General features: G+C 56.2%; 99 protein-coding genes, 3 tRNA genes and 1 pseudogene (2 of these 103 running past the window's edge). 42 read left to right on the forward strand and 61 right to left on the reverse strand.

Annotated features, from left to right (window positions below; genetic code table 11):
• The 3 genes in view from zorA2 to zorE are tightly spaced (at most 6 nt apart) and all read left to right on the forward strand, a layout consistent with a single transcriptional unit that may run on beyond the window.
• A protein-coding gene (gene zorA2 / locus OK409_RS11865; RefSeq protein WP_264367100.1) for a type II Zorya anti-phage system protein ZorA2 crosses the window boundary here: on the forward strand, window positions 1-1,025 show its 3' portion. Its footprint begins 628 nt before the window's first position; only the last 1,025 of its 1,653 coding nucleotides appear in the window; its start codon lies beyond the left edge, outside the window; it ends in the stop codon at window positions 1,023-1,025.
• A gap of 6 nt (window positions 1,026-1,031) precedes the next feature.
• Window positions 1,032-1,739: a type II Zorya anti-phage system protein ZorB2 gene (gene zorB2, locus OK409_RS11870; protein ID WP_264367101.1), complete on the forward strand. Its 708-nt coding sequence runs from the start codon at window positions 1,032-1,034 to the stop codon at window positions 1,737-1,739.
• Between the two features lie 5 nt (window positions 1,740-1,744).
• The gene (zorE, locus tag OK409_RS11875) at window positions 1,745-2,836 is read left to right on the forward strand and encodes a type II Zorya anti-phage system protein ZorE (protein ID WP_264367102.1); all 1,092 of its coding nucleotides are present in this window, start codon (window positions 1,745-1,747) and stop codon (window positions 2,834-2,836) included.
• 92 nt (window positions 2,837-2,928) lie between these two features.
• Here zorE and OK409_RS11880 read toward each other — a convergent pair.
• The 5 genes and pseudogenes from OK409_RS11880 to OK409_RS11900 all read right to left on the reverse strand — a co-directional run bounded on the left by OK409_RS11880 (window position 2,929) and on the right by OK409_RS11900 (window position 6,814).
• Window positions 2,929-4,191, reverse strand: a pseudogene (locus tag OK409_RS11880) (tyrosine-type recombinase/integrase).
• Window positions 4,192-4,377: 186 nt separating this feature from the next.
• A tRNA-Leu gene (locus OK409_RS11885) sits at window positions 4,378-4,462 on the reverse strand.
• Between the two features lie 293 nt (window positions 4,463-4,755).
• A complete protein-coding gene (locus tag OK409_RS11890; protein WP_264367138.1) occupies window positions 4,756-5,787 on the reverse strand; it encodes a DUF1176 domain-containing protein in 1,032 nt (343 codons plus the stop codon).
• Window positions 5,788-5,936: 149 nt separating this feature from the next.
• Entirely contained in the window at window positions 5,937-6,323 is a 387-nt protein-coding gene (locus OK409_RS11895) for a hypothetical protein (protein WP_264367103.1), read from the reverse strand.
• A gap of 29 nt (window positions 6,324-6,352) precedes the next feature.
• Window positions 6,353-6,814 carry a hypothetical protein gene (locus tag OK409_RS11900; protein WP_256849770.1) on the reverse strand — a complete coding sequence of 154 codons (462 nt, stop codon included), beginning with the start codon at window positions 6,812-6,814 and terminating at the stop codon, window positions 6,353-6,355.
• A 378-nt stretch (window positions 6,815-7,192) separates the two neighbouring features.
• On the opposite strand from OK409_RS11900, the gene OK409_RS11905 reads away from it, so the two are divergent.
• Window positions 7,193-8,206, forward strand: a complete 1,014-nt coding sequence (locus OK409_RS11905) for an HNH endonuclease domain-containing protein (RefSeq protein WP_264367104.1) — start codon at window positions 7,193-7,195, stop codon at window positions 8,204-8,206.
• Window positions 8,203-8,871, forward strand: a complete 669-nt coding sequence (locus OK409_RS11910) for a class I SAM-dependent methyltransferase (protein WP_179256856.1) — start codon at window positions 8,203-8,205, stop codon at window positions 8,869-8,871. Before OK409_RS11905 ends, OK409_RS11910 begins: the two co-directional genes overlap by 4 nt.
• Window positions 8,872-8,975: 104 nt before the next feature.
• Here the strand turns inward: OK409_RS11910 and OK409_RS11915 are convergent, their stop codons facing one another.
• On the reverse strand, window positions 8,976-9,971 hold the full coding sequence (locus tag OK409_RS11915) for a YsnF/AvaK domain-containing protein (protein WP_033770902.1): 996 nt from the start codon (window positions 9,969-9,971) through the stop codon (window positions 8,976-8,978).
• Window positions 9,972-9,987: 16 nt separating this feature from the next.
• Complete coding sequence (locus tag OK409_RS11920) at window positions 9,988-10,389, reverse strand: DUF2382 domain-containing protein (RefSeq protein ID WP_010251609.1); 402 nt, start codon at window positions 10,387-10,389, stop codon at window positions 9,988-9,990.
• Window positions 10,390-10,933: 544 nt separating this feature from the next.
• Between OK409_RS11920 and OK409_RS11925 the strand changes: the two genes are divergently transcribed.
• The 3 genes from OK409_RS11925 to OK409_RS11935 all read left to right on the forward strand — a co-directional run bounded on the left by OK409_RS11925 (window position 10,934) and on the right by OK409_RS11935 (window position 12,901).
• A complete protein-coding gene (locus OK409_RS11925) occupies window positions 10,934-11,443 on the forward strand; it encodes a DUF2501 domain-containing protein (RefSeq protein ID WP_264367105.1) in 510 nt (169 codons plus the stop codon).
• A 129-nt stretch (window positions 11,444-11,572) separates the two neighbouring features.
• Window positions 11,573-12,208 (forward strand): hypothetical protein, encoded by a 636-nt coding sequence (locus OK409_RS11930; protein WP_010251615.1) that lies wholly within the window; start codon window positions 11,573-11,575, stop codon window positions 12,206-12,208.
• 24 nt (window positions 12,209-12,232) lie between these two features.
• A complete protein-coding gene (locus OK409_RS11935) occupies window positions 12,233-12,901 on the forward strand; it encodes a MarC family NAAT transporter (protein ID WP_010671772.1) in 669 nt (222 codons plus the stop codon).
• 49 nt (window positions 12,902-12,950) lie between these two features.
• Here OK409_RS11935 and OK409_RS11940 read toward each other — a convergent pair whose 3' ends face one another.
• Genes OK409_RS11940 through OK409_RS11950 form a run of 3 tightly spaced genes read right to left on the reverse strand, consistent with a single transcriptional unit; the run spans window position 12,951 to window position 16,752 of the window.
• Window positions 12,951-14,213: a c-type cytochrome gene (locus tag OK409_RS11940; protein WP_010251621.1), complete on the reverse strand. Its 1,263-nt coding sequence runs from the start codon at window positions 14,211-14,213 to the stop codon at window positions 12,951-12,953.
• A gap of 4 nt (window positions 14,214-14,217) precedes the next feature.
• The gene (locus tag OK409_RS11945) at window positions 14,218-15,987 is read right to left on the reverse strand and encodes a GMC family oxidoreductase (protein WP_010251625.1); all 1,770 of its coding nucleotides are present in this window, start codon (window positions 15,985-15,987) and stop codon (window positions 14,218-14,220) included.
• A 36-nt stretch (window positions 15,988-16,023) separates the two neighbouring features.
• Window positions 16,024-16,752: a gluconate 2-dehydrogenase subunit 3 family protein gene (locus OK409_RS11950; protein WP_010251628.1), complete on the reverse strand. Its 729-nt coding sequence runs from the start codon at window positions 16,750-16,752 to the stop codon at window positions 16,024-16,026.
• Between the two features lie 689 nt (window positions 16,753-17,441).
• Between OK409_RS11950 and OK409_RS11955 the strand changes: the two genes are divergently transcribed.
• From OK409_RS11955 to OK409_RS11965, 3 genes are all read left to right on the forward strand, one after another.
• Window positions 17,442-19,013 carry an ABC transporter substrate-binding protein gene (locus OK409_RS11955; protein ID WP_264367106.1) on the forward strand — a complete coding sequence of 524 codons (1,572 nt, stop codon included), beginning with the start codon at window positions 17,442-17,444 and terminating at the stop codon, window positions 19,011-19,013.
• A 119-nt stretch (window positions 19,014-19,132) separates the two neighbouring features.
• The gene (locus OK409_RS11960) at window positions 19,133-20,635 is read left to right on the forward strand and encodes a helicase HerA-like C-terminal domain-containing protein (protein WP_264367107.1); all 1,503 of its coding nucleotides are present in this window, start codon (window positions 19,133-19,135) and stop codon (window positions 20,633-20,635) included.
• Window positions 20,636-20,661: 26 nt separating this feature from the next.
• The gene (locus tag OK409_RS11965) at window positions 20,662-21,942 is read left to right on the forward strand and encodes a DUF445 domain-containing protein (RefSeq protein WP_033759683.1); all 1,281 of its coding nucleotides are present in this window, start codon (window positions 20,662-20,664) and stop codon (window positions 21,940-21,942) included.
• A gap of 9 nt (window positions 21,943-21,951) precedes the next feature.
• On the opposite strand, the gene OK409_RS11970 is transcribed toward OK409_RS11965, so the two are convergent.
• Window positions 21,952-22,860, reverse strand: coding sequence for a LysR family transcriptional regulator (locus OK409_RS11970; RefSeq protein ID WP_083070279.1), 909 nt, complete (start codon window positions 22,858-22,860; stop codon window positions 21,952-21,954).
• A gap of 101 nt (window positions 22,861-22,961) precedes the next feature.
• Here OK409_RS11970 and OK409_RS11975 point away from each other — a divergent pair, with 101 nt between their 5' ends.
• Window positions 22,962-23,597: an NADPH-dependent F420 reductase gene (locus tag OK409_RS11975; protein WP_264367108.1), complete on the forward strand. Its 636-nt coding sequence runs from the start codon at window positions 22,962-22,964 to the stop codon at window positions 23,595-23,597.
• Window positions 23,598-23,745: 148 nt separating this feature from the next.
• On the opposite strand, the gene lptG is transcribed toward OK409_RS11975, so the two are convergent.
• Together lptG and lptF are read right to left on the reverse strand one after the other, a co-directional pair.
• The gene (lptG, locus tag OK409_RS11980) at window positions 23,746-24,822 is read right to left on the reverse strand and encodes an LPS export ABC transporter permease LptG (RefSeq protein WP_010251648.1); all 1,077 of its coding nucleotides are present in this window, start codon (window positions 24,820-24,822) and stop codon (window positions 23,746-23,748) included.
• Window positions 24,822-25,922 (reverse strand): LPS export ABC transporter permease LptF, encoded by a 1,101-nt coding sequence (gene lptF, locus OK409_RS11985; RefSeq protein ID WP_010671780.1) that lies wholly within the window; start codon window positions 25,920-25,922, stop codon window positions 24,822-24,824. Before lptF ends, lptG begins: the two co-directional genes overlap by 1 nt.
• Window positions 25,923-26,190: 268 nt before the next feature.
• On the opposite strand from lptF, the gene pepA reads away from it, so the two are divergent.
• The 3 genes from pepA to OK409_RS12000 all read left to right on the forward strand — a co-directional run bounded on the left by pepA (window position 26,191) and on the right by OK409_RS12000 (window position 31,087).
• Window positions 26,191-27,702 carry a leucyl aminopeptidase gene (pepA, locus tag OK409_RS11990; protein WP_010251654.1) on the forward strand — a complete coding sequence of 504 codons (1,512 nt, stop codon included), beginning with the start codon at window positions 26,191-26,193 and terminating at the stop codon, window positions 27,700-27,702.
• Window positions 27,703-27,767: 65 nt separating this feature from the next.
• A complete protein-coding gene (locus tag OK409_RS11995) occupies window positions 27,768-28,226 on the forward strand; it encodes a DNA polymerase III subunit chi (protein WP_010251657.1) in 459 nt (152 codons plus the stop codon).
• A gap of 5 nt (window positions 28,227-28,231) precedes the next feature.
• Window positions 28,232-31,087, forward strand: coding sequence for a valine--tRNA ligase (locus OK409_RS12000; protein ID WP_010671782.1), 2,856 nt, complete (start codon window positions 28,232-28,234; stop codon window positions 31,085-31,087).
• A gap of 52 nt (window positions 31,088-31,139) precedes the next feature.
• Here the strand turns inward: OK409_RS12000 and OK409_RS12005 are convergent, their stop codons facing one another.
• From OK409_RS12005 to OK409_RS12015, 3 genes are read right to left on the reverse strand one after another with little or no spacing between them, the layout of a single operon-like run.
• Window positions 31,140-31,661: a hypothetical protein gene (locus OK409_RS12005; RefSeq protein ID WP_052061771.1), complete on the reverse strand. Its 522-nt coding sequence runs from the start codon at window positions 31,659-31,661 to the stop codon at window positions 31,140-31,142.
• On the reverse strand, window positions 31,658-32,020 hold the full coding sequence (locus tag OK409_RS12010) for a tlde1 domain-containing protein (protein ID WP_010671784.1): 363 nt from the start codon (window positions 32,018-32,020) through the stop codon (window positions 31,658-31,660). The genes OK409_RS12005 and OK409_RS12010 overlap by 4 nt, the downstream gene beginning before the upstream one ends.
• 50 nt (window positions 32,021-32,070) lie before the next feature.
• Window positions 32,071-32,550 (reverse strand): Hcp family type VI secretion system effector, encoded by a 480-nt coding sequence (locus tag OK409_RS12015; RefSeq protein ID WP_010671785.1) that lies wholly within the window; start codon window positions 32,548-32,550, stop codon window positions 32,071-32,073.
• 305 nt (window positions 32,551-32,855) lie between these two features.
• Between OK409_RS12015 and OK409_RS12020 the strand changes: the two genes are divergently transcribed.
• Window positions 32,856-33,356, forward strand: a complete 501-nt coding sequence (locus tag OK409_RS12020; RefSeq protein ID WP_010671786.1) for a GNAT family N-acetyltransferase — start codon at window positions 32,856-32,858, stop codon at window positions 33,354-33,356.
• Here the strand turns inward: OK409_RS12020 and OK409_RS12025 are convergent.
• From OK409_RS12025 to rraB, 4 genes are all read right to left on the reverse strand, one after another.
• Window positions 33,351-34,136: a histidine phosphatase family protein gene (locus OK409_RS12025; protein ID WP_179256850.1), complete on the reverse strand. Its 786-nt coding sequence runs from the start codon at window positions 34,134-34,136 to the stop codon at window positions 33,351-33,353. The two genes, OK409_RS12020 and OK409_RS12025, sit on opposite strands and share 6 nt — an antisense overlap.
• 10 nt (window positions 34,137-34,146) lie before the next feature.
• Window positions 34,147-35,475 (reverse strand): hypothetical protein, encoded by a 1,329-nt coding sequence (locus OK409_RS12030; protein WP_192033827.1) that lies wholly within the window; start codon window positions 35,473-35,475, stop codon window positions 34,147-34,149.
• A 370-nt stretch (window positions 35,476-35,845) separates the two neighbouring features.
• Window positions 35,846-36,607: a tRNA isopentenyl-2-thiomethyl-A-37 hydroxylase MiaE gene (miaE, locus tag OK409_RS12035; protein WP_010671789.1), complete on the reverse strand. Its 762-nt coding sequence runs from the start codon at window positions 36,605-36,607 to the stop codon at window positions 35,846-35,848.
• Window positions 36,608-36,661: 54 nt separating this feature from the next.
• On the reverse strand, window positions 36,662-37,078 hold the full coding sequence (rraB, locus tag OK409_RS12040; protein ID WP_010251675.1) for a ribonuclease E inhibitor RraB: 417 nt from the start codon (window positions 37,076-37,078) through the stop codon (window positions 36,662-36,664).
• A 160-nt stretch (window positions 37,079-37,238) separates the two neighbouring features.
• Between rraB and argF the strand changes: the two genes are divergently transcribed.
• The 4 genes from argF (at window position 37,239) to ridA (ending at window position 40,434) form a co-directional block, all read left to right on the forward strand.
• Window positions 37,239-38,246, forward strand: a complete 1,008-nt coding sequence (gene argF / locus OK409_RS12045) for an ornithine carbamoyltransferase (protein WP_033780487.1) — start codon at window positions 37,239-37,241, stop codon at window positions 38,244-38,246.
• A 316-nt stretch (window positions 38,247-38,562) separates the two neighbouring features.
• Complete coding sequence (gene pyrB, locus OK409_RS12050) at window positions 38,563-39,498, forward strand: aspartate carbamoyltransferase (protein ID WP_264367109.1); 936 nt, start codon at window positions 38,563-38,565, stop codon at window positions 39,496-39,498.
• Window positions 39,499-39,510: 12 nt separating this feature from the next.
• Window positions 39,511-39,975, forward strand: a complete 465-nt coding sequence (gene pyrI / locus OK409_RS12055; protein WP_010251684.1) for an aspartate carbamoyltransferase regulatory subunit — start codon at window positions 39,511-39,513, stop codon at window positions 39,973-39,975.
• A 72-nt stretch (window positions 39,976-40,047) separates the two neighbouring features.
• Complete coding sequence (ridA, locus tag OK409_RS12060; RefSeq protein ID WP_010251687.1) at window positions 40,048-40,434, forward strand: 2-iminobutanoate/2-iminopropanoate deaminase; 387 nt, start codon at window positions 40,048-40,050, stop codon at window positions 40,432-40,434.
• A 76-nt stretch (window positions 40,435-40,510) separates the two neighbouring features.
• On the opposite strand, the gene lplT is transcribed toward ridA, so the two are convergent.
• From lplT to OK409_RS12100, 8 genes are all read right to left on the reverse strand, one after another.
• Entirely contained in the window at window positions 40,511-41,701 is a 1,191-nt protein-coding gene (lplT, locus tag OK409_RS12065) for a lysophospholipid transporter LplT (protein ID WP_010251689.1), read from the reverse strand.
• Entirely contained in the window at window positions 41,698-43,848 is a 2,151-nt protein-coding gene (gene aas, locus OK409_RS12070) for a bifunctional acyl-ACP--phospholipid O-acyltransferase/long-chain-fatty-acid--ACP ligase (protein WP_010671792.1), read from the reverse strand. Before aas ends, lplT begins: the two co-directional genes overlap by 4 nt.
• Before the next feature lie 90 nt (window positions 43,849-43,938).
• On the reverse strand, window positions 43,939-45,324 hold the full coding sequence (locus OK409_RS12075; RefSeq protein WP_250488932.1) for an efflux transporter outer membrane subunit: 1,386 nt from the start codon (window positions 45,322-45,324) through the stop codon (window positions 43,939-43,941).
• Between the two features lie 3 nt (window positions 45,325-45,327).
• Window positions 45,328-48,429 carry a multidrug efflux RND transporter permease subunit gene (locus OK409_RS12080; RefSeq protein WP_264367110.1) on the reverse strand — a complete coding sequence of 1,034 codons (3,102 nt, stop codon included), beginning with the start codon at window positions 48,427-48,429 and terminating at the stop codon, window positions 45,328-45,330.
• Window positions 48,426-51,635, reverse strand: coding sequence for an efflux RND transporter permease subunit (locus tag OK409_RS12085; protein WP_264367111.1), 3,210 nt, complete (start codon window positions 51,633-51,635; stop codon window positions 48,426-48,428). The genes OK409_RS12080 and OK409_RS12085 overlap by 4 nt, the downstream gene beginning before the upstream one ends.
• Entirely contained in the window at window positions 51,632-52,843 is a 1,212-nt protein-coding gene (locus OK409_RS12090) for an efflux RND transporter periplasmic adaptor subunit (RefSeq protein WP_264367112.1), read from the reverse strand. Before OK409_RS12090 ends, OK409_RS12085 begins: the two co-directional genes overlap by 4 nt.
• A gap of 420 nt (window positions 52,844-53,263) precedes the next feature.
• Window positions 53,264-55,003: a penicillin-binding transpeptidase domain-containing protein gene (locus OK409_RS12095; protein ID WP_010251720.1), complete on the reverse strand. Its 1,740-nt coding sequence runs from the start codon at window positions 55,001-55,003 to the stop codon at window positions 53,264-53,266.
• A 279-nt stretch (window positions 55,004-55,282) separates the two neighbouring features.
• Window positions 55,283-57,556 carry a molybdopterin guanine dinucleotide-containing S/N-oxide reductase gene (locus tag OK409_RS12100; protein ID WP_033769514.1) on the reverse strand — a complete coding sequence of 758 codons (2,274 nt, stop codon included), beginning with the start codon at window positions 57,554-57,556 and terminating at the stop codon, window positions 55,283-55,285.
• A gap of 190 nt (window positions 57,557-57,746) precedes the next feature.
• Between OK409_RS12100 and galR the strand changes: the two genes are divergently transcribed.
• Window positions 57,747-58,748: an HTH-type transcriptional regulator GalR gene (galR, locus tag OK409_RS12105; protein WP_010251726.1), complete on the forward strand. Its 1,002-nt coding sequence runs from the start codon at window positions 57,747-57,749 to the stop codon at window positions 58,746-58,748.
• Between the two features lie 33 nt (window positions 58,749-58,781).
• On the opposite strand, the gene OK409_RS12110 is transcribed toward galR, so the two are convergent.
• Window positions 58,782-61,172, reverse strand: coding sequence for a beta-N-acetylhexosaminidase (locus tag OK409_RS12110; protein ID WP_264367113.1), 2,391 nt, complete (start codon window positions 61,170-61,172; stop codon window positions 58,782-58,784).
• Window positions 61,173-61,420: 248 nt separating this feature from the next.
• Here OK409_RS12110 and nrdD point away from each other — a divergent pair, with 248 nt between their 5' ends.
• Complete coding sequence (gene nrdD, locus OK409_RS12115) at window positions 61,421-63,559, forward strand: anaerobic ribonucleoside-triphosphate reductase (RefSeq protein ID WP_111534525.1); 2,139 nt, start codon at window positions 61,421-61,423, stop codon at window positions 63,557-63,559.
• Window positions 63,556-64,023, forward strand: coding sequence for an anaerobic ribonucleoside-triphosphate reductase-activating protein (nrdG, locus tag OK409_RS12120; RefSeq protein ID WP_022625291.1), 468 nt, complete (start codon window positions 63,556-63,558; stop codon window positions 64,021-64,023). Before nrdD ends, nrdG begins: the two co-directional genes overlap by 4 nt.
• Here nrdG and OK409_RS12125 read toward each other — a convergent pair.
• Window positions 64,015-64,650 (reverse strand): NAD(P)H-binding protein, encoded by a 636-nt coding sequence (locus OK409_RS12125; RefSeq protein ID WP_033759652.1) that lies wholly within the window; start codon window positions 64,648-64,650, stop codon window positions 64,015-64,017. The two genes, nrdG and OK409_RS12125, sit on opposite strands and share 9 nt — an antisense overlap.
• A 145-nt stretch (window positions 64,651-64,795) precedes the next feature.
• Here OK409_RS12125 and OK409_RS12130 point away from each other — a divergent pair, with 145 nt between their 5' ends.
• A complete protein-coding gene (locus OK409_RS12130; protein WP_010251739.1) occupies window positions 64,796-65,317 on the forward strand; it encodes a type 1 glutamine amidotransferase domain-containing protein in 522 nt (173 codons plus the stop codon).
• 34 nt (window positions 65,318-65,351) lie between these two features.
• On the opposite strand, the gene OK409_RS12135 is transcribed toward OK409_RS12130, so the two are convergent.
• Window positions 65,352-65,780, reverse strand: a complete 429-nt coding sequence (locus tag OK409_RS12135) for a YhbP family protein (protein WP_033759735.1) — start codon at window positions 65,778-65,780, stop codon at window positions 65,352-65,354.
• A gap of 75 nt (window positions 65,781-65,855) precedes the next feature.
• Between OK409_RS12135 and OK409_RS12140 the strand changes: the two genes are divergently transcribed.
• Window positions 65,856-66,149 (forward strand): GIY-YIG nuclease family protein, encoded by a 294-nt coding sequence (locus tag OK409_RS12140; RefSeq protein ID WP_167433170.1) that lies wholly within the window; start codon window positions 65,856-65,858, stop codon window positions 66,147-66,149.
• Here OK409_RS12140 and OK409_RS12145 read toward each other — a convergent pair.
• Together OK409_RS12145 and ubiT are read right to left on the reverse strand one after the other, a co-directional pair.
• The gene (locus OK409_RS12145) at window positions 66,133-66,639 is read right to left on the reverse strand and encodes a GNAT family N-acetyltransferase (RefSeq protein WP_010251747.1); all 507 of its coding nucleotides are present in this window, start codon (window positions 66,637-66,639) and stop codon (window positions 66,133-66,135) included. The genes OK409_RS12140 and OK409_RS12145 overlap by 17 nt on opposite strands.
• On the reverse strand, window positions 66,633-67,157 hold the full coding sequence (ubiT, locus tag OK409_RS12150) for a ubiquinone anaerobic biosynthesis accessory factor UbiT (RefSeq protein ID WP_010251750.1): 525 nt from the start codon (window positions 67,155-67,157) through the stop codon (window positions 66,633-66,635). Before ubiT ends, OK409_RS12145 begins: the two co-directional genes overlap by 7 nt.
• A 204-nt stretch (window positions 67,158-67,361) precedes the next feature.
• Here ubiT and ubiU point away from each other — a divergent pair, with 204 nt between their 5' ends.
• From ubiU to OK409_RS12165, 3 genes are all read left to right on the forward strand, one after another.
• Window positions 67,362-68,357, forward strand: a complete 996-nt coding sequence (gene ubiU / locus OK409_RS12155) for a ubiquinone anaerobic biosynthesis protein UbiU (protein ID WP_022625286.1) — start codon at window positions 67,362-67,364, stop codon at window positions 68,355-68,357.
• Window positions 68,358-68,366: 9 nt separating this feature from the next.
• Window positions 68,367-69,245, forward strand: a complete 879-nt coding sequence (locus tag OK409_RS12160) for a U32 family peptidase (RefSeq protein ID WP_033759648.1) — start codon at window positions 68,367-68,369, stop codon at window positions 69,243-69,245.
• A gap of 120 nt (window positions 69,246-69,365) precedes the next feature.
• Window positions 69,366-70,376, forward strand: a complete 1,011-nt coding sequence (locus OK409_RS12165) for a luciferase-like monooxygenase (RefSeq protein WP_010251755.1) — start codon at window positions 69,366-69,368, stop codon at window positions 70,374-70,376.
• Here OK409_RS12165 and OK409_RS12170 read toward each other — a convergent pair whose 3' ends face one another.
• Window positions 70,377-71,297, reverse strand: a complete 921-nt coding sequence (locus OK409_RS12170; RefSeq protein WP_264367114.1) for an AraC family transcriptional regulator — start codon at window positions 71,295-71,297, stop codon at window positions 70,377-70,379. It lies immediately after the preceding gene.
• A 174-nt stretch (window positions 71,298-71,471) separates the two neighbouring features.
• On the opposite strand from OK409_RS12170, the gene OK409_RS12175 reads away from it, so the two are divergent.
• Window positions 71,472-72,218, forward strand: coding sequence for an SDR family NAD(P)-dependent oxidoreductase (locus tag OK409_RS12175; RefSeq protein WP_033770875.1), 747 nt, complete (start codon window positions 71,472-71,474; stop codon window positions 72,216-72,218).
• 55 nt (window positions 72,219-72,273) lie between these two features.
• On the opposite strand, the gene OK409_RS12180 is transcribed toward OK409_RS12175, so the two are convergent.
• From OK409_RS12180 to rlmE, 17 genes are all read right to left on the reverse strand, one after another.
• On the reverse strand, window positions 72,274-74,214 hold the full coding sequence (locus OK409_RS12180; protein ID WP_031592043.1) for a DEAD/DEAH family ATP-dependent RNA helicase: 1,941 nt from the start codon (window positions 74,212-74,214) through the stop codon (window positions 72,274-72,276).
• 16 nt (window positions 74,215-74,230) lie between these two features.
• A complete protein-coding gene (yrbN, locus tag OK409_RS22545; RefSeq protein ID WP_098053093.1) occupies window positions 74,231-74,287 on the reverse strand; it encodes a protein YrbN in 57 nt (18 codons plus the stop codon).
• 105 nt (window positions 74,288-74,392) lie between these two features.
• Window positions 74,393-75,277 (reverse strand): lipoprotein NlpI, encoded by an 885-nt coding sequence (gene nlpI / locus OK409_RS12185; protein WP_010251765.1) that lies wholly within the window; start codon window positions 75,275-75,277, stop codon window positions 74,393-74,395.
• Between the two features lie 129 nt (window positions 75,278-75,406).
• Window positions 75,407-77,545, reverse strand: a complete 2,139-nt coding sequence (gene pnp, locus OK409_RS12190; RefSeq protein WP_010251767.1) for a polyribonucleotide nucleotidyltransferase — start codon at window positions 77,543-77,545, stop codon at window positions 75,407-75,409.
• Between the two features lie 310 nt (window positions 77,546-77,855).
• The gene (gene rpsO / locus OK409_RS12195) at window positions 77,856-78,125 is read right to left on the reverse strand and encodes a 30S ribosomal protein S15 (RefSeq protein WP_003851063.1); all 270 of its coding nucleotides are present in this window, start codon (window positions 78,123-78,125) and stop codon (window positions 77,856-77,858) included.
• Window positions 78,126-78,256: 131 nt separating this feature from the next.
• Window positions 78,257-79,201: a tRNA pseudouridine(55) synthase TruB gene (gene truB / locus OK409_RS12200; protein ID WP_010671805.1), complete on the reverse strand. Its 945-nt coding sequence runs from the start codon at window positions 79,199-79,201 to the stop codon at window positions 78,257-78,259.
• The gene (gene rbfA / locus OK409_RS12205) at window positions 79,201-79,608 is read right to left on the reverse strand and encodes a 30S ribosome-binding factor RbfA (protein WP_010251785.1); all 408 of its coding nucleotides are present in this window, start codon (window positions 79,606-79,608) and stop codon (window positions 79,201-79,203) included. Before rbfA ends, truB begins: the two co-directional genes overlap by 1 nt.
• A gap of 65 nt (window positions 79,609-79,673) precedes the next feature.
• Window positions 79,674-82,367: a translation initiation factor IF-2 gene (infB, locus tag OK409_RS12210; RefSeq protein WP_010251789.1), complete on the reverse strand. Its 2,694-nt coding sequence runs from the start codon at window positions 82,365-82,367 to the stop codon at window positions 79,674-79,676.
• Between the two features lie 17 nt (window positions 82,368-82,384).
• Window positions 82,385-83,872 carry a transcription termination factor NusA gene (gene nusA / locus OK409_RS12215; protein ID WP_010251792.1) on the reverse strand — a complete coding sequence of 496 codons (1,488 nt, stop codon included), beginning with the start codon at window positions 83,870-83,872 and terminating at the stop codon, window positions 82,385-82,387.
• Window positions 83,873-83,896: 24 nt separating this feature from the next.
• Window positions 83,897-84,349: a ribosome maturation factor RimP gene (rimP, locus tag OK409_RS12220; protein ID WP_010251795.1), complete on the reverse strand. Its 453-nt coding sequence runs from the start codon at window positions 84,347-84,349 to the stop codon at window positions 83,897-83,899.
• A gap of 212 nt (window positions 84,350-84,561) precedes the next feature.
• Window positions 84,562-84,638: transfer RNA gene (locus tag OK409_RS12225), tRNA-Met, on the reverse strand.
• A gap of 59 nt (window positions 84,639-84,697) precedes the next feature.
• A tRNA-Leu gene (locus OK409_RS12230) sits at window positions 84,698-84,784 on the reverse strand.
• A 37-nt stretch (window positions 84,785-84,821) separates the two neighbouring features.
• The gene (secG, locus tag OK409_RS12235; RefSeq protein WP_010251798.1) at window positions 84,822-85,160 is read right to left on the reverse strand and encodes a preprotein translocase subunit SecG; all 339 of its coding nucleotides are present in this window, start codon (window positions 85,158-85,160) and stop codon (window positions 84,822-84,824) included.
• 216 nt (window positions 85,161-85,376) lie between these two features.
• Window positions 85,377-86,711, reverse strand: a complete 1,335-nt coding sequence (gene glmM, locus OK409_RS12240; protein ID WP_010251799.1) for a phosphoglucosamine mutase — start codon at window positions 86,709-86,711, stop codon at window positions 85,377-85,379.
• On the reverse strand, window positions 86,708-87,547 hold the full coding sequence (folP, locus tag OK409_RS12245; protein WP_010671999.1) for a dihydropteroate synthase: 840 nt from the start codon (window positions 87,545-87,547) through the stop codon (window positions 86,708-86,710). Before folP ends, glmM begins: the two co-directional genes overlap by 4 nt.
• 79 nt (window positions 87,548-87,626) lie before the next feature.
• Window positions 87,627-89,552, reverse strand: a complete 1,926-nt coding sequence (gene ftsH / locus OK409_RS12250; RefSeq protein ID WP_010251805.1) for an ATP-dependent zinc metalloprotease FtsH — start codon at window positions 89,550-89,552, stop codon at window positions 87,627-87,629.
• A 113-nt stretch (window positions 89,553-89,665) separates the two neighbouring features.
• Window positions 89,666-90,295, reverse strand: a complete 630-nt coding sequence (gene rlmE, locus OK409_RS12255; RefSeq protein WP_010251807.1) for a 23S rRNA (uridine(2552)-2'-O)-methyltransferase RlmE — start codon at window positions 90,293-90,295, stop codon at window positions 89,666-89,668.
• Window positions 90,296-90,422: 127 nt separating this feature from the next.
• On the opposite strand from rlmE, the gene yhbY reads away from it, so the two are divergent.
• Window positions 90,423-90,716 (forward strand): ribosome assembly RNA-binding protein YhbY, encoded by a 294-nt coding sequence (gene yhbY / locus OK409_RS12260; RefSeq protein ID WP_010251809.1) that lies wholly within the window; start codon window positions 90,423-90,425, stop codon window positions 90,714-90,716.
• Between the two features lie 106 nt (window positions 90,717-90,822).
• On the opposite strand, the gene greA is transcribed toward yhbY, so the two are convergent.
• Window positions 90,823-91,299, reverse strand: a complete 477-nt coding sequence (greA, locus tag OK409_RS12265; RefSeq protein ID WP_010251811.1) for a transcription elongation factor GreA — start codon at window positions 91,297-91,299, stop codon at window positions 90,823-90,825.
• Between the two features lie 249 nt (window positions 91,300-91,548).
• Between greA and dacB the strand changes: the two genes are divergently transcribed.
• The gene (dacB, locus tag OK409_RS12270) at window positions 91,549-92,982 is read left to right on the forward strand and encodes a serine-type D-Ala-D-Ala carboxypeptidase (protein ID WP_010251813.1); all 1,434 of its coding nucleotides are present in this window, start codon (window positions 91,549-91,551) and stop codon (window positions 92,980-92,982) included.
• A 63-nt stretch (window positions 92,983-93,045) separates the two neighbouring features.
• Here dacB and OK409_RS12275 read toward each other — a convergent pair whose 3' ends face one another.
• Window positions 93,046-95,313, reverse strand: a complete 2,268-nt coding sequence (locus tag OK409_RS12275) for a TonB-dependent siderophore receptor (RefSeq protein ID WP_223565803.1) — start codon at window positions 95,311-95,313, stop codon at window positions 93,046-93,048.
• Between the two features lie 250 nt (window positions 95,314-95,563).
• Between OK409_RS12275 and fes the strand changes: the two genes are divergently transcribed.
• From fes to OK409_RS12290, 3 genes are all read left to right on the forward strand, one after another.
• Window positions 95,564-96,769 carry an enterochelin esterase gene (gene fes / locus OK409_RS12280; protein ID WP_264367115.1) on the forward strand — a complete coding sequence of 402 codons (1,206 nt, stop codon included), beginning with the start codon at window positions 95,564-95,566 and terminating at the stop codon, window positions 96,767-96,769.
• A 102-nt stretch (window positions 96,770-96,871) separates the two neighbouring features.
• Window positions 96,872-97,090, forward strand: a complete 219-nt coding sequence (locus tag OK409_RS12285) for an MbtH family protein (protein ID WP_060681688.1) — start codon at window positions 96,872-96,874, stop codon at window positions 97,088-97,090.
• Entirely contained in the window at window positions 97,083-101,012 is a 3,930-nt protein-coding gene (locus tag OK409_RS12290) for an enterobactin synthase subunit F (protein WP_264367116.1), read from the forward strand. Before OK409_RS12285 ends, OK409_RS12290 begins: the two co-directional genes overlap by 8 nt.
• A gap of 43 nt (window positions 101,013-101,055) precedes the next feature.
• Here OK409_RS12290 and OK409_RS12295 read toward each other — a convergent pair whose 3' ends face one another.
• The 3 genes from OK409_RS12295 to fepD are packed head-to-tail and all read right to left on the reverse strand — an operon-like array spanning window position 101,056 to window position 103,810.
• Window positions 101,056-101,847 (reverse strand): ATP-binding cassette domain-containing protein, encoded by a 792-nt coding sequence (locus tag OK409_RS12295; protein WP_264367117.1) that lies wholly within the window; start codon window positions 101,845-101,847, stop codon window positions 101,056-101,058.
• On the reverse strand, window positions 101,844-102,824 hold the full coding sequence (fepG, locus tag OK409_RS12300; protein ID WP_124889628.1) for an iron-enterobactin ABC transporter permease: 981 nt from the start codon (window positions 102,822-102,824) through the stop codon (window positions 101,844-101,846). The genes OK409_RS12295 and fepG overlap by 4 nt, the downstream gene beginning before the upstream one ends.
• A complete protein-coding gene (gene fepD / locus OK409_RS12305; RefSeq protein WP_250488948.1) occupies window positions 102,821-103,810 on the reverse strand; it encodes a Fe(3+)-siderophore ABC transporter permease in 990 nt (329 codons plus the stop codon). Before fepD ends, fepG begins: the two co-directional genes overlap by 4 nt.
• Window positions 103,811-103,955: 145 nt before the next feature.
• Here fepD and entS point away from each other — a divergent pair, with 145 nt between their 5' ends.
• Window positions 103,956-105,200, forward strand: a complete 1,245-nt coding sequence (gene entS, locus OK409_RS12310) for an enterobactin transporter EntS (RefSeq protein ID WP_192033837.1) — start codon at window positions 103,956-103,958, stop codon at window positions 105,198-105,200.
• On the opposite strand, the gene fepB is transcribed toward entS, so the two are convergent.
• Window positions 105,195-106,163 (reverse strand): Fe2+-enterobactin ABC transporter substrate-binding protein, encoded by a 969-nt coding sequence (fepB, locus tag OK409_RS12315; RefSeq protein WP_031592025.1) that lies wholly within the window; start codon window positions 106,161-106,163, stop codon window positions 105,195-105,197. The genes entS and fepB overlap by 6 nt on opposite strands.
• 177 nt (window positions 106,164-106,340) lie before the next feature.
• Here fepB and OK409_RS12320 point away from each other — a divergent pair, with 177 nt between their 5' ends.
• From OK409_RS12320 to OK409_RS12340, 5 genes are read left to right on the forward strand one after another with little or no spacing between them, the layout of a single operon-like run.
• Window positions 106,341-107,519, forward strand: a complete 1,179-nt coding sequence (locus OK409_RS12320) for an isochorismate synthase (protein ID WP_033769492.1) — start codon at window positions 106,341-106,343, stop codon at window positions 107,517-107,519.
• A 10-nt stretch (window positions 107,520-107,529) separates the two neighbouring features.
• On the forward strand, window positions 107,530-109,146 hold the full coding sequence (locus tag OK409_RS12325) for a (2,3-dihydroxybenzoyl)adenylate synthase (RefSeq protein ID WP_052271177.1): 1,617 nt from the start codon (window positions 107,530-107,532) through the stop codon (window positions 109,144-109,146).
• An 18-nt stretch (window positions 109,147-109,164) separates the two neighbouring features.
• Window positions 109,165-110,019: an isochorismatase family protein gene (locus tag OK409_RS12330; protein ID WP_052271178.1), complete on the forward strand. Its 855-nt coding sequence runs from the start codon at window positions 109,165-109,167 to the stop codon at window positions 110,017-110,019.
• Window positions 110,016-110,774, forward strand: a complete 759-nt coding sequence (gene dhbA / locus OK409_RS12335; protein ID WP_033759623.1) for a 2,3-dihydro-2,3-dihydroxybenzoate dehydrogenase — start codon at window positions 110,016-110,018, stop codon at window positions 110,772-110,774. Before OK409_RS12330 ends, dhbA begins: the two co-directional genes overlap by 4 nt.
• A 2-nt stretch (window positions 110,775-110,776) precedes the next feature.
• A complete protein-coding gene (locus OK409_RS12340; RefSeq protein WP_029519501.1) occupies window positions 110,777-111,196 on the forward strand; it encodes a hotdog fold thioesterase in 420 nt (139 codons plus the stop codon).
• Window positions 111,197-111,268: 72 nt separating this feature from the next.
• On the opposite strand, the gene cgtA is transcribed toward OK409_RS12340, so the two are convergent.
• The 3 genes from cgtA to rplU all read right to left on the reverse strand — a co-directional run bounded on the left by cgtA (window position 111,269) and on the right by rplU (window position 113,268).
• Window positions 111,269-112,441, reverse strand: coding sequence for an Obg family GTPase CgtA (gene cgtA, locus OK409_RS12345; protein WP_003851092.1), 1,173 nt, complete (start codon window positions 112,439-112,441; stop codon window positions 111,269-111,271).
• Between the two features lie 242 nt (window positions 112,442-112,683).
• On the reverse strand, window positions 112,684-112,941 hold the full coding sequence (gene rpmA / locus OK409_RS12350) for a 50S ribosomal protein L27 (protein WP_003851093.1): 258 nt from the start codon (window positions 112,939-112,941) through the stop codon (window positions 112,684-112,686).
• Window positions 112,942-112,956: 15 nt separating this feature from the next.
• Window positions 112,957-113,268: a 50S ribosomal protein L21 gene (gene rplU / locus OK409_RS12355; RefSeq protein ID WP_008925416.1), complete on the reverse strand. Its 312-nt coding sequence runs from the start codon at window positions 113,266-113,268 to the stop codon at window positions 112,957-112,959.
• Between the two features lie 257 nt (window positions 113,269-113,525).
• On the opposite strand from rplU, the gene ispB reads away from it, so the two are divergent.
• Both ispB and OK409_RS12365 read left to right on the forward strand, forming a co-directional pair.
• Window positions 113,526-114,497, forward strand: a complete 972-nt coding sequence (gene ispB / locus OK409_RS12360) for an octaprenyl diphosphate synthase (RefSeq protein ID WP_031592018.1) — start codon at window positions 113,526-113,528, stop codon at window positions 114,495-114,497.
• Window positions 114,498-114,735: 238 nt separating this feature from the next.
• Window positions 114,736-115,020 (forward strand): helix-turn-helix domain-containing protein, encoded by a 285-nt coding sequence (locus tag OK409_RS12365; RefSeq protein WP_022625265.1) that lies wholly within the window; start codon window positions 114,736-114,738, stop codon window positions 115,018-115,020.
• Between the two features lie 73 nt (window positions 115,021-115,093).
• On the opposite strand, the gene murA is transcribed toward OK409_RS12365, so the two are convergent.
• A protein-coding gene (gene murA / locus OK409_RS12370) for a UDP-N-acetylglucosamine 1-carboxyvinyltransferase (RefSeq protein WP_264367118.1) crosses the window boundary here: on the reverse strand, window positions 115,094-115,343 show its 3' end. 1,010 nt of this gene lie beyond the right edge of the window; only the last 250 of its 1,260 coding nucleotides appear in the window; its start codon lies off the right edge, out of view; it ends in the stop codon at window positions 115,094-115,096.

Consider the following 115,343-nt stretch of genomic DNA (forward strand, 5'->3'; position numbering starts at 1 on the left):
CACTGAGACAAGTTATTATTGATTTTAATAATAACTTAACAGAACAATTCGGTGAGAACTTTAAAGCTCTAGATGCTTCGGTAAAAAAACTTGTCGATTGGCAAGAAAACTATAAAATCCAAGTCGAACAAATGGGCGCACAATACCAACAAAGTGTCGAATCATTAGTTGAAACACGTGGTGCAGTCGCTGGTATCTGGGAGGAGTGCAAAGATATACCACTTGCAATGGCTGAGTTACGCGATGTTTTACAGGTTAACCAACATCAAATAGGCGAGCTATCTCAGCACCTTGATGCTTTTGTTTTGTTACGTGATAAAGCAACCGATGCAGTTCCGGCTATCCATGAAAAACTGAATGAAGTAGGTGAATTGCTTAAAGCAGGTGCCTTGAGTGTCAGTACCTCCTTGGGGCAAACAGGAGAGGAACTACTTACCAATGCAAATGCCATGCGCATTGCCCTGGATGAAGGCTCAGAAGGTTTCAGACAGTCGGTTACTCAGACTCAGCAAGCATTTGCATCAATGGCACATGATGTAAGTAATTCTTCTGAGACTTTGACATCAACTTTGGGTGAAACCATTACTGAAATGAAGCAAAGTGGTGATGAGTTCTTGAAGTCTCTTGAATCACATTCTAAAGATCTTCACCGTAATATGGAACAAAACACAGCCAGTGTTATTGACCTCTTCACTAAAACTGGTGATAAGTTTAATCAACAGTTATCTAATAATGCAGATAATATGTTTGGAACCATCCAGTCAACATTTGAAAAAGCAAGTGCAGGTTTGAATTCACAGGTAAAAGAATCAGTTGAGCGCTTTGGTAGTTCCATCAACGAACAACTGCACGCTTTTGAACAAGCTACTGAACGTGAAATGAATAGGGAAATGCAAGCACTAGGAAATTCATTACTGGCAATTAGCCAGGGATTTGTTAAAAACTACGATCATCTAATAAAAGAATATCAAAGTGTTCTTGGCCAATTACAACCATTAATTAACTCAAGACAAAACCGTGGGTAACAATTAATGGATAAAATTATAGGCAAACCAACACCGAAGAAAACCCAAGATAATGAACACTGGGTTTCTATGTCAGACCTAATGGCCGGACTGATGATGGTATTTATGTTTATTTCTATTGCTTATATGCATTATGTGCGCATTGAAAAAGAAAAAATAAAAGAAGTGGCTGTTGCCTATGAGCAAGCCCAACAGCAGCTTTATAATGCTTTAGAGGTTGAATTTTCGAAAGATCTACCATCCTGGGATGCCGAAATCGATAAGCAAACCCTTGAAGTAAGATTTAAATCCCCTGATGTTCTTTTTGGATTAGGCAGCTCAGACTTAAAACCAAAATTCAAAGAAATTCTTAACGACTTTTTCCCACGCTATTTGAAAGTATTAGATGAGTATAAGCAGCATATTACTGAGGTACGTATAGAGGGACATACCAGTACAGATTGGACGGGTGCAGCCAATCAAGACATTGCCTATTTTAATAATATGGAGTTATCTCAAGGAAGAACTCGTGCAGTATTACAATATGTATATTCTTTAAAAGAATCAGTTGCTCACCAAAAATGGGTGAAAAGTAAATTTTCTGCGGTAGGATATTCATCATCACATCCAATTCTTACCCCTGAAGGAAAAGAAGACCCAAGCCGTTCACGACGAGTCACGTTTAAAGTTATTACAAATGCCGAATTACAAATTCGTCGTATTATTCAGGAATAGTCAAAATGAAGTTAACTCTTGATTTTTCTGAATTGATTGCGCTAGGAAAAAAAATGCTTCCTTCTGGTGCTGAATTTTCTCTTGATGAAGCGTTTGTTGCATTCGATCCTATTGATATTGAATTGTCTGCAGGAAGGGAAGTCAGTATTGCTGACCTTGATCCTGGTAGTGGTTTAATTTCCTACCAAGGTCGTCAAGTTCTTCTGTATATTCGGGATCACTCCGGACGGTATGATGCAGCTATCGAGGATGGTGAGAAAGGAAAAAGGTTTCATATCGCATGGTGTCGAACTCTTGACGAAATGCGCCAGAAAAATCGTTTTGAACGCTACCATGCAACAAACCGTGTTGATGGTTTATTTGAAATTGACGATGGTTTAGGTCGCAGTCAAGATGCTGACTTGAGAGTTTGCATGAATTGTCTTGAACGACTAAATTATAAAGGTAGCATTGATAAGATACAAAAGAGAATAATATTTAAATCATTCTCCTTAAATAATTTCTTCTCTCACTACAGTACTTGTTTCCGTCATATGCCCAAAGGTATTCATGATAAAACAAATAGTGGCTATGTAGATAATTGGAAAGATATTTCACGATCTGTACGTGAACAAGCAAGCTATAAATGTAATGATTGCGGTGTTGATTTAAGCTCCACACGCCATCTCTGCGATGTTCATCATAAAAATGGTGTTAAATACGATAATTCAGCAGAAAACTTGCATGTTCTTTGCAAGGATTGCCATCGCAAACAACCTCTCCATGAAGGGATATTTGTCACTCAAGCTGAAATGGCAATTATTCAACGTTTGCGATCTCAGCAGGGGTTATTAAAGGCTGATTCTTGGAAAGATATTTATGAGCTAACTGACCCATCTGTTCACGGTGATATTAACATTATGCAGCACAAAGGATATCAACCTCCGGTTCCAGGTTTAGACTTACAGAACTCTGCACATGAGATTATTGCAACTGTAGAGGCTGCATGGCCCACATTAAAAATCGCAGTAAATTTAACCGAAATTCAAGTAGAAGGTTGGGAAATATTTACAGTTGGTGAACTCGTTAAACAGATACAATCTGGGGTTATATTTTAATTCGGTAAAAATTTGAAAGAGATCTGATATTCACTCAGGTCTCCATAGTGTTTTCTTTTGTGCAAAGTAATTTTTATCGATGCACTCTTTCTTTATGACAGGGAGTTTTTAATCTTCGCATAGTCAAAAGGCGTGATAACGCTTTTCCGATTTGCATCCAGAAAATCAGCCCACCACTGCAGCATCAATTTGCGCTCATCAAGATGCCCGGCTTTGTGAATGTAAGCCGCTCGCACAGAGTTAAGCTCCATATGGCTCATCTGCCGTTCCACCGCATCCCTCGACCACAATCCCGATTCAATCAGCGAACTACACGCCATAGTCCTGAAACCGTGGCCGCAGACTTCAACCTGCGTGTCATATCCCATCACCCGTAAAGATTTGTTAACCGTGTTTTCACTCATCGGTTTACGAGGGTTATGATCGCCAATAAAGATCAGTTCATGATCATCACTGAACGTCTTTATCTGCTCCAGGATATGTAATGCCTGTCGGGAAAGCGGCACCAGATGGATCGTGCGCATTTTTGAGCCACGCTGAGAGTGCTTTACTCCTTCGATAGCTTCGCGCTGGGCTGGAATCGTCCACATAGATGTTTCAAAATCGATCTCTGTCCAACGGGCAAAACGCAGTTCACTGGAACGAATAAAGACGAGGAGGGTTAGCTCAACGGCAAGGCGAGTCAATGGCCTACCGGTATAGCTGTCAATGCGTTGAAGAAGCTCGGGAATACGTTTCAGTTCAAGAGCTGCTCGATGCTGTCTGTTACTTGAAGCAACGGCACCCACCATCTCCTGTGCGGGATTATAGTCAAGCAAACCGCTCTGAACGGCATAACGCATAATTGCAGTAGTTCGCTGCTGTAGCCGGGAAGCCACTTTTAGCCTCCCCGAAAGTTCTACGGCTTTAAATAGGGGCTAACAGGTCTCGCGTTTTTAGTTCGGCAATATTACGTTTGCCAATGGCTGGAAAAAGATCGTTCTCCAGACTTTTCAGTACTCGTCGACTATGTTCTTCCGACCACTTTTTATTTGTGGCATGCCACTAAATAGCAAGTTGTTTGAAAGTGCGCACTTCTTCCTGCTCAAACTTATCATTTTCTTTTTATCTCCCGGATCGATGCCATTCGCCAACAATTTACGAGCTTCATCACGACGAGCTCTGGCATCAGCAAGAGACACATCAGGATATACGCCTAAAGCCAGCATCTTTTACTTCCCGCCAAAGCGGTACTGCAGATGCCAGTATCTTAAACTATTAGGATGGGCAAGCAGGTGCATACCATTGCCATCGGTCAGCTTGTATTGCTTATCCGTTGGCCTGGCTGTTCTGACTTTGATATCTGTGAGTGCCATGCTTATCCCCTCACTATTGGTACAAGCATTATCGAACCGGAAATACCATCATCTGCACCAAGATGTGTTGGTAGATGTAAGTTGAAGTCAGCTGACCTTAAGAGAGTTAATATAGCGAGAAAAGCAGGTAAATGCTGGATTTTAGGCATAAAAAAAGACCTCAGTTGAGGCCTATTTACATACGAATGGTGCCGAAGGCCGGAATCGAACCGGCACGCCTCGCGGCGGTTGATTTTGAATCAACTGCGTCTACCGATTTCGCCACTTCGGCACTGAAGGGTATGCGGAAAACGTTGAGGATTATACCGTTACCCCCTGTTTCCGCAACCCTTATCCGCAGGCGCGTGTGCAACTGCTGAAAAAAACGTCTTTTGGGTTCTGAGTGACACTGCGTGACATCCTTGTCAGAAATTATTCACTCACCCTCGCCCGCTGCAAAGCAGCCGCCCTCCCTCGTATGTTTCACTGGCACACATTGACGATATCCAACCTATGCGCAGTGAAGCTGATGTCCTCAAAGGTGATATCAGCAAACGCTCGATCCGGAGTGACTACACAAAAGTTCTAACCCGATACAGGCTTCACGTCCGTTACCAGCGTCGGCAGATCCCAGGTGCCGCCTGCATGGATGTAACGGCACATACCGGTCCCGCCGTCATAGCTTTTGCGAAAAGCCTTGCCGTCCCACACCCAGCTTTCCTGGCTCATGCAGTCGCCGATGCCCCGGCCTTTCTGCACGCTGGTAATCTCGCCCTTGTCGTAATCGGACCCGGAAATGGTCACCAGCTCAGGCTTGCCTTTGAGTTGGTTATCAATGACCCAGTAACCATATCCTTCGTTATAAGCGGCTCGCCAGCAGAGCGCTGAAAGCAAAGCGTGTTTATCATCCAGTGGCGTAAGTGTGAGTCCATCGGTTTCCGGATCGCTGTTTTCTGCAGGTGAATACAGGCTGTCGCACGTGTCATCGTCATTATGATTGACCGTTGAAAGCAGTCGGGTTTTCAGCGCGTCCATTTCCGGAGCGGTCAGCAAACGGGGTTCGCCGCTGAGGTTTTTTGCCGCCTGAATAACCGGTGCGGGCACAGCCTTAGCCACGCTGCTCTCCGGCTTATTGCCCTTTTTGGTGAGCGCGCCGGGCGTGCCGATACGGCCCTGAACATCATCAGCTTTCAGCAGCACGGCATAAGCGCCTTCGCCGGAAAGCAGGAAAGGCTTTGTGCCGCCTTTAAATTCGACTTTACCGCTGCCTTTGACGGCACTGATTACCGCAGAGGTCTGACTGGCCGAAAGCCGCCAGTTATCGTCAGCCGCCACCAGATCGCCGGCTGATTTCCCGTCGATCCATAGCGTCAGTTTTTCCGCCGGCGTGCTGTCATCTTCGGTATCACCCAGCGTAACTTCTCCCACTGTCTCCGTTCCAGCTCCAGCGCTACGGGTGAGCAGGATCGAGCCAGACGGATCCTCTTCTTTGGCATAACCTGCAATGCGGCAGGTCAGGGTGTTATCACAGACAACTTCCCAGTCTTTGTGCTCAAGCGTTTTTCCGCTCTGGGCGGCCTGAGCCGACAGGGATAATGCCGCCAGTACGAAAAGCATCGGTTTACAGTTCACTTTAGTCCCTCAGGTTGCATTTCTGATATCAGCACAGGTATCACTCTTTCACCATCGGTGTGAGGGAACCCAAAGCCATTGTTAATCGCCGCCGGGCTTTGAAAAAAGGCTACGCCCCGTCCTGGGCGATGCGCCTATCGGGTAACTCTCTCTTTTTTGTTAAGCGCTTCAACCAGCACGCTATGCAGCTGGCCGACAGAGAGAACGCGGATGACAGACACAGGAATACCGCGCAGTCGTCTGCAGAGATAAACAATGCCAAAAAAATCGATGCCTTCACTATGGAAAAGATATTCATTTTCTTTCAGAGAGAACGCCTTCCTGAAACCACCTTCTTCTGCAGAAAAGCTCACGCCGAAAACTTTTTCGGCCTCCTCCAGCAATTCAACACCATCATCGCCGGTAATCCCCAAATCCTTTTCCAGCCAGGTATTTTCATCGATTATTTCACGTCTGCATCCTGCAAAATCGCGGACAAAAGCGATAACGTCCGCCATTGAGGGTTCCATATCATTGCTCATGCTAAAGCGCTCCGCGCTATCCTGTCATTTTACAGTCGTCCTAAGGTCATTTCCTGCACCTCAGCCGCTGGATTAGCCTCTTTCACGGCGGCAAGAAAACCGGCAAAATCCCGATTAAAAAGGGTGTAGTTGTTCAGGACCCGGAACTCCCTTTCGGTGCTATAAGACCCGGTGACATAACGAACCAGCCATACCCGGCGACTGCTGACTTCAGTTCCGGAAACTTTTATCCTGATAATATTTTCCAGCGGAACTTTGCAAAGCGTTTCGCCGTCACGCTGCTGATACAGGAAGTCGCTGTCATAGTAATAATCTTCCGTGTTCATTCCCAATTTTTTCAATATCGGAGTGTTAGCCGATATCTTTTTCATCTCGCCTGGAGAAGGAGGAGGCCATTTTTTAAGGGGCAAAGGCCTGAAGAAAGACCAGATGAGCAAAATGATGAACACTAACGACAGCAGTGAAATAATAAACGAAAAAATCTGATGCATTTAAATGACCCGACCTGTTCGGATAGCTCCTGATTATATCGAAGAAGGTATGACGCCGTTATCCGTTTTTACTGCCCTGCCCGCTCATCTTTCAGTGCACTACGATCTGTCTGACGCGTACCAGCGACAGACATTGCTGCGCACCTGCCGCACAACTGAGTTGCCTGAATAAATCCGGCTATGGCCCAACGTTTTAGCCTGAGCATCCTCCCTCTACTAACCTCTCACGCTGATGTTGTCTTGATTGCCTTACAGCGCCTGTTCGCCCTTAGAAACGCTCCAAACGCCTCCCCACCTTTACGGTTTACATTTACCTGCATTTGTTATGTGATCCTGTTACATGAATTCCTCGAGCTGTCTCGCAAAACAGGATCCTGCATGCGCTTTTACCAGGCCGATCCCCGCCTTGAAAACTACTGGCGCGGCGTTATCCTTTTTGGCAAAAATGTCGCCTCCTATAAATTTGCCCTTGCCCATGCGCTCTACGACCTGAAACAGCCAGACAACGACCTGATTACGCTGGAAGCGCTGGCCGTGCCTTTTGTGCGGCATTTGTGTGCCCACCTGCGCCATGCACCAAAGCAGATCACCAGCAAAAGCAGCGAGTTTCTGGAGGCATGCAGACAATTCAACGCAGGCGAAATCAGCGAAGAACAGTTAATTGCCATTACCGTTAAGCGCGGGTTCGCTAACGTCATCGATGCTTTTCACAATGTGAATCACGCCGAGATCGACAAACGCTTTTTCCTGGATGAACGGCGAAGCCATAAAGGCATTAGGCTTACGGATAACTTTTATCAGCTGACGGAAAATGAACAGTTCGCCAGTCTGAAAGCGGAAACGGATGCCAGATGGCGGCTGGTAGAAGAAGCCTGGGCGATGAACGTTTCACGCAACCTGATTGCGGTTGATTATGACGATAATGACAAGATGCTTTTCAGTCGCCAGAGCGGTCGCCGCGTCACCATTACCAGCTGCCGCAGCAGCCTGAACGGCTACCAGAAAGGCCGGTGCTTTTATTGCTTCCGTGCCATTGGCGTGACGGGTGGCGAAGAGAACCTGGCGGATGTCGATCACTTTCTGCCGCTGATGCTCAGCAAGCAAATCGGCAACCTCAACGGCGTCTGGAATCTGGTGCTGGCCTGCCAGACCTGTAATCGCGGCGCCCAGGGTAAGTTTGCGCGTATCCCTTCGATAACACTTTTGCAGCGACTGCATGATCGAAACGAATACTTTATTAACAGTCATCTGCCACTGCGGGAGACGTTAATCCGCCAGACCGGCGCAACGCCGATACTGCGGCACAGTTTCCTGCAAAACAGCTGGGATACGGCAAAATTTTCCCTGCTCCACGAGTGGCAGCCAGTGGCACAGGGAGACAGCCTGTTTTGAACAACGAAGATTATTACCGGCAGAATGCTCAGCGGTTTTTTACCGATACGGCAAGCGTGGATATGTCTGCGCTTTACCCGCCTTTTATTGACTGCCTGCCGCCGGGCGCTCGCATTCTTGATGCAGGCTGTGGTTCAGGTCGTGACGTTAAAGCCTTCAGCGAAATGGGTTTTATTGTCGAAGCCTTTGATGCCTCGGCGGAGCTGGTTGCGCTGGCCCGCCAGTTATCCGGAAAGCCTGTAGCGCAGATGCGCTTTCAGGATGTGGATGCGGTTGAAAGATATGATGGTATCTGGTGCTGCGCCTCGCTGCTGCATGTTTCCAAAGCTGAACTACCCGGCGTCATGACAAAACTGGCCATGGCGCTGAAGCCTTGCGGCGTAGGGTATCTCTCTTTTAAATATGGCCGCGGCGAACGGGAAAAGGACGGACGCAGATTCACAGATATGGATGTGGCTGGATTACAGAAACTCATAGATGGGGTAAACACACTCGGCGGTGACATTCTGACTACAAATAAGATAGGGGTAAAAAGAGAGGCAGGCTCTGAGGACACAGCGGTAAAGAGATTCGCTCTTGAAACAGAAAAAACCTGGCAGACCGGTGATGTACGTGCGGGACGTGGCGACGAAGTCTGGCTGAATGCGATTATCAGGAAAAATTAACGCAAAAGAGCCAACCTCTCGGTTGGCCCCTTCTTGCATCTTGCATGCTCAGCATCGGGCATCAGCGGTGCCCATTAGCGCCTGTTGTTGTCAGGATAAGCGCCTCAATGCGAGTGGTCGTGCAATTTATTCCCGACCTTATCCTTCACTTCGCTGGCTTTCTCACTCACCTTCTCAGTCAGGCTCTCTTTGTGGTCACGGTTATGCACCCCTGGTGACTGCGTGCCTGCTGCGGCGGTCGCTGGTTTTACCCCTGCGGTCGTACCCGGCAGCTCGCGCTCCAGACCACCTCGTGCATGGTCGATATCCACTTCCTGACGACGCACCGTGTCGTTAATGGTCTCGGTACGATCGCTGCCGTCGGTACGTACCACTACTTCTTCTTTCACGTGGGTCGTTTTGTTGATTACCGGCTGCTCATGGGTCTCAGCGACCTCGACGGTTTTCTCGGACCAGTCCACTTCACCAGCCAGCGCGGGTTCATTCACCGAACGGCGGAAGATGTCAGCGTGCTGCTCATGCAGCGAGATGTCTTCAGATACGGTATCGGTCACGGTATAGCGGCGTACGCGGGTGGAGCCTTCGCTCACCAGACGTTTACCTACTTCCACCTGCTCTTCGGCCAGACGCAGAATGTCAGCTTCGCTCTCATCACCGGTCAGTGAGGTGCGTCGCGGTTCAACCTGGCGGTCGTTGGTCTCACCGGCAAACTGCTTGCCTGCCGTCGTCGGGTTGATGCCCGGCGCGGTGGTGCCATTCTCAACTGAGCTTTGCATACGTGACGGAACGTCCACCGAGTCATGAGAATGAAGAATGGTCATGGCGCGAGCCAGCTTCTCCTCTTCGGTGCGGATGGTCAGCACGACGCCGCCCTTGTCCATCGCTCTGGTGTAAACATCGGCCTGCTCTTTATCAACGGAGTGACCAAACAGACGCTGCCAGATGCTTGGATGGCGGATAGAGTGTCCTTCCTCCTGTAAACGTTCTCCACTGATAAGACTGATGTCCCGATCAGAAAAGCCTGCTTTCACGAGATTTCTTTTCGCGGCCTCTGCCTGAATTGCAGAATCGAACAGTGTTACGATTTTTTCATGTGCCATGATAGGTTCCTCTCTGTTAGCTAATTTGATCGTCATCTCTTTCAACGTTCACCTGCTGCTCACGTCGGGTCACCACTTCCTGAAAAGGAACATTCTCCTGCACTTTTCGGATGTGGATCTCCTCTTTAAGCACCAGCTTTCTGACGATTTGGATTTCTTCCTCTACTACCGGGACAATCAGTACACCGTTCTCTTCCCTGATTTCGGGCATCGTTTCAACGGGTTGCGCTTTCGCTACATGCTCAACCTCAACCTTCTCCCGGTTAAGCAGTGTACTGATGACCTCGTCATGCTCAGTTGTGGAACGGGTAACACGGACATGTCCATCCACAATCTTTTGCTTCGTCAGGGCTATTTGCTCTTCAGCGAGTTTAAGCGTGACCTCTGCATTATTATTGTGCTCTGGCTGTCCAGCCATAATATCGCTCCCGTTAAATTTAATATCTGCCACAACTGCCTGATACAGTGATTAAGCATGAACACTCTGGCTGATTTCGCAAGCCGGAATAATAAAAAACTCCGCTAACTAAATTTAATTACGGCACAGAAAATCGCATCAAAAACCAGCAACCTGGCTTAAATCACCGCTACGCTAAAAATAAAAAACAATTGAAATACATGAAGTTATATTAAGATGATTTCGCAGGTAAATATTACCAAGCCAGACGCAAGCGCTTAGAAAACACGCTATAAGCAAAGCGGTAACTTTAATTTAAACCAGGACAATTCCTGATAAATACCGTGAGGATATTAAATAATGTTTCCGCGGGATGCACTTATTACTGCCTTCAGCAAATCACTTCACAGAATAATAACACCCAGAAGCATCTGAATATTTTATCGCTCTTATTACAGAAGATTCCCAAAGTGCTATTTAAGACGCTTTTTATAAAAGGAAGTCAGGAACTTTCTGCTCTTCAGCCTTTCTTAGGAAAACTGAATAAGCACATACCGAGGTTGAAATGAAGCAAGCACAACGCAGTGCGTGGGGATGGGGACTGGCGGCACTTCTGGTCGCAGGCAGTGCATCAGCGGCAAGCTGGCAGGATCAGCTGAGCAGTGCAGCGTCGCAACTCAGCCAGCAGAACAACAGCAGCACCACCGGCACCACGCAGCAGAATGGCGGCATGTCGCTTTCTACCATTACCAGCATGCTGGGTGGCGGCGATAAAGCGGTCAGCGCCAACAGCATGACCAACGCCGCCGGTGTGATGCAGTACTGTGTCGAACATAACGTGGTGAAAAACAATGTGCAGTCGGTAAAAGATCAGGTGCTGAGCAAGCTCGGTCTGAACACCACCACCGCGCAGGAACAGAAAACCGACTACACCCAGGGCGTGGCCGGTCTGCTGAATACCGGTAACGGCCAGCAGTTGAATCTGCAAAGCCTGAGCAACTCGCCGATGGGTGAGAAGCTGAAAACCAAAGCCTGTGACGTGGTGCTGAAGCAGGGCAAAAACTTTATCTCGTAATCTCCTTCCCTTCTCTCCCCTCTCTGCTCTGAGGGGAGCGTTAAACGCCCCACTGCTGTGATGCCTGACATTCCCTTAACCTGGGGTTGAGCGCTATAGTGTTGTTTTGATTTCTACAGGACAGCACGCATGAAAGGCATCAACATCGCACTTTACTTCGACCCCGATCAGATTCAGGCCTGCGTTCACGAACAGGACGACAGCTATGTCACCAAAAAATTCGAGTATGACGATGGCGTGATTGAAGAGATCTACCAGTGGCTGGAGCAGTACGAACCCAAACGTACCCACATCTGCGTGATTGAAAACGAAACCGCCGAGCTGCTGGCCGATGAGCTGGTCGACAGCGGCTTTCGCGTCCATCAGGTCACCATGCATCAGCTGCTGAGCTGGTTCGCCACTGAGCCGCCTTCCACGCCAGACGGCACGCCAATGCGCGCCATGCTGCGTTTCCTGGAAGATGAACATCCGCGTGAATATGAGTCGCGCACGCCGCAGACCGAAGCGCTGATGGAGATGTTCGATGAGCTGGACGCGCTGGAGATGGTGGATGACGCCGACGACGAAGACGCGCTGCCAGGCGATCTGCTGCGCGCCATGAAGAAGCACAAAATCACCGCCAGCGCCGCGGCCCAGCGTCTGCTGCCGGACATCAACGAGCGTATCCGCGAACATCTGATGCAGTATCCCGAACTGATGACGCCTGAAATCCTGCAGGACTTCTTCCCTGAACTGCTTGAGGCGCTGGAGCGTCCGAAGCACTAATCACCACGGAAAAGGCGATTTGTCATGCTGGAGTTAATTAAAGCAGTCAGCCTGGGGCTGGTGGTGATCCTGCCGCTCGCCAATCCACTCACCACCGTGGCGCTGTTCCTGGGGCTGGCGGGTGAGATGAACTTCCAGGAGCGCAACCGACAGGCGCGCCAGGCTTCAATCTATGTCTTCGCCATCATGATGGTGGCATGGTATGCGGGCAGCGCGGTGCTGAATACCTTCGGCATCTCCATTCCTGGCCTGCGCATGGCGGGCGGCCTGATCGTCGCTTTTATCGGTTTTCGGATGCTGTTTCCGGCTAAACCTGCCGGCCATTCTGTCGAAGCAAAGCAGAAACTGGATGAGCTGGATGAAGCCAAAGAGCCGGTGAATATCGCCTTTGTGCCGCTGGCGATGCCGAGTACGGCGGGGCCGGGTACCATTGCGATGATCATCTCCTCTGCCTCGACGGTAAGAAGCGGCGTCGACTTTCCGGCCTGGGTCATCACCGTCGCGCCAGTGCTGATCTTCCTGCTGGTGAGTCTGATCCTGTGGATTTCACTGCGCAGTTCGGGTGCCATCATGAAGCTGGTGGGTAAAAGCGGCATTGAGGCGATATCGCGCCTGATGGGATTTTTACTGGTCTGTATGGGCGTGCAGTTTATCATTAACGGCGTGCTGGAAGTGGTGCGCACCTTTCACTAATCCGGGATTTCCCCTCTCCGAACGGGCAGAGGGGAAAACTCAGGACCGATTACTTCAGCGTTTTACGCACTTCAGCAACCTGATCTTTGCTCACCGCTGGCGCGGTGTTGCTCCAGCCCTGACGAATAAAGGTCGCCAGCTGCGCGACTTCATCATCACTCAGACGCTGACCAAAGCCTGGCATCGCCAGTTTCGACGGGGCCTTCGCGGTGGAAGGCTGCTGTGCGCCGGCCAGGATGGTGTGGATCAGACCGGTTGGATCTTTAGCATTGACGATCGTCGCCTGATCCAGCTCCGGGAAGATCCCTGGCGCGCCTTTGCCGGTCACGAAGTGACAGGCACCGCAGTTATCCAGATAGAGGCGCTCGCCTTCGCTCAGGTTCTTCGCGGCAGTGAGTTTCGCTTCCGTTGCCTGCTGCGCCTGCACGTTGTACGCCTGCAATGGCGGGTTGCCGCCCAGGAACTTCAGGTAGGCCGCGATGGCTTTCAGATCGGCGTCGGTCATGTGTGAGCTGCTGTGCTCAATCACCGAGGTCATCTCGCCGCCCACCGCCGCTTTATCGTTACGGCCGGTCTGCAGGTAGTCCACCACTTCCTGCTCGCTCCAGCGCGGCAGGCCACGCAGTGACGGCACATCCCAGTTGTTCAGGCTGCCGCCTGCCAGGAATTTATCGTCACCGCTATCCAGCGCTTTCTCGTTCATGCCCAGACCGCGCGGCGTATGACAGCTGCCGCAGTGGCCCAGACTCTCCACGATATAGGCACCGCGGTTGACCTCTGCTGACGCACCACCAATCGGCTGGAACGGCTTATCCGAGGCGAACGCCCAGTTCCAGAAACGCATGCCCCAGCGCTGGCTGAACGGGAAGCTCAGATCGGTTTCCGGCGGCTGTTCTGCGCTTGGCTGCACGCCTTTCATGAAGTAGACGTAAAGCGCGTGGATGTCGGCATCACTGATTTTGGCGTAATCAGGATAAGGCATCGCCGGATAGAGATGCGAACCGTCCGGTAATACCCCTTTGCGCACTGCGTCAGAGAACTGCTGCTCGCTGTAGTTGCCGATGCCGTGCTGCTTATCGGGCGTGATGTTGGTGGAGAAGATGGTGCCAAGGTTCGACTCAATCGCCAGCCCGCCCGAATAGTCAGGCTTACCAGGCAGGGAGTGGCACGCCATGCAGTCGCCCAGCCGCGAGAGATATTCGCCCTGCTTAATCAGTTGCGCTTCATCTTCGGCGTGAACCGGCAGCGCAAATCCGCTGGCTAACAGCACCGCGTTGGCAAAGATAAAAGATTTCAGTTTCAGCTTATTCATGCGCTTATGCCTGTACCAGTGGGCCGGGATTTTTCAGATACTGATCTTTGATCGCCTGTGCCGCCATCAGGGTGATCGCACCGATGGTATCGGTCGGGTTCGCCTGGAAGTTCTGCGGGAAAGCGTTGCCGCCCGGCACAAAGACGTTATGCACGTCCCAGCTCTGCAGATACTTGTTCAGCGCCGAGGTTTTCGGGTTATCGCCCATTACGGCACCGCCCACGTTGTGGGTAGAGACATATTTGGTCAGGTCAAAATCCGCGCCCATTGGCAGGAAGCTCATGCTCATGCTGTCAGGATTCAGCTCTTTCGCGATATTGCCGACGATGCCTTTCAGGTGCTGCTGCAGCTTCAGCTCATTCTCTTTCCAGTTGAAGGTCATGCGCAGCAGTGGCAGGCCACGGTGATCGTTGTAGTTCGGATCGAGATCCAGATAGATATCGCGGTAAGACTGACAGGTGGTGGTGATGCTGATCTTCATCGAATGACCGTACCACTCCTCCAGACCTTCCTTGTATCCCATGCCCCAGGTCGGCGTGCCTTTTGGCAACGCGGTGCTGATCGGCGTACCGGTCGCCTGTGAGCTGTGGATCTTCGCGCCGCCGAGGAAGCCGAGTGATGGGCCGTCGAAGTTGCCTGGCGAGATATCGTTAAACATCTGGCCGGTCGCGCCCGCCGTGGCATACGGATTGAAGTTTTTATCTTTAAAGAACAGCGTTGCGCCGCCGTTGGACAGGAACGCGTAGTTACGCCCTACCACACCCTCTTCGGTAATCGGGTTGTAAGGCTTGCCGATGCCGGAGAGCAGCATCAGACGCACGTTGTAGAGCTGGAAGCTGCTCAGCACCACGATTTTCGCTGGCTGGAAGCACTCGTTGCCCTGTGCATCGATGTAGATCACGCCTTTCGCGGTTTTCTTATCATCGTTCAGCACGACCTTGATCACTTCCGCATTCACTTCATAGGAGAAGTTCGGCATACGCTTTAGTGAATCCATTACGGCGGTCTGCGGCGACGCTTTGGAGTAGTTCAGGCAGGGATATTTACTGCAATAGCCGCAGTAGTTGCACGGCGCGATCTGGTTGCCGTACGGGTTTTTCCACGCACGCGACACACAGGCCGACGGGTTCGGGAACGGATGGTAACCGAGTTTGGTCGCCACCTCTTTGAACATCACGTTGTTCAGCGTGTCATCCAGCGCAGGCAGCGGATAAGGCTCAGAACGCGGGCCTTCAAACGGATCGCCGCCTTCCAGAATTTTGCCGCGCAGGTTGCCGGTGTTACCCGACTGGCCGCAAATCAGTTCGAATTTGTAGTAGTAGGGTTCGATCTCTTCCCAGCTGAACGGGAAGTCCATCACCCGCATATCATCCTGCAGAATGCCCGGCTTGTAAGCCTCGTCGACATAGGTCTTCAGTTTGATATCGGTCGGTGTCGGACGGATCAGTACTGCGGTCCAGTGCAGGCCGGAACCGCCTACGCCGGTGCCCGGTGCAAACGCACCCCATTTACGGGTTGGCAATGCCGTCTGGCTGCTGTTGTAGCGGACGGTGACCGCCACTTCGGCGGGGGTGGCAAACACTTTGTTGCGCACCGCATAGGCGTATTCATCCGCCGGTTTCGGGTAGGCGAACTCGTCATAATCGCGATCGCCGCCGCGCTCAAGGGCGCGCACATCCAGACCTGCCAGTGCCAGCTCGATGCTCATCAGCGAGCCTGCCCAGCCGAGGCCGCAGACCACGACGTCGACTTCTTTTTTAGTAACCTGTGCCATGATAATCCTGTTTCAAATACCTGATGTGGACGCGCCCTACGCGCGTTCGCCCTTCACACTGACCGGACCCAGCGGATAAGGAACGTTGTGCTGTTTCACCCATTCGGTGAAGCTGGCACGCGCGCCGGGGAAGCCAATGGCGATCCAGGCTTTCATGCCTTTATTACCGCCGTACATCGGGTCAGCAAGGTAGCCATGCTTGGTATCGGAAAGCAGCTGGCTGAAGAAATGCGCAGGCTTAAGATCGGCTTCGCCCAGTGCAGCAAAGTCGATCTCGTTTTTGTTTACCTGGGTCAGCACCGCATCTTTCTCTTCCAGCGTCAGCGCATGAAACGCTTTCTGATGGGTGTTCTGCGACCACTGATTAATCAGCCGGATACCGGTCTGATACATCTGCTGTGGGCGGAACGGGATCTGGTAACCCATGGTTGCGGGCGCCTGCGTATTGAACGGCCCCTGCATGTAGATTTCGCTGCCAAACGCTTCGCTGTGCAGCTGCTGATCGATAAAGATCGGCACGTTAGTTTCCAGCGCGCCCGGCGCTTTGCCTTTGCCGCCTGCCGGAATCAAACGGTCAGTGGCGGCCAGGATAAACTGCCACTCATCGGCACTAAAAAAGATCGGTTTGTAATCGGCTAACTCCGGTGCGGCCATCTCTGCCGCCTGTGCCGCAGTAATGCCTTTGAAGACCAGTTCACTTAATGGCAACGCCAGCAGTGAACCGAGCAAAAATTTACGCCTGGTGGTGGGTTTTTCTAAAAGCATATCCGCACGACTCTCATCTGCTAAATACCCGCTTTATTTGTTATGAAGCTGAAAGGCTGAGTGCAGGCGGAAAACTCCCCGCAGAGATCAACGCACGCGGCACAGACGACGGCAGAACAGACAAGGGCAGGTAGAATTATGGTTCGGTGACTAACGGAACTTATCGGTTAATAACCTGGCAATCTTAGGGATATAGATATGTCTGAATGTAAAAATTGAATTTAAGATGTGTCTTAGTGAAAGTTTATCATGGTGTTGCGAAAGGGTTGCGGAGAGGTAAAAGATTTACAGCGCGGAAATCGGGGGTAAAACCGCATAAACATCGGGTATTTAACTCTTTTAACGCAGGAATGAGGGTTATTATTTTCGCCCTGACATCATCACGCCAAATAACCGATAAAAAAATATCATACTTCCATACAAGAGAATGATTCTCATCGTTAACACTATAGTGACTTTGATAGTCATACAATCAGACTGTGCGCAATTTGTGATCGCCGGAGTAAAACCGGCTTTATTCCGCCCGCTGTAAAATGACAACGAAATAATTACTGACCGTCATTATCTTATTTTGTCTCTTTGCCTGAACGACTACGCTAATAATTGTGCAAAGCTCATAAGAAACCCGCATTTGGAGATTATCCGGCGCCCGATAGAGTAGAGCTATCAACGACTCAGGATAACCCTCCATGCGAAAAACACTCTTGTCCCTGTTTACGGCTCTGGCACTGGTTCACCCGGCACACGCCGCCACGCCTGACGACACCCTGGTGATTGCCGTTCCGCTTGATGGCATCATCAGTTTCGACCCGGCGGAAAGTTTTGAGACCGTCAGCAACAGTAGCCTGCGCAATATCTACCAGACGCTGCTGGAGCCGGATCATCAGAATCCGCAGCAGCTCTCACCGCTGGCTGCCACGCGCTGGCAGGCAGGCAAAACGCCTCATAGCCTGGTGTTTGATCTTAATCCGCAGGCCCGCTTCGCCAGTGGTCATCCCGTGACCGCACAGGATGTGGTCTTCTCATTAACCCGCGCGGTAAAACTCAATAAAGCGCCCTCTTTTATTCTGGGTGAATTTGGCTGGACGCCAGAAAACATCGATCAGCAGTTCACGGTGATCAACGACCACCAGCTTGAGCTGCGCTGGCCAGCGGAAATCGGCAGCGATCTGGCGTTGCGCCTGCTGACCGCACCGGTCTCCTCCATCGTCGACAGCAAACTGGCGCAGCAGCACGCCAGCAACAACGATTACGGCAATAGCTGGCTGAAGGTGCACTCCGCCGGTAGCGCCGCCTATGCCATCAAACAGTTTGTGCCGCTGCAGGCGCTGGTGCTGGAAGCCAATCCCAATAGCATCCGGAAGCCGCATCTGAAGCGGGTATTGCTGAAAGGTGTGGCCGATCCGGGCAGCCGCCGTCTGCTGATCCAGCAGGGTGATGTGGATGTCGCCTATCAGCTCGGCCCGGATCAAATTACCGCGCTGAAGAACACCGCCAATGTGCGTATTGATGCCTTCCCTTCCAGCCTGGTTTATTACATCGGCTTTAATACCCAAAGCCCGCAGCAACCAGCGCTGGGGAATCCGGCGCTCTGGCAGGCGGCACGCTGGCTGGTTGACTATGACAGCCTGGCGAACCAGCTGCTGAAAGGTCAGTACCGCATTCATCAGAGCTTCCTGCCGGACGGCTTCGATGGTGCACTGAACACGACACCGTTCCATTACGATCTGAAAAAGGCACAGGCGATACTGCAAAAAGGCGGCATCAAACCTGGCACCCATATCGCGCTGACGGTGGTAAACCAGCCGCCTTATATTGATGTGGCGCAGGCACTGCAGGCCAGTTTTGCCAAAGCGGATGTGCAGCTTGATATCCAGCCGGTGGCGGAATCGGAGCTGTGGAGCAAAATGCGCAGCCGTGACTTCCAGGCCATCTTTACTTACTGGGGCGCGGACTACATCGATCCCAATACCAATGCCAGCACCTTTGCCTATAACGTGCCGGGCGGCGGCAAAACCCTGGCGTGGCGCGTCGGCTGGACGATTCCGGAGCTGAGTGCACAGACCCGCGCCGCCGCCGGAGAGAGCGATGCGGTGAAACGTCGTAATCTCTACACCGGGCTGCAAACCCGCATCCAGCAGGATTCGCCGTTTGTCATGCTGTTACAGGGCGCAACCCAAGTGGCGGTGCGCAGCAACCTCAGTCACCTGCAGCAGGGCATCGGCGTCAGCCTGCTCAATTTTGAAGAGGTGCAGAAGTAAACCACTGTTGCAGGCCGCTGCTCCCCGGGCAGCGGCCTTTTTTTGGTGAATAGTTCTCCTCCTGTGCCGCTCCGGCTTGCTATCCTTCAGGCATAACCCAATGCCTGAGAGTGGAAATCATGACTTCCCCGCTACTGATTGCCCGTACGCCAGACGTCGAACTTCATCTGTTACCGCAAATGGCTAACCGCCACGGCCTGATCACCGGCGCGACCGGCACCGGTAAAACCGTTACGCTGCAGAAACTGGCTGAATCGTTCTCCGCCAGCGGCGTGCCGGTCTTTATGGCTGACGTTAAAGGCGATTTGACCGGCGTGGCGATGGCTGGCCAGTCCAGCGAAAAGCTGCAGGAGAGGCTGGCGAAAATCGGCGTCACCAACTGGCAGCCGCTGAGCAATCCGGTGGTGCTGTGGGATATCTTCGGCGAGAAAGGCCATCCGGTTCGCGCTACCGTCTCCGATCTCGGGCCGTTGCTGCTGGCGCGACTTCTGAACCTGAATGAGGTGCAGAGCGGCGTATTGCAGATTATTTTCCGCATCGCCGATGACCAGGGTTTGCTGCTGCTGGACTTCAAAGATCTGCGCGCCATGACCCAGTACATCGGTGACAACGCCAAAAGCTTCCAGACCCACTACGGCAACATTAACAGCGCCTCGGTCGGCGCCATCCAGCGCGGGTTACTGACGCTGGAGCAACAGGGCGCGGAGCATTTCTTTGGTGAACCGATGCTGGATATCGCCGACTGGATGCGCGTCGACAGCAACGGCAAAGGCGTCATCAACATCCTCTCCGCTGAGAAGCTCTACCAGATGCCGAAACTCTACGCCACCAGCCTGCTGTGGCTGCTGTCGGAGCTTTACGAGCACCTGCCGGAAGCGGGCGATCTCGATCAGCCAAAGCTGGTGTTCTTCTTTGATGAGGCGCACCTGCTGTTTACCGACGCGCCGCCGGTGCTGCTGGAGAAAATAGAACAGGTCATGCGGCTGATCCGCTCCAAAGGGGTCGGCGTCTGGTTCGTCACCCAGAACCCGGCGGATATTCCCGATCGGGTGCTGGGCCAGCTCGGCAACCGCGTTCAGCACGCCCTGCGCGCCTTCACCCCTAAAGATCAGAAAGCGGTAAAAACCGCCGCCGATACCCTGCGCGCCAATCCGGCGTTTGACAGTTTCGAGGCGATTCAGGCGCTGGGCACCGGCGAAGCCCTGATCTCCTTCCTGGATGCCAAAGGCAGCCCGTCGGTGGTAGAACGCGCCATGGTGATCGCCCCCGGCTCACGTATGGGTCCGGTCACAGGCGATGAACGCAACGGCCTGATCAACCATTCACCGCTCTATGGCAAATATGACAGCGAAGTTGATCGCGAATCGGCATTTGAGAAGCTGCAAAAAGGGTTTCAGGCCGCCAGCGATCAGGCCAGCGCGCCTCCGGCGAAAGGCGACGATGTCGCGGTAGATAACGGCATTCTCGGCGGGCTGAAAGAGATCCTGTTTGGCCGTACCGGCCCGCGCGGCGGCAAGCACGATGGCGTGGTGCAGACCATGGCGAAAAGCGCCACGCGCCAGATTACCAATCAGATCATCCGTGGCGTACTCGGCAGCCTGCTGGGTGGTCGTCGCCGATGAAACCGGCTCTCTGCTAAGATCAGGATATGGATAAACAACACGAACTGAAACGGACGAAACGTCTGGCGCTGCTGCTGTTACTGCTGGCTGCAATTACCTTTATCGTTACGCTTTTTCTGCCGCCCGGCTTCTGGGTCAGCGGCGTAAAAGCGATTGCGGAAGCTGCGATGGTCGGCGCGCTGGCGGACTGGTTCGCGGTGGTCGCACTGTTCCGGCGCGTGCCGGTGCCCTTTATCTCGCGTCATACCGCCATCATTCCGCGCAACAAAGATCGTATCGGTGAAAACCTCGGTCGCTTTGTGCAGGAGAAGTTTCTTGATACCGACTCGCTGCTGAATCTGATTCGCCGTCACGATCCTTCCAACCTGCTGGCGCAATGGCTGAATGCGCCGGGCAATGCTGACCGCATTGGCCGCCATCTGCTGCAGGTGATGCGCGGCTTCCTGGACCTGACCGATGACACCCGGATCCAGAATTTTATGCGCCGCGCAGTACATCGCGCCATCGACAAGGTCGATCTCAGCCAGACCAGCGCCCTGCTGCTGGAGAGCCTGACGAAAAACAACCGTCATCAGGCGCTGCTGGACGCGGCAATCGAACAGCTGCTGAAGCTGCTGCATAAGCCCAGTACCCGCGAGTTTATTGCCATGCAGCTGGTGCGCTGGCTGAAACGCGAGCATCCGATTAAAGCCAAAATGTTGCCGACCGAATGGCTGGGCGAGCACAGCGCCGAGCTGGTGGCAAACGCAGTCGATTCACTGCTGGATGATGTGGCGCTGGATCAGGGGCATGAGCTACGCCTCGGCTTCAATCGGGCGGTCGACAAACTGATCGTTAAACTGCAGAACGACCCGGAAATGGCAGAGCGTGCCGAGGAGATCAAAGGCTGGCTGAAAGAGGATGCTTCCTTTAACCGCTATATCGGCGAACTGTGGAATGATATGCGCAACTGGCTCAAGGCGGATCTCAGCAGCGATGATTCACGGGTGCAGGAGAAAGTACGCGGTGCAGCATTGTGGCTGGGTGAAACCCTGGCGGCCGACCCGGCGCTGCGTGACTCGATGAATCAGCATCTGGAACAGGCCGCACGCAGCGTTGCGCCAGAGTTTGCTGGCTTCCTGACGCGCCACATCAGCGACACCGTGAAGAGCTGGGATGCACGCGACATGTCGCAGCAGATCGAACTTAATATCGGCAAAGATCTGCAGTTTATCCGCATCAACGGCACGCTGGTTGGCGGCACCATCGGGCTGATCCTCTACCTGTTGTCGCAGCTGCCCCAGTTACTGCCGCTGCTGAGCAGATAACCGCCTGGTTTAGCCAGATGTGGGTGGATAGAGGCCAAACTCGGTGATAATGGCGCTAACAAAGCTGCGGATTTTCACCGTCTGGCGGCGGCCCGCCGGGATCAGCACATGCATGGGTCGTGCTGGCCCGGCATAATCGGGCAGCACCTGGACCAGCCGGCCCTGTCTGATCTCTTCAGAGAGAATGGTGGCCGGCCCCAGGGTAATGCCATAACCCTCCAGCGCCGCATGCAGCAGCGCTTTCCAGTCATTTGATCGCATGCGCCCCTGCGGATGCACCTCTTCAACCTTACCGGCCTGACTGAATACCCAGCGGCAGGGTTTTGAGGGCGACCAGATGCCATAAACGAGACAGGCGTGGTTCACCAGCTCCGCTGGCGTGGCGGGAACACCGTGCCGCGCCAGATAGGCTGGCGACGCGCAGGCTATCAGCCGGTAGGGCTGCAGTGGGTGGGCGATGATCGAACTGTCCGCCAGCGCACCAATCCGGATCACCACCTCATAACCCTCTTCAAACGGATCGACCAGCCGATCGCTGAGTTCAAGATCGACCTGCGTTTCCGGAAATCGGTCAAGATAGCGGGTCACAAACGGCGCCAGGCTAAAAGAACCAAACGTGACCGGGGCGCTGACCTTCAGCGTACCGGACGGCCGCTGCTGCATATCCAGCGCGATCGCATCCGCTTCCTGCACCTCTGCCAGCACGATTTTGCAGCGTTCGAAATAGTTGCGGCCCACATCCGTCAGACTTTGTCGTCGGGTGGTGCGATGCAGAAGCAGCGTACCGAGATGCTTCTCCAGCATGGCGATATGCTTCGCCACCATCTGCGGTGAGATTTGCAAATGCCCGGCGGCTGCGGCAAACGAGCCCGATTCCGCGACGGTAACGAACACGTTCATGCTGGTAAGCCGATCCATGATTCCCTCCTGTTGGTTGTTTATATTGCGTCTGTTTGTCGATTTATTCACCTCCTGTTTTTAATTAAGGTCAGTGCGTGAAACTCATCAAGGAGAAACGTATGAAAATAGGCATTATTGGCGCAGGCTTTGTTGGCCGGGCGATTGCAAAACTGGCGATTCAGGCAGGACATCAGGTGATGCTCAGCAACTCGCGCGATCCACGAACGCTGTTCAGCCTGAAACCGATGATTGGCTGTGAAACCGGCACCGCCACCGAGGCCGCAGAGTTCGGCGACGTGGTGGTGATTGCCGTGCCGCTCACGGCAACGGAACAACTTCCGGCCACAGAATTGCGGGGAAAAATCGTGCTTGATGCGGTCAATTACTATCCCGACCGCGATGGCGAAATTGAAGAGCTGCTCAATGGCCGCATCAGCACCAGTGAACGGCTTGCCCGCCTGCTTCCTGACAGCCGCGTCACCAAGGCATTCAATGCCATCCGCATGACCGATCTTGAAACGCAGGGCCTGCCGCCGGGCGATGCCAACCGGCAGGCGTTACCGCTGGCGGGGGATGATAGCGAAGGGAAAGCGACCGCCACGGCATTATATGAAGCCTTTGGATTTGATGCCGTGGATGCGGGAGCATTAGCGGAAGGCTGGCGTTTCGAGCGTGGGACGCCCGCCTATTGTGTAGCCCTGAACAGAGAGCAACTTATCAGGACACTGAAAGAGACGACCCGGCACTCCGCATAAACAGGGCATCAGCGCAGAATAAAGCCGCTGAAACAGTTACTCCCACACGGCTGCAAAACGTAAAGCGATGGGAGCCTGCTCTGAGCCTGAACACCGGTCACAAAAAAGGCCGCTTGCGCGGCCTTTTCTTTTACTGCATTCATTGCGCTTAGCGCCGCTTAATCAACATAAACATACTGATAGCGAAGAACGCAAAACTCGGCAGAATCGCTCCCAGAATCGGCGGCAGACCGTAAACCAGGCTCAGCGGACCGAAAATCTGGTCCAGCACGTAGAACAGGAAGCCAAAACTGATACCGGTTACGACACGCACACCCATCGACACGCTACGCAGCGGTCCGAAGATAAACGACAGCGCCATCAGCATCATCACCGCCACCGACAGCGGCTGGAAGATTTTGCTCCACATATTCAGCTGATAACGTCCCGACTCCTGGCCGCTCTGCTTCAGATATTTACTGTAGCTATGCAGACCGCGAATCGATAACGCGTCCGGATCCAGCGCAACCACACCCAGCTTGTCCGGCGTCAGATTGGTTTTCCACTCGCCACTCAGGCTCTGTGAACCGGTAATCTGTTTAGGATCGGTCAGGTTAGACTCATCAACCTGCGACAGTATCCAGCGCTTCTTAGCCGCATCCCAGGTCGCCGTCGCCGCGTAACGCACGCTCTGCAGACGACGCTGATCGTTAAAGCTGTAGATGCTCACGCCATCAATTTCGTTGTCGCCTTTAATGCGCTCGATAAAGATAAAGCTATTGCCATCTTTCGCCCACAGACCGTTCTGCGTCGAGACCAGTGCGCCACCGTAAAGCTGCTGCGCCCGGTAATTACGCGCCATCTGCTCGCCCGACGGCGCAACAAACTCACCTATCGCCATGGTCAGCAACACCAGCGGAATCGCCGTTTTCATCACTGACAGCGCAACCTGCATGCGGGTAAAGCCCGCCGCCTGCATCACCACCAGTTCACTGCGCTGCGCCAGCGCGCCCAGTCCCAGCAGTGCACCCAACAGAGCCGCCATCGGGAAAAAGATCTCAATATCTTTGGGTACGCTCAGCAGGGTGTAGTAACCGGCACTCAGCGCGTTGTAGCTGCCCTGGCCGGTCTTGCGCAGCTGATCGACGAACTTGATGATGCCGGAAAGCGACACCAGCATGAACAGCGTCAGCATAATGGTATTGAAAATGGTTTTACCGATATAGCGGTCAAGTACGCGAAACATCAGACCGACCCTCCGCGGGTAAAGCGGGCGCGAATCCGACGCATCGGCACCGTATCCCACAGGTTAAGGAGCACCGCCAGCACCAGATAGCTGATATTCACCACCCACATCCAGAGCGCCGGATCGAGCCGCCCTTTCGCGCCGCTCGACTTCAGCGAGCTCTGCAACAGGAAGAAAATCAGATAGAGCATCATGGCGGGCAGCATCGACAGCACGCGCCCCTGACGTGGGTTCACCACGCTGAGCGGCACCACCATCAGCGCCATCACCAGCACCGCAAACACCAGCGTCAGACGCCAGTGCAGCTCGGCCTGAAACTCAGGTGTCTTATTCGCGAACAGGTCAGTCAGACTCGCCTGTTCTGCATCGTTAGGATCGAGCGTTGCCGCTTTATAACCCACAATGGCCTGATAATTGGTGAAGTCGGTGATACGGAAATCACGCAGCAGAGCGGTGCCCTCAAAACGGGTGCCTTTATCCAGCGTCACCACCTGCGAGCCATCTTTATGCTGCTCCATGTGACCGCTGTCAGCCAGCACCACCGACGGTCGCGCGTTACCCTTTGGCCGTAACTGCGCCAGGAACACGTTACCAAAGTTGTTGCCCTTCACATCCTCGACAAACAGCACGGCGCTGCCGTCGCTGGAGGTCTGGAACTGCCCGGCAGCCATTGCCGCCGCGCCCGGGTTCGCTTTGGCGTTCTGCGTCACCTCATCCTGATAGCGGGATGACCACGGCCCCAGCCAGATGACGTTCACGGCCGCCACTATCGAGGTAAACAGCATCAGTACCATCGCCGCTTTCACCAGGACGGCCTTACTCAGGCCGCAGGCGTGCATCACGGTAATTTCACTTTCCGTGTAGAGCCGCCCCAGCGTCATCAGGATCGCCAGAAACAGACTTAAGGGCAGTATAAGTTGTGCCATTTGAGGCACACCGAGTCCTAACAAGGTCAGAACGAGGTTTGTCGGCACTTCGCCATCCACCGCGGCACCCAGGATCCTGACTAACTTCTGACAAAAGAAGATGAGTAGCAGGATAAACAGGATAGCCAGCTGGCTTTTGAGCGTTTCCCGAACCAGATATCTAATGATGATCACGCTTAGTACGCCTGTGAAAACTTGTCTTTTTGCAGGAAAATCGCTAGTTTCAACGCTTATCAGCCATTTTTCTTCATCAATGGCCGTCGCCGTAGCTAAATTTGTATGAAAAACGCGTCCGGGTGGTGAAAAAACAACATCTTGTCACCCTGATTCATTATGACCTCCAGCAGCAGAATGTCATGCTGCGACGATGAATAAATGGGTCATGAGCGCGCTACATTCTAGCGGCAGCAGCGGCCGTTGTCTTTAAGATTCAGGAGAGTGCATGGAGTTCAGTGTAAAAAGCGGAAGCCCGGAAAAACAGCGCAGTGCCTGCATTGTCGTTGGCGTTTTCGAACCGCGTCGTCTGTCACCGATTGCCGAGCAGCTGGATAAAATCAGCGACGGCTACATCAGCGCCCTGCTGCGCCGCGGCGAGCTGGAAGGAAAAGTGGGCCAGACACTGCTGCTGCATCATGTGCCAAATATCCTGTCCGAGCGTATTCTGCTGATTGGCTGCGGTAAAGAGCGTGAGCTGGATGAACGCCAGTACAAGCAGGTCATTCAGAAAACCATTAACACGCTCAACGACACCGGCTCAATGGAAGCGGTCTGCTTCCTGACCGAACTGCATGTCAAAGGCCGCAACACCTACTGGAAAGTGCGTCAGGCAGTAGAGACCTCAAAAGAGGCGCTCTACAACTTTGACCAGCTGAAAAGTAACAAAGCGGAGCCACGTCGTCCGCTGCGCAAGCTGGTCTTTAACGTGCCGACCCGCCGTGAACTGACCAGCGGCGAACGGGCGATCCAGCATGGATTAGCAGTCGCGGCCGGTATGAAAGCGGCTAAAGATCTCGGCAACATGCCACCTAATATCTGTAACGCCGCCTATCTGGCGTCACAGGCGCGTCAGCTGGCGGATGCCTTCAGCAAAAATGTCACCACCCGCGTCATTGGCGAACAGCAGATGAAAGAGTTGGGCATGAACGCCTATCTCGCTGTCGGGGCCGGTTCGCAAAACGAATCGCTGATGTCGGTAATTGAGTACAAAGGCAATCCGGATGCGGAAGCGCGTCCGATTGTGCTGGTGGGTAAAGGGCTGACCTTTGACTCCGGCGGCATCTCCATCAAGCCTGCCGACAGCATGGACGAAATGAAGTATGACATGTGCGGCGCGGCCGCCGTCTATGGCGTGATGCGTATGGTGGCAGAGCTGAATCTGCCGCTGAACGTGGTTGGCGTGCTGGCGGGCTGTGAAAACATGCCGGATGGCCGATCGATGCGTCCGGGCGACGTGCTGACCACCATGTCTGGCCAGACGGTTGAGGTGCTGAACACCGATGCCGAAGGCCGCCTGGTCCTGTGCGATGCGCTGACCTATGTTGAACGTTTCGATCCGGAAGTGGTGATTGACGTTGCGACGCTGACCGGTGCCTGCGTGATTGCGCTGGGTCATCACATCAGCGGCCTGCTGTCGAACCACAATCCGCTGGCGCATGAGCTGATCAGCGCCTCGGAGCAGTCAGGCGATCGCGCCTGGCGTCTGCCGATGGCGGATGAGTTCCAGGAGCAGCTGGAGTCCAACTTTGCCGATATGGCGAACATTGGTGGCCGTCCCGGCGGCGCGATTACCGCCGCCTGCTTCCTGGCACGCTTTGCCCGCAAATATAACTGGGCACACCTGGATATCGCCGGTACCGCCTGGCGCTCCGGCAAGGCCAAAGGCGCCACCGGACGTCCGGTGCCGATGCTGTCGCAATTTCTGTTGAATCGGGCAGGATTGAACGGCGACGATTAAGCGCCCTCTTTTCTGACAGCAAGGGCGGATATCATTCCGCCCTTGATCTTCTGATGAGCAAACCGATGAAAAACGCAACCTTCTACGTGCTGGAAACCGATGCAACGAGCGATGGCCTTAGCGCCGTTGAAGCGCTGGTGTGCAATCTGGCGGAAACACGCTGGCGGGCCGGAAAGCGGGTGTTGATCGCCTGCGAAGATGAACAGCAAGCCATTCGACTTGACGAAGCGCTGTGGCAACGACCGGCAAACGCCTTCGTGCCGCATAACCTGGCGGGTGAAGGCCCGCGCTACGGTGCGCCGGTTGAGCTGGCCTGGCCACAGCGTCGCGGCAGTTCACCGCGTGACCTGCTGATTAGCCTGCTGCCCCACTTCGCAGATTTTGCTACTGCTTTCCATGAAGTGATAGACTTCGTTCCTTACGAAGACACGCTCAAACAACTGGCGCGCGACCGCTATAAAGCGTATCGCAGCGTTGGATTCCAATTGAATACGGCAGCGCCACCACAGCCGCAAACGACATAGCAGAAATGGAAAAGACATATAACCCGCAAGATATCGAGCAGCCGCTTTACGAGCATTGGGAAAAGCAGGGCTACTTCAAACCGAATGGCGATACCAGCCAGGAAAGCTTTTGCATCATGATCCCGCCGCCGAACGTCACCGGTAGCTTGCACATGGGTCACGCCTTCCAGCAAACCATCATGGACACCATGATCCGTTACCAGCGCATGCAGGGGAAAAATACCCTGTGGCAGGCCGGTACTGACCACGCGGGCATCGCCACGCAGATGGTAGTTGAGCGCAAAATTGCGGCTGAAGAGGGCAAGACGCGCCAGGACTATGGCCGTGATGCGTTCATCGACAAAATCTGGCAGTGGAAAGCAGAGTCCGGCGGCACCATCACCCGCCAGATGCGCCGTCTGGGCAACTCCGTCGACTGGGAGCGCGAGCGCTTCACCATGGACGATGGCCTTTCCAACGCCGTGAAAGAGGTGTTTGTTCGCCTCTATAAAGAGAACCTGATCTACCGTGGCAAACGCCTGGTGAACTGGGATCCAAAACTGCGTACCGCAATCTCCGATTTGGAAGTGGAAAACCGCGAGAGCAAAGGCTCGATGTGGCATATCCGCTATCCACTGGCTGACGGCGCAAAAACCGCCGACGGCAAAGATTACCTGGTGGTCGCCACCACCCGTCCGGAAACCCTGCTGGGTGATACCGGCGTCGCCGTTAACCCGGAAGATCCACGTTACAAAGATCTGATCGGCAAATTTGTGATGCTGCCGCTGGTTGGCCGCCTGATCCCTATCGTTGGCGACGAACATGCCGACATGGAAAAAGGCACCGGCTGCGTCAAGATCACCCCGGCGCATGACTTCAACGACTATGAAGTCGGCCGTCGTCACAAACTGCCGATGATCAACATCCTGACCTTCGACGGCGATATCCGCGACCGTGCTCAGGTGTATGACACCAATGGCGAAGCCAGCGATGCCTGTTCCGATGAGATCCCGGCGGCTTTCCAGAACATGGAACGCTTCGCGGCGCGCAAAGCGATTGTTGCCGCTGTCGATGAACTCGGCCTGCTTGAAGAGATCAAACCCCACGATCTGACCGTGCCTTACGGCGACCGTGGCGGCGTGGTTATCGAGCCGATGCTGACTGACCAGTGGTATGTGCGTACCGCACCGCTGGCGAAAGTCGCGGTTGAAGCCGTTGAAAACGGCGACATCCAGTTTGTACCGAAGCAGTACGAAAACATGTACTTCTCCTGGATGCGCGATATTCAGGACTGGTGTATCTCCCGTCAGCTCTGGTGGGGTCACCGCATCCCGGCGTGGTATGACGACAACGGTAACGTCTACGTCGGCCGCACCGAAGACGAAGTGCGCGCTGAGAACAACCTGGCCGCCGATGTGGCGCTGCGTCAGGATGATGACGTGCTGGATACCTGGTTCTCCTCAGGTCTGTGGACCTTCTCCACCCTGGGCTGGCCGGAAAACACCGAAGCGCTGCGTACTTTCCATCCGACCAGTGTGCTGGTCAGCGGCTTCGACATCATCTTCTTCTGGATTGCCCGCATGATCATGCTGACCATGCACTTCATCAAAGATGAAAACGGCAAACCACAGGTACCGTTTAAAACCGTCTACATGACCGGTCTGATCCGTGATGAAGAAGGTCAGAAGATGTCGAAATCCAAGGGCAACGTGATTGACCCGCTGGATATGGTCGACGGCATTTCACTGGAAGCACTGCTGGAAAAACGCACCGGCAACATGATGCAGCCACAGCTGGCGGAGAAAATCCGCAAACGTACCGAGAAGCAGTTCCCGGACGGCATCGAGCCATCAGGCACCGATGCGCTGCGTTTCACCCTGGCGGCGCTGGCCTCTACCGGTCGCGACATCAACTGGGACATGAAGCGCCTGGAAGGCTATCGCAACTTCTGTAACAAGCTGTGGAACGCCAGCCGCTTTGTGCTGATGAACACCGAAGAGCAGGATTGCGGACAGAATGGCGGCGAAATGACGCTGTCGCTGGCAGATCGCTGGATCCTGACCGAGTTCAACAACACGGTGAAAGCGTACCGTGAAGCGCTGGATAGCTACCGTTTCGATATCGCGGCTAACCTGCTGTATGACTTCACCTGGAACCAGTTCTGCGACTGGTATCTGGAGCTGACCAAGCCGGTCATGAACAGCGGCAGTGAATCTGAACTGCGTGGCACCCGTCATACGCTGGTTCACGTGCTGGAAGCGCTGCTGCGTCTGGCGCATCCGATCATTCCGTTTATCACTGAAACCATCTGGCAGCGCGTGAAGGGGCTGAAAAATATCAGCGACGACACCATCATGCTGCAGCCTTTCCCGCAGTACGATGCGGCGAAAGAAGATGCCGAAGCGAAAGCGGACATCGAGTGGATGAAGCAGGCGATCGTGGCGGTGCGTAATATCCGTGCCGAGATGAACATCGCACTGAGCAAGCCGCTGGATGTGCTGCTGCGTGACTGCTCGCCTGCGGCACTGCGTCGCGTTGAAGCCAACCGCAACTTCCTGTCGCGCCTGGCGCGTCTGGAAAGCCTGACCATTCTGCCTGCGGGCGAGAAAGGTCCGGTGTCGGTGACCAAACTGGTCGAAGGCGCAGAGCTGTTGATCCCGATGGCGGATCTGGTGGATAAAACCGCCGAGCTGGAGCGTCTGGCGAAAGAGCTGGTTAAGCTGGATGTAGAAATCGAGAAGATCGAGACCAAGCTGGCGAACGAAGGCTTTGTTTCGCGTGCCCCGGAAGCGGTGGTGGCGAAAGAGCGCGAACGCGTAGCGGACCTGCAACAATCAAAAGCAAAACTGATTGAACAGCAGGCGGTCATTGCGGCGCTCTGATTGATTCCTCGCTCTGAAAAAAACCCCGCGCTCTGGCGCGGGGTTTTTTATATCATTTTTTCGATGACACCCTTCTCGTCCTTGTTTCAGCAGCAAGATGATCATGACTCTTTTCTAATACAGACAGGCATCTTTTTTCCCGGTCACTTTCTGACGTTAACTGAGTAAGCGCCGTGCGGGCTTTTAAAAAGTACGCATCTGTTTCATCCGGAGTCAGCTCAATAAATGGCATGCCGCATAGCTTATTAACATTGCCTTGATTAACGTATTTCATTACCGCGCCAGGATTTTCAGGTAAGGCATAGGCCATCGCGATGTCCAGACCTTCCTGAAAAGAGGTTGCGCCTAAGAATGGCGATCGATTAAGAATGGGGTAAAGTTCAATCCAGCGTGTCCGGCCCTGAGAAAGATATTCTGTTATCTTGTCATAATCAGCATCTGAAAGTGAACTGCTGTCATTATTGCGGGATGCCGTAATCACTTTATCTGACAAAACATGTTCTGCAGAATTGAACCTTCCTGATGAACAGGAGACGGAAAACAATGCTAATAGCAAAATAATGAGCCATTTCATTTCACTATTAACTCCCTGTCGCCGCTATCCGCAATACTTTTTCTTACATTGAAAGACGCGACAATACAGCCATTCGAAGCGGTACCAAAGCCGTTATCTCCATGAATAAGAAATCCGGCGCGACCACACATATTGTTACCCGCATAAGGTATCAGACGGAGAACAAATCGTCCGGCTGTAGGATGCTTTGCCATAGGACTGGCAATCTTATACTTTCCTGCTGGCAAAGGACCTTTGTTCACCTCACATGCTAATGCAGGATCGTCTTTATATCCTTCAGCCCCGGCATATAACGCATCGAATTTATAGACACCATCTCGTGTAAAAGATCGCTTTCTGACGTCATAGACCCATGTCATACACGCTCCTTAAAATGACTCACAGAATTGCTGCGCCATTGATAGTTGAATTATGTGCGTTCCTTCCATGAATCGGAGTGCTGAATATTGCCATCACAGTACTTCCAGGTGATTTTTTCATAGCGCAGCGTTACTGACTCAAGATGGTTCATATTTTCAATGGATTTGATGTTATGCATGAGTGGATTAACCGACACCACTTTCACTCCTTCAATGAACATATTGAAGTACTCCTCTTCCTGGCCAGCGTGATTAATACGGTACCATTTTATTTCAGCTGACCTGAGTGTTTGCCCGGAGGAGACTGCTTTATAGAGATAAGGGCTGGATGAGTCGAATTCTTTTTCGAATTCTAATGCACTATGAACACGCGTCCCTGTGAGTTTACCGGTGTGAGGATCGACCGGTATGCTCAAACCATGCATGAAACTAAGTACTTCAATACTTCCTTCTCGATGTTGGACGTCAACTGATCCTTTGATATCTGCGCCACCATCATCTTTCAGCCATAGGTAAGCTGGAATTGCCATGAAATTAATCCTTTAATTAGCGTTAAAGATATTAACTTACAGGAGTAGCAGTCAGCATTTTTGATTTACATCAATTAAGACAAACAAATTGATTGTGAAGTAATCAGCACTATTAAGACCAGAAGATAGAAACAATTCCTTATTACTGAACATAGTAAGGTGTAAATGATAAAACAGATTTTCAAGTGACATTAAAAAACATGACGCTTTTAAAGCCTCCCTGCATTGTCAGGAATATTGCTTTTACATGACGATAATGTTACTTCTGGTAAATGTCTAACCGATTTACATAGCTCAACTCCCACATGATTTCTGACTCTCAGCACCTTCAGGTGCGGCCGATTACTGCCGCCGATAATCCGCATATCGCCCAGGTGATCCGCGATGTTTCCGCGGAGTTCGGCCTGACGGCTGACAAGGGCTACACCGTTTCCGATCCGCAGCTCGACCAGCTGTTTGAGCTCTACAGTGCCGAACAGAGCGCCTACTGGATTGTTGAGTATCAGGGCAAGGTGGTCGGCGGCGGCGGTGTTGCGCCGCTCGCCTGCAGCGCGCCCGATATCTGCGAACTGCAAAAGATGTACTTTCTGCCAGAGGTGCGCGGTCAGGGTCTGGCACGCGAACTGGCGCTGCGGGCGATAGAACATGCACGCAGCCACGGTTTCCGTCGCTGCTATCTGGAAACCACCGCCAGCCTGACGCGGGCCATTAAACTTTATGAGTCACTCGGCTTTGAGCATATCGACAGCGCGATGGGCTGCACCGGCCATGTCGACTGCGAAGTGCGTATGTTGCGGAAGTTATAAGCCGCGCTCTACGTAACTCATATCGTTGATGGATTCAATCACGAACTCTCCGCTGTCGGTATAGCGCAGCCGGGTTACGCTCGCATTGTCCAGCGTCTGGTTTAACGACGTATCGCCAAGCGCCTGCAGTAGCGCTGTAATCGCCAGGCCATGCGTGACCACCAGAACGTTACCGCCGCCCTGCTGCCGGGCCTGCTGCGCTATCTCAGTCAGGCTATCGACCATTCGCTTCGCAACCTGCTGATAGCTTTCGGCCATGCCTGCTGATTTAATGCCTTTCAGTGCCGGCGTGCCTGACGCTTCCGCCTGCCGGATAGCGTCTATGATCCTGTCGACATGAACCTTGCCTTTGCCATAGGCCTCCATTAGCGCCGTGTCGGATGCAAATCCCAACTGATGGGCGGCATCGTTCAACATATTATTATTCAGATCGCCCTCATACAGGCCAAAGCCCACTTCCCGCAATTCCCGGCGTTCGTTCAGCGGCAGCGGCGTTTTCCATGCCTGCATCACAAGCTGCGCGGTTTCTCTCGCTCTGCCAGCATCGCTGGACCAGACGGCGATAAACGGGATCGTCTGCAGACCGCGTCCCAGCTTTTGCGCCACCTCCACGCCCGCTGGCGTTAACGGAGTATCTGCCCATCCCTGCGCGCGATGCACCGTGTTGAACATCGTTTTACCGTGCCGCGTAACGTAGAGAGTGACATCGGCGGCAAGGGCTTCGCCTGCGACAGCCCCAACCACAATAAGAATCAGCAACGCTTTAAAAATTCTTTTCATCGTATTTTCCTTATCTGAACAGATTTAATTTATATTCAACCGCGATCTCTGCAGAAAGGCTGGGAGAACGCATATATTTCCCTTGCGCATTAAAAACCGGGGTTTCTTTATTATTCTTATATGACCAGCCATAACCGAATAGCGTAAAGACCGATAAATCCTTCAGGACCGGATGGGGTTCGATGAAGCGGTTTATGAGCGCGACTTCCCCCGAACGTATACGCGTATTACGGTAATTAAACTGTCCATAGTTAATCTGAAATCCGCTAAAAATGCCTTTTGAAATTTCAAATTCCGTCTGCGACACCAGCGCCAGTTCTTTATCACGGGTATAATCTTTTCCGGCAGAGGTCAGGGCGTTGAAACGCCCACGGGTATTTTTTGTCAGCGGACGCACATAATATCCCACCGCATTATGTTTGGGTGCCGAAGTCCAGGCGGCAGCGAATTTCTGTGTCCATCTGTCGTTAATCCAGTCTGCTTCACCGACATAGTGCCACGCGTGGTTATCGTACGATCTTTTGCTGGCCGCCATGCTTTTATAATTTTCCAGCCCCTGACTGCCATAAATTTGAGAGGACAAGCGCCAGTCCGGCGAGAGCGAGTAATTCGCTTCGATAACATGACGCCGCTGGTAGGCTTCCGCTTCGCCAAATGCGTAGGCGAGACGTCCGCGATCACCGGTATAGCTCAGTGCGCCGGTATAGATCGCATTAATTTTTCGTCGGTCCTGGGTTTGCAGGGCAAGACTCTCCGGCGAGTCGTGGCGAAGCGTTTTGGTCACGTAAGCCAAATCCAGCCGTATCTTCTGCACGTTCAGCGCGCCGCTATAGCCTGAGTAACTGTTGCGTGACAAGCGGTCCGTGGTGGTCAGCACGCCGATGTTTTTTAACTCCTGCCAGCCCGCTTTTCCTTTAAATCCCGCATTCGCGTCCCCCAGCTTCACTTTCAGATAGCGTTCACCAAACTTGCTGAAGCCGTGCGCGTCAGCTTTTTGCTGATGACCGCCGCTGTCGTAAAGCAGGCCGCGCGTGGCAAAGTAGTCGCTGGCTCCCAGCCTGATCGTTCGGGTATAAGTTGCATCGAAACCCAGCCAGTCCCACTGATAGCCGGAACGAAAATTCAGGCTTGCCGCCTGTCCCCAGGCATTATGAACAGCGGTAGGCTGCGCTTCATTTTCCTTGAGATACTTCCAGTGATTACGCAGTCTGAGATCGAGTTGCGAATCACGCAGGAAAGCATTGTCAGAGAACGATAATGCGTCGGAAAAGTCAGCCCATGCGCCAGATGGCTGCAAAAACAGTAAAATAAATAACGGAATACCGCGCTTTCCCCTCATGTTAATGACTCCTTCCATTAAATGCTTATTAGCAAAACTGGCCGGGCGAAAAAAGTCGCTGATTCTTTTCCCCGGCTATAGCCGGTGCAAAAAAAAACCTGATTCACAACCCTCTCTGGCAAAGAGGCGTTATGAATCAGGTTTTGCTTGAAAAATAACAATCCTAATCCGGCAAGAGCACTATAGTTATTCCGCAAAGAAAAAACAGAAGAGATAAAATATTTTGTGAGGGGTCACTCAAATTATATTTTTCGGAGGTAACGCGTTCATATTAGATTAACAGTTAATACTTATCTTTTTATTATTAATAAAATCAACCCGGTTCAATATAAAAAATAAACGGCCATCGTAAGAGCGCCGTTTACTCTAATCAGAACGCCGGTACGCCGCTGTGAAAGCGTAATTCGTTGTCGGGTTCGCTAATTAACCGCCCTTCTGTTGCCCCAATCACCTGCACCCGCGGCGTGATATCTCTGGTGGCAATCTGCGCCGCCAGGGTTAAATAGTCCTGATAATGCCGCGCCTCTGAGCGCAACAGCGACAGATAGAACTTCGCCAGTTCGTCATCAAGATAAGGTGCCAGACTGGCGAAACGCTCGCAGGAGCGCGCCTCGATGTAAGCGCCGCATATCAGCTTATCCACCAGCGTTTCCGGTTCATGGGTGGTGACTTCGCGCAGCAGCGATTTGGCATAGCGGCTGGAGGTGATCTTCTGATAGACCAGCCCGCGCGACTGCATAATTTCCCACACCTGATAGAAGTGATGCAGCTCCTCTTTAATCAGCAGCACCATCTTCTCCACCAGCTCATCCGCCCACGGCAGCGCATTGCGCACGATGATACGTTTTGTCAGGTTCTTATGGGCGTTGATAAAGTCGCTGTCGCCATCTTCGCGGAAGATAAAATCTTCATAAGGTTTCAGCCACGCCAGAATGGCGTCGCCACTGGGTTTGTCGGCAACATATTTGCGGATCAACCACACCGCGGTCTGCGCGGCTTTCAGTTCGCACACCAGATGGTCGGTTAACAGCAGGGTCAGATTTTCCGGCTTGCGCGCCTCATCAATCCAGGCCTGTGGCGTGCGGCAGTGCAGAAACTGATAGATAGGTTCAAGTAAGGGTGCGTAGTTCATGATGTTAAAACAGGTGGCAGGGGTGACAGGCGGAGAACTCTCCGCCCCGGCTACTTAGTGGCGAATACCATCATCATCTTCATCTTCGATGGCGTCGTCATCTTCATCTTCGGCATCGGGATCTTCAAAATAGGTGCCCCAGCCGTCGTAATCGACGTTGTACTTACCAATCAGGTTCACCAGCTGCTCAACCTGCACATCGATCAGTTCAGGCTTCAGGGCGGATTCGCTGATGATGTCGACGCACATCACGGTGGTGCCATCTTCCAGCTCCAGCTCTTCCGGCTCGGTCACTTCATAACCCAGCTTGAACGCATCAACGGCCGCTTTTTCCAGCGAATCAAAATTATTGCATGAGAGATGGTGCTCGATGGTATAGAGCGCATCAGGATCGCTGCCATCCTCCAGCAGCTCTTCGATAATCTGCCGCGTCTCTTCCTGCTGCTCTTCCAGTAATGCTTCATATGCCATGACGATATCCTCTCTGAGTTCGGCAATAATCAATTATTTTCCCATACTGCCCGTCGCGCCACTACACAAAACGAAAAGTTTATTAGCCCTGCACTTGAAAATGCATATTCATACGGTTAGATTGAATTTTAATTCACTTTAATGATTACCGGAGTGTTGTATGAGTCAGCTGTATCAGCGCCATTTCCTCAGGCTTCTGGATTTTACGCCCGCCGAGATTGATCACCTGCTTACCCTTTCCGCTGAATTGAAACGGGCGAAAAAAAGTGCCCAGGAAGTGCAGCATCTGAAAGGTAAAAACATCGCGCTCATCTTCGAAAAAGACTCGACCCGTACCCGATGCTCTTTCGAAGTTGCCGCTTACGATCAGGGTGCGAACGTCACCTATCTTGGCCCGAGTGGCAGCCAGATCGGCCATAAAGAGTCGATGCGCGACACCGCGCGGGTGCTGGGCCGGATGTATGATGGCATTCAGTATCGCGGTTACGGACAGGAACTGGTGGAAACGCTGGCGGAACATGCCGGTGTGCCGGTGTGGAACGGCCTGACCACCGAGTTTCATCCGACCCAGCTGCTGGCCGACCTGCTGACCATGCAGGAGCATCTGCCGGGCAAAAAACTCAGCGAGATGACGCTGGTTTATGTAGGTGATGCGCGCAACAACATGGGCAACACCATGCTGGAAGCCGCCGCACAGGTGGGGCTGGATCTGCGTCTGGTGGCACCAAAGAGCTGCTGGCCAGAGGAGCAACTGGTGGCGCAGTGCCGCGCAGCCGCGCAGCAGACCGGCGGGAAAATTACCCTCACCGAACATATTGCCGACGGCGTGAAAGGCGCTGACTTTATCTACACCGATGTCTGGGTGTCGATGGGCGAAGCCAAAGCGGTGTGGGCCGAGCGTATCGCGCTGCTGCGTGACTATCAGGTGAACCGGGCGATGCTCGATCTGACCGGCAACCCGCAGGTTAAATTTCTGCACTGTCTGCCCGCCTTCCACGACGATCAGACCACGCTGGGCCAGCAGATGGCGGAACAGTACGATCTGCCCAACGGCATGGAAGTGAGCAACGAGGTGTTCGAATCACCACACAGCATTGTGTTCGACCAGGCTGAGAACCGGATGCACACGATTAAAGCGGTAATGGTGGCCACGCTGGGCCAGCGCTGACCGACCAGCATCGTGCGGCTGAGGACGCTGAGTTGCGTCTGCTCATACCGGCCTATTCATCCGCCTGATCTGGCCTGGCCTCCGATCGGCCAGGCAGGCGCAAACGTTTTCCTCTTGCTGCCCCACCGCGAACGGGTATAATGCGGCCCAATTTGCCGGAGGAAATATGCTACAGCACAGCGGACAATTTGACGCTCAATCACGCCTGACCGCAGGCGGTGCTACTGTTTCTTTCGGTCATCGACCCGATCTTAAAAAAGCCCCTTAAGCAGGGGCTTTTTTTTGTCCGCAATCCGGCCGCGCAGAGGAGAAAGCTATGGCTAACCCGCTATATCGCAAACACATTATTTCAATTAACGACCTCAGTCGTGAAGAGCTGGAAATGGCGTTGCACACCGCCGCAAAGCTGAAAGCCCACCCGCAGCCGGAACTGCTGAAGCACAAGGTTATCGCCAGCTGCTTCTTTGAGGCGTCGACCCGTACCCGCCTGTCGTTTGAAACCGCCATTCATCGCCTCGGCGCGTCAGCGGTGGGCTTTGCTGACGGCAGTAATACGTCGCTGGGCAAAAAAGGCGAAACCCTGGCCGACACCATTTCAGTGATTAGCACCTACGTCGATGCGATCGTGATGCGTCACCCGCAGGAAGGCGCGGCGCGGCTGGCGACCGAATTCTCCGGCGGCATCCCGATTCTCAACGCCGGTGACGGCGCGAACCAGCATCCGACCCAGACGCTGCTTGATCTCTTCACCATTCAGGAGACGCAGAGCCGTCTTAATCAGCTGAATGTGGCGATGGTCGGCGACCTGAAGTATGGCCGCACCGTCCACTCCCTGACCCAGGCGCTGGCGAAGTTTGACGGCAACCGCTTCTTCTTTATCGCGCCCGATGCGCTGGCGATGCCAGCCTATATCACCGACATGCTGGATGAGAAGAATATCAGCTGGTCACGTCACGACAGCTTTGAAGAGGTGATGCCGCAGCTCGATATCCTCTATATGACGCGCGTGCAGAAAGAGCGGCTCGATCCGTCAGAATATGCCAACGTCAAAGCGCAGTTCATTCTGCGCGCTGCCGATCTCGCTACGGCGCGAGACAATATGAAGGTACTGCACCCGCTGCCGCGCATCGACGAAATCACCACCGATGTCGATAAAACCCCGTATGCCTGGTATTTCCAGCAGGCGGGTAACGGCATCTATGCGCGCCAGGCTCTGCTGGCACTGGTTTTAAACAGCGAACTCGCCCTGTAAGGAGATACCCCCATGACGCAGGACAACAAACTGCAGGTCGAAGCGATCAAACGCGGCACGGTCATCGACCATATTCCGGCGCAGATCGGCTTTAAATTGCTCTCTCTGTTCCGGCTGACCGAAACCGATCAGCGCATTACCATTGGCCTGAATCTGCCCTCAGGCGAGATGGGCCGCAAAGATCTGATCAAGATTGAGAATACCTTTCTCACCGACGATCAGGTCAATCAGCTGGCGGTCTATGCGCCCCATGCTACGGTCAACCGCATCGACGACTATGAAGTGGTCGCGAAGATCGCCCCGACGCTGCCGGACCACGTTGAACGGGTGCTGACCTGCCCCAACAGCAACTGCATCAGCCGCAGCGAGCCGGTCTTCTCCAGCTTTGCCGTGAAGCAGCGCGCCGACGATGTGCATCTGAAGTGCAAATATTGCGAAAAAGAGTTCGCCCGCCATGTGGTGCTGGGTCACTGGTAATCGCCCTGCCCGACCTTATAATGGGCAACACCGGCGGCATCGCCGCCTGACGACGTAATCAAAGGAGCAATGATGTCTCGTGAAATCAGTACTGAAAAAGCCCCTGCCGCTATCGGCCCCTATGTTCAGGGTGTCGATCTGGGCAGCATGATCATCACCTCTGGTCAGATCCCGGTGGATCCGGCGACCGGCCAGGTGGCGGATGACGTTGCCGCACAGGCGCGTCAGTCACTGGAAAATGTGAAGGCGATTGTTGAAGCAGCGGGTCTGAAGGTCGGCGACATCGTGAAGACCACGGTGTTCGTAAAGGATTTAAATGACTTCGCCACGGTCAATGCGGCTTATGAGGCGTTTTTCACCGAGCATGAAGCGCACTTCCCGGCGCGTTCCTGTGTCGAAGTGGCGCGTCTGCCAAAGGATGTGAAGATCGAAATCGAAGCGATTGCCCTTCGTCGCTAATCTCCGTTGTTAACATCTATTGTTAACGAAGGCGCCCGCCTCTCTCCGGCTATCCCGGAGAGAGGCGGTGAATCGCTTAACGCTTAGCCGGACGCCACAGCCACAGCAGCGCTATCGCCAGCGCAAACAGCACGCCAAAACCGACGCCCGTCGCCACCGCAGGTGCACCCGCCTTGATCGCCAGCGTATAGAGCCCCAGCATGATCAGCATGGCGCTGTTCTCACCCAGATTCTGCACCGCAATCGCATTACCTGAACCGACGCTCTCTTTGCCCCGCGCCTGCAGCAGTGCATTCAGCGGCACCACAAAGAAACCGCCCAGCGCGCCAATCAGCATCAGCACCAGATAGGCATTCAGCAGAGAATGCTGCAGCGCGAAGACGACGACCATCACACCAATCAGCACACCGGCTGGCATACAGCGACGCACCGTTTCAAGCGTCACCAGCTTCGCCGCCGCCGCCGCCCCAATCACAATCCCGATCGCCACCATGGCATTCAGGGTCGTTGGCGTGGTGTTGTCACTGATGCCCAGCGCCACCGGCACCCACAGCACCAGCAGAAAACGCAGCGTCACGCCTGCGCCCCAGAACAGGCTGGTGCCGAGCAGCGAGAAGCGCGTCTCCGCATCACGCCATAGCAGCGCGGCAGCACTGAAAAAACTGCGTACCATCATACCCAGCTGCCAGCTCTGACCAGGACGCGCCGCCTGCAGTTTCGGGATAAACAGGTTGGCCACCACGGCAATGCCGTAGGTCAGCGCACAGATCCCCAGCGCCGCCAGCAGATGCCAGTCAGCCAGCATCCCACCCGCCACTGAGCCGAGCAGAATGGCGGCGATGGTCGATCCCTCCATCAGCCCGTTGGCTTTCACCAGCTTCTCGCCGTGAGTGATCTCACCGAGGATGCCATATTTAGCCGGAGAGTAAGCGGCTGCGCCCGCGCCCACCAGGGTATATCCGAGGAAGGGGTTGAAGCCGAAGCAGATCACCAGCGCGCCCAGCAGCTTCAGGCTGTTGGCGAGCATCATCACCCGCCCTTTTGCCATGCTGTCCGCGACCTGACCGACAAACGGTGCCAGCAGAATGTAGGCTGCGACAAAGAGCATCTGCAGCACCGGCTGACTCCAGTCGGGATAGAACTGGCTTTTCAGCACGGCCAGCGTGGCAAACAGCAGCGCGTTATCGCCGAAGGCCGAAAAGAACTGGGCGATAATCACGGCGATCATGCCGCGTGACATCAGCGGCGCATTACGATCAAGGCTCATGCCTGCTCCTCTTCCGCCATTTTTTTCAGCGTGACGTAATCGGGTTTACCGCTGCCCAGCTGCGGCAACTGCTTCATCACCCGGATATCACGCGGCAGCGCCAGTTCTGGCGCCCCCAGCTCGCGGGCCGCTTTCTGCAGGCTGTCGCGCGCCAGTTCAGCGTCGGTGGTGAACAGCACCAGCGCCTCACCACGCTGACCATCCGGGCGCAGCGAGGCGGCATGTTGTTTGTCCGGCGACGCTTTCAGAGCGATCTGCTCGACGATCTCCAGCGACACCATCTCACCGGCAATCTTCGCGAAGCGTTTGGCGCGCCCCTGAATCTGGCAGAAACCGCCGTCATCAAAGCTGACGATATCACCCGTGTCATACCAGCCCGCTTCCTGATTGCCTTCGCCATCGTCGGCGACCGGCACTTCCAGCACGCCTGGATTCTCAACCCGCAGATAGCCCTTCATCACGTTCGGTCCGCGCAGTTGCAGCCGTCCGCCCTGCTCAATGCCCGGCACCGACATCAGCCGCGAATCCATGCCCGGCAGAATGCGTCCGACGGTGTGCGCCTTCGCCGCCATCGGCACGTTAATCGCGACCACTGGCGCGCATTCGGTTACGCCGTAGCCTTCAAGAATGCGAATGCCATACTTCTCCATGTAGAGCTGACGGGTGTTCTCCTGCAGCTTCTCCGCCCCCGCCACCACATAGCGCAGGCGGGCAAAATCATAGGGCGCGGCAAAGCGCGCGTAGTTGCCGAGGAAGGTCGAGGTGCCAAACAGCACGGTGCAGTTGCGGTCATAGACCAGCTCCGGCACGATGCGATAGTGCAGCGGGCTGGGATAGAGGAACACCTGCGCGCCGGTCATCAGCGGCGTAAACAGCCCGACGGTCAGACCAAACGCATGGAACAGCGGCAGCGCCGACATAAAGCGGTCGCGCGGGGTGAAGTCGGCGATGGTGCGGATCTGTTCAACGTTCGCCAGCAGGCTTTTATGCGAATGCACCACCCCTTTAGGATTGCCTTCCGAGCCGGAGGTAAACAGTACCATCGCGGCGTCTTCCGGCTGCTGGGGCAGCTGTGCGCGATGCGGCATCAGCAGATGGGCGACGATCCACAGTTTGTCCTTACTGGTCACGGTATCTTTCAGATCTTCCAGATAGATCCACTGCACATCATCGAGCCCCTGTGGCAGATGCCACAGGTTGCCTTTGTCCAGGAACTGGCGCGACGTGAAGACCGTTTTGATCTGCGCGGCGGTCAGTGCCGCCCGCATGCCGTTCACGCCCGCCGTATAGTTGAGCATCGCCGGAACACGTCCGCGCAGGGATGCCCCGAAAATCGCCGCCGCCGTGACGGTGGTATTGGGCAGCAGCAGTCCTACCACTTCGCGCGGCTGGCTGTAGCGCTCCAGAATACGGCCCACGCCCAGCGCCTTCTTCAGCAGTCCGTTGTAGCTGTCAGGTTTGAAATTGACATCTTCGATGCAGCGCTTAAACGCGCCATAACGCGTACGCGCCGCCAGAAATGCCTCAAACAGGGTTTCACGCGGACGCACCGCCATGCGCGCTTCCATCATCACATGATGCAGATGCTCACCGGCCAGCACGCGCCGATCGCGCGCCCGTTTCGCCTCCGGCATCGGAATGCGGGTGGCGGGCAGAATCGTCAGGGTGATGCGCGGGAACAGGCGACGTTTAAACACGCCCGCCAGACGACCAAACGGCGTGTACTCTGCGCCTTCAATGCGCATCGGCACCACATTCGCGCCCGAACGCGCCGCGACAAAACCCGCCCCGCTGTAGATCTTCATCAGCGATCCTGTGACGGTAATGCGTCCTTCCGGGAAGATCACCACCGGACGGCCACTGTCGATCAGCCTGACCAGCTGTTTGAGCGCCATGGGTTTGGTGGGATCAAGCGGCACATAGTCGATAAAGGGTTTAACCAGCCGCATAAACCAGCTTTCGCTGATGGTCGAATAGACCGCATAGACCGGCTTAATCGGCAAAAATAGCGCCAGCAATATGCCGTCGAGAAACGACATATGGTTCGGCGTGATCAATACCTTCTGCTTATGCAGTTCGGCGACGTCGCCACGCAGTTCGACCCGCCATAACAGGCGAAATATCAGGCGCAATAGTGTGAAAACCATGCCGGCTCCTTAGCATCGTGAAAATAGCCCCTCACGATGCAGGATTTGACGCGGTTCGACAACAGAATTATCGGTAACCTGACGCCGCCTTCAGGGTGCCTGCCAGCCACCGCCGAGTGCCGCAATCAGCGCCACACTGCTGACCCACTGCGTGCTCTGCAGCGTCAGCAAACTCTGCTGCGCACTCAGGCGGCTGTTTTCGGTGGTCGCCACATCCAGATACGTAATCATGCCCGCCTCATACTGCAAACGCGTCACCCGCGCCGAGGTCTGCGCCGCGTCGGTGGCGCGCTGCTGCGCGGCGATCTCACCCTGCAACGTGTTCAGCTCCACCAGCTTATCTTCCACCTCCTGCATTGCGGCCAGCACCGTCTGACGATAGGTCGCAACGCTGGCATCCCAGCCCGCTCGTGCCTGATCGACCTGTGCTGCGGTCGCACCAAAATCCAGCAGCGTGCCGCTCAGCTCCGGCCCCAGCGACCAGACGCGGTTCGGCAGCGAGAAGAGCGAATGCAGCACGGAAGAACTGACGCCACCGCTGGCGCTCAGGGTCAGGTCGGGATAGTAACCGGCTACCGCCACGCCCACCGCAGCATTGGCGGCGGCCATGTTACGTTCGGCGTAAGCAATGTCAGGACGGCGCTGCAACAGCTCGCCCGGCAGGGCTGCCGGAATCGCGGGCAGCGTGGCCGTCAGCGGTGCGGCGGTCAGGCTGAATTCAGCGGGTGCTTTGCCGATCAGCAGCGCAATGGCGTGCTCCATCTGCGCGCGCTGCCACTGATAATCCTGCGCCGAGGCGCTGGCGCTCTCCAGCTGCAGCTGCGCCTGAGCCAGGGTGGCACGCGACGCGGTGCCCGCCTGATACTGGCTGGTAATCACTTTCAGATAGCGCTGATAAGCATCAACGCTCTGCTGATAGAGCGCGATTTTCTGATCCATGATGCGCAGCTGGAAATAGTCCTGCGCCAGTTCAGACTGGGCGCTCAGGGTGATATTGGCCAGTTCCGCCGCGCTGGCCGAGGCGCTGGCGCGGTTCTCCTCCAGCGTGCGTCGCAGTTTGCCCCACAGATCCAGCTCCCAGCTGGCGCTCAGCTCCGCCTGATGGCTGCTGCTGGTGGTGCGAACGCTGCTGTCAGTCGCGTGGCTGCCGCTGCGCGTCGCGCTGCCGTCATAGCCCAGCGAGGGAAACAGCGCCGCGCGTGACTCACTCGCCAGCGCCTGTGCCTGCCGGTACTGCGCGGCATAATTCGCCACGTTCTGGTTCGAGATGCTCACCTGGTTCAGCAGGCCGCTCAGGGTGGCGTCGTGATAAACCGCCCACCATTCGCCTTTGCTTTGCGCATCAAGCGGCGTCGCCTGCTGCCAGCCTCTGGCCTCTTTATAGTGGACCGGCATCGCCATCGCGGGGCGCTGATAGTCGGGACCGACGCTACAGCCGCTCAGCAGCATCACAACAAAGGGGATAAGCGGTTTCATGGATCAGGATTCCGTAGGGCGCAGACGACGCCATTGACGTTGAGTGGCACGGCCCAGACGATCGAGCCAAAGATAAACAACCGGCGTGGTAAACAGCGTCAGCAGCTGGCTGAGCGCCAGTCCGCCCGCAATAGCGATGCCCAGCGGGCTGCGCAGATCGGCATCACCGCCGTTGCCCAGCGCCAGCGGCAACGCGCCGAAAAAGGCGGCCAGCGTGGTCATCATGATGGGCCGGAAGCGCATCAGGCACGCCTGGGTGATCGCCTGCTGTGGCGACATGCCCTGCCGCCGCTCCGCGTCGATGGCGAAATCGATCATCATGATGGCGTTCTTTTTCACGATGCCTATCAGCAGGATGATGCCAATCAGCGCGATTACCGTGAGCTGCGTGCCGGTCAGCAGCAGCAGTAACAGCGCGCCGACGCCCGCTGACGGCAGGGTCGAAAGAATGGTCAGCGGATGGATGTAGCTCTCATAGAGCACGCCGAGCACAAGATAGACCGCCGCCAGCGCCGCCAGAATCAGCCACGGCATGGTCGCGGTCAGCTGAGAAAAGGCGGCGGCGGTGCCGGCAAAACCGGCATGAAGGGTCGACGGCAGGCCCAGCTTCGCCATCGCCTGTTTTATCAGTTCCTGCGCCTGTTCCAGTGACACACCCTCGTTGAGATTAAACGCCAGGGTGCTGGTAGCGGCCTGGCCCTGATGCGCCACCGACAGCGGCGCGTTGCCGCCGCTGAAGCGGGCAAAGGCGGAGAGCGGCACGCGGTCACCGCTGTCGTTAATCACATAAAGCTGCTGCAGCGTCTCGGGATTGGCAGTGTCGCTATCCTGCAGTGACATCACCACGTGATACTGATTCAGGGTGTGATAGAGCGTGGCGATCTGCCGCTGGCTGAACGCATTATTCAGCAGCGTATCCAGCATGTTCACGTTGACGCCCAGCCGGGTGGCGCGATCACGATCGATGGTCAGCTCTACCTCCTGGCCGCCGGTCTGCGAATCGGAGTCCACGCTGTTAAGCTCGGGGATCGCCGCCAGCGCCGCCTGCACTTTCGGCGTCCAGGTGCGCAGCAGATCGAGATCGTCCGCCTGCAGGCTGTACTGATACGTGGCGTTGGCGCTGCGTCCGCCAATGTGCAGGTCCTGCGCCGCCATCAGGAACATCTGCGCCCCGGCGATGTGACTGGTTTTGCGCGTCAGCCGGTTGGCCACCTCGGTGGCGGTCGCATCGCGCTGATCAAAATCTTTAAGCCGCACAAAGAAGTTGGCGCTGTTGCGGGAGCCAAACATCCCGCTGCCCATCGACGACATCACGCTCTCTACCGCCGGGTCTTCCTGAATGATCTGCGTGAACATCAGCATTTTCGGCTTCATCGCCTGGAACGAGATGTTCTGATCGGCGCGCAGCGCACCCATCAGCAGCCCGGTATCCTGATTGGGGAAAAAGCCCTTCTGCACCACGACGAAGAGAAAAACATTCAGTAGTACGGTCAGCAGCAGGCTGAGCAGCGTCAGCTTCTGATGGCGCATTACCCAGGCCAGCCCGCGTCCGTAGGCGGCCAGCAGGCGATTCAGCTGGTTTTCAATCAACTGATAAAGCGGATGCGGCCGCAGGCTGACGGGCGGTTTCGGTTTCAGCAGCCGGGCGCAGAGCATCGGCGTCAGACTCAGCGAGACAAACAGCGAGATCAGCAGCGACACGGTGAGCGTCACGGCGAATTCGCGGAACAGCCGCCCGACAATACTGCCCATCAGCAGGATTGGGATGAACACCGCGATCAGCGACACGGTCATCGACAGCACGGTAAAGCTCACCTCCTGCGCCCCGCGCAGCGCTGCCCGCAGCGGGCTCAGCCCGCGCTCAATGTGACGGGTGATGTTCTCCAGCACCACAATCGCATCATCCACCACGAAGCCGGTGGCGATAATCAACGCCATCAGCGACAGGTTATCCAGGCTGTATCCCAGCAGATACATCACCGCGCAGGTGCCGATCAGCGACACCGGCAGTGCCAGCGCCGGAATGATCACCGCCTGCAGATTGCGCAGAAAAATAAACACCACCGCAATCACCAGCAGCACTGCGATCAGCAGCGTCTCTTCGGTGTCATACAGCGAGGCGCGCACGCCAGGCGAACGGTCAACCACCACGTTCAGCTGGCTGTCAGCGGGCAGACTCTTTTCCAGCTGTGGCAACTGCGCTTTTATCGCGTCGATGGTTTCCAGCATGTTGGCACCCGCCTGACGTTTGATACCGATCATCACCGCCGGTGTGGCATTCAGAAACCCCGCCTGATAGCGATCTTCCACCGAGTCATAGACCGTAGCGACGTCGCGCAGTCGCACCGCGTTGCCCTGCTGATAAGTGATGATCAGATCGCGGTAGCTGGCCGCCTTCTCCAGCTGGCCGTTGCTGTCCACCAGCCACGACTGGTCACTGCCCTGTAAGATCCCTTTAGGCAGATTAGTGGTACTGTTGGCGACGGCGGCACGCACCGTCTCCAGCGAGATGCCGTAATGGGTCAGCTTCAGCGGCTGCAGATCAATCCGCACCGCCGGTAAGGCGCTGCCCATCAGCGACACTTCGCCGACGCCCTGTACCTGCCCCATCGCCTGTTCGATTTTGCTCTCCGCCAGATCGTAGAGTTCGCCTGGCGTGCGGGTGGCAGAGGTCAGCGCCAGCATTACTATTGGCGCGTCTGACGGGTTGGCTTTTCGATAGGTCGGCAGCGAGGCCATTGCGCTGGGCAGCAGGCTGCGCGCTGCGTTGATTGCCGCCTGCACGTCGCGCGCCGCGCCATTGATATCGCGGTCCAGTTCAAACTGCAGGATGATGCTGCTGGAGCCCTGCGAGCTGCTGGAGGTCATCTCACTAATACCGGCAATCTGCCCCAGCGAACGTTCCAGCGGCGTAGCGACCGTCGCCGCCATGGTTTCCGGGCTGGCACCTGCCAGGCTGGCGCTGACCATGATGGTAGGGAAATCGACCTGCGGCAGTGGTGCTACCGGCAGCAGCCGGTAGCCCAGCGCGCCCAGCAGCAGGATCGCCAGCGTCAGCAGCAGCGTCGCCACCGGACGAAAGATAAACAGCCGGGTCAGATTCATTGCCCGCTCCGCGCCCGCTGCTGACGGCGTTTCACCCAGGCGTTACCGCGCTGCGCCAGCCCATCAAACAGGAGGTAGATGACCGGCGTGGAGAAGAGCGTCAGCACCTGACTGACAATCAGCCCACCGACAATCACCAGCCCCAGCGGCTGACGCAGCTCTGCCCCGGAGCCGGAGGCCAGCATCAGCGGTAGCGCACCCAGCAGCGCCGCCATCGTCGTCATCAGAATCGGGCGGAAGCGCAGCAGACAGGCCTGATGAATCGCGTCGCGCGCGCTGAGTTGCTGATGGTGTTCCGCCTCCAGCGCGAAGTCGATCATCATGATGGCGTTCTTTTTCACGATGCCGATCAGCAGGATCACCCCAATCAGCGCAATCAGGCTGAATTCGGTGCCCGCCAGTAGCAGCGTCAGCAACGCGCCCACCGCCGCCGACGGCAGCGTAGAGAGGATGGTCACCGGATGGATAAAGCTCTCGTAGAGGATGCCGAGCACCACATACATGGTGATCAGCGCCGCCAGAATCAGCCACAGCGTGTTGCCGGTGGCGCTCTGAAACGCCGAGGTTTCCCCCTGATAACGCAGCGTGGTGCTCTCCGGCAGCTGCAGCTGCTGCCGTACTTCCGCGATCGCCCGCTGTCCATCCTCCAGCGAATAGCCCGGATTAAGGTTGAAGGAGATCATCACCGCCGGGAACTGATTCAGCCGCATGTGCATCAGCGAACCGGTGCGCTGGTGGATAGTGGCGATAGCAGTGAGTTTGACCATGCCGCTGCTGGTCGTGCTGGCGCTGGTGTCAGAGGCTGAAGTGGACGTCGACGAAGACGAAGACGTTAATGAAGTCGTGCTGGTGGATGACGACGCCGAACTGCTGCTGCCGGACGATTGCAGCCAGACATCATCAAACGACGCCGGACCCTGCTGGTATGCCGGAGCCACTTCCAGCACCACCCGATACTGATTCGACTGGGTGAAGATGGTCGAGACCAGCCGCTGACCAAAGGCGTTATAGAGCGCGGTGTCCACGTCCGAGGCAGTAATGCCGAAGCGCGCCGCTTTATCGCGGTTCAGCTCAACGTAAGAGACGCGCCCCTGATCCTGCAGGTTACTCACCATGCCATTAAACTCGGGCCGCTGCTGCAACGCCGCCACCAGTTTCGGCGACTCGCTGACCAGGTTTTCGCTGTCGGCATCATCGAGGGTGAACTGATACTGACTCGGCGAGACCTGATCGTTGACGGTGAGATCCTGCGCCGGTTGCAGATAGAGCCGGATACCCGCCACATCGGCAGTCGCCTGTTTCAGCTGGCTGATCACCTCGCTGGCGCTGAGATCGCGGGAGCCAAACGGCTTCAGGTTGATCTGCAATCGTCCGCTGTTAAGGCTGGTGTTGGTGCCGTCGATGCCGATCGTCGATGAGACGCTCTCCACCGCCGGGTTTTTCAGGATCCGCGCCGACAACGCCTGCTGGCGCGTTGCCATGGCGTTAAACGAGACGTCCTGTGAGGCGACGGTAATACCCTGAATCAGCCCGGTATCCTGGGTCGGGAAGAAGCCTTTCGGCACCATCATGTAGAGCAGCGCCGTCAGCCCGAAGGTGGCCAGCGCCACCAGCAGCGTCAGTTTCTGATGATTCAGTACCACGGTCAGCAGCCGGTCATAGCCGCGCACCAGGGCATCAAACAGCTCGCCGCCCTTGCGGGCAAACGTCGACTGCTGTTCTGGCGGAATGTGGCGCAGCAGATATGCACACAGCATCGGTGTCAGGGTCAGCGACACCACCATCGACACCAGAATTGCCACCGCCAGGGTAATCGCGAACTCCCGGAACAGTCGCCCGACTACATCGCCCATAAACAGCAGCGGGATCAGCACCGCAATAAGGGAAAAGGTCAGCGAGATGATGGTGAAGCCAATCTGCTGGGAGCCTTTCAGCGCGGCTTCCATGGGCGACTCACCCTGCTCCAGCCGCCGGGAGATGTTCTCGACCACCACGATGGCGTCATCAATGACAAAACCGGTGGCGATAGTCAGCGCCATCAGCGACAGATTATTCAGGCTGAAGCCCGCCAGATACATCACACCAAAGGTGCCGACCAGCGACAGCGGCACCGCCACGCTCGGAATCAGCGTGGCGGCCACGTTGCGCAGGAACAGGAAAGTCACCATCACCACCAGCGCAATCGACAGCATCAGCTCAAACTGCACGTCACTGATCGAGGCGCGAATGGTCTGGGTGCGATCGGAGAGAATGGTCATCTTCACCCCCTCCGGCAGTGCCGCCTGCAGCGCGGGGAGCTGCGCCTTGATGTTGTCCACCACCTGGATCACGTTCGCGCCCGGCTGGCGCTGCACGCTGATCACAATCGCGGGCTGGTTGTTGGCCCACGCCGACTGGAAGCTGTTTTCCGGGCCCTGTTCAATGTGGGCGATATCTTTCAGGCGCAGCGCCGCGCCATTCTCATAGCTGAGGATGAGGTTGCCGTACTCGGTTGCGGTGCGCAGCTGGTCGTTGGCGTCAATGGTCACCGAATGATATTTCCCGTCAAAGCCGCCTTTGGAGCCATTGACGTTGCTGTTGCCAATCAGCGTATTTACCGCCTCCAGCGTCAGATGATGCGCCGCCAGCGCCTGAGGATTCATCTGCACCCGAATCGCCGGCTGGTGGCCGCCCGCCAGCGTCACCATCCCGACGCCGGAGATCTGCGACAGCTTCAGCGCCACCCGGGTGTTGACCAGATCCTGCACCGTGGTCAACGGCAGCGTGCTGGAACTGGCCGCCAGCGTTACCACCGCGCTGTCCGCCGGATTAACCTTTTTGTAGGTCGGCGGATTGGGCAGGTCGTCGGGCAGCAGGTTATTCGCCGCATTGATCGCTGCCTGCACCTCCTGCTCGGCGACATCCAGCGACAGATCGAGGCTGAACTTCAGGGTAATGATCGAGGAGCCGCTGGCACTGGTGGAGCTCATCTGGCTCAGCCCCGCCATCTGCCCTAACTGGCGCTCCAGCGGTGAGGTGACCGACGACGCCATCACATCCGGGCTGGCACCCGGATAGAGCGTGGTGACCTGAATGATCGGATAGTCGACCTGTGGCAGCGCCGAGGTTGAGAGGAATTTCCAGGCAAAAATGCCGGCGATCAGCACGCCGACCATCAGCAGAATGGTGGCGACCGGACGCAGAATAAACAGGCGTGATGGGTTCATTTCGACACAGCACCCGCAGCGGCGGGCGTCTCATCAGCCAGCGACACTTTGCTGCCGCTGGTCAGACGATCGATCCCTTCCGTCACCAGCCGATCGCCCGGCGAAACACCGCTGAGGATCGCCTGCTGATCGTCTCCGAAAGCGGGACCGGTGATGACCGCTTTGCGCGTAACGCTGTGATCCTGATTGATCACAAAGACAAAACTGCCGTCGCTGCTCAGCTGCAGCGCCTGGGCCGGGATCACCGTCGCGCCTTTCAGCACCCGGGTCTGCAGCCGCAGATTCACAAACTGATTGGCAAACAGCGACTCATCCTGGTTAGCGAACACCGCTTTCAGCGCCACGGTGCCGGTGGCGGTGTCGATCTGGTTGCTGATGAACTTCACTTCGCCGCTGCCGAGCTGATGCTGGTTGTCCTGATCATACAGCGTGGCGGGCAGGCTCTGTCCCTGATGCAGCACGCTGACCAGCGTCGGGATTTCGCTTTGTGGCACGCTAAAGGTCACGGCGGCGGGCTGCATCTGGGTAATAGTCACCAGGCCGGTGCTGCTGGCACTCTGAACCATGTTGCCGGGATCGACCTGACGCAGGCCGACGCGCCCGCTGATCGGGGCGGTGATCCGGGCATATTCAATGCTGAGTTTCGCACTGGCGATCTGCGCCTGATCGGCGGCGACGGCACCGCGATACTGCCCGACGGTGGCAATCTGGCTGTCCAGATCCTGACGCGCCAGTGCATCCTGCGCCGCCAGTTTGCGGTAGCGCGCCAGCGTCAGCTCCGCACTTTTCAGCAGCGCCTGGTTTTCGCTGAGTTCGCCCTGATACTGGTTCAGCGTGGCCTGAAAGCTGCGCGGATCGATCTGCGCCAGCAGCTGCCCGGCGCTGACTTTCTGCCCCTCAGTAAAGAAAACCTGCTCCAGCTGGCCGTCAACGCGGCTGGTCACCGTGACGCTGGCGTTGGGGATGACCGTGCCGAGCGCATTCAGCCACACCGGCACATCCGCCGTGCTGGCGACACCGCTGTGAACCAGCGTCGCCCCTCCGCCCATCATGCCATGCGCACCCGGTCTGCCCGACGGCATCCCCTCGCCAGGCCCGTGATCCGCCGCCAGCAGACGCCAGATAACCCCAGCGACAATCGCCGCCACCAGCAACAGGAGCAGCCATTTAAGCCCAAAGGAACGCGTGGGGCGAGAAAGGTGAGTCATCGTCGAACTCTTCAGATAAGCAGAAAAAGAAATCCCGGAACGTGCGGAATGCGGCAGTGAGCGGCGGCGAGCAAAAAAGCGCCAGGCTTCACGGCGGCCATTATCAGTGAAAGGCGACGCGCCTTTCTATTGGCAAACTGTCAGGGTTTCGTTAAGAACGATGTTGATTTAGCGGGGGTTTTTACAGCGGTAACGGCAGGCTCAGGCGAGCAGGCAAAAAAAACCCACGCATCTGCGTGGGTTGGTGTAATAACAGGGTCTCACTGCCGAAGCGGTGTTGTTTTCACACCCATCAATACCTCTGGGACTGCTATCCTCGCACTGATTGACCGCGCGGAGACAGCAGGAAAACGCAACCGAATTCGGGGAAGTGCAACGAGGTGTGAATATCCTTCACGCCTCGCTTACACTCTGATTTTTCTAAGATTTATCTGAAGGCGTGGCGGCCGGTTTGGTGTAGATGGCATCCGGTGCAATATTCATGTGTTTCAGTACCGGTCCCATGATATTGCCGAACACCGGCGCAGCAACCGAGCCACCGAAGTGATCGCCCGCCGTCGGATGGTTGATCATCACCACCAGTGCCACTTCAGGATGACTGGCGGGAGCGAGCCCGGCGGTGTAGTTGACGTAGCCGCCATCATACTTGCCGCTGGTGCCCATTTTTTCCGCCGTACCGGTTTTGGTTGCCAGACGGTAGCCCGGCACCGCGGCTTTCAGCCCGGTTCCGCCCGGCAGGACGTCACTCTCCAGCATGTGCACCACCTCTTTCACCGTTTCCGGGTTGGCGACCTGGCGTCCCATGACCGGTGGCGTAACGCGGGTGATCGACAGCGGACGGTAAATGCCATAGGAGCCGAGTGTGGCGTATTCGCGGGCAATCTGCAGCGGCGTCACACGCAGGCCATAGCCAAAGGAGAAGGTGGCCCGCTCGATATCTGCCCAGCGGGTGCGGTGCAACGGAAAGTAGCCGACGCTTTCGCCGGTCAGCCCTAAGCCGGTTGGTTTGCCAAGGCCGAACGCATGATAGGTGTTGACCAGCGCTTCGGCGGGCATCGCCAGCGCGAGGTGTGACACGCCGATGTCGCTCGATTTTTGCAGAATGCCGGTCATGGTCAGGCGCGGCCAGTGGCCGACATCGCGGATCAGGTGGCCGTTAACGCTGTAAGGCGTGGTGTCGATCACCGAATCCGGGCGCACCAGGTGGCGCTCCAGCGCTTCCATCACCACTAACGGTTTGACGGTCGATCCCGGTTCGTAGCTGTCATTGATGGCAGAGTTACGCATCTGCGCGGGCGTTGCCCCTTCATAGTTGTTGGGGTTGAACGAGGGATAGGAGGCCATCGCCAGAATCTCGCCGGTGTCGATTTTCACCAGCACGGCCGCCCCCGAGTCCGCCTTATTAATCAGTACGCCGTCGCGCAGTTTGCTGTAGAGCGTGTACTGGTCATATTTGTCGATGCTGAGCTGTACCGTCGGCGGCTGGGTTGGCGGCTGATAGTTGATCATCGCGATGATATTGCCCGCGGCATCCTGCCGATAGACCTCTTTGCCCGGCTCGCCCTGCAATACTTTATCAAAGCCCTTTTCCAGTCCGTTCAGGCCGACGTTATCCGCCCCGACGATGCCGATCAGCGGCGCAGAGGCCTCGCTCATCGGATAGAAACGGCTGTCGTCATAGACTTCGCTGATGCCTTTCAGCTTCAGCTCTTTAATATCTTTGGCAATGCCCAGCTCGACTTTACGCCCCAGATAGAGGAAACGACGTTTCGGGTTGGCGGTGATCTGCGCCGCCAGCTCTTCGGGACGGGTGTTGAGCGCCGCCGCCAGATAGGCCCATTTGGCACTGGTAAAATCGGGGTTGCTCTCCAGCACGCGCTGCGGATCGGCAATCACGTCGCGCGACGGGACGCTGAGCGCCAGCGCTTCACCGTTACGATCCAGCAGCGTGCCGCGACTGGTCGGCAGCGTCACGGTACGCAGCGATCGCTGATCCGCTTCGTGCTCCAGCATCGGCTGATTCAGGAACTGCAGGTCCGCGACGCGCGCCAGCAGCACCACCAGACAGGTCGTGACACCCAGGCAGATCAGTCGGAAACGAAAAGGGTTAAACGGCGCTTTTATCTGGTCTTTTCCCAGTAGTTTTTTAATCCGGGGCATGGCATTCCGCTGCGCAAAATAAAGAGAAAGGGGCTGGTGCCAGCAGTTATAAAGAAAGCGCTGGCCGTATAACAGGAAAACTGTGTATCAGTTCGTTATCGGCAGCCGATTTCTGGCAAAAAAAAACCTGCGCATCTGCGCAGGTTGGTGTAATCAAGAAAATCTATTGATGTTCACCCATCAATACCTCTGGGACCCTGAATGTAGCAAGAGGGATCGATCGGCTGCCATCTCTCAAACGCAACAGTTACCGGCAAAATGTAACCAGCCATGAGATCCTTACGCTATTGTGCAATCCTGATGTTTTTTGATTTCCACCAGGCAGCTCATGGCGTTTGGCCCCTGCGTCAGCGACGAGGTGCCGATGTCGAGCGTCAGCACGTTGGGGTTACCCGCGCGATCGTGCGGCTGCCACGCCTTGCCAAAGCCGGGATCAAACCAGGCGCCGGTGGCGATAATCACTACGCCCTGCGTCACGCCATCGGTGATCCGCACGCCCGCCAGCATCACGCCGCGTGCGTTGCTCACCTCTATCTCGTCGCCCTCCACCAGCCCGCGCGCGGCCGCATCCTGCGGATGCATGTAGAGCGTTTCATGTCCGGCGGTTTTATTGCCCTGCACCGTTTCTGTAGCATCCAGCTGACTGTGTAACCGGTCGGAAGGCTGAATCGAGATCATGTGCAGCGGATAGTCGCGGCTGACCGGCGAACCGAGCCACTCCTGGGGTTCACGCCATTCCGGATGGCCGGCGAAATCGTCCAGCTGGTAGTCCGCAATGGTCTGGCTGAAGAGCTCGATTTTGCCGCTGGCAGTTTTAATCGGATTGGCCTGCGGATCGGCACGGAAATCATCCATAAACTGATAGGGTTTGCCCCCTTCGGGGATCTCCACAAAGCCGCGCTGCCAGAACTCCTCAAACGACGGGAAATCGATGCCTTTACGCTGATGCGCCGTCGCACACTGCTGATAAAGATGGGCGATCCACTGCATCTCGTTGCGCCCTTCGGTGAAGGTATCGCGGTAGCCGAGGCGCTCCGCCAGGTCAGCAAAAATATCGAAGTCGTTGCGCGCCTGATGCTGCGGTTTAATCGCCTGATGCATCGCCAGCACAAAGCGGTCACGGGAGGAGCCGCCGATGTCATTGCGCTCCAGCGTGGTGGTCGCGGGCAGTACGATGTCCGCCATCTGCGCGGCGGGTGTCCAGACGATATCCTGCACCACGACCGTATCGGGCCGCTGCCAGCCCTCCACCAGCCGGTTGAGCTGCTGGTGATGATGGAAAGGATTGCCGCCCGCCCAGTGCACCATGTGAATGTCGGGATAGTGCAGGGTTTCGCCCTGAAAGCGGTAAGGCTGGCCGGGATTGAGCAGCATATCGCTGATCCGCGCCACCGGAATCGACAGCCCGGAAGGATTCGGGCCGGTGCTCATCATCGGAGCCGGACCTTCCTGGCGCGGGTTGCCGACGCTGTTCATCGAACCGTGACCAAAGGAGAAACCTGCGCCCGGCAGGCCTGGCTGGCCGAGCATCGACGACAGCGCAATCATCATCCAGTAAGGCTGTTCGCCGCGATGGGCGCGCTGAACGGAATAGGAGCAGGTAATAAAGCTGCGCTTGCCGGTGAGCTGCTGCGCCAGCTGCACAATGCGATCGGCCGGGATGCCGGTGATACGACTGGCCCAGCCGGCGGTTTTCGCCACGCCGTCGGTTTCGCCCAGCAGATAGGCGCGCAGCTGCGGCCAGCCGGTGCAGTGGCTGGCGAGAAACGCTTCGTCAACCGCGCCGCGCTGGGTGATCTCATGACCCAGCGCCAGCATCAGCGCCACGTCGGTGTTGGGGCGAATCGGAATCCACTCGGCGTTAACAAATTCCGGGCAGTCATCCCGCATCGGGCTGATGTTGATCACCGGCGTGCCTTTGGCCGCCAGCTGCATCAGCGCCGGTTTCAGGCTGTGCTGCCCTGCGCCCCCCGAGGCGACCTGGGCGTTTTTCAGCGCCAGCCCACCAAAGGCGACAAAAATTTCGGCATGTTCCACCACCTGCGGCCATTCGGTGACGCGCCCGGTCAGCGGCATGTAGGTGCCAATCACATAGGGCAGGAAGAACTGCGCGGCGCCCCAGCTGTAGTTACCCTGCTGATCAACGCCGCCGCCGCCCTGAAAGTAGAAGCGACGAACCAGAGTGCGGGCGTGGTTGACGCGACCGGCCGATGACCAGCCGTAGGAGCCGTTGAAAATGCCCGATGCGCCATAGCGCTCGCGAATGCGGCGATTCTCCTCCGCCACCAGATCCAGTGCTGTTTCCCAGTCGACGGCAACAAAATCCTCCCGGCCACGCAGCGTACGGTCGCTCTTTTCGCGTGACTTCAGCCACGAGCGCCGCACCATCGGCTGACGAATGCGTTTGTCGGAATAGACCAGTTCAGGAATGGTGTGGATCATCGGTGACGGATCGGCATCGGCGAAGAAAGGTTCGCAGCCAATCAGGCGATCGTTTTCAGTGACGGCGGTAAAGGCGCCCCAGTGCGCCAGATGTGGCACTTTGGTTTTCATCGTTGTTTTTCACGGTAGCCAGGTGGGAGATTGAGCATAGCATGGTGCGACGCCTCAGCAGAAGACGTGCAGCAGTGACCGTTTTTACCCCTTTTTGCGACGACGCTGGCATTCTGTCGGGTTGATGTGTCAGCCCTTTTCCGTAACACTGATGCGATGTGTAAACGTTTTCCCCAAAGCAGGTCAACGCATGGCTACCATAAAGGATGTTGCGCGACTGGCTGGCGTTTCTGTCGCCACAGTCTCCCGTGTAATCAATAATTCTCCCAAAGCCAGCGACAGCTCCCGACAGGCCGTAGGTCAGGCGATGGAGCAGCTTCAGTATCACCCGAATGCCAACGCACGCGCGCTGGCGCAGCAATCGACCGAAACGCTCGGCCTGATTGTCGGTGACGTCTCCGATCCCTTTTTTGGCGCAATGGTTAAAGCCGTGGATGAGGTGGCAGGTGACACCGGTAACTTTTTGCTGATTGGTAACGGTTACCATAATGAGCAAAAAGAGCGGCAGGCGATTGAACAACTGATGCGTCACCGCTGCGCGGCGCTGGTGGTTCACGCCAAGAAAATCCCCGATGCAGAACTGGAAGTGCTGATGAAGCAGGTGCCTGGCATGGTGCTGCTGAACCGGCTGATAAAAGGCTTTGAAAAGCGCTGTATCGCGCTCGACGACCGCTACGGCGCCTGGCTGGCAACCCGTCATCTGATCCAGCTTGGCCACCAGAATATCGCCTTTATCTGCTCGACCCACACTATCTCCGATGCAGAAGATCGCCTGCAAGGTTACTACGATGCGCTGAAAGAACATGGCCTGCCGTGCAGCGATCGGCTGGTCACCTGGGGTGAACCGGATGAAGTGGGCGGTGAGCAGGCGATGACGGAACTGCTGGGTCGCGGCAAGAATTTCACCGCCGTCGCCTGCTACAACGACTCAATGGCCGCCGGCGCGCTGGCGGTGCTGAGCGATAACGGCGTTCGGGTGCCGGAAGAGATGTCGCTGATCGGCTTCGATGATGTGCTGGTTTCGCGCTATGTGCGACCGCGCCTCACCACCATCCGCTATCCGATTGTCACCATGGCGCAGCAGGCGGCCCAGCTGGCGCTGGCGCTGGCCAACAATCAGCCGCTGCCGGAAGTGACCCACATGTTCAGCCCGACCCTGGTGCGCCGCCACTCGGTCAGCGGCCCGGCCTGAGGACGCTATGGCCGGTTTATCCGGCCGCAGCGTTTACTGAAAGGCGCGCAGCAGCGTCTCCAGCGGCCTGACCAGCGCAATCACCGTTTCATCCTGTACCTCTGCGGCGGCATCCAGTGTCGCACGCATCTCCGCCACTTCACTGGCACCAAACGCCTGATTGCGAACGTAAGCATTAACCAGCGCGAGGCCCATGGCGCTCAGCGCCTCGATCTGCTGCACGCTCTGTGCCAGCGGCTTCAGCGTTGCACTGGCGTTAATGATCGGCAGCACCGCGCTGGTGTTAGCCTGCCAGCGCTGCAGCGGCGCGCGAACCGCAGAGGCGGCAGCCGGATTATTACGATTGGCGATTAACACGGCGACCTGCTGCTCCAGCTGACGTACCGCCTCACTCTCTGCGGGCAGTACGTCTGCCAGCCGGTTCAGGGGTTCATGGTAGTCGTAATGGCCCGCCTGAAACTTGAGATGCTGGCGCGTGTAGTATTGCGCCGGTTCCAGCACCTCAGCCAGTACCCGCAGTGGGGCGATGTCATGCCCACTGGCCAGCCGCATCATCTGCTGCTCCGTCTGCGCGTGTTGCAGCGTTCCGACCGACACGCTGCTCCAGCGATCCATCGCCGCCAGCCGCGAATACATCGAGTCGGTATTGGTGACATCCTGTGCCGACCATAACCGCTCGGCCACCACAAAGGCGCGCGGCCACAATTTGGTATCAATAATCTGGCTGTTGATGTTTTCCGCCCACAGCGCCGCCTCGCCACCCAGCAGATTTTGCTGCACCTGCTCAGGTGTGGGCAGCGCGGGCGCGATGCCCACAGGCGGCTGCGCCAGCCGTTGACCGCTGGTGGGATAACGCACGTTGCCTACCTCTGCATAACCTTTGAGGGCGTTCTGTTGCAGCGTAAACACCGGCTGGAACGGCCCCATCCAGCTATCCACGCTAAACCGCACCTGCCGCGTCGAGAGCCAGTTGATCTGACTGACCATCCGGCGGGCTTTGCCATCGAAGTCGATAAAACCGCGCCAGCCTGGTTCTCCCTGTATCAGCGTAAAGCTGCCCTTCACCGGGCTGCCTTTCAGCCGCGGCATGGTGAATGACCAGCTCTGCGCCTGATCGCCTGGCCGCAGACGATCCTGGCCGTTGAGGCCCTGTGGCGTGACCTCATTGCGGTAGTGATAGCTGGCAGGCTGAGGCTGATCAAGGTAGAAACCGGTGGAGAGGATGCCGCGGTAGTTCTCTTTTGCCAGCGCGCTCAGCGCATCCTGGCCCTGCCACGACTGGATCAGAATGCTGCGCGGCAGATCGGGATGGGCAATCTCATCCCAGCCCACCATCTGACGGTGATGGACTTCCAGGATCTTCTCTACCCGCTGATTGAAATATGCCTGAAGCGCATGGGCATCTTTCAGATCGTGATCGCGCATAAACTGCTGGATAGCAGGCGAGTCGTTCCACTGTGTCGGATCCACCTCATCGCCGCCAATGTGCAGCCAGGGATCGGGGAAGATCGCCGCCATCTCACCCACCAGCGTGTCGATCACCTGATAAACCTGTTCGTTGCTGGGATCGAGCAGCGGTTTAAAGACGCCCCAGCCGCGCTCCATCTGCCAGGGGCCGGGTGCGCTAATCAGCTCTGGCATCGCCACCGCCAGCGCGGAAGCATGTCCCGGCATATCCAGCTCCGGCACCACACGCACCCCGCGATCGGTGGCATATTTCACGATCTCCCGCATCTGCTGCTGACTGTAATAGTTGCCATCGCTGGCTTTCTGCTGCAGCTGGGGATAGTGGCTGGAGGCGAAGCGCCAGCCCTGATCGTCAGTAAGATGCCAGTGAAAGACGTTCATCCGCGCGGCGGCGATGCCGTCGATCTGCCGTTTAAGCGTCTCCACCGGCATAAAGTGACGCGCCGTGTCGATCAGCACGCCGCGCCACGGAAAGCGCGGATGATCGTGGATGGTGACGTAAGGAATGGTTGTCCCCTGTGCGCCGTTTTGTATCAGCTGCAGCAGGGTTTCCATGCCGCGCATCGCGCCGAAACGGCTGGGCGCGGTTAACAGGATGCCGTCGCCATCGACCTGCAACTGATAGCTCTCATCGCTATCAGGCAGCGGCTGCGGATCCACCGCCTTCGCAATGACGATGCGGATAGTCGGTGCTGCCACCGGCTGGGTGGCGGGCAACAGCGGCCAGCCGGTCTGATTACTGATTCGCTCCAGCCAGCGCGCTTCAGCACCCGCCAGATGATCGCCGGCGATTTGCAGCGTCAGCTGCGGCGTCAGGATAAGCGTGCCGCCGCTGGCGGGCTGTTCCACCTGTTGCGGCCAGGGCATCAGCGGCAGCGAACTGGCCAGAGCGATCGGGCAGAGGGCCGGGAGCAGGAACAGGAGCAGGAGCAGGAGCAGAGAACGGGGTAACCACATTGGCGGGCATCCTTGTGACGTCAACGTTTTGACAGGGCAGAACGTTGATTAAAGTTGCTGCACGCCAATCCGCCAGTGAATCCTGCAGGAAACCTGAACCAGCACCCGATTTTTTACATCAGCCAGAGTTTACTGCGGGTTGAGGCTTCCTTGTTTCAGGTCAAATCAGATCGCAATAATTCTCAGCAATCACTACATGTAGCGAATAGAATCCTTTCGACCCCTATATGTAGTTTATGGAGAGAAAAATGGCGACGGTGGTAATCAAGCGTGATGGATGCCGGACAGGCTTTGATGCGCAGCGTATTGAGCAGGCCGTGGCGGCGGCGGCACGGGCAGCCGAAGTAGAAGACGCGGCCTGGTGCGCGCAGGTCGCTGAGCGCGTAGCATTGCGGCTGGCCGATTGTCCGGAAGTGGATATCCGTGAAATTCAGTGTGCGGTTGAAGAGACGCTGATGGCGGGTCCTTACCCTCAACTGGCCCGCGCCTACATTGAATACCGCCACGATCGCGATGTCGCCCGCGATCGTCAGAGCCAGTTACATCACGCCATTCGCGGACTGGTCGATCAGACCAATGCGGCGCTGCTGAACGAGAATGCCAACAAAGACAGCAAAGTGATCCCGACGCAGCGCGATCTGCTGGCCGGGATCGTGGCAAAACACTACGCACAGCAGCAGATCCTGCCGCGCGATGTGGTGCTGGCGCACGAGCGCGGCGAGATCCACTATCACGATCTCGACTACTCCCCTTTCTTCCCGATGTTCAACTGCATGCTGATCGATCTGAAAGGCATGCTGACCAACGGTTTCAAAATGGGCAATGCTGAAATCGAGCCGCCTAAATCGATCGCCACCGCCACCGCCGTGACGGCGCAGATCATCGCGCAGGTCGCCAGCCATATTTACGGCGGCACCACCATTAACCGTATTGATGAAGTGCTGGCCCCGTTTGTTGAGCAGAGCTATGCCCGGCATCTGGCGATTGCTGAGCAGTGGCAGATCCCGCAGGCCGAGCAGTATGCGCGCCAGCGTACGGAGAAAGAGTGCTACGACGCCTTTCAGTCGCTGGAGTATGAGGTGAATACTCTGCACACCGCCAACGGCCAGACGCCGTTTGTCACCTTTGGTTTTGGTCTGGGGACGGACTGGGCGGCCCGGCTGATTCAGCAGTCAATTCTGCTTAACCGGCTGGCCGGACTGGGTAAAAATCGCAAGACGGCGGTGTTCCCTAAACTGGTGTTCAGCATTCGCGAAGGCGTCAACCGCCGGGCGGGCGACGTTAATTACGATATCAAACAACTGGCGCTGGAGTGCGCCAGCAAGCGGATGTATCCCGACATCCTCAATTACGATCAGGTGGTTAAAGTCACCGGCTCGTTTAAAACCCCAATGGGCTGCCGTAGTTTCCTTGGCGTTTATGAAGAGAACGGCGAGCAGATTCATGAGGGCCGCAACAATATCGGGGTAATCAGCCTGAACCTGCCGCGCATCGCACTGGAAGCGGGCGGGGATGAAGCGCGCTTCTGGACGCTGCTTGATGCGCGACTGCTGCTGGCTAAGCGGGCGCTGATGACGCGGGTGGCGCGGCTGGAGAAGACCAAAGCGCGCGTGGCGCCCATCCTCTATATGGAAGGCGCCTGTGGCGTTCGGCTGAATGCGGATGATGAAGTCGGTCCTATTTTCCGTAATGGCCGCGCGTCGCTGTCGCTGGGTTATATCGGCCTGCATGAAACCCTGAATGCGCTCAGCGGCGGTCATCAGCATCCTTACGATGACGCGGCCCTGCGCGCCAAAGGGGTAGAGATCATTGCTTACATGCGCGATGCCACCGAGCGCTGGAAAGCAGAAACAGGCTATGGGTTCAGCCTTTACAGCACGCCAAGCGAGAATCTGTGCGACCGCTTCTGCCGTCTTGATGCGGCGCAGTTTGGTCTGGTGCCAGGCGTTACCGACAAGGGCTACTACACCAACAGCTTCCATCTTGACGTTGAGAAGAAGGTCAATCCTTACGACAAAATCGACTTTGAAGCGCCCTATCCGCCGCTGGCGAATGGCGGATTCATCTGTTACGGCGAATACCCGAATGTGCAGCACAACCTCAAGGCGCTGGAGGATGTCTGGGATTACAGCTATGACCGCGTGCCCTATTACGGCACCAATACCCCGATTGATGAGTGTTACGAGTGCGGCTTCAACGGCGAGTTCACCTGTACCAGCCGCGGCTTCACCTGTCCGAATTGCGGCAACCACGATCCGGCGCGCGTCTCCGTCACCCGGCGGGTCTGCGGCTATCTGGGCAGCCCGGATGCGCGGCCCTTTAATGCCGGTAAACAGCAGGAAGTGCAGCGTCGGGTGAAGCATCTGTCTGAAGGACCGCTGGGATGATGCATATCCATCGCTACTATGATGTGGATATCGTTAATGGCCCCGGCACCCGCTGCACGCTGTTTGTCGCTGGTTGCGAACATCAGTGTCGCGGCTGCTACAACCAGAGCACCTGGCGGCTTGATTCCGGCGTGCCCTTTACGCTTGCGATGGAGGAGCAACTGCTGGCGGATTTGCAGGACACCCGCATTCCGCGCCAGGGATTGTCGCTGAGCGGCGGCGATCCGCTGCATCCGCATAACGTGCCGCACATTCGCCGTCTGGTGAAACGGGTGCGACAGACGTGTCCCGGTAAAGATATCTGGCTCTGGACCGGTTACCGGATGCAGGAGCTGAATGCAGCGCAGCGCGCTGTGCTGGTCTATCTCGACGTGCTGATCGATGGCCGTTTTGTCGAAGAGGAGAAGGATGCCACGCTGCAATGGCGCGGCAGCCGTAATCAGATTATCTGGCAGTTACGCTGAGTGGCGCGGGATTTCGCCAGACTCAATGATATTGACGCTCTCACTCCCCGGCGTAAAAGCCTGCTGGTGCAGACAGCGTGCCACGTCGTGCGCGCTGACCGCCCGCCAGTTGCCCGGCAGCAGCGAAAACAGCGGTCCCGCCAGGCTTTCACCCCGGCGCTTCTGCGCGCGATCCCCAAGCAGCAATGAAGGCCGCACCAGCGTCAGGCGCGGCCAGCCCTGATGGCGCAGCGCATTCTCCATTTCGCCTTTGACGCGATTGTACAAAAACGGCGAGTGACGACTGGCTCCGTGCGCGCTGACCACCAGCATCTGCTTCGCCCCCAGACGTAATCCGCTTAACCCGCTGTCCACCACCAGGGTGTAATCAACGTGGATAAAAGCCTGTTTACTGCCCGCCTGCTTACGCGTGGTGCCCAGGCAGCAGAACACCGTGTCCAGCGAGCTTTGCAGCGGCCCGAGTACATCGGTGAGATCGGCCTCAACCGGATTCACCACCTTGTTCATCGCGGGTAGTGGCCGACGGGTTGGCGCGATGATCTCATCGACGCGTGGATCCTCAATCAGTAAGCGCAGCAGATGCGATCCGACTAAGCCGGTGGCACCGGTCAGTAATACGCGATTCATCTCAGATTCATCCTTATTTCACTGCTGACTGGTTAAAAGATAGCTGATCTTAACGGCCTGGCTTGCGTTCTCACTCTCAGCGACCAGGCTTATAGCGTTATCCGGAAAGCGCGTCTCGCGCTCCATATGCTGAAGGAGGAAAAAAATGAGCAAGAAAGTGGCGGTTTTAATTACCGATGAATTTGAAGACTCAGAATTTACCTCACCTGCGGAAGTTTACAAACGCGCTGGTTTTGAGGTGGTTACCATTGAGAAACAAGCCGGTAATGTCGTTAAAGGCAAGAAAGGCGAAGCGGAAGTGACCATCGATCGCAGCATTGATGACGTCAGCCCGGCTGAATTTGACGCCCTGCTCCTGCCTGGCGGTCACTCGCCCGATGCCCTGCGCGGCGACGATCGTTTTGTTGCTTTTACCAAAGAGTTTGTCGCCAGCGGCAAGCCAATTTTTGCCATCTGCCACGGGCCACAGCTGCTGATTAGCGCTAACGGCGTGCGCGGTCGCAAGATGACTACCGTTAAAGCCGTTGCCATTGACCTGATCAATGCCGGTGCCGACTTCCATGATAAGGAAGTGGTAGTAGACGACGATAAGCTGGTCACCAGCCGCACCCCGGCCGATTTACCGGCCTTTAATCGTGAATCCCTGCGCATCCTCGAAGCGCTGTAAGCCGCGACGCCCTTTTCTGCTGAAAAGGGCGTTTCTATTTCTCCCGCTGCCAGGCAATTTTCTTGCCGAATCCCAGCGCATTATCCGTCATCTTCACCTCATCCAGCACAATCTCCCACAGCGGTGCCGACACTTTGCGTGAGACCGGAAAACGTTTCTGGTAAGCGGCTCTGGCGATCTGCTCTGTTGTCTCCTCCAGCCGTTTGACATGGCCACGATACTGCACCCCTTTAATCAGCAGCACACTTCTGGGCTGGCCATTGACGGTGCCCGCAACCTGCGGATTCTGCAGCATTAACTCACCGTGACGGGTATCGGGTTCCGTCATGATCCAGAAGACCATGCGCGTCTCGTCAAAGACGTAGTAGCAATTAGCGCACCACAGTTGATCGTCGGCGGTACAGCAGAGTGAAAGCACATGCTGCTTTCTCAGGTAGCGAACCAGATGGGCGTGATCGGACAAGATAAACTCCTGGCGGTGCACCGGAGAGTGAAGCGCGCTACACTGCCCGGCACCTTTTTTTGGGAAATGATTGCGATGAGTCAGCTGTGGCAACTCTACATCGTCCGTACGGCGAAAGGGAGCCTGTATACCGGTATCACCACGGATGTGGTGCGCCGGGTCGCTCAGCACCAGAGCGGACGCGGCGCCCGCGCGCTGCGCGGCAAAGGGCCGCTGGACCTGGTGTTTCACTGTGACGCGGGCGATCGCGCCAGCGCCTCCAGGCTGGAGTATCAGGTCAAGCAACTGACCCGCCAGCAGAAATTACTGCTGGTGGCGGGCCAGCCCGGCTGTCTGGAGAGCTGGCTGGGTATTACGGCTGGCGATTAAAGGGTTCGGCGTAGTCGATCTGCCCTTCCGCCCCGTCATACGCATTATCGGCCAGACGGTAGACCTGGAACGTTGCCTCTGTACCCGGCCAGCGGCTGCGCAGGCCGTGGCGTGCCGCCGGTTCAAAACCAAAACGGTTGAACAGCGCCGGATCGCCCAGCACCACTACCGCGCTGTAGCCAAATTCATTGAGCGTATCCAGCCCTTCATAGATCAGCTTGCTGGCAATTCCCTGACCGCGCAGCGTCTCATCGACGGCCAGCGGTGCCAGCCCAACCCAGCCGCGATCTTCACCCTGAACGCTGACCGGACTGAATGCGGCATAACCCAGCACCTGTCCCTCGTCATCCGTCGCGACCACGCCTAAGGTCAGCAAGCCATCTTCACGCAGCGCCTGAGTCAGTTCCGCCTCTGCTGAGGTACTGAAGCAGCGTCTGAGCAGCGCGTCGATGCCTGCGGCATCCACGCCAATTTCACTACGAATCAACATGCAGCACCTGCGCGCGCCTGTGCGGCCTTCGCGTCCTGTTTCATGCCGGCGTCGACAAATGCCGCCATCTGCTCAATTGCCGTGCGTAACGCGGTGGGCATAGCCTCGGGTTCAATAGCATCCATTACGTTCTTCACCTCAAGTCCCAGTTCAGTGTCACCTTCAATCACCAGCCGGCGTTGAAAGAACAGCATGTCGGGATCTGCTTTACGTGCTGCCACCAGCAACAGATCATTGGCATTGCCCCGAAACCAGACATCCGCTTCGGACTGTTGCAATACCGCCAGTCGGCCGTCCTGCAGCGTGGTTATCCATTGCAGATTGAGATCGGCAATTTCAATACCCAGCAGGCGACCATCCAGAAAGTCTAACTCACCTTCAGCCAAAGCATGACGAAATTGCCAGTTTAAGAGTTGTTGCAGAAGCAACTTTTTGACCGGGAATGGGGTGAACGCAGCGGGTAACCCTAAGATTTTAGGACCGTTTTTCACACAATGGGCATGTATCCGCTCTAACACTTTCGTCACTCCCTTCAGAAAATTTTACGTATATTGCCATATCCTTTTCTGCGCGCCTCCTCTGAGATCAATAAAAACCGCTGCCATGCAGGTAAAAAAAGCGCCGCCGGGCGGATGAATTTGAATTTCACTGCCCCAAATCAACACGCTGCCCGGACCAGATGCCTAGACTCGACGCCCATCTGCATGTTGAGAGGAATATCTATGGAACTGCTCTGCCCGGCAGGAAACTTACCCGCAGTGCGCACCGCTGTAGAGAATGGCGCTGATGCGGTGTATGTGGGGCTGAAAGATGACACCAATGCCCGTCATTTTGCGGGTCTGAATTTCACCGATAAGAAACTGGCTGAAGCCGCGCGTTATCTTCATCAGCATCGCCGCAAACTGCATGTCGCGATCAACACCTTTGCCCATCCGGATGGCATGGGCCGCTGGCAGCGGGCGATTGATGTGGCGGCGCAAAACGGAGCCGACGCGCTGATCCTGGCGGATATCGCCACGCTGGAGTATGCCGCGACGCGCTATCCCCAGGTTGAACGTCATCTTTCTGTACAGGCTTCGGCGACAAATCTGGAGGCGATTCGCTTTTACCATCGCCACTTCAATCTGCAGCGTGTGGTGCTGCCACGCGTCCTGTCGATTCACCAGGTTAAACAGCTGGCGCGCAGCACACCGGTGCCGCTCGAGGTGTTCGCCTTTGGCAGCCTGTGCATCATGGCGGAAGGCCGCTGCTACCTCTCTTCCTGGCTGACCGGTGAATCACCTAACAGCGCCGGTGCCTGCTCCCCGGCGAAGTTTGTGCGCTGGCAGCAGACGCCGCAGGGCATGGAGTCACGTCTTAATGAAGTGTTAATTGATCGCTACGCCCCGGACGAAAGCGCGGGTTATCCGACACTTTGCAAAGGACGGTATGTGGTTAACGACAAGCGTTATCACGTGCTGGAGGAGCCCACCAGTCTGAACACGCTGGAGCTGCTGCCGGAACTGCTGCGGGCAGGCATCGCCTCGGTGAAAATCGAAGGCCGTCAGCGCAGCCCTGCCTATGTCGCTGACGTGGCGCGCGTCTGGCGTCAGGCAATTGATCGCTGCAAGGCGCAGCCGGAACAGTTTGAAGTCGCACCACAGTGGATGCAGACGCTGGGCGATCTCTCAGAAGGTTCGCAAACCACGCTGGGTGCTTATCACCGTGAATGGCAATAAGGAGTCATGATGCAATATGCCCTTGGGCCGGTGCTCTGGTACTGGCCGACCGATACGCTGGAAGATTTTTACCAGCAGGCTGCCCGCAGTAGCGCGGATATTATCTACCTTGGCGAAGCGGTGTGCAGTAAACGTCGCGCCACGCCCTATGCCCGCTGGATGGCGCTGGCCCGTGAACTCGCGGCCAGCGGCAAACAGGTGGTGCTGAGCACGCTGGCGCTGCTGCAATCGCCCTCTGAGCTGAAAGAGCTGCAGCGTTACGTAGAGAACGGTGAGTTCCTGATTGAAGCCAATGATATCGGCACGGTAAACATGGCCGCTGAGCGTCATCTGCCCTTTGTCGCGGGTCCGACGCTCAATGTTTATAACGCCGACACGCTGCAGCTGCTGGTCAAAGAGGGCATGACGCGCTGGTGCATGCCGGTGGAGATGTCACGTGACTGGCTGCTACAGCTGCTGGAGCAGTGCGAGACGCGGGGTATCCGGCAGCAGTTTGAGGTGGAGGTGCTGGGCTACGGTCATCTGCCGCTGGCGCTCTCAGCGCGCTGCTTCACCGCCCGCTCGGAAAACCGCGCGAAAGATGACTGCGAAACCTGCTGTATCAACTATCCGACAGGCCGGCGCGTCAACTCCCAGGAGGGGCAGCAGGTGTTCGTCCTCAATGGCATTCAGACCATGAGCGGCTACTGCTATAACCTGGGTAACGATCTGGCTGGTATGCATGGCCAGGTCGATTGCATACGGCTCTCGCCGCAGGATGTGACGACGCTGGCAGAGATCGACCGTTTCCGCGCCAATGAAAACGGTCAGGCTCCGCTAATGGTCGCAAAAGGCAGTGATTGTAACGGTTACTGGCGCAAACTGGCGGGCATGACGCTGGCATCCTGAATAAAAGCACATACCGGCTATATTCCTGCTGAGGTTAGCAGTTTTAATATAAGGAATGATGCGTAATACTAAATGGTGCAGGCCTTAACTTAACGCCTGCGCCATACAACGGGAGTAGTCATGTCTGATAAAAAACCTCTTCGCCTGTCCGTGCTGGATCTCGCGCCGATTCCACAGGGCGCGACCGCTCGGGATGCGTTCCATAATTCGCTGGCGCTGGCGCGTCAGGCTGAAAAACTGGGCTATCAACGCTACTGGCTGGCTGAACATCACAACATGACGGGGATTGCCAGCGCAGCCACCTCCGTGCTGATTGGCTATCTGGCGGCGAATACCGAGACTCTGAAGCTGGGCTCCGGCGGCATTATGTTGCCTAACCATGCGCCGCTGGTGATCGCCGAGCAGTTTGGTACGCTGGCCTCTCTCTATCCTGGCCGTATCGATCTCGGTTTAGGTCGCGCGCCAGGTTCTGACCAGCGCACCATGATGGCACTGCGCCGTCATCAGGCCAACATGCACATCGACACGTTCCCCGAGGATGTGGCTGAACTGATTAGCTGGTTCGATGCCGAAGCGGATGCGCAGCCGCCAGTGCAGCCGGTACCCGGTCTGGGCCTGCAGATTCCGGTCTGGCTGCTCGGCTCCAGTCTCTACAGCGCACAGCTTTCAGCAAAAATGGGCCTGCCGTTTGCGTTTGCCTCCCATTTTGCCCCTGACCAGCTGTTCCAGGCGCTGCACGTCTACCGCGAAAACTTCCAGCCATCGGCGCGTCTCGACAAGCCTTATGCCATGGTCTGCATTAACGTGATCGCCGCAGACAGTGAGCGTGATGCGCGCTTCCTGTTTACCTCGCAGCAGCAGCAGTTTATTAACCTGCGTCGCGGCAAACCGGGCCCGTTACCGGCACCGGTTGAAAACATGGATAATCTCTGGTCGCCCTCAGAACAGTATGGTGTACAGCAGGCGCTCAGCATGTCGCTGGTCGGCGATACGGACAAAGTGCGTCATGGGCTGGCCTCGCTGATGCGTGAAACCCAGGCGGATGAAATTATGGTCAATGGCCAGATTTTTGATTCCGAAGCGCGCCTGCGCTCCTTCGCCATTGCGATGGAAGCGGCTAACAGCCTGTAATCAGTTCTGCGGTGGGCGCAATCTGTCCGGGCTCACCGCCAGCTGACGACTATCCCTGGCCGGAGATTGCCCATAAAGGCGGCGATACTCCCGGCTGAACTGCGACGCGCTCTGATACCCCACCCGATAGCCTGCCGTACCGGCATCCAGCTTTTCTACCATCATCAAACGTCGCGCCTCATTCAGCCGCAGTTGTTTCTGGTATTGCATCGGCGTCATGGCCGTAACGGCTTTGAAGTGATGATGCAGCGAAGAGATGCTCATGCCGACACTGCTGGCGAGCCGATCGATCTTCAGTGGCTGATGAAAATTTTCCCGCAGCCAGCGGGCAGCCTGCGCGACCCGGTTGCCCGGCCGCTCAGCCAGCGCCATATTCAGGATGCGCGAACCTTCCGGCCCGGTCAGCAGCCGGTAGAAAATCTCCTGCTCAATGAGCGGGGCCAGCGCATCAATGTCCTCAGGATGGTCAAGCAGGCGTACCAGCCGGATAACCGCATCCACCAGCAAAGGTGAGACCTTATGCACGGTGACGCCGCGTTCACTGTCTGGTGTCACCAGCGGCAGCGTCGGGGGAAACTGTTCGAGGTAGCGCATCAGCCGGGATTCATTGATGGCAATACCAATCCCCAGATTGGGTTTTTCCGGCGTGGCGACGGTGACGCAGGCGCGCACCGGCATATCCAGCGTCACCAGCAGCAGATCGCCCGGACCATAGTGCAGCACCTCATCACCGATATGCAGCGCCTTACCGCCCTGTGCCACCAGGGCAAAACTGGCCCATTGAGCAAAGTGCATTGGCTCAGTCGGTGCTGAAACCCGGCCAAAAAACAGGCAATCTATGGCGCTGGAATGCCGCCCATCCTCCGGAGCATGACGGGCAATTAGCTGCGCCAGCCCCTGCCACTTCTCACTCTCTGTCACTGTGTTCTCCCCTCCCGCTATCTGTGCTGATATTACCTGACGCTGAGCGGAATACCTGGCCCGCTGCGTTACTTTTGCAGGATCGTGCAAGAAGCTTGCAGGATTGCACTACCCGCTTTTCGGCACCAGCGCGCATAGTCTTTCGACGCAATCATTACGGCGGAGAACAACATAATGAAGGCACTGCAGAATAAAATCGCGCTGGTAACAGGCGCCTCAAAAGGCATTGGTGCGGCGATTGCCATCGCTTTTGCCGCGGCTGGCGCCCGCGTCGTGGTTAATTATCGTCAGGATGAAGTGGGAGCGGCTGACGTGGTCAGCGATATCGTCACCCTGGGCAGTGAAGCCGTGGCGGTACAGGCAGATATCTCTCTCCTGCGGGATGTGGAACGGCTCTTCGCCACCACCGCAGAGTGCTTCGGCGCGCCCGACATTGTGGTGAACAATGCGGGCAGCTTTCATCACGGCGAGTTTGCGGCGCTGACGCTGGAGGAGATGCAGCAGCAGATTAACGTTAACCTGCTGGGTACGCTGATGGTCTGTCAGCAGGCGATTCATCACTTCCCGGCGCACGGCGGCAGCATTATTAATCTCAGCGCCCTGAACAGTAAAAACAGCACGCCAGGTTCCGTGCTCTGGGCGGCAACCAAAGGCGCAGTGGATACCCTGACCCAGGGACTGGCGCGCGAGCTGGGCGCAAAGAACATCCGGGTTAACGCCCTGGCACCAGGCATGATTCTGACGGAGGGATTACTGGCCGCGAAGAGGATGAGCCCACAGCTCAAAGCGCAACTGCTGGCAGCCACGCCGCTGGGACGCTTTGGTCTGCCGGAAGATGTGGCGCAGGTTGCGCTGTTTCTGGCCTCTGAAGAGTCCGCCTGGGTCAGCGGCGAGCGCGTGATGATCAGCGGCGGTGCCTGACAGGCATAAAAAAAGGGAAGCCATTGGCTTCCCTTTTTGTTACGACGCTAAGTCGTTATGCATCACGACGACGTGGAGCGGCGGCTGCGCCCTCTTCACGACGTGGACCACGGCTACCTTCACGGTTGAAAGTACGTCCGCCGCCTTCACGACCACCTTCACGGCGTTCAGAAGAGAAGCGACGACCACCTTCACGGTTAGCTGCGCCCGGACCGCCTGCACCTGGACCGCTGCGACGCTCACCGCCAGCACCAGCTGGACGACGGTCACCACGGCCTTCGTTCGGCTGTGCATCACCCAGTAACTGCATATTCATCGGCTTGTTCAGAATACGGGTACGGGTAAAGTGCTGCAGCACATCGCCTGGCATGCCTTTCGGCAGCTCGATAGTCGAGTGGGTACCGAACAGCTTGATGTTACCGATGTAACGGCTGCTGATGTCGCCTTCGTTAGCGATAGCGCCAACGATGTGACGAACTTCAACACCATCATCGCGGCCTACTTCGATGCGGTACAGCTGCATTTCGCCAACGTCACGACGTTCGCGACGTGGACGATCGCCATCACGGCTTTCGCGGTTTTCACGCGGAGCACGAGAATCGCCACGCGCTTCACGGCTGTCACGACGGCCATCACGCTCGTCACGATCGCGGTATTCGCGACGTGCCGGACGCGGTGCTTCTGGTGGCAGAATCAGAGGACGTTCGCCCTGTGCCATCTTCAGCAGTGCGGCTGCCAGTGTTTCCAGATCCATTTCCTCTTCTGGCTGCATTTTAGCCAGCAGAGCACGGTACTGATCCAGATCGCTGCTTTCCAGCTGCTGCTGAACTTTAGCAGCAAACTTAGCCAGACGACGCTCACCCAGCAGTTCTGCGTTAGGCAGTTCTACCTCAGGAATAGTCAGCTTCATGGTACGTTCGATGTTACGCAGCAGACGGCGTTCGCGGTTTTCAACGAACAGCAGCGCACGGCCAGCACGACCAGCACGACCGGTACGGCCGATACGGTGAACGTAAGATTCTGAGTCCATCGGGATGTCGTAGTTAACAACCAGGCTGATGCGCTCAACGTCCAGGCCACGGGCCGCTACGTCGGTTGCAATCAGAATGTCGAGACGACCATCTTTCAGGCGCTCAAGCGTCTGCTCACGCAGCGCCTGGTTCATGTCACCGTTCAGCGCGGCGCTGTTATAGCCGCTACGTTCCAGCGCTTCTGCCACTTCCATGGTTGCGTTTTTGGTACGCACGAAGATGATGGCAGCATCAAAGTCTTCTGCTTCCAGGAAGCGAACCAGTGCGTCTGTTTTACGACCGTAAGCGGTCCAGTAGCTCTGGCTGATATCAGGACGCGTGGTCAGGCTTGACTGAATACGCACTTCCTGTGGATCTTTCATGAAGCGTTTGGTGATACGACGAATCGCTTCCGGCATGGTTGCAGAGAACAGCGCGGTCTGATGATCGGCTGGAATTTGCGCCATGATGGTTTCAACGTCTTCGATGAAGCCCATGCGCAGCATTTCATCTGCTTCATCCAGCACCAGGCCACGCAGGTTAGAAAGGTCTAACGTGCCGCGTTTCAGGTGGTCAAGCAGACGGCCAGGCGTACCCACAACAACCTGTGGTCCCTGACGCAGTGCGCGCAGCTGCACGTCATAACGCTGGCCGCCGTAAAGGGCAACCACGTTCAGGCCACGCATGTGTTTAGAGAATTCGGTAACTGCTTCAGCAACCTGTACCGCCAGTTCGCGGGTAGGTGCCAGCACCAGGATTTGTGGCGCTTTAACAGTAGGATCAATGTTATGTAACAGCGGCAGAGAGAACGCCGCGGTTTTACCACTCCCGGTCTGCGCCATGCCTAACACGTCACGGCCCGCCAGCAGGTGAGGAATACACTCAGCCTGGATTGGGGATGGCTTTACGTAGCCCATGCCATTCAGTGATTCAAGGATGTCGGCGTTCAGGCCAAGGTCAGCAAAAGTGGTTTGAATATCAGTCATGTAGTACACGTGCCTCTTAGATTGCGGCGGCCAGTCTACATAACTCGTCGTGAAAACTTTCAGTCATTTTCATCAAAAAGTGTGAACCGGCTCAAATTAAAAGTTTTGACGAACAGAAAAGCCTTCATCCTTTAAGATGATGACTTAACAGGTTTTACAGGCAAATTAAGTTCGTCAGCTATTGCTGGTCAGATTCTGATAAATCGTCTTGTGCCTGGCCGAGTTGCGCCAGTTCCAACAATGCGTATCGGTGTTCAACAAAGTTATTGACGTTGTTGGCCACCGCCAGTTTGAACAACGCTTTCGCGTCGTCCTTCTCCCCCAGACTTAGGTAGTACTTACCTAAATAGAAGTTGGTTTCACTGAGATGTTCAGCGAGCGAGGTGTTATCCGTTGCGTCCGCCTTGAGACTTTCCATCAACGTTTTCTCGTTGATATCTCCAAGGTAGAACTCGACAATATTCCATCCCCATTGATCTCTGACCGCTTTGTCGTGACGCTGTTGAAGCGCGACTTTTGCCTTGTCGACATCCATCTCACGTTCAACGAGATAGAGCCACAAACTGCGGAAAGGATCGTTAGGATCGTCTTGATAAAACGCCAGCAGATCATCTTGCGCTAACTTGTATCGACCGCCGTAATAGAGGGCGATACCACGGTTTAAATGCGCATAGTTGTAAGTTGGATCAAGCTCAAGTACAGAATCAAACGCTTCATAGGCGGCATCAAAGTTGCCCGCCTGCGTTAAATATATGCCTAAGTAGTTAAACACTTCGGGCATATCTGGTCTTATAGACAGCGCTTGCGAAAAATCGTTCCGCGCTAATGCCCGCAGACCTAAACTATCATACAACACTCCGCGCTCATATAACAGCTGTGCGCGTTCATCATCGGTGAGAGCGCGACTGGCAAGAATTTGTTCCATGCGCGCCAGTATCACTTCCTGCTGCAGTGTGGGCTGTAAAGGCACTGCAAGAACTTCGTTCTTACGCCAATTGGAGTTGCTGCATCCTGCCAGCGTCAAAGCTGTCGCAACAAAACACCAGCGCAGAAAAGGCTTCATTTCCCACTCCCGAATACAAACATTGGGATAACCATCCTGTCATCCGCCTGCTGTGCACAAGGATTCCCGCCCTCGCGATGATACAAACGCCCCTCTCTGCCAGGCAGAGAGGGGCAAATCAGCAACGACTTATTCAGCAGCGTCAGGCGTGGTCACCGCAACAGCTTCTTCAGCCTGCGGCTTAGATTCTGTCGCTTCTTTGATGCTCAGACGTACACGGCCCTGGCGATCAACCTCCATCACCTTAACCGGTACTTCCTGACCCATCTGCAGATAGTCAGTCACTTTCTCAACGCGCTTATCAGCGATTTGTGAAATGTGAACCAGACCTTCTTTACCACCACCGATTGCAACGAAGGCGCCGAAGTCAACGATACGGGTCACTTTACCACTGTAAACGCGGCCCACTTCGATCTCTGCGGTAATCTCTTCGATACGACGAATCGCTTCTTTCGCTTTCAGACCATCGGTCGCAGCGATTTTCACGGTGCCGTCATCTTCAATTTCAATCGTTGTGCCGGTCTCTTCGGTCAGTGCACGAATCACTGAGCCGCCTTTACCGATCACATCTTTGATCTTGTCAGAGCTGATTTTGATGGTGTAAATGCGTGGTGCGAATTCAGAAATCTCAGTACGCGGCGTGCTGATAGCCTGTTCCATAACGCCCAGAATGTGCAGACGTGCGCCCCGGGCCTGGTTCAGCGCTTCCTGCATGATTTCACGCGTGATGCCTTCGATTTTGATGTCCATCTGCAGCGCGGTGATACCTTCACGGCTACCGGCTACTTTGAAGTCCATGTCGCCCAGGTGATCTTCATCGCCCAGGATGTCAGACAGAACAACAAACTTCTCATCTTCTTTCACCAGACCCATTGCGATACCGGCAACGGCGGCTTTGATTGGCACGCCTGCATCCATCAGCGCCAGTGAGGCACCGCAGACAGAGGCCATTGAAGAAGAGCCGTTAGATTCGGTGATTTCAGAAACAACACGAATGGTGTAAGGGAAATCTTCCGCTTTAGGCATTACCGCTAACACGCCGCGCTTCGCCAGACGACCGTGACCAATCTCACGACGCTTCGGCGAACCTACCATGCCGGTTTCGCCGACAGAGTATGGAGGGAAGTTGTAATGGAACAGGAAGCTGTCGGTACGTTCGCCCATCAGCTCATCAAGGTTCTGCGCATCACGGGTCGTACCCAGCGTTGCAGTAACCAGTGCCTGCGTCTCACCACGGGTGAACAGTGATGAACCGTGTGTACGTGGCAATACGCCAGTACGCACGTCCAGACCACGGATCATATCTTTTTCACGACCATCGATGCGTGGCTCGCCATTCAGGATGCGAGTACGAACGACGGTTTTTTCAAGGCTATGCACGATGTCGCCGATTTCTGAGCCATCCAGCGTTTCATCTTCAGCCAGCAGCGCAGCGATGGTTTCGTCTTTAATGACGCCAACCTGGGTGTAACGCTCCTGCTTGTCAGTGATGCGGTAAGCATCGCTGATGCGCGCTTCTGCCAGGGCAGCAACGCGAGAAATCAGTGCGGTATTGGCCGCTTCTGGCTGCCAGTCCCAGCGTGGTTTGCCCGCTTCAGCAACCAGGGCATTGATGTTTTCGATAACAATCTGCTGCTGGTCGTGACCAAAGACCACGGCGCCCAGCATCTGCTCTTCTGACAGGATCTCAGCTTCAGATTCAACCATCAGAACGGCATTCTGCGTACCGGCAACCACCAGATCCAGACGAGACTGTTTCAGCTCATCTGCGGTTGGGTTCAGGACATATTGATCGTTGATGTAACCAACACGCGCAGAACCAATTGGGCCATTGAACGGCAGACCAGAAAGCGCCAGTGCAGCAGAAGCACCGATCATGGCAACGATGTCCGGATGAACCTGTGGGTTCACAGAGACAACAGTGGCGATAACCTGAACTTCGTTAACAAAACCTTCCGGGAACAGCGGACGAATCGGGCGGTCAATCAGACGCGAAATCAGGGTTTCGCCTTCGCTTGGACGGCCTTCACGACGGAAGAAGCTGCCTGGGATACGACCAGCAGCGTAAGTACGCTCCTGATAGTTCACGGTCAGTGGGAAGAAATCCTGACCTGGTTTAGATTTTTTCTGACCTACTACAGTGACGAATACTGCAGTATCGTCCATGCTCACCATAACAGCGGCTGTCGCCTGGCGAGCCATCATGCCGGTTTCCAGCGTGACGGTATGTTGACCATATTGGAATTTGCGTACGATCGGATTCAGCAAAATCAAAGTCCTTAACTTCGGGGCATGGCTATCTGTAGCCCGCCATTGATTACCAATCTTCAGTTGCATCCTCGCGACTAATGACAACCCTCGACCGCCCCTGCGGTAAAGCCTCTCATTAGCCGCGCGAAATTCTGCAAACTAAAGATCACACTAAGCAACAATACATCAGTTTGGTCCGGATTGCTGCCGATTGCTCGAAAAAAGGGGCCATAAAGGCCCCCTCTTCACGAAACTCGCACAAATCTGATCGTAAGCTGCACAGAGTGCAAAAGCCCGCATAATGCCCCGACGATCAGATTCTTCAGACTTAGCGACGCAGACCGAGACTTTCGATCAGGCTGCTGTAGCGTGCAACGTCTTTACGCTTCAGGTAGTCCAGCAGCTTACGACGCTGAGATACCATGCGCAGCAGACCGCGGCGGCTGTGGTGGTCTTTTTTGTGCTCAGAGAAGTGACCCTGCAGATGGGTAATCTGCGCGGTCAACAGGGCAACCTGAACTTCAGTTGAACCGCTGTCGTTAGCACCACGGCCATATTTAGCAACGATCTCTGCTTTAGCTTCTACGCTTAGAGACATAATAAACTCCAGTAATAAATGAATGTATGGGTGCCGATCTCTAATTCAGCATCCCGCTTTAAAGCCGCGCTATTCTACTCTGCGCCCGATAGCAACGCAAATGCCCCATCAGCGAAAAGTGAACGCCTGGCTCAATCCTGATACTCAACCACTAAACGACGTGGCGCAAGCCGGCCATCGTCGGCAATTTCTGCCATACCGATAAACTTACGCGCTTCGCCTTCCGATACCCTTACCAGCCCCTGGGCAGGCGCATTGCTGGCCTGTACCGGCTGTCCCTGGCGGAAGAAATCTGCCACGGCAGGCGGGATATTCACTTCAGGGAAATCAGAGGCGGGGCTGTCCATTGGCAACAACAGCGGATCGAGCTGCGTTTCCAGTGGAATGCCGGCTTCTGTGGCTTCCGTCAGCAGGGTGTTGAGCTGTTCCAGCGTCACCATCCTTTCATACGGATAACGGGCAACCTGAACGCGACGCAGCATAATCACGTGCGCACCGCATCCCAGCTTTTCGCCCAGGTCATCGATGATGGTGCGGATATAGGTGCCTTTGGAGCAGTGAATTTCCAGCTCCAGCTCGTTATCCTGCCAGCGAATAAATTGCAGTTCATAGACAGTGATCGGACGCGGTTCACGCGCAATCTCAATGCCCTGACGCGCATATTCATACAGCGGGCGTCCCTGATGCTTCAGTGCCGAAAACATTGAAGGCACCTGCAGCGTTTCGCCGCGGAAGCTCTCCAGAGCACTGTCCAGATCGGCCTGAGTGAAGCTGACCGGACGCGTCTGCACGATGTTGCCATCGGCGTCTGACGTGTCGGTCCGCTCGCCCAGTCGGGCAATCACGCGATAGCGTTTGTCGGAATCGAGCAGATACTGCGAAAACTTAGTCGCTTCACCCAGGCAGATCGGCAACATGCCGGTAGCCAGAGGATCCAGCGCGCCGGTATGTCCTGCGCGATTCGCGTTAAAGATACGCTTCACTTTCTGCAGGACATCATTCGACGAGACGCCTTGTGGCTTATCCAGCAACAACACACCATGGACGTCGCGACCGCGACGACGCGGACGACTCATTACGCCTCCTCGTCATCGCCAGTGGCGTCCGGACCACGGCGCTCAGTATCGTTCTTCACGACGCTGGTGACGAGATTGGACATGCGCATCCCTTCGACTAACGAGTTGTCGTAGAAGAAAGTCAGCTCAGGCACGATACGCAGACGCATCGCTTTGCCCAGCAGAATGCGGATATAACCTGACGCTTCTTTCAGCGCTTTCAGGCCATGTTTAATCGCTTCTTCATCTTTGTCGTTAAGGAAAGTCACGAACACTTTTGCGTAAGCGAGATCGCGTGAGACTTCAACGCCTGATACGGTGACCATCATGCCAAGACGTGGATCTTTGATCTCACGCTGCAGGATCATCGCAATCTCTTTTTGCAGCTCTTGTGAAACGCGCTGCGGGCGACCAAATTCTTTCGCCATCATTATTTCTCCCAAATAATTCGGGAGGCCAGAGGCCTCCCAAATTGCAACACATCAGCAGTCTATTACTCGATGGTGCGTTTAATTTCGATGATTTCAAACACTTCGATCATATCGCCAACGCGAACGTCGTTGTAGTTCTTCACGCCGATACCGCACTCCATGCCATTACGCACTTCGTTGACGTCATCTTTAAAGCGACGCAGAGATTCCAGCTCGCCTTCGTAAATTACCACGTTGTCGCGCAGGACACGGATTGGATTGTGACGCTTGATGTTACCTTCCGTCACCATACAACCGGCAATCGCGCCAAACTTCGGTGATTTGAACACATCGCGCACCGCAGCCAGACCGATGATCTGCTGTTTGTACTCTGGTGCCAGCATGCCGCTCATCGCCGCTTTAACTTCGTCAATCAGGTTATAAATGACAGAGTAGTAGCGCAGATCCAGGCTTTCTGCGTCAATGACGCGACGCGCAGAGGCATCGGCACGAACGTTGAAGCCAAGGAGGATGGCGTTAGAGGCAGCAGCCAGGGTCGCATCGGTTTCGGTAATCCCGCCCACGCCTGAACCCACAATCTTCACCTTCACTTCGTCGGTGGAGAGTTTCTGCAGGGAGTCGGAGATTGCTTCCACAGAACCCTGAACGTCAGCTTTCAGAACGATGTTCAGTTCAGACACTTCGCCTTCGGTCATGTTAGCAAACATGTTCTCGAGCTTAGATTTCTGCTGGCGAGCCAGTTTAACTTCGCGGAATTTGCCCTGACGATAGAGCGCAACTTCACGTGCTTTCTTCTCGTCACGTACCACGGTCGCTTCATCACCCGCAGCCGGCACGCCGGACAGGCCCAGAATCTCAACCGGGATAGATGGACCCGCTTCCATGACTTCGCGACCCAGTTCGTCACGCATTGCACGAACGCGGCCATATTCGAAACCACAAAGAACGATGTCGCCTTTGTTCAGCGTACCTTCACGTACCAGCACGGTGGCAACCGGACCACGACCTTTGTCGAGGAACGATTCGATCACCACGCCGCTCGCCATACCTTCACGGATAGCGGTCAGTTCCAGCACTTCCGCCTGCAGCAGGATAGCGTTTAACAGGTCATCAATGCCGGTACCCGCTTTCGCAGAGACATTAACGAACATGTTTTCGCCGCCCCACTCTTCCGGAATGATACCGTACTGAGTCAGTTCGTTTTTAACACGATCCGGATCCGCTTCTGGCTTATCGCACTTGTTCACTGCAACCACAACCGGCACTTTAGCGGCTTTGGCGTGCTGAATAGCTTCGACAGTCTGTGGCATCACGCCATCGTCTGCTGCAACCACCAGGATAACGATATCGGTCGCCTGCGCACCACGTGCACGCATCGCGGTAAACGCGGCGTGGCCCGGGGTATCCAGGAAGGTAACCATACCGTTGTCGGTTTCAACGTGGTAAGCACCGATGTGCTGAGTAATACCGCCCGCTTCGCCAGAGGCGATTTTAGTGGAACGGATATAGTCCAGCAGGGACGTTTTACCGTGGTCGACGTGGCCCATGATGGTGACAACCGGAGCACGAGACTCCTGCGCAGCATCAGTATCACGATCGTCCATTACCGCTTCTTCCAGCTCGTTCTCACGACGCAGGGTCACTTTGTGGCCCATCTCTTCGGCAACGAGCTGTGCAGTTTCCTGGTCGATGACCTGGTTGATGGTCGCCATGGCGCCCATTCTCATCATCGCTTTAATGACCAGAGAACCTTTCACCGCCATTTTGTTAGCCAGTTCGGCTACGGTGATAGTTTCGCCAATCACAACATCGCGGTTAACGGCCTGCGCTGGCTTGTTGAAGCCCTGCTGCAGTGCGCTAGGTTTGCGATGCTTGCCGCCTTTACCACCACGAACCTGCGCACGCGCTTCTTCACGGTCAGTTTTGGCTTCAGAGTGTTTGTTGCCTTTTTTCGCCGGACGCGCAGCTTTAGCAGTAGTACGCGCACGCGCACGACCTGCTTCAACCTGACGGTCGTTTTCGTCTTCCGCCTGACGGGCATGGGTCGAAGTGGTGACGTGATAGTCGCCTTTATCCTCTTCTTCCGGTTTTTCCCATTCAGCTGATTTCTCTTCAGCCAGACGGCGGGCTTCTTCTGCTACGAGGCGGGCAGCCTCTTCAAGCTTACGGCGGGCTTCTTCTTCAGCTTTACGCTTCAGTTCGGCAGCTTCAGCTTCGCGACGGGCTTTGTCTGATTGCGCAGCCCTGGTCACTTCGTCGGTAGGTTGATTTGTCACTTTTTCATTTTCCGCTGCTGCACGTTTGGCCTTGTCAGCGGCTTCGCGCCTGGCTTTATCTTCGGCTTCACGTTGCGCTTTCTGTTCAGCTTCGCGACGGGCTTTTTCTTCAGCCTCGCGTTGCGCCTGCTCTTCCGCTTCACGCTGCGCCTCGGCTTCAGCTTCTGCCTGAGCTTGCTCAGCCTCTGCATCACCCTTCACATAGGTACGCTTTTTGCGGACTTCAATTTGCACCGACTTACTTTTACCCCCGGTGCCTGGAATATTCAAGGTGCTGCGCGTTTTACGCTGCAGCGTCAGCTTAGCTGAACCGACCTGACCGTGTTCACGGTTCAGATGAGATAGTAAGGTTTCTTTCTCTTGCTGGGTCACCGCGTCATTTTCAGACTTAGGGATCCCCGCATCAGCAAATTGCTGTACCAGGCGATCGACCGGAGTCTGAATTTCTGCGGCCAGCGATTTTACGGTTACATCTGTCATGCTGTTCCTTCCTGTTATTACGCGTCATCGCCGAACCAGCAGATATTACGTGCGGCCATAATCAGCGCGCCGGCTTGTTCATCAGACATGCCTTCAATATCCGTCAGATCGTCAACACCTTGCTCAGCGAGATCTTCCAGCGTGCAAACGCCTTTCGACGCCAGGCGGAACGCCAGCGCACGATCGAGGCCTTCAAGATTCAGAAGATCCTCAGCGGGCTCCTGATTTCCAAGACTCTCTTCTTTCGCCAGTGCCAGGGTGGTTAACGCATTTTTTGCTCGTTCACGCAGGGCTTCAATGGTCTCTTCGTCGAGGCCGTCGACTTCCAGCAGCTCGTTGATTGGCACGTATGCCAGCTCTTCCAGCGAGGAGAAGCCCTCTTCCACCAGTACGGTGGCGAACTCTTCGTCGATGTCGAGATGTTTAGTGAACATATCGATCGCTGCATGTGCTTCAGCCTGATGCTTAGCCTGCAGATCATCGACGGTCATCACGTTCAGCTCCCAGCCACTCAGCTGTGAAGCGAGACGCACGTTTTGGCCGTTACGGCCGATCGCCTGAGCCAGATTGCCAGCTTCTACGGCGATATCCATGGTGTGGTTATCTTCATCAACCACGATTGACGCCACATCGGCCGGAGCCATGGCGTTAATAACAAACTGCGCCGGGTTATCGTCCCACAGCACGATATCGATACGCTCGCCGCCCAGTTCACTGGAAACTGCCTGAACACGCGCGCCGCGCATGCCCACACAGGCACCCACCGGATCAATACGTTTGTCGTTGGTTTTGACTGCAATTTTAGCGCGCGAACCCGGATCACGGGCAGCGGCTTTAATTTCAATCAGTTCTTCGCCAATTTCTGGCACCTCGATGCGGAACAGTTCAATCAGCATTTCTGGTTTAGAACGCGTCACGAACAGTTGCGCGCCACGCGCTTCCGGACGTACAGAGTAGAGTACGCCACGAATACGGTCGCCTGGACGGAAGTTTTCACGCGGCAGCATATCTTCGCGCAGAATCACCGCTTCGGCATTGCTGCCTAAGTCGAGGGAGATGTTGTCGCGGTTAACTTTCTTCACCACGCCCGTGATAATTTCGCCTTCCTGCTCACGGAACTGATCAACCACCATTGCGCGCTCAGCTTCGCGCACTTTTTGCACGATAACCTGCTTAGCGGTCTGGGTGGTGATACGGTCAAAGGTGACCGATTCAATCTGATCTTCGACATATTCGCCCAGATTGAATGCTTCATCTTCGAAGCGGGCCGCATCCAGCGTGATCTCGCGCGTCGGCTGTGTCACCTCTTCTACGATTTCCCAGCGGCGGAAAGTATCGAAATCGCCACTGCGGCGATCAATGCTGACGCGTACCTCAATTTCCTGCTCGTACTTTTTCTTGGTCGCAGTCGCCAGCGCGCTCTCCAGCGCTTCGAAGATTTTCTCACGCGGCAGGGCTTTTTCGTTAGAAACGGCTTCTACAACAGCTAAGATCTCTTTGTTCATCCTGGTTAGCCTCAATCCGGACTTTTAAAAGTGGGGGACCAGGTTCGCTTTCTGAATATTACTCAGCGCGAACACTTCATCGCTACCCTCAACGTGCACCGTGATCATCTCGCCATCAACTGACTTAATGGTTCCCTGCCATTTACGGCGGTTCTGAACGGCCATACGCAACACCAGACTCACTTCTTCACCCATAAAGCGGGTGTAGTGTTCTGCAGTGAACAGAGGACGATCGAGTCCCGGTGAAGAGACTTCTAGGTTGTAAGGGACGGTAATGGGATCTTCAACATCCATTACCGCACTTACCTGGTGGCTGACATCGGCGCAATCATCGACATTGATGCCATCTTCACTATCAATATAGATGCGCAGGATAGATGTGCGACTACGAACGAATTCAATTCCAACCAGTTCGTAACCCAGCGCTTCTACGGGAGCCGATACCAACTCTGTCAATTTTTGCTCTAATGTGGACAAGCCCACCCCCAAGACATAAAAAAAGGGCCTATAGCCCAGTATTACGATTCGCTAATAACAAAAAACCCCGAATATTCGGGGCTTTTAATCACTGGACCCTGTATGCCGCAATGCGGCCCGGACTCCATCCAAAGAATTTTCTTTCAAAAAATAACCGTGAATGCGTCCGTCGATGCATACAGTATATTTGAAAAAGAACTCAAAGGGAAAATTGGTTGCGGGGGCCGGATTTGAACCGACGACCTTCGGGTTATGAGCCCGACGAGCTACCAGGCTGCTCCACCCCGCGTCCGAAAACGTGGCGAATAATACGCCAGACCTGCATAAAATGCAAGGGATACTGCTATTTGGTACCGAGGACGGGACTTGAACCCGTAAGCCCAATCGGGCACTACCACCTCAAGGTAGCGTGTCTACCAATTCCACCACCACGGCACTGCACTGACCACAACGATTCGTTGTGCTGACGACCTTACTTAGGAATATCGCTGCCCGGCGTTACCGGTTGAGCTGGCTTTTCAGTCTGTTGAGAAGACTGCGCCGGCGCAGAAAGATTTTCCCACTCGCTTCCTTTAGACGCTTTATTGCTGTTCAGATTACCCAGAACCAGGCTGATGATGAAAAACAGCGCTGCTAAGATGCCGGTTGTACGAGTCATGAAGTTACCTGAGCCCGAAGAACCAAACACCGTACCGGATGCGCCTGCACCGAATGAGGCTCCCATATCAGCGCCTTTGCCTTGCTGCAGCATGATCATACCCACGAGGGCGATAGCTACAATAAGGAAAACTACTAAAAGAGCTTGGTACATATCATCCTGTTCCTTGCACGGTAATCGTACAGTTAAAGCTTCAACCAGTATTGATGGGGAGTCTCGTCATCACCCATCAGAAGCGGGTGTGAATACTAACCAAAGGCGCATATCTCTGCAAGTGCAATTTTTACTACCCATACTGTTTGCAGAAAAAAACGCCATCCCGGTGATTTTACAGGCAGTTCAGCACCCTGCAGACCGCCTGTTACGGTTTTAAACGGCCTTGACCTGGTCGGCGATGCGATTCGCCAGTTCGGTGACCTGCGCCTCATTTTCGCCTTCGACCATGACACGAATCAATGGCTCAGTACCTGATTTACGCAGCAGAACGCGTCCACGACCCGCCAGCGCTTTTTCCACTTCGGCCGTGACAGCTTTTACCGCGTCACTCTGAAGCGGATCATGTTCGCCCGCAAAGCGTACGTTAACCAGGACCTGCGGCAGCATCTTCATGCCACTACAGAGATCGTGCAGGCTCATGTGGTTACGCACCATCGCAGTGAGCACTTGCAAACTTGCAACGATACCGTCACCGGTTGTGGTTTTATCCAGCAGGATCACATGACCGGAGTTCTCTGCACCGAGACGCCAGCCCTTCTCCTGCATCTTTTCCAGTACATAACGGTCACCGACTTTGGCACGGGTAAACGGAATGCCAAGCTGTTTCAGCGCTAACTCCAGCCCCATGTTACTCATCAGCGTACCCACCACGCCGCCGCGTAACTGTCCCTGACGCAGGGCTTCACGCGCAATGATGTAGAGGATCTGGTCGCCATCAACTTTGTCACCCAGATGGTCAATCATCATGATGCGATCGCCGTCACCGTCGTAGGCCAGGCCGATATCGGCCTTCTCCGCCAGCACGCGCTGCTGCAGCAGCTTGAGGTCGGTGGCACCGCACTCTTTGTTGATGTTCATGCCGTCTGGCTGGACACCGATAGCAATCACCGTCGCGCCCAGTTCACGCAATACATTCGGCGCAATGTGGTAGGTGGCACCATTGGCGCAGTCGACCACAATTTTCAGGCCATTCAGATTCAGTTCGCTGGGGAAAGTCCCTTTGCAGAACTCAATGTAACGCCCTGCTGCATCCACAATACGGCTGGCTCGGCCTAACTGCGCTGATTCAACACAGGTTATCGGCTTTTCCATCTCCAGCTCAATCGCCTCTTCGACGTCATCGGGCAGTTTGGTGCCCTCGGACGAGAAGAATTTAATCCCGTTGTCGTCAAACGGGTTATGTGACGCTGAAATCACAATGCCCGCCTCTGCGCGGAAGGTACGGGTCAGATAGGCGATGGCTGGTGTCGGCATCGGGCCGGTAAAGGCGGCCGTCAGGCCTGCTGCGGCGAGACCAGCTTCCAGCGCGGACTCCAGCATATAGCCAGAGATACGGGTATCTTTACCGATAATGATCTTCTTTGAACCGTGGCGCGCCAGCACTTTACCTGCGGCCCAGCCCAGCTTCAGGACGAAATCGGGGGTGATGGGTGCTTCACCGACTTTGCCACGAATGCCGTCTGTACCGAAATATTTACGATTACTCATGATACTCCTTTTGCTCTTCGGGTCGCTTCGACCACGCGCATCGCTTCAGCCGTCTCTTTTACATCATGGGCGCGAATAATCTGCGCGCCCTGCATAGCAGCAATCACCGCGCAACTCAGGCTGCCGGTTAAACGCTGTGACGGGCCGACGTTTAACAGCTGGCCAATCATCGATTTACGCGACATCCCCACTAACAGCGGCAGGCCGAAGTGGTGAAAATCGCCAAGATGAGCCAACAGTTCATAATTGTGGCTGAGATTTTTACCGAAACCGAAGCCCGGGTCGAGTATCAGACGCTCTTTTTTAATGCCCGCTGCTTCGCAGCGCGCTATCTGCTGAGCGAAGTAAGTGTCCACTTCGCTTAAAATATTTTCGTAAACCGGTGCCTGCTGCATGGTGCGCGGTTCGCCCTGCATATGCATTAAACAGACGGGCAGCCCGGTCGAGGCGGCGGCTTCCAGTGCTCCGGGTTCGGAAAGTGAACGCACGTCGTTAATGATGTGAGCACCCACTCGCGCGGCTTCCCGGATGACGTCAGCTTTAGAGGTGTCCACTGAAATCCAGACTTCGAAACGCTGGGCAATGGCATCGATGACCGGAATCACCCGCTCCAGCTCCTCCTCCACACTCACTTCATCCGCGCCAGGACGGGTTGATTCCCCACCCACATCGATGATGGTTGCGCCTGCATTGACCATCTCATTGGTATGCGTCAGCGCATCAACCAGCGCGTTATGCTTCCCACCATCTGAAAAGGAGTCCGGCGTGACGTTAAGAATGCCCATCACATGTGGAAAAGATAAATCGAGATGGGAATCACGGGCGAACAACTTCATGGTGGAAACTCCTTGCTGATCAATATCTGGATGTAAAAAACCCCGGACCAGCCGGGGTTTTGTCTGACGATGTTGCGTCTTATTTGTTGTACTGCTCTGACATGGTATTGCCTGGGTTTGGCGTACGCGGTTCATCAACCGGGCGTGGCGCCTTTGGCGTACCGTTGCTGTCTGAGTTGCTGCCTGGATCTTCCCAGCCCGCTGGCGGACGCACTTCGCGGCGCGCCATCAGGTCGTCGATCTGCGGTGCATCAATGGTTTCATACTTCATCAGCGCGTCTTTCATCGCGTGAAGGATGTCCATGTTCTCACCCAGAATCTGACGAGCACGCTGGTAGTTGCTGTCGATCAGGTGCTTAACTTCCTGGTCGATGATGCGGGCCGTTTCATCAGACATATGTTTCGCTTTCGCGACAGAACGTCCGAGGAACACTTCACCCTCTTCTTCTGCATAGAGCAACGGACCCAGTTTTTCAGAGAAGCCCCACTGCGTCACCATGTTACGCGCCAGATTGGTCGCAACTTTAATATCGTTGGACGCACCGGTAGAAACACGTTCTGCACCGTAGATGATCTCTTCTGCCAGACGACCGCCGTAAAGCGTTGAGATCTGGCTTTCCAGTTTCTGACGGCTGGCGCTGATCGCATCGCCTTCAGGCAGGAAGAAGGTCACACCCAGTGCGCGACCGCGCGGGATAATCGTTACTTTATGAACCGGGTCATGCTCTGGCACCAGGCGACCAATAATGGCGTGGCCTGCTTCGTGGTAGGCAGTTGACTCTTTCTGCGATTCCGTCATCACCATGGAGCGACGTTCCGCACCCATCATGATTTTGTCTTTCGCTTTCTCGAACTCTACCATCGAAACCACACGCTTGTTTGAACGGGCCGCGAACAGCGCTGCTTCGTTAACAAGGTTGGCCAGATCGGCACCCGAGAAGCCTGGCGTACCACGTGCAATGATTGCTGCATCAACATCAGTTGCCAGCGGCACACGACGCATATGCACTTTCAGGATCTGCTCACGACCGCGAACATCTGGCAGGCCAACAACAACCTGACGGTCAAAGCGACCTGGACGCAGCAGCGCAGGGTCCAGTACGTCAGGACGGTTAGTTGCGGCGATAACGATAATACCTTCGTTACCTTCGAAACCATCCATCTCAACCAGCATCTGGTTCAGCGTCTGCTCACGTTCGTCATGTCCACCGCCTAAACCGGCGCCACGCTGACGACCGACTGCGTCGATCTCATCGATAAAGATGATGCACGGAGCCGCTTTTTTGGCCTGTTCGAACATGTCACGCACACGGGATGCACCGACACCGACAAACATTTCCACAAAGTCAGAACCGGAGATGGTAAAGAAAGGCACCTTCGCTTCACCGGCAATCGCTTTTGCCAGCAAGGTTTTACCGGTACCCGGTGGCCCCACCATCAGAACGCCTTTTGGAATCTTACCGCCCAGCTTCTGGAAACGGCTTGGCTCACGCAGATATTCCACCAGCTCAGCAACTTCATCTTTCGCTTCGTCACAACCTGCTACGTCGGCGAAAGTGGTTTTAATCTGGTCTTCCGTCAACATGCGGGCTTTGCTCTTGCCGAAGGACATCGCGCCCTTACCGCCGCCGCCCTGCATCTGACGCATAAAGAAGATCCACACACCGATCAGCAGCAACATCGGGAACCACGAAATGAAGATTGAAGCCAGCAGGCTTGGTTCTTCCGGCGGTTCGCCAACCACTTTGACGTTTTTGGTCAAGAGGTTATCGAGCAACTTGGGATCGTTGACAGGAATGTAGGTCGTGTATTTATTGCTGTCTTTTTTAACGACGTTAATTTCACGCCCGTTAATACGTGCCTCGCGGACCTGATCCTGGTTCACTTCCGACAGGAAGGTTGAATAATCAACCCGACGGCCATTCGACTCGCTGGGCCCAAAGCTCTGGAATACTGACATCAGCACGACCGCGATGACTAACCAGAGAATCAGGTTTTTCGCCATGTCACTCAAGGGATTAACCTCATATTACAACGGTGTTAACAGATAGCGTAGGGTACTATAGATCCCGCATACATGGAATCGCAGCAAAACTGCGGACTTCTCCAGCAATTTGGTTATAGTTTGCGCCCAGTCGCCACAATATACACTTCACGTGAACGTGAACGCGAAGCGTCCGGCTTACGAATTTTCACTTTCGTAAACAGGGAGCGAATTTCCCGCAGGTATTCATCGAAGCCATCTCCCTGAAACACTTTCACTACAAAACTGCCGCCAGGTGCCAGGATATCCCGACACATCTCCAGCGCCAGCTCGACTAAATACATCGACCGGGGAATATCTACGGCAGGTGTACCACTCATATTCGGCGCCATATCGGACATGACAACCTGAACTTTTTGATCGCCAACGCGTTCAAGCAGCGCATTGACCACCGATTCTTCACGAAAATCGCCCTGAAGGAAATCGACACCGACTATCGGATCCATTGGCAGGATATCACAGGCAATGACTCGCCCTTTGTTCCCAATTTGCTGTACCACATATTGCGACCAGCCTCCGGGTGCAGCACCCAGATCTACCACGGTCATGCCGGGTTTGAAAAGCTTGTCACCCTGTTGTATTTCATCAAGTTTAAACCAGGCGCGCGAACGCAACCCTTTTTTATGCGCCTGGAGCACATATTTATCGCTAAAGTGTTCCTGAAGCCAGCGGCCGGAGCTGGCCGAACGCTTTTTACCCGTCATAATATTTCCAACTAAATCGTCATCGTAGCGATAAACCTGCACGCAATGGGTTGCGTCGATTTGGTGATATACCCGAGATGGCGGTAGAATGAACCGTTTTCAATCCCTGAGTAAGTAAAAAACTACGATGAATCTAAGTACCAAACAAAAACAGCACCTCAAGGGCCTCGCCCATCCGCTCAAGCCAGTGGTTATGCTGGGTGGCAATGGCCTGACTGAAGGCGTGCTGGCCGAAATCGAGCAGGCTCTGTCGCATCACGAACTGATCAAGGTAAAAATCGCCTCGGAAGATCGTGAAACGAAGCAGCTGATCGTTGAGGCTATCGTGCGTGAGACCGGTGCCAGCAACGTACAGGTGATCGGCAAAACGCTGGTGCTGTATCGCCCCTCTAAAGAGAGCAAAATTTCTCTGCCACGCTAAGTGGGCAAAGAAAGTGACATGCTCTTACCTCAGATAAAAGGCCGCAATGCGGCCTTTTTCCTTTCTTTACATTGTGCTTTAACGCTTTTCAAAGCGTAGCAACATCTTAAAGGTATTCCACCTTCAGGATTTCATACTCAACGTCGCCGCCCGGGGTTTTCACGATAGCCACGTCATCGGCCTCTTTACCCACCAGGCCACGCGCCATCGGCGAATTGACCGAAATCAGATTTTGCTTAAAGTCCGCTTCGTCATCGCCCACAATGCGATACGTGGCTTCTTCGTCGGTTTCGACGTTCAGCACGGTGACGGTTGCACCGAAAATCACGCGTCCGGTTTTCGGCATCTGAGTGACGTCGATAACCTGCGCATTGGAGAGTTTGGCTTCAATCTCCTGAATACGGCCTTCGCAAAAACCCTGCTCTTCACGCGCAGCGTGATATTCCGCGTTCTCTTTTAAATCGCCATGTTCGCGTGCATCAGCGATAGAGGCGATAATGCGCGGGCGCTTCACGGTTTTCAGCTCGTTCAGCTCTTCGCGCAATCTTTCAGCGCCTCTTAACGTCATCGGAATCTGATTCATTTAAGCTCCTCGCCATCTTTCCTGTTTAACGATGTCATCCTGACCGGTGACTGCAGAAAAAAGCGTTCTGCGGCGCATTAGCCCGTTTTTGCAAATAAAAGAATCCTGACCCGGAGATGCTTCCAGGCCAGAAAAGAGTTTTGCAATTTGATACGTATTTTACCCCAGAGTTCCCTGCGGGTCATCGTTTACTTTGCACCGTCCAGCGACGTAGTATTGACGCCCTCACCTGCCAGTTACCGCGAGATTATGCGATTTTCACGACTTGTTACCGGATTAAGCTGCGCATTTATGCTGCAGGCACACGCAGCGCCAGTTGATGAATACATGCAGTACCTGCCAGACGGCGCCAATCTGGCGCTGATGGTACAAAAAGTAGGCGCATCAACACCGATTATTGATTATCACGGAAAACAGATGGCCCTGCCCGCCAGTACCATGAAAGTGGTGACGGCGCTGGCAGCATTGCTGGAGCTGGGTGGCGACTTCCGTTTTCAGACCACTTTTGAGACTCGCGGCGCCATTATCGATGGCACCCTGAACGGCGATTTAGTTGCACGTTTCGGCGGTGATCCCACCTTAAGCCGTCAGGATCTGCGCAACATGGTGGCGGCGATAAAGAAGCAGGGCATTAACCATATCAAAGGCAATCTGGTTATCGACACCTCCGTTTTTGCCAGTCACGATATGGCGCCGGGCTGGCCGTGGAACGATATGACCCAGTGCTTCAGTGCTCCGCCGGGTGCGGCAATCGTTGATAAAAACTGCTTCTCGGTTTCGCTCTACAGTGCTAATACGCCGGGTGAGAATGCCTTTGTACGTATCGCCTCCTATTATCCGGCGCATATGTACAGCCAGGTGCGCACCATTGGCCGCAACAGCGGCGAAGGGCAATATTGCGAACTGGATGTGGTGCCGGGCGAGCTGAACCGCTACACCCTCACGGGCTGTATGCGCCAGCGCGCGGAACCGCTGCCGCTGGCATTTGCGGTGCAGGATGGCGCGGCCTGGGCTGGCGAAATCCTCAAGGCGGAACTGCGGTCGTCTGAGATTGACTATAGCGGGCATCTGGTGCGACAGACGCAGGTCACCGAACCGGGTACCGTGCTGGCATCGACCCAGTCCGCGCCGCTGCATACGCTGCTGCACACCATGCTGAAGAAGTCAGACAACATGATTGCCGACACGGTGTTTCGCACCATTGGTCATCACTACTTCAATGTGCCCGGCACGTTCCGCGCCGGACAGGATGCCGTTCGCCGCATCCTGAAAGCCAAAGCCAATGTCGACATGGGTAATAGCATTCAGGTGGATGGTTCAGGTCTCTCCCGCCATGACCTGATTTCGCCGCAAACCATGATGCAGGTATTGCAGTTCATTGCGAAGAATGACAACACGCTGGATTATATTTCGATGCTGCCGCTGGCAGGTTACGACGGCACGCTGCAGTATCGCGGCGGGCTGCATGAGGCGGGGCTGGATGGCAAAGTCTCGGCGAAAACCGGTTCACTGCAGGGCGTCTATAACCTGGCGGGCTTTATTACTACTTCCAGTGGCGCGCGGGTGGCGTTCGTTCAGTTCCTTTCCGGTTATGCGGTCCCGCCGGAAGATCAGCGTACCCGCCGTATTCCGCTGGTGCGATTTGAGAGCCGTCTCTACCGCGATATCAATCAGAACAACTGATTATTCAGTCATAAAAAAAGCGCAGCGGTCAGGTCAACCGCTGCGCTTTTTATTGCCCGTCCATCAGAAGCGGGTATTCACGCTCATATACCAGGTGCGGCCCGACTCGTTAAAGGTATTGGCCCCTGCGCCATAGAGCCACGCTCCGGTGGTGGCATTGCCGGTGGTCTGCGCGTTGCCCTGCCGGAAATGGCGCTTGTCGAACAGGTTGTCGATACCCACGGTGACGCTGGCATATTTATTAACGTCATAGGTGCCGCTCATGCCCACAACCGAATAGGGGCTCACCTGATCGGTGGCGCTACCGGTAACGGCGTTACCTTTATAGTCATATTTCTTCGGTACCTGTTTACCGTACCAGGTCAGGGTCGTTTGCAGGGAGAGGTCCTGCATCGCCTGCCAGCTCAGCGTCGAATTGAGCGTATATTCCGGAATAATCGACAGACGATCGCCGGTCTCTTTATTCTTACTCTGCAACATGTAAGTGAAGTTATTGTTCCACGTTACGCTGTCGGAGAACGGGACATTAACCGTGCCTTCCAGCCCCTCGACGACTGCTTTGGGCACATTTTCCCATTTGTAGATGTCGGTTTTGCCGTTAGATGCGGTGCCGGTTGGCGCCGTGCCAGCCTCGATCTTGTTACGATAGTCGTTGCGGAACCAGGTCAGGCCCGCCTGGTAACCGTCACGCTTCCATTCGACCCCAATCTCTTTATTGATGCTGTTTTCCGCTTTCAGTTCGTCATTACCCATCAGATAACAGGCACCGGCACTGGCGGCACAGCCCTGACCATTGCTGTAGAGCAGATAGTTCGGGTTGGTCTGATAGAGGCTCGGAGCTTTATAGGCGCGCGCAATGCCCATTTTCAGTGTGAACTCATCGCCTAATCCCTGTGACAGGTTGAGCGACGGGCTCCAGTTATCGCCGACAATCGAATGGTGATCGAAGCGCAGGCCCGGCGTCAGCATGGTGCTGTCGGTCAGCTCAATATTGTCTTCGGCAAACAGCGAGAAGATTTCCGCCTGTGAATAGGGTGTGCGGCCGGTCGTAGCGATACCGGGAATCGACCCGTAGCTGGCGGCCTGAGTCGTCGATGAAGGATCCTTCATCCGCTGCTGATTCCATTCCGTCCCGAAAGTCGCGGTCTGGTTCACCAGCCACTCAAACGGCACACTGATCTCACTGTGCAACAACACATCATCCAGCTGGATGGTATTGAAGTTGCTGTTGGCGAAGATGCCTTCGGTGCCGCCCGCCAGCCCCTCATTCAGACGCGCGTTGCGGGTATTCTCATATTGCGCGTAGGTATTGGTGCTGATGCCATTGTCCCAGGCACCGGTCCACTTAACAGAAAAGTTCTGCCGATAGAGCCGGTTGGTCTCGTCACCATATTTGCTTTTCACCAGGGCGTTGGTATTGGTGTTCTGCGTGTCCCCGGCATAGAGGTTGCCCTGACGACTGTAACCGGCCCCCACTTCCAGCGTCTGCATCGGCGCAAATGCCCAGCGCAGCAGGCCATGAATATCTTTGTTGATCGAGCCTTCCCGGCCCGCCGGGTACGATCCGGCATAACTGCCGGTGCGGTCTGCGGCGTGCCCTTCATTAATGTCGTAAGCATCAGCCTGCGTTTTTGCCAGTCCGCCATAGAGCCGGAAACTGACATCATCGCCCAGTGGCCCTTCAAGGCTGAAGTTGGTGCGACGGGTCGCGCCCTCCTCCTTGTGTTCCGGCACGTTGTAATAGGCGCTCCATGAGCCGTGCCACTGATTATCCATCTCTTTTTTGGTGATGATGTTCACCACGCCGCCCGCTGCACCGTTACCGTAACGAGCCGCTGCCGGACCGCGGATTACCTCAATGCGATCAATGATCTCTGGCGGCACCCAGTTAGTGTCGCCGCGCGTATCACGCTCGCCACGCCAGCCAAGCCGAACCGCGTTGCGGCTGGTCACCGGCAATCCATCGATCAGAATCAGGGTATTTTCCGGCCCCATGCCGCGGATATCGATCTGGCGATTGTTTCCGCGCTGGCCGCTGGTGGAGTTACCGGTCAGATTGACGCCAGGCATGGTGCGAATAATTTCGGCGACATCGCGTGCGGGTGGATGTTTTTTAATTTCGTCGGCGGTGATGGTCGACACGCCAGGTGCCTGCAACGTCTGCTCGGCGGCGGTCACCATCATGGTGTCGTCGTGGAGGGTATCGGAGGGGCTGCTGTCGATAGCCGGTTCGCGGGTGGCTTCAGCAGCCACGGCACCGGCAGAAATGAGAGAGGCGGTGAAACCCAGTTCAATCATAATGGCTAACGAAAGCCGGGATAACTTTTTCATTTTTCTGTTCCTGGAGTGCCGGCGAGGATGCCACTGCCGGCGTGCCGGTAAAAAAGTAATAACCTTGCCTGCAACATTTTCCCCTTGTCGCCGGGCCAGCGTCAGAACCGCTTTGCATCAGTCTGAAAGCCGGTGCGGCAGAGAGGATGCGCGCGCTCCCTGTCGGGCGGAAACACCCTATTGCAAATGCAAATAATTATCAATACTATTATTCATAACATGCATGACCCTAATCAAGGGTGATCGAAAGATGGCGCGTATGACGTGGTTAAATGAAGAAACCGGCAGTGAACGCTGGTGGCAACAGCAGCAGCAACGGGGCATTCCTCTGGTTGAAGCTGGCGAAAAGGGAACCTGTCAGGTCACCTTTTTCTGGCGCGATCCTCAGGGTGACACGCAGCACTCCGATACCCGGCGCGTCTGGATCAATATTACCGGCGTAACCGATCATCATCATTCAGCGGTCCCCTCCTCATTAACGCCTGTTCCCGATACCGATGTCTGGTGGTGGCAAACCGCTCTGCCCGCTGACTGGCGCGGCAGCTACTGCCTGATTCCTGATAGTCAGGAAGAGACTTTTACCGGGCAGGCCGATATGCAGTCAGTGCGCCAGTGGTGGAGTCAGAAATTCCCGCAGGCGCAAAGCGATCCGCTGAATCCTCTGCGAAGCTGGGCGGGTGGACGCGGAATGAGGGTCTCGCCACTGCACCTGCCACACGCGCCGGATCAGCAGGTGTGGCGTGCAGTTGATGAGGGCCGTGCCGCCGATATTCCGCTGCAACACTATTTGTGGCGCAGCGAACGGCTGGGGAACCAGCGTCAGATCTGGATCTCTGTTACCGGAGACGCCAGTGCAGGCGATCGTCCGCTGGTACTGCTGCTGGATGGTCAGTTCTGGGCACAGAACATGCCGGTTGCCGGCCCGCTTCAGCAACTGACAGAGTCAGGCGAACTGCCCCCTGCGGTCTATGTCATGATCGACATCATCGACCGCGAGCACCGCACGCGTGAGCTGACCTGTAACCCTGACTTCTGGCTGGCGATTCAGCACGAGCTGTTGCCGCAGGTTCAGCGCTGGGCGCCGTTTCGTGCCGACAGCACGCTGGTAGCGGGACAGAGTTTTGGCGGCCTTTCTGCCGCTTACGCCACCCTGACCTGGCCGGAAACCTTTGCTGGGGCGATCAGCCTCTCCGGGTCGTTCTGGTGGCCCGCGCGCGGCGATCCCAATGGCTGGCTGCCACAGCAGTTACAACAGGGCTTACTGCAGGCCCCCCCTCGCCGCTTCTACCTGGAAGCGGGACGACGCGAACGGCTGATTCTGGCAGCAAACCAGCAGTTTCAGCACGATCTGACCGCTGCCGGACATCAGGTCAGCTATCACCCGGTCGAAGGTGGTCACGATGCGCTGTGCTGGCGCGGCGGACTGCTGGCAGGCCTTAAAGCCATATGGCAATAGCCCTAACCCGCTTATATTCCGCCTTCTGCGCGCCACTGAAAGATATCGGATATGCAGGACAGCGGCGTTAGCGCGCCCGGTGACTGCGGACAGGAGACCGACATGCAACAACTTAACCCTTTCGACGATCCGCAACAGGATTGTCAGGTGCTGAAGAACGATCAGCAGCAGTACAGCTTATGGCCCGCCTTTTGTGCGATTCCGGCAGGATGGCAGCCGGTGTTTGGTCCCGGGCCACAGGCTGACTGTCTGAGCTGGCTGAATGAAAACTGGCACGATATCCGTCCGGTTATGACGCAGGACAGAGGCGAAAATGTCTGAGATCACCCTCAACCCGCAGACAGAACAAAAAACGCTGCCGCTGGTGGCCGCTCAGCCCGGAATCTGGATCGCTGACCAGCTATCGCCCTATTCCAATGCTTACGCCGTGGCGCATTTTGTCGAACTGCGCGGTGCGCTGAACAGCGCGCTGTTATCACGGGCCATAATTGCTGGCATGCAGGAAGCGGACACACTGAATATGGCCTTTGGCGAGCTGGAGGGTGAACCGCTACAGTGGCCTGAACCCCAGGCTTTCCGCGAGCCTGAGGTGGTCGATCTGCGCGACGCCGCCGATCCGGAGGCCGAAGCACGTGCGCTGATGCAGCAGGATATGACCGGCGATCTGCGGGTGCTGAGCGGCGCGCCGCTCTACCATCACAGCCTGTTTCGGCTGGATGAGGATCACTGGTACTGGTATCAGCGATACCATCATCTGGTGGTCGATGGTTTTAGTTTCACCGCCCTGACCCGCCGTATCGCCAATCTCTACAGCGCCTGGCAGCGCGGCGACACGCCGGAGCCAAGCCCGTTCGTGCCGTTCAGCGACGTCGTTGATGAATATCAGCGCTATCAGCAATCTTCGGGCTGGCAGCGCGATCGCCAGTTCTGGCTGGAGAAAGGGGCGCAGTTACCTGCGCCCGCCTCGTTGTCCGCTCTGCCGCTGGCCGGTCAGAGCGCCAGTACCGACCTGCTGCGCCACACGTTTGCCGTGGATCGCGACACGTTTCAGGCTTTGCTGACGCACACCGGGCAGCAAAACCTCAGCGCCGCAGATACCGCCTTTGCGCTGGTGGCCTTATGGCTGGCGCGCCTCACCGGCCAGCATGCGTTCGCCGCCGGTTTCATCTTTATGCGCCGCATCGGCTCGGCCGCGCTCTGCGCCACCGGTCCGGTGATTAACGTGCTACCAATGGCGGTGCATTACGATCCGGCACAGCCGCTGACGGCACTGGCCGGGCGTCTGGCGGGCGAAGTCAAAAAAATGCGTCGCCATCAGCGCTACGACGCTGAACAGGTGCAGCGCGATCTGGGTCGCTCCGGCGACAGCGATCCGCTCTATGGGCCGGTAATCAACCTGAAGATGTTTGATTACCAGCTCGATTTCGCTGGCATCAAAGGCATAACCCATCAGCTGGCGTCAGGACCGGTACGCGATCTGGAGATTGCTATCTACCTCAGCGAACAGGGCGACCTGACGCTGGAGCTACTGGCTAATGCACAGCGCTACAGCGACACAACGCTAAAGCAACACGCCAGCCGCTTTGGCCTGCTGCTTCAGCAGCTTGCCGTCCGGCCAGCCAGTGCCTGTGGCGAGCTGGATATGCTGATGCCGGAAGAGCATCAGCAGCTCGCGGCGATCAACCAGACTGCCGTAATGCTGCCTGCAGAAACCCTGAGTAGCCTGCTGCTCCGTCAGGCACAGCGTTCGCCGCGCGCTCCGGCACTGGCAGATGAGGGGCATCAGCTTGACTATCAACAGATGCAGCAGCAGGTCGCCGCACTGGGGCAACAGTTGATTGCGCAGGGAGTGACGCCGGGTGATATCGTCGCCGTAGCGCTGCCGCGTTCGGTCTTTTTATCGCTGGCGCTGCAGGCGATCGTCAGCGTGGGGGCAACCTGGCTGCCGCTTGATACCGGCTACCCGGACGATCGGTTACAGATGATGCTGGAAGATGCCGCGCCGAAAACGCTGATCACCTGTCGTGCACTGGCCGAGCGGCTGGCGGCACTCTCACCCGTCGCGCCGCTGTTTTACGACGCGCTGTTAACACCCGTTGATAGCGTGCTGATGCAGGCCCCGCGTCCACAGGATGGCGCATACATCATCTATACCTCCGGCTCGACCGGCCGGCCAAAAGGGGTGCTGGTCAGTCATGAGGCGATCGTCAACCGTCTGTTATGGATGCAGGATCGCTATCCGCTCGGCAGCGATGATGTGGTGTTGCAGAAAACCCCGAGCAGCTTTGATGTTTCGGTATGGGAGTTCTTCTGGCCGCTTATCGTCGGCGCACGGCTGGTGATGGCTCCGCCCGATGCTCATCGCGACCCGGACGCGCTGCAGCAGCTGTTTGCCCGCTACCGCGTGACCACCACCCATTTTGTTCCGTCGATGCTGGCTGCTTTTGTCGCTTCGCTGCAGGAAGGTGACGCGATAGCGCGCTGCGCCACCCTGCGCCGGGTTTTCTGTAGCGGCGAAGCGCTGCCCGCAGAGTTATCGCGCCAGTGGCAGGCGCTGACCCGGGTGCCCTTGCATAATCTTTATGGCCCGACCGAAGCGGCGGTTGATGTCAGCTACTATCCGGCCTTTGGCCCGGAGCTGGCGGCCATCGAAGGGGCCAGCGTGCCGATTGGCTTCCCGGTCTGGAACACCGGCTTACGGATTCTGGATGCGCGTCTGCAGCCGGTGCCACCGGGCGTGGCTGGCGATCTCTATCTGACCGGCGTGCAGCTGGCACATGGCTATCTTGATCGTCCCGACCTTACTGCCAGCCGGTTTGTCGCCGATCCGTGGGGTCACGGCTCCCGGATGTACCGCACTGGTGATGTGGCGCGCTGGCTGCCGGATGGTGCGGTGGAGTATCTGGGCCGCAGCGACGATCAGCTTAAAATTCGCGGACAGCGTATCGAGCTAAACGAGATCGACCACGCCATGGCTGCGCTACCTGGCATTGAGCAGGCCGTCACACATGCGGTGGTGCTGGGGAGCAGCAGCGATCAGCAGGGCGATGCCCGCCAGCTGGTCGGCTATGTGGTGGCTGATGGCTCGATCGATACCGACGCAATGCGTCAGACTCTGGCCACACAGTTACCGGCGCATATGGTGCCGGTGGCGATTGTTCAGCTGGCGGCGTTACCGCTCAGCAGCAACGGTAAACTGGATCGCAAAGCGCTGCCGCTGCCGCAAACGCAGGCAGCGCTGGCTGGTCGCGCGCCGCATCCCGGACTCGAAACGACACTGGCACAGGCGTTTGCCAGGCTGCTGGAGTGCGAACCGGTGAGCGCCCAGGATGATTTCTTCTCGCTGGGCGGCCACTCGCTGCTGGCGATGCGGCTGGCAGCACAGCTGCGCCGGACGCTGAATCAGCCTGTGTCAGTGGGCCAGATCATGGTGGCATCCACGGTAGAAAAGCTGGCGAAACTGCTCAGCAGCGAGCCAGCGGATGTGGCTCGTGCCGGATTTGAAGCGGTATTACCCTTGCGACGCGGCACTGGCCCAACGCTGTTCTGCTTCCATCCCGCCTCCGGTTTTGCCTGGCAGTTCAGCGTGTTGCAGCGCTATCTGGATGCACGCTGGTCGCTACTCGGCATTCAGTCACCCGACACCGCCAGCCCGCTGAACCAGGCGCAGCACCTTGACGCGGTGTGTAAGGCGCATCTGGCGACGGTGCGTCAGCAGCAGCCACAGGGGCCTTACTATTTCCTGGGCTACTCGCTGGGCGGCACGCTGGCCCAGGGTATCGCCGCGCGGCTGGAGGCCGAAGGTGAAACCGTTGCCTTCCTCGGACTGCTGGATACCTGGCCGCCGGAGACGCAGAACTGGGATGAACGGCGCGGTGAAAACGTGCTGGATCCGGCGGTGCTGGAAGAGGTTAATCGTGAGCGCGAGCAGTTTATCGCTGCGCAACGGCAGCAGGCCGGTGAAGGAATGGAGGCACTGTTTACCACCATTGAAGCCAACTACGCCAGTTCGGTGCGCCTGCTGGCAACAGCGCGCAGTGCCCGTTTCACCGGACACGCAACTCTGTTCCTGGCGGAACAGACGCAGCAGCCCGGTCAGGATGCGCGCCGCGCCTGGGCGCCCTATGTCGGCGAGCTGACTATCTGGCCGCTGGACTGTGCGCACGTCGAGATCATCTCACCGCGCATGTTCGAACAGATTGGGCCACGACTGCAGCAGTGCCTGGCGTCGCTGAATCCCTGAACCGTTCTGACTTTGCGCTTTCTTCGGGTGGAGAAAGCGCAGGTCAGCCTCTTCCCAGCGGCACAATCATCGGCGTACCGGCCACCGGATCGTTAATGATGATGCAGCGCAGGCCGTAGATCGCTTCTATCAGTTCCGGCGTGACGATCTCCGCCGGTTTCCCTTCGGCAATGATTTTCCCGTCTCGCATCGCAATCAGGTGGCTGGCATAGCGGCACGCCTGATTGAGATCGTGCAACACCACCACCAGCGTACGGCCATGCTGCTGATTGAGATCCTGCATTAATTCCAGCAACTCAATCTGATGGGCGATGTCGAGCCAGGTGGTCGGTTCATCCAGCAGCAACAGTGGCGTCTGCTGAGCCAGCACCATCGCAATCCACACCCGCTGCCGCTGGCCGCCAGAGAGCGTATCAACCTGCTGCTGCGCCAAACCTGCCACGCCGGTAGCCTGCATTGCCTGCTGAACAGCCGTCTCATCTTCCTGTCGCCAGCGACCAAACAGCGACTGGTGCGGATAACGCCCGCGCGCGACCAGTTCGCTGACGCTGATGCCCGCTGGTGCATTCGAGCTTTGCGGTAGCAGCCCCAGCCGGCGCGCCACCTCTTTGGTAGCGTAGTGAGCAATCGCATTGCCATCCAGCAGCACCTGGCCTTTCAGGGGCGAGACCAGGCGGCATAAGGTACGCAGCAGCGTCGACTTTCCACAGGCATTTGGGCCAATAATAACGGTCAGTTCACCGTCGGGGATCGCGACGGTGAGATTCTCCGCCACGATTTTTTTGTCATACCCCAGCGTCAGCGCGTCGCCCTGCAAACGTGTTTTCACTGTCATTGGCGTCGCGCCTCCCGTACCAGTAGAGCAATCAGATAGAGTCCGCCCAGGCTAACCGTGATGACGCCAACCGGCAGCTGATAAGGCAGGAAAAAGTGCTGCGCGGCGTAATCCGCGGCGGTTAACAGCAGCGCGCCGCACAAGGCAGCCAGCGGCAGCGCGCCTTTGATACCGCCACATAGCCGACGAGCAATCTGCGGTGCCAGCAGTGCAATAAAGGAGACAGGACCGACCAGCGCGGTAGAGGCGGCGGTGAGGATCACGCCCGTCAGCATCAGCAAAACGCGGCTGCGTTCAACCGGTACGCCCAGCGCGCAGGCGGTGTCGTCACCCATCTCCAGCAGACGCATGCGCCGGGCCAGCATGCTTGTCGCCAGCAGCGCCAGCAGCAGCACGATAATCACCGGCGTCGTTTTCGCCCAGGTAATGCCGTTGAGTGAACCGGCGCTCCAGAGCCCGGCGCTCAGTGCCGCCTCCAGTGAGGCGCTGATAATCAGCCAGCTGTTCAGCGCCATCAGCAGCGCCCGCACGCTGATGCCCACAATGATCAGACGAAAGGTCTCCACGCCGTTGCGCCAGCTGAACAGCCAGACCACGCCCGCCGTGAGCAGTCCGCCAAGCAGTGCCGCCAGCGTCATGCCCTCCATGTTTTGCTGGAACAGCACCAGTGCCACCAGGACGCCGCTGTAAGCGCCGGTATTGAAACCCAGAATATCGGGGCTGCCCAGCGGGTTGCGCAGCAGCGACTGAAAAATTGCCCCGCTGACGCCCAGTGCCGCACCAATCAGCAGCGCCATCATGACGCGCGGCAGTCGCCACTCCAGTACAATCAGCTGTATGTTACGCGCCGCCTCGCCGTTGATAAGGGCCCACAACTGGCTGGCGGAGATCGGTAAGGTGCCGCGCGTAATGCTCAGAAAGGTCAGCACCCCGCAGGCCACCAGCAGCATCAGCGCATTAATCATCACCCGTTTCATAGCTGCCCTCTTCCCGACTTGCGGCGCACCAGCACAATCAGCATCGGCGCGCCCAGTATGGCCGTGACAATCGACACGCGCAGTTCGCCCTGTACCAGCAGCCGTCCCAGAATATCGGCGGCCAGCAGCAAACAGGGGGTGATAAGAAGAGTTCCGGGCAGCATCCAGCGATGATCGTTACCCAGCAGCCAGCGGGCCAGATGTGGCGTCATTAAGCCGACAAACGCGATGGGGCCGACAGCGGCTGTCGCCGCCCCACTCAGCAGCGCAATAGCCAGTAATCCCACCAGCTGGGTACGCATCACCCGGGTACCCAGCGCGGTCGCCATATCACCGCCCATACTCAGGCTGTTGAGCGAACGCGCCAGCAGCAGCGCCAGCAGGCTACCGGCGACTACCGCCGGAAAGGTGGTGCGCAGAATGGCAAAATTGCGGATATCCAGCGAGCCACTGTGCCAGAAACGCAGATGATCGTAGATGTCAGGATTGAGCAGCGATAAACCAGAGGTTAACCCCTCCAGCACCGCGCCCAGCGCCACGCCTGCCAGCGTCAGACGCACCGGATTAACGCGGCCACCGCCCAGCGCGCCGGTCAGCGCCACCAGCAGGGAGGCCAGCAGTGCGCCCGTAAAGGCAAAGCCAAGCCAGTCCGCGGGGGAGTCAGCGCCAGACAGGGCGATGCCCAGCACTACCGCAAAGCCTGCACCGGCGTTGATACCGAGAATGCCGGGATCGGCCAGCGGATTGCGCGTCAGGCTCTGCATCAGCGCGCCCGCCAGACCTAAACTGATCCCGGACAGCAGACCCGCCAGGGTGCGCGGCAGTCGGGCATCGCGCACGATGACACAATCGACGCGGTTACAGTCGCTGAATAAGGCCTGCGTGACATCATGAAAGGGGATAGATTTGGCACCCAGCATCAGGCTGAGCACGAGAAGCAACAACAGCAGCATCCCTGAACCTGCTATTGCACGAAGTTGACGCATAACGTTTAAACCTTCACCGATTCATTGAGATCGCAGCACGAGTCATTATGATAATGATACTTGTTATCGTTATTAGTGATTTTTTGTATGTTACCATGACTCCCGGACTCAATGATGAGGAAAATGGGTGCAAAAAAGCGACGTTATGAACAAACCCTCCCACTTTATCGATCTCAGCCTGCTGAGAACCCACCCCGCCTTTCGCGCCATTTTTATCGCCCGCTTTATCTCCATCGTCGCCCTCGGCATGCTGGCGGTGGCGGTACCGGTTCAGATTCAGCAGCTAACGCAGTCGCCGCTGCTGGTGGGGCTGGCGGTGACGCTGGCCGGTGCCGGCATGTTTATCGGCCTGCTGACCGGCGGCGTGCTGGCGGATCGCTATGAGCGCCGACGTCTGATCCTGTTTGCCCGATCCACCTGTGGCCTGGGCTTTGTCGCCTTATGCATCAATGCCCTGCTCCCTTCGCCGTCGGTGATCGCCGTCTTTGTGCTGGGACTGTGGGATGGTTTTTTCGGCGCGATAGGCGTCACCGCGCTGCTGGCGGCGACGCCGGCGCTGGTCGGGCGTGAAAATCTGATGAAAGCAGGTGCGATCACCATGCTGACGGTGCGATTTGGCGCGATTCTTTCTCCCGCCATTGCCGGACTGGTCATCGCGCAGGGCGGTGTGGCGTGGAACTACGGACTGGCGGCGTTCGGCACGTTGCTGACGGTGTTAACCCTGCTGCGGTTGCCGCGGCTGGCGCCACCGCCGCAGCCGCGTGAACATCCGCTGAAAGCACTGGCCAGCGGCGTGCAATTCCTGTTTGCCAGCCCGATTGTTGGCATGGCGGCGCTGGTCGGCGCGCTGGTGACGTTAGCCAGTGCGGTGCGCGTGCTCTATCCGGCGCTGGCGCCACACTGGCAGGTCGGCGTGACGGAGTTAGGGCTGATGTATGCCGCCGTTCCGCTGGGTGCTGCCACAGGTGCCCTCACCAGCGGACGGCTGGCACAGTCACCGCAGCCGGGCCGCCTGATTCTGGCGAGTGCTATTGCTGCTTTCGTCGCGCTGGCTCTGTTCAGCCTGATGCCGTGGTTCAGCGCGAGTCTGGTCTGCCTCGCGGTCTTTGGCTATTTCAGTGCCATCAACAGCCTGGTGCAGTACGCGATGATCCAGACGCTGACGCCTGATGCGCTGCTCGGCAGGATCAACAGCCTCTGGACAGCGCAGAATGTCACCGGCGATGCGATAGGTGCAGCGATGATTGGCGCGATGGGTTCACTGCTGTTGCCGCAGCAGGCGGCCAGCCTGGCTGGTCTGGCAGCCACCGTGCTGGGCATCGTCATGTGGCTGCTGATGGCGCGTCTGCGTCGCTATCAACCGCCTGCACCGGCGGAAACGGGATCATGATTTAACGAACAGCGTCTCCAGCCGCGTCAGCAAATTGCTGGCGCTGTAGTAGTCGAGCCGGAAGCTATCCAGCCCCAGCGCATAGACCGCTTTTGCGCGCACCGCTGGGGTCTGCGCCAGGAAAGGGTTGCTCATCACCTGTGCGGCGGTGGGCTCTTCGGCGGCAAACAGCAGATATGATTGACCATTAAGGCCTGCCGCCAGATTTTCTCCTGACAGTTGCAGGATATCTTTACGCTGTCCCATGCTGTGACCAGCCTGAAGCGTGGCCGGCGGCGTCGCCAGGGTGAAGCCCAGTTGCTGCAGTAATTTCCCCTGCGCCGACGCATCCGTCCACAGATTGACTGCCCGGCCATCCCCGTTCCACACCATCGCTGAAACCGGCTGCGGCGGCAGGGTCAGCTTCGCTTTCAGAGCCTTTTCTCGCGCATCAAACTCAGCTTTCCGGGCGGCAGCTTCCGCTTCATGCCCGGTCGCCTCACCCAGCAACGTCACCAGTTGCTGCCAGCTTTTATCGTCGTAATTCACCACCAGCACCGGCGCAATCGCCGCAAGCTGATCGACCAGTTTGATCGCCGAATCATTCCCGGTGGCGCTGACCACAATCAGGTCTGGCGCTTCAGCAGCAATCGCTTCTGCACTGGGCTCACCAATGTAGAGACGTTTTACGCCGCGCTGTTTGGCCACTTCGCCCCACTGACGGAAGAATCCCTGCTTATCAGCCAGCCGACTGCCGGGTGCGGTTGCGCCACTGGCGACGACCGGCGCATCAATCGCCAGCAGCGAGCCGGTCAGGGTAACGCTGGTCGAAACAATGCGCATCGGTGCCTGGGTCAGCGTGATATTGCCTGTTGCCCCGGCGACAGTTCGCGGCCAGCCGGTCTGGGCAGCAGCGGTAACACTGAACAGGCTGATGCTCAGGAAAAACAGCGCTATCGCCGATGTGACACCATGTTTACTCATAGATTTTCGTCCACTTTTACCCGGAAAAAGAGAGAGACCATTTGTGCTGATTTAACCGGCCATGCCAGCTGAATCGCCGCGTAATTATTGACACTTTCGGCTAATCAACGTAGGTTACTGGCCCACAATACAAATGATAATCATTATTAGTTATCTTATCATTTATAGGTGGAAATTATGGTGGAATCGCTGGCGTTTGAACATCCCTTGTTGCAGGATTTCCCGGCACTCTGCCGTGGCTTTCTGTTTACCTCTCCCTGGCAAAGCCTGACCACACAGGGCTGTTTTACTACCCTTACCGCGCCGGTGAGGCAGGGTGAGCAGCTGACAGGGGAGTTTCAGCAGCAACTACAGCACCATTTTGCTTCAGCCAGAAAACAGGGCATTGCCCATCCCATTCTGGTGGGTGCAATCCCCTTCGACGTGGATCAGCCCGCTGCGCTGTTTATCCCTGAGTCGTATCAGACCTTTAACCGTGACGATCTCAACGCCAGTGCCTCTCTGGCTGAGGCTGAACTGCCGCAGGTGCGTCGCCGCACGGCGGTGCCGGACCATGACATTTTCATTGACATGGTTGCGCAGGCGGTGGCGGCTACGCAGCGCGGCGATCTGGATAAAGTGGTGTTGTCGCGGCTGATGGATATCGTGGCGGAACAACCGGTTGATACGGCCGCCCTGATGCAGCGCATCGTGGCGCAGAACCCTAACAGCTATCACTTTCATCTGCCGCTGCCCGATGGTGGCGCGCTGGTTGGCGCCAGCCCGGAGCTGATGATTCGTAAGCAGGGCCGCCAGTTCAGCTCCTGTCCGCTGGCCGGTTCAGCGCCGCGTCATCGCGATCCGCAGCGTGACCAGGCCTCTGGCGACAGCCTGATGCACTCAGCAAAAGATCGTCATGAGCATAAGCTGGTCACGGATGCGATGCGCGCGACGCTGCAACCGCGCAGCCGCCTGCTGTCGGTCCCCGAGACACCTTCACTGCTGACCACCGCAACACTGTGGCATCTCGCTACGCAGATTCAGGGTGACGTGCTGGACGATCGCGAAAATGCGCTGTCACTGGCCTGTCTGCTGCATCCGACACCGGCCCTCAGCGGCTTCCCGCATCAGCGTGCTCAGGCGCTGATTCAGCGACTGGAGCCATTTGAACGTCAGCTGTTTGGCGGCATCGTCGGCTGGTGTGACGATCAGGGCAATGGCGAATGGGTCGTCACCATTCGCTGCGGTACGGTGAATGGCCCGCGGGTGCGGCTGTTTGCGGGCGCAGGCATCGTAGCGGACTCACAACCTGAATCAGAATGGCGTGAAACCGGCGTCAAACTCGACACCATGCTTCGCGCTTTTGGACTGCAATAAAGGAACCTGTATGACGATTTCCTACAGCCGCTGGCCGGACGATCTGGCCGCACGTTACCGTGAAAAAGGCTACTGGCTCGATCTGCCGATGACCGACATCCTGGAACGTCATCGCGACAGCGAGAGCGTGGCGGTGATTGATGGCGAACGACAATTTACCTATCGCCAGCTGGCGGCGCTGAGTGACAACCTGGCCGCGGCATTGCAGCGTCGCGGCCTGAAGTCAGGCGATACGGCGCTGGTGCAGCTTGGCAACGTGGCGGAATTTTACCTGACGCTGTTTGCCCTGTTCAAAATCGGCGTTGCCCCGGTTAACGCCCTGTTCAGCCATCAGCGCACCGAACTGGCCGCCTATGCCAGTCAGATCTCGCCGAGCCTGTTAATTGCCGATCGCAGCCACGCACTGTTCGCCGATGATGCGTTTATTGCGCAACTTCGCCGCGATCAGCGTTCACTCCAACAGGTGATCCTGCGTAATGACGCTCAGACGGAAAACAGCCTCGACGCCCTGCTGGCTGAACCCGCGGGCAACTTCATCGCAACCCCGACCGCAGGCGATGAAGTCGCCTTTTTCCAGCTGTCGGGTGGCAGTACCGGTACACCGAAACTGATCCCACGTACCCATAATGATTACTACTACAGCATCCGTGAGAGTGACGTTATCTGCGATGTTACCGCCGACACCCGCTACCTGATCGCCCTGCCCGCCGCGCATAACTTCCCGATGAGTTCGCCGGGCGCGCTGGGCGTTTTTTACGCGGGCGGACAGGTGATCTTAGCCGCCGATCCCAGCGCAACGCTCTGCTTCCCGTTGATTGAAAAGCATCAGGTCACCGATACCGGCCTGGTTCCGCCCGCCGCCAGTCTCTGGCTGCAGGCGATTCAGGAATGGGGCAGCAATGCCGCGCTGGCCTCGCTGCAACGCATTCAGGTCGGTGGCGCAAAGCTGGGCGAAACGCTGGCCGCGCGCATCCAGAACGAGATCGGCTGCACACTGCAGCAGGTATTTGGTATGGCGGAAGGTCTGGTGAACTACACCCGACTGGATGACGATGAGCAGACCATTCTCACCACGCAGGGACGCCCGATCTCCCCGGATGACGAGGTGTGGGTCGCCGACGATCAGGGTAATCCATTGCCAGCAGGCTCCATCGGTCGCCTGATGACGCGTGGTCCTTATACCTTCCGCGGCTACTACAACAGCCCGGAACATAACGCCGCCAGCTTCGATGACCAGGGCTTTTACTGCTCTGGCGATCTGATTGAGATCACGCCTGCTGGCAACATCATCGTGCAGGGCCGGGAGAAAGATCAGATCAACCGGGGCGGCGAAAAGATCGCAGCCGAAGAGATCGAAAACCTGCTGCAGCGCCATGCGGATGTGATCCACGCTGCGCTGGTCTCCATGAGCGACGAGCTGATGGGTGAAAAGAGCTGTGCCTTTATCGTTACCCGTCAGCCGGTTAAACCGGTGGCGCTGCGTCGTCACCTGCGTGAACTTGGCGTGGCAGAATTTAAGCTGCCCGACCGTATTACCTGCGTAGATGCCCTGCCGCTGACCGCGGTCGGAAAGGTGGACAAAAAACGTCTGCGCCAACAACTTGCCGATCAACAAGCGCAAGCCTGATCTGTCCGGAGATTTTCAATGGCTATTCCACAACTGACCTCTTATCCGCTGCCAGCCGCCACCGAGTTGCCCAACAACAAAGTGAAATGGATGCTGGAGCCGGACCGTGCCGCCCTGCTGATCCACGATATGCAGCGCTATTTTCTCAACTTCTGGGGCGAAAATAGCCCGCTGGTTGAGCAGGTAGTCGACAATATTGCCCGCCTGCGTCGCTACTGCAAAGCGCAGGGTATTCCGGTGTTTTACACCGCTCAGCCAAACGCGCAGAGCGATGAAGATCGTGCGCTGCTCAACGACATGTGGGGACCGGGCCTGAATAAACATCCCGATCAGCAGAAGATCGTGGATGCGCTGGCACCGGATGAGGACGATCAGGTCCTGACCAAATGGCGCTACAGTGCATTTCACCGCTCGCCGCTGGAGTCGATCCTGCAGGAGATGGGCCGCGATCAGCTAATTATCACCGGCGTCTATGCCCATATTGGCTGCCTGACCACCGCCACCGATGCGTTTATGCGCAATATTCAGCCGTTTATGGTGGCCGATGCGCTGGCTGACTTCAGCCGTGAGGAACATATGATGGCGCTGACCTACACCGCGGGCCGTAGCGGAAAAGTGGTGATGACCGCCGATCTGATGCCTGTGCCACTCAGCAAAGATGATTTGCGCGCGTTGATCCTGCCGCTGCTGGAAGATGATGAGGTGCCGGAAGATGATGAAAACCTGATTGATTACGGTCTGGACTCAGTACGCGTGATGGCGCTGGCGGCACGCTGGCGTCAGGTACATCGTGATATCGATTTCGTCAGCCTGGCGAAAAATCCGAGCATTGATGGCTGGTGGGCGCTGCTGACGCGGGAGCCGGCGAAATGAGCCACACATTCGACTTCAGCGGTAAAATCGTCTGGGTAACCGGTGCCGGCCAGGGCATCGGCTATCATACTGCGTTAGCCTTTCATCAGGCTGGCGCACAGGTTGAGGCCTTTGATCAACGTTTTAAGGGCCATGATTATCCGTTTCCCTGCCACACGATGGATGTAGCCGATCCGGCGCAGGTCAAAACGATCTGCCAGCGCGTATTGGCCGCGCAGCCGCGCATTGATGTGCTGGTCAACGCAGCCGGTATCTTACGGATTGGTGCCACCGATGAGCTGTCGTTTGCCGACTGGCAGGCGTGTCTTAACGTCAATGCGGGCGGCGCGTTTAATCTGTTCCAGCAGACATTGCCACGCTTTCGCGAACAGCGCGCCGGTGCCATCGTCACCGTCGCGTCTAATTCGGCTCACGCCCCGCGTATCGGCATGTCCGCTTATGGTGCTTCAAAAGCGGCGCTGCGCAGTCTCTGTCAGACCGTGGGTCTGGAGATGGCGCCCTATGGCGTGCGCTGCAACATCGTTTCACCCGGTTCCACCGACACCGATATGCAGCGCAGCCTGTGGCACACACCGACGGGTGAGCAGGAGATGATTGCCGGCTTCCCGGATCAGTTCAAGCTGGGTATCCCGCTGGGCAAGATCGCGCAGCCGCAGGAAATTGCGGCCACTGTACTGTTTCTCGCGTCGGATCTTGCCAGCCATGTGACGCTGCAGGATATTGTGGTTGATGGTGGCGCAACCCTGGGAGCCTGATGATGACAGCGATCTGGAAGCGATCCATTGATCTTCCCGCCCTGAATGCGCTGGGTGAGAACTCTCTGGTGGCCCATCTGGGTATCGTTTTTACCCTGATAGGTGATGATTATCTGGAAGCGACGATGCCGGTGGATGCCCGTACGCAACAGCCGTTCGGGCTGCTGCATGGCGGTGCGTCCGTGGTGCTGGCGGAGTCGATGGGCTCAATTGCCGGATATCTGGCGGTTGAGGAAGGCAGCAGCGTGGTTGGCGTAGAAGTGAATGCCAGCCATCATCGTGCGGTTTCTGCCGGTCTGGTGCGGGGCATTTGCCGTCCACTGCATCTGGGTAAACGCAGTCAGAGCTGGCAGATTGAGATTCGGAACGGTCGGGATCAGCTGTGCTGCAGTGCGCGACTGAGTGTAGCGGTGATGAGCTAGCTGCAGAAAGAACAATGCCCCCTTTCAGGCCTGAAAGGGGGCATTGCATATCACGCTGTAGCAGGCGATCGGTTAACGCTGATAGATAATTTCAACGCCTTCGTCGTCTTCATCATCCCAGTCGTCATCCCACTCTTCATCTTCCACTTCAACCGTGTTTTCAATGGTTTCTTTGTGGTAATCGTCCCACATGAACTCCACTTTCTCCGGCTGCTTCTCTTCAAGCTCCGCTTCTTTCGGGTTAGCGTTGATGAAGCTCATCACGTCCCAGCAGAGTTCGTTGACACCGGTACGGCTTGCGGCAGAAATCAGGTAATACTTATCTTCCCAGCCCAGTGCTTCAGCCACCGCTTTAGCCCGTGACTGCGCCTCTTCTTCACTGATCAGATCAATTTTGTTGAAGACCAGCCAGCGTGGCTTGTTGAACAGCTTCTCGCTGTACTTTTCCAGCTCGCCGAGAATGATGCGGGCATTTTCAACCGGATCGCTTTCATCAATGGGGTCGATGTCGATCAGGTGCAGCAACACGCGGCAGCGCTCAAGGTGCTTCAGGAAGCGAATGCCGAGGCCTGCGCCATCGGCTGCGCCTTCAATCAGGCCAGGGATATCGGCCACGACGAAGCTCTGCTCGCTGTCCATACGAACCACGCCCAGGCTCGGCACCAGCGTGGTAAACGGATAGTCCGCCACTTTTGGCTTCGCTGCCGATACGGCACGGATAAAGGTCGATTTACCGGCATTCGGTAAGCCCAGCATCCCGACATCTGCCAGCAGCATCAGCTCCAGCTGCAGATCGCGCTTTTCACCTGGGGTACCCATGGTTTTCTGGCGCGGACTGCGGTTTACAGATGATTTAAAGCGGGTGTTACCCAGGCCATGCCAGCCGCCTTTGCCGACCATCAGTTTCTGGCCGTGACGCGTCATGTCGCCCAGTGTCTCGCCGGTACCCTGATCGATAACCCGGGTGCCGACCGGCACTTTAACTTCGATATCTTTACCGCGTTTGCCAGTACAGTCGCGGCTCTGGCCGTTCTGCCCACGCTCGGCGCGGAAAGATTTTTCGAAACGATAATCGATAAGGGTGTTGAGGTTTTCATCAGCGATCAGATAAACGTCACCGCCGTCACCGCCATCACCCCCATCAGGGCCGCCTCTCGGGATATATTTTTCGCGGCGGAAGCTTACGCAACCATTACCGCCATCACCGGCGACGACCAAAATTGTCGCTTCATCTACAAACTTCATTTTCTATCTCCGTCACACAATCGCCTGCAGCACTCTGCAGACGGGTCCGCCAGGGTCTTCTGCGCTGACCAGCGGCGGATAAATCAGGATTGGCTTTCGCCAGTGCGTACATAAAGTGTACAGCAAACTTTTGTGATGCGTCGCTTTTACCGCAACAGACCGCAGAATGTAAAAAGCCCCGCAGGAGCTGCGGGGCCTTCAATTCGTGCGTTCAGACGTTAAACGTCTGCGTCACGACAACCTTACTCAGCAACGATGCTGATGTATTTACGGTTGTTCGGACCTTTAACTTCGAACTGTACTTTACCGTCTGCGGTAGCAAACAGGGTGTGGTCACGACCACAACCTACATTGGTACCGGCGTGGAATTTGGTGCCACGCTGACGAACGATGATGCTACCTGCCAGAACAGATTCGCCACCGAAACGTTTTACACCCAGACGTTTTGCATTGGAGTCACGACCATTTCGAGTCGAACCACCAGCCTTTTTATGTGCCATTTGTCAGATCTCCTCTTATGCCGTGATACCAGTGATTTTCACATCAGTGAACCACTGGCGATGGCCTGCTTGCTTACGGTAGTGCTTACGACGACGAAACTTAACGATCTTAATTTTCTCGCCACGACCGTGAGCAACAACTTCTGCCTTGATCATTCCGCCTGAAACCAGTGGCGCGCCGATTTTCACGTCTTCGCCATTAGCAATCATCAGAACCTGGTCAAACTCAATCGTTTCACCGGTTGCGATGTCCAGCTTTTCCAGGCGAACGGTCTGACCTTCGCTTACTCGGTGTTGTTTACCACCACTTTGGAAAACCGCGTACATATAAAACTCCGCTTCTGCGCTTGCCTTTTAGTTCATCAGGCGGCGCGCTAAATATTCACAATAGGGCGCGAATTCTACGCAAAACTCCAGAAGAAGACAAGAGCACTTTGCACACTCTTGCAGAAAAAAAACACAGGCTGAATGCAACCGTTTCTCAGGCAGAAAATTCAAGTACAATCAGTAACAGATTACCTGAACGCTGGCTGGGTAAAAGCACTTACCATGGCAGAGATAACGAGTCATAGCTGAAAAGACGAATGAACTTAGAACAGATTAATGAATTAACCGCACAGGATATGGCTGCCGTTAACCAGACCATCCTCGACCAGCTGAATTCAGATGTCTCGCTCATCAACCAGTTGGGCTACTACATCATCAGTGGTGGGGGCAAGCGTATCCGTCCCATGATTGCCGTGCTATCCGCACGTGCCATGGGCTACAAGGGCGATCTTCACGTGACCAATGCGGCGCTGATCGAATTTATCCACACCGCCACGCTGCTGCATGACGATGTGGTGGATGAATCCGATATGCGTCGTGGCAAAGCGACCGCGAACGCGGCGTTTGGCAATGCGGCAAGCGTGCTGGTCGGTGATTTTATTTACACCCGCGCCTTCCAGATGATGACCAGCATGGGTTCGCTGCGTATCCTGGCGCTGATGTCAGAAGCGGTAAACGTGATTGCTGAGGGCGAAGTTCTGCAGCTGATGAACGTCAACGATCCCGACATCACCGAAGAGAGCTACATGCGCGTGATTTACAGCAAGACCGCGCGTCTGTTTGAAGCGGCCTCGCAGGCCTCGGCGATACTGGCTGAAGCCACACCTGAAGAGGAAAAAGCGCTACAGGATTATGGGCGCTATCTGGGCACCGCTTTCCAGTTAATTGACGACTTACTGGATTACAGTGCTGATGGCGAGACGCTGGGCAAAAATACCGGCGATGATCTGAGTGAAGGCAAACCCACGCTGCCACTGCTGCATGCTATGCAGCACGGCTCACCTGAGCAGGCGAAGATGATCCGTGAAGCCATTGAGCAGGGAAATGGCCGCCATCTGCTGGAACCGGTACTGGAAGCGATGAATCAGTGTGGTTCACTCGAATGGACGCGCAGCCGCGCCGAACAGGAAGCGGATAAAGCCATTGACGCCTTGCGTATTCTGCCCGAATCGCCGTGGCGCAGTGCGCTGGAGTCGCTGGCGCACATGTCAGTTCAGCGCGATTTCTGATCCCTCACGGAGCCTGACAGGCTCCGTTTTTACGTCCCTGCTCTCACTTCTTTTTGTTACCTCTTAGCTGTTGCACTCCTTTTGCATGCCACCCCACAGATCAGATGCTGGATCCAAATATTACTGGAAACTAATGGGAAATATTTGCTATAAAAAGCTCAATCTTTCCAGATAATGGTAAAAAGGAAAGCTCACGTCCTGCGGGACGACGCAATGACAGGGAAAAGGAGAACAGGATATGCAAAAAAGGATGGAAGACTGGCACCCGGCTGACATTATCGCGGCGCTGCATAAGCGTGGAATGACACTCGCGGCGCTGTCACGCGCAGCAGGTCTCAGTTCATCAACGCTGGCTAATGCGCTCACGCGTCCATGGCCCAAGGGCGAATGGTTGATCGCCGACGCGATCAAGGTTCATCCTTGTGAGATCTGGCCCAGCCGCTATTACGATCCCGAGACCCACTGCCTGCTGGATCGCAGAAAACGTATCCGGGCGCCTGTCGATCATTCCGATACCGCCTGAAAACTCAGGCGATCCTCAGGCGAAAAAAAACCAGCCCCCAAAGGGGGCTGGCTCTTTCAGAGCATCTGCGGGATTACTCTTCGCTGACGCGCTCGATGTTTGCGCCCATGGCTTTCAGCTTATCTTCGATGTGCTCATAGCCACGATCGATGTGATAAATGCGATCAACGAACGTCGTTCCTTCCGCAATACAACCGGCCAGAACCAGGCTGGCAGACGCACGCAAATCGGTCGCCATCACCTGCGCACCTGACAGGGTTTCAACCCCATGACAGATCGCCGTGTTGCTCTCAATCTCAGCATGTCCGCCCATACGAATCAGT

Source organism: Pantoea sp. RG18, assembly GCF_025910075.1.
GTDB classification, from domain to species: Bacteria; Pseudomonadota; Gammaproteobacteria; order Enterobacterales; family Enterobacteriaceae; genus Pantoea; species Pantoea agglomerans.

What these genes read in the sequence shown, in the direction of transcription:
- OK409_RS12100 (WP_033769514.1), bottom strand. Translation starts at nt 57,556, where the DNA reads ATGAAAACCAAAGTGCCACATCTGGCGCACTGGGGCGCCTTTACCGCC.
- OK409_RS12095 (WP_010251720.1), bottom strand. Translation starts at nt 55,003, where the DNA reads ATGCCCCGGATTAAAAAACTACTGGGAAAAGACCAGATAAAAGCGCCG.
- yhbY (WP_010251809.1), top strand. Translation starts at nt 90,423, where the DNA reads ATGAATCTAAGTACCAAACAAAAACAGCACCTCAAGGGCCTCGCCCAT.
- truB (WP_010671805.1), bottom strand. Translation starts at nt 79,201, where the DNA reads ATGAGTCGTCCGCGTCGTCGCGGTCGCGACGTCCATGGTGTGTTGTTG.
- pyrB (WP_264367109.1), top strand. Translation starts at nt 38,563, where the DNA reads ATGGCTAACCCGCTATATCGCAAACACATTATTTCAATTAACGACCTC.
- OK409_RS12020 (WP_010671786.1), top strand. Translation starts at nt 32,856, where the DNA reads ATGATTTCTGACTCTCAGCACCTTCAGGTGCGGCCGATTACTGCCGCC.
- rpmA (WP_003851093.1), bottom strand. Translation starts at nt 112,941, where the DNA reads ATGGCACATAAAAAGGCTGGTGGTTCGACTCGAAATGGTCGTGACTCC.
- OK409_RS12130 (WP_010251739.1), top strand. Translation starts at nt 64,796, where the DNA reads ATGAGCAAGAAAGTGGCGGTTTTAATTACCGATGAATTTGAAGACTCA.
- OK409_RS11950 (WP_010251628.1), bottom strand. Translation starts at nt 16,752, where the DNA reads ATGCTTTTAGAAAAACCCACCACCAGGCGTAAATTTTTGCTCGGTTCA.
- OK409_RS11905 (WP_264367104.1), top strand. Translation starts at nt 7,193, where the DNA reads ATGCGCTTTTACCAGGCCGATCCCCGCCTTGAAAACTACTGGCGCGGC.
- folP (WP_010671999.1), bottom strand. Translation starts at nt 87,547, where the DNA reads ATGAAGTTGTTCGCCCGTGATTCCCATCTCGATTTATCTTTTCCACAT.
- OK409_RS12320 (WP_033769492.1), top strand. Translation starts at nt 106,341, where the DNA reads ATGGTGGAATCGCTGGCGTTTGAACATCCCTTGTTGCAGGATTTCCCG.
- glmM (WP_010251799.1), bottom strand. Translation starts at nt 86,711, where the DNA reads ATGAGTAATCGTAAATATTTCGGTACAGACGGCATTCGTGGCAAAGTC.
- fes (WP_264367115.1), top strand. Translation starts at nt 95,564, where the DNA reads ATGGCGCGTATGACGTGGTTAAATGAAGAAACCGGCAGTGAACGCTGG.
- OK409_RS12165 (WP_010251755.1), top strand. Translation starts at nt 69,366, where the DNA reads ATGTCTGATAAAAAACCTCTTCGCCTGTCCGTGCTGGATCTCGCGCCG.
- OK409_RS11965 (WP_033759683.1), top strand. Translation starts at nt 20,662, where the DNA reads ATGGATAAACAACACGAACTGAAACGGACGAAACGTCTGGCGCTGCTG.
- OK409_RS12000 (WP_010671782.1), top strand. Translation starts at nt 28,232, where the DNA reads ATGGAAAAGACATATAACCCGCAAGATATCGAGCAGCCGCTTTACGAG.
- dhbA (WP_033759623.1), top strand. Translation starts at nt 110,016, where the DNA reads ATGAGCCACACATTCGACTTCAGCGGTAAAATCGTCTGGGTAACCGGT.
- argF (WP_033780487.1), top strand. Translation starts at nt 37,239, where the DNA reads ATGAGTCAGCTGTATCAGCGCCATTTCCTCAGGCTTCTGGATTTTACG.
- OK409_RS12110 (WP_264367113.1), bottom strand. Translation starts at nt 61,172, where the DNA reads ATGTGGTTACCCCGTTCTCTGCTCCTGCTCCTGCTCCTGTTCCTGCTC.
- OK409_RS12175 (WP_033770875.1), top strand. Translation starts at nt 71,472, where the DNA reads ATGAAGGCACTGCAGAATAAAATCGCGCTGGTAACAGGCGCCTCAAAA.
- OK409_RS12010 (WP_010671784.1), bottom strand. Translation starts at nt 32,020, where the DNA reads ATGACATGGGTCTATGACGTCAGAAAGCGATCTTTTACACGAGATGGT.
- OK409_RS12080 (WP_264367110.1), bottom strand. Translation starts at nt 48,429, where the DNA reads ATGAATCTGACCCGGCTGTTTATCTTTCGTCCGGTGGCGACGCTGCTG.
- galR (WP_010251726.1), top strand. Translation starts at nt 57,747, where the DNA reads ATGGCTACCATAAAGGATGTTGCGCGACTGGCTGGCGTTTCTGTCGCC.
- OK409_RS12160 (WP_033759648.1), top strand. Translation starts at nt 68,367, where the DNA reads ATGCAATATGCCCTTGGGCCGGTGCTCTGGTACTGGCCGACCGATACG.
- OK409_RS12145 (WP_010251747.1), bottom strand. Translation starts at nt 66,639, where the DNA reads ATGTTGATTCGTAGTGAAATTGGCGTGGATGCCGCAGGCATCGACGCG.
- OK409_RS11915 (WP_033770902.1), bottom strand. Translation starts at nt 9,971, where the DNA reads ATGGCACATGAAAAAATCGTAACACTGTTCGATTCTGCAATTCAGGCA.
- OK409_RS12015 (WP_010671785.1), bottom strand. Translation starts at nt 32,550, where the DNA reads ATGGCAATTCCAGCTTACCTATGGCTGAAAGATGATGGTGGCGCAGAT.
- OK409_RS12090 (WP_264367112.1), bottom strand. Translation starts at nt 52,843, where the DNA reads ATGACTCACCTTTCTCGCCCCACGCGTTCCTTTGGGCTTAAATGGCTG.
- OK409_RS11975 (WP_264367108.1), top strand. Translation starts at nt 22,962, where the DNA reads ATGAAAATAGGCATTATTGGCGCAGGCTTTGTTGGCCGGGCGATTGCA.
- miaE (WP_010671789.1), bottom strand. Translation starts at nt 36,607, where the DNA reads ATGAACTACGCACCCTTACTTGAACCTATCTATCAGTTTCTGCACTGC.
- fepD (WP_250488948.1), bottom strand. Translation starts at nt 103,810, where the DNA reads ATGCGTCAACTTCGTGCAATAGCAGGTTCAGGGATGCTGCTGTTGTTG.
- OK409_RS12030 (WP_192033827.1), bottom strand. Translation starts at nt 35,475, where the DNA reads ATGAGGGGAAAGCGCGGTATTCCGTTATTTATTTTACTGTTTTTGCAG.
- OK409_RS11900 (WP_256849770.1), bottom strand. Translation starts at nt 6,814, where the DNA reads ATGCATCAGATTTTTTCGTTTATTATTTCACTGCTGTCGTTAGTGTTC.
- ubiU (WP_022625286.1), top strand. Translation starts at nt 67,362, where the DNA reads ATGGAACTGCTCTGCCCGGCAGGAAACTTACCCGCAGTGCGCACCGCT.
- OK409_RS11955 (WP_264367106.1), top strand. Translation starts at nt 17,442, where the DNA reads ATGCGAAAAACACTCTTGTCCCTGTTTACGGCTCTGGCACTGGTTCAC.
- lplT (WP_010251689.1), bottom strand. Translation starts at nt 41,701, where the DNA reads ATGAGCCTTGATCGTAATGCGCCGCTGATGTCACGCGGCATGATCGCC.
- rplU (WP_008925416.1), bottom strand. Translation starts at nt 113,268, where the DNA reads ATGTACGCGGTTTTCCAAAGTGGTGGTAAACAACACCGAGTAAGCGAA.
- OK409_RS12125 (WP_033759652.1), bottom strand. Translation starts at nt 64,650, where the DNA reads ATGAATCGCGTATTACTGACCGGTGCCACCGGCTTAGTCGGATCGCAT.
- rbfA (WP_010251785.1), bottom strand. Translation starts at nt 79,608, where the DNA reads ATGGCGAAAGAATTTGGTCGCCCGCAGCGCGTTTCACAAGAGCTGCAA.
- OK409_RS11930 (WP_010251615.1), top strand. Translation starts at nt 11,573, where the DNA reads ATGAAAGGCATCAACATCGCACTTTACTTCGACCCCGATCAGATTCAG.
- zorB2 (WP_264367101.1), top strand. Translation starts at nt 1,032, where the DNA reads ATGGATAAAATTATAGGCAAACCAACACCGAAGAAAACCCAAGATAAT.
- pepA (WP_010251654.1), top strand. Translation starts at nt 26,191, where the DNA reads ATGGAGTTCAGTGTAAAAAGCGGAAGCCCGGAAAAACAGCGCAGTGCC.
- OK409_RS12330 (WP_052271178.1), top strand. Translation starts at nt 109,165, where the DNA reads ATGGCTATTCCACAACTGACCTCTTATCCGCTGCCAGCCGCCACCGAG.
- OK409_RS11935 (WP_010671772.1), top strand. Translation starts at nt 12,233, where the DNA reads ATGCTGGAGTTAATTAAAGCAGTCAGCCTGGGGCTGGTGGTGATCCTG.
- dacB (WP_010251813.1), top strand. Translation starts at nt 91,549, where the DNA reads ATGCGATTTTCACGACTTGTTACCGGATTAAGCTGCGCATTTATGCTG.
- aas (WP_010671792.1), bottom strand. Translation starts at nt 43,848, where the DNA reads ATGGTTTTCACACTATTGCGCCTGATATTTCGCCTGTTATGGCGGGTC.
- OK409_RS11945 (WP_010251625.1), bottom strand. Translation starts at nt 15,987, where the DNA reads ATGGCACAGGTTACTAAAAAAGAAGTCGACGTCGTGGTCTGCGGCCTC.
- OK409_RS12140 (WP_167433170.1), top strand. Translation starts at nt 65,856, where the DNA reads ATGAGTCAGCTGTGGCAACTCTACATCGTCCGTACGGCGAAAGGGAGC.
- OK409_RS12340 (WP_029519501.1), top strand. Translation starts at nt 110,777, where the DNA reads ATGACAGCGATCTGGAAGCGATCCATTGATCTTCCCGCCCTGAATGCG.
- OK409_RS11890 (WP_264367138.1), bottom strand. Translation starts at nt 5,787, where the DNA reads ATGCTTTTCGTACTGGCGGCATTATCCCTGTCGGCTCAGGCCGCCCAG.
- nrdD (WP_111534525.1), top strand. Translation starts at nt 61,421, where the DNA reads ATGGCGACGGTGGTAATCAAGCGTGATGGATGCCGGACAGGCTTTGAT.
- zorE (WP_264367102.1), top strand. Translation starts at nt 1,745, where the DNA reads ATGAAGTTAACTCTTGATTTTTCTGAATTGATTGCGCTAGGAAAAAAA.
- OK409_RS12325 (WP_052271177.1), top strand. Translation starts at nt 107,530, where the DNA reads ATGACGATTTCCTACAGCCGCTGGCCGGACGATCTGGCCGCACGTTAC.
- nusA (WP_010251792.1), bottom strand. Translation starts at nt 83,872, where the DNA reads ATGAACAAAGAGATCTTAGCTGTTGTAGAAGCCGTTTCTAACGAAAAA.
- OK409_RS12085 (WP_264367111.1), bottom strand. Translation starts at nt 51,635, where the DNA reads ATGAACCCATCACGCCTGTTTATTCTGCGTCCGGTCGCCACCATTCTG.
- OK409_RS12285 (WP_060681688.1), top strand. Translation starts at nt 96,872, where the DNA reads ATGCAACAACTTAACCCTTTCGACGATCCGCAACAGGATTGTCAGGTG.
- fepB (WP_031592025.1), bottom strand. Translation starts at nt 106,163, where the DNA reads ATGAGTAAACATGGTGTCACATCGGCGATAGCGCTGTTTTTCCTGAGC.
- nlpI (WP_010251765.1), bottom strand. Translation starts at nt 75,277, where the DNA reads ATGAAGCCTTTTCTGCGCTGGTGTTTTGTTGCGACAGCTTTGACGCTG.
- OK409_RS12365 (WP_022625265.1), top strand. Translation starts at nt 114,736, where the DNA reads ATGCAAAAAAGGATGGAAGACTGGCACCCGGCTGACATTATCGCGGCG.
- greA (WP_010251811.1), bottom strand. Translation starts at nt 91,299, where the DNA reads ATGAATCAGATTCCGATGACGTTAAGAGGCGCTGAAAGATTGCGCGAA.
- ridA (WP_010251687.1), top strand. Translation starts at nt 40,048, where the DNA reads ATGTCTCGTGAAATCAGTACTGAAAAAGCCCCTGCCGCTATCGGCCCC.
- OK409_RS11995 (WP_010251657.1), top strand. Translation starts at nt 27,768, where the DNA reads ATGAAAAACGCAACCTTCTACGTGCTGGAAACCGATGCAACGAGCGAT.
- rpsO (WP_003851063.1), bottom strand. Translation starts at nt 78,125, where the DNA reads ATGTCTCTAAGCGTAGAAGCTAAAGCAGAGATCGTTGCTAAATATGGC.
- cgtA (WP_003851092.1), bottom strand. Translation starts at nt 112,441, where the DNA reads ATGAAGTTTGTAGATGAAGCGACAATTTTGGTCGTCGCCGGTGATGGC.
- lptG (WP_010251648.1), bottom strand. Translation starts at nt 24,822, where the DNA reads ATGTTTCGCGTACTTGACCGCTATATCGGTAAAACCATTTTCAATACC.
- pyrI (WP_010251684.1), top strand. Translation starts at nt 39,511, where the DNA reads ATGACGCAGGACAACAAACTGCAGGTCGAAGCGATCAAACGCGGCACG.
- OK409_RS12180 (WP_031592043.1), bottom strand. Translation starts at nt 74,214, where the DNA reads ATGACTGATATTCAAACCACTTTTGCTGACCTTGGCCTGAACGCCGAC.
- ispB (WP_031592018.1), top strand. Translation starts at nt 113,526, where the DNA reads ATGAACTTAGAACAGATTAATGAATTAACCGCACAGGATATGGCTGCC.
- OK409_RS11940 (WP_010251621.1), bottom strand. Translation starts at nt 14,213, where the DNA reads ATGAATAAGCTGAAACTGAAATCTTTTATCTTTGCCAACGCGGTGCTG.
- infB (WP_010251789.1), bottom strand. Translation starts at nt 82,367, where the DNA reads ATGACAGATGTAACCGTAAAATCGCTGGCCGCAGAAATTCAGACTCCG.
- OK409_RS11895 (WP_264367103.1), bottom strand. Translation starts at nt 6,323, where the DNA reads ATGAGCAATGATATGGAACCCTCAATGGCGGACGTTATCGCTTTTGTC.
- OK409_RS12075 (WP_250488932.1), bottom strand. Translation starts at nt 45,324, where the DNA reads ATGAAACCGCTTATCCCCTTTGTTGTGATGCTGCTGAGCGGCTGTAGC.
- OK409_RS12290 (WP_264367116.1), top strand. Translation starts at nt 97,083, where the DNA reads ATGTCTGAGATCACCCTCAACCCGCAGACAGAACAAAAAACGCTGCCG.
- OK409_RS11970 (WP_083070279.1), bottom strand. Translation starts at nt 22,860, where the DNA reads ATGGATCGGCTTACCAGCATGAACGTGTTCGTTACCGTCGCGGAATCG.
- OK409_RS11920 (WP_010251609.1), bottom strand. Translation starts at nt 10,389, where the DNA reads ATGGCTGGACAGCCAGAGCACAATAATAATGCAGAGGTCACGCTTAAA.
- fepG (WP_124889628.1), bottom strand. Translation starts at nt 102,824, where the DNA reads ATGAAACGGGTGATGATTAATGCGCTGATGCTGCTGGTGGCCTGCGGG.
- secG (WP_010251798.1), bottom strand. Translation starts at nt 85,160, where the DNA reads ATGTACCAAGCTCTTTTAGTAGTTTTCCTTATTGTAGCTATCGCCCTC.
- nrdG (WP_022625291.1), top strand. Translation starts at nt 63,556, where the DNA reads ATGATGCATATCCATCGCTACTATGATGTGGATATCGTTAATGGCCCC.
- OK409_RS12295 (WP_264367117.1), bottom strand. Translation starts at nt 101,847, where the DNA reads ATGACAGTGAAAACACGTTTGCAGGGCGACGCGCTGACGCTGGGGTAT.
- rraB (WP_010251675.1), bottom strand. Translation starts at nt 37,078, where the DNA reads ATGGCATATGAAGCATTACTGGAAGAGCAGCAGGAAGAGACGCGGCAG.
- OK409_RS12025 (WP_179256850.1), bottom strand. Translation starts at nt 34,136, where the DNA reads ATGAAAAGAATTTTTAAAGCGTTGCTGATTCTTATTGTGGTTGGGGCT.
- rlmE (WP_010251807.1), bottom strand. Translation starts at nt 90,295, where the DNA reads ATGACGGGTAAAAAGCGTTCGGCCAGCTCCGGCCGCTGGCTTCAGGAA.
- OK409_RS11925 (WP_264367105.1), top strand. Translation starts at nt 10,934, where the DNA reads ATGAAGCAAGCACAACGCAGTGCGTGGGGATGGGGACTGGCGGCACTT.
- ftsH (WP_010251805.1), bottom strand. Translation starts at nt 89,552, where the DNA reads ATGGCGAAAAACCTGATTCTCTGGTTAGTCATCGCGGTCGTGCTGATG.
- OK409_RS11960 (WP_264367107.1), top strand. Translation starts at nt 19,133, where the DNA reads ATGACTTCCCCGCTACTGATTGCCCGTACGCCAGACGTCGAACTTCAT.
- OK409_RS12275 (WP_223565803.1), bottom strand. Translation starts at nt 95,313, where the DNA reads ATGAAAAAGTTATCCCGGCTTTCGTTAGCCATTATGATTGAACTGGGT.
- entS (WP_192033837.1), top strand. Translation starts at nt 103,956, where the DNA reads ATGAACAAACCCTCCCACTTTATCGATCTCAGCCTGCTGAGAACCCAC.
- OK409_RS12005 (WP_052061771.1), bottom strand. Translation starts at nt 31,661, where the DNA reads ATGAAATGGCTCATTATTTTGCTATTAGCATTGTTTTCCGTCTCCTGT.